Genomic DNA, 115343 nt, shown 5'->3' on the forward strand with positions numbered 1-115343 from the left:
GTGCCATGGTGGAAGTGCCAGCGGCCATTCTGGGATTGCCGATGTTCACGTCCCGCCTCGATTTCATTTCGATCGGTACAAACGACCTGATCCAGTATGCATTGGCAATCGACCGGGTCGATCCCGAGGTCGCCCATCTTTATAATCCATTGCATCCGGCCATTCTGACAATGTTGTCGATGACGATCTGGGCGGCGGACAAGGCAAATATTCCGGTGTCCATTTGCGGCGAAATGGCGGGTGACGCTCATTTGACGCGGCTGTTGCTCGGTATGGGCTTGCGCGAGTTTTCAATGCACCCGGCCCAGCTCCTGAATGTCAAACAGGAAATTCTTTCAAGCAACATGAAATTGCTGAAACCGAAGGTGGACAAGGTATTGTCGCTGGTGGAAGAAGCGGCTATCGAAGAGGCGGTCCAGCAATTACAGCTTGAAAAAACTGCCGATCAAAGTTAAAAAAGGTTTTCATACAGAAAAATAGTATGAGCTTGTTTGTGTGCCGGTTTGACGATATGAAATGACTTCGTTATGCTAGCGATATTGCGCCGATTTGAACGAGACAGCTTGCGGGCGCAAAAGGGGATCCTGAATAAATAAATACGGCTAAAGCGAGCTTGGATGCAAGCCCGATATGCTGACGCTATTGGGCTTCTTTTTTATCAGGAACAGGTTAACGGAATGATCGTTGCAACAAAGCCTGGCGATCATCGATTAAGACAGAATTTTCATGCCATCAGTTGGAATCGTTTCACCACAATCCATGCATTTTGCCGAACCGCTTGTTTTGCAGAGCGGGGCGTCGATTTCGGATTACACACTGGTATATGAGACATATGGTGAACTGAATGCGGATAAAACGAATGCCGTTCTGGTTTGCCATGCCTTGAATGCCTCACATCACGTCGCCGGTTATTATGTCGACAATCCGAAAGACACCGGTTGGTGGGACAATATGGTCGGGCCCGGTAAAGCGGTCGACACAGACCGTTTCTTTGTAATTGGAGTCAACAATCTGGGATCGTGTTTCGGATCGACCGGGCCGATGGATATCAATCCCGAGACCGGTAAGCCGTATGGCGCCAATTTCCCGGTTCTGACTGTCGAAGATTGGGTCGATGCGCAGGCCAGACTGGCGGACGCATTGGGTATAGACTGTTTTGCTGCCGTTATGGGAGGCTCGCTCGGTGGCATGCAGGCACTGGCATGGACCATGCAATATCCCGACCGTGTCCGTCATGCTGTCATCATCGCTTCGACTGCTCGCCTGTCTGCCCAGAATATCGCATTCAATGATGTGGCCCGTCAGGCCATTCTCTCCGATCCGGATTTTCATGGCGGCGATTTTTACGCGCATGGTGTCGTGCCGAAGAACGGCTTGCGTGTCGCCCGCATGGTCGGTCATATCACTTACCTTTCCAACGACGACATGTCGGAAAAGTTCGGTCGTGACCTTCGTTCGGGTGAATACAAGTTCGGTTATGGTGTCGAGTTCGAAATCGAATCCTACCTGCATTATCAGGGTGAGAAGTTCTCGGCCTATTTCGACGCCAATACGTATTTGCTGATTACGCGCGCGCTTGATTATTTCGATCCGGCTGCGCAGTATGGAGGCGACCTCGACAAGGCTTTGGCAGGAACGAAAGCGGATTATCTGCTGGCTTCGTTTACGACAGACTGGCGTTTTTCTCCTGAATGCAGTCGTGCGATTGTCCGTTCACTGGTCAGTAATGGCAGAAAAGTCACATATGCGGAAATCGACGCGCCACACGGGCATGACGCTTTTCTTCTGGAAGACTCGCGTTACCATAAAGTGGTCCGGTCTTATTATGAGCGTATCTGGCAGGAAATTAACGGAGGCATACGGTCATGAATATGCCTAAACTGAAAAATCTGCGGGCAGACCTCGCTTTCATTTCCAGCTGGGTCAAGGACGGTGCTCATGTGCTCGATCTGGGGTGTGACGATGGGGCAATGCTTGAATATCTTCAGAAGACGAAAAACTGTACCGGTTATGGCGTCGAAATCGACGATTTGAAAATTCCCGGATGCGTTCTTCGCGGTATCAGTGTCATTCAGCACAATCTTGAAAAGGGATTGCCCTTTTTCAAGGACGATTCGTTCGATACGGTTTTATGTCTTTCGGCCTTGCAGATGATGCAGCATGTTGAAGGGTTGTTGCGTGAAATGGCCAGGGTTGGCAATGAAGCGATCGTTTCTTTTCCGAATTTCGCCTACTGGCCCCATCGTTTTTCATTGTTGGGTGGCAAAATGCCGGTTTCGCTGGAATTGCCTTATGAATGGTATGACACGCCCAATCTGAGATGCGCAACGCTGAAGGATTTCGAAAATCTGGCCGATCTGGTCGGGTGGAAGGTAGCCGATTGCGTGGCCTTGCATGACGGCAAACCGGTGACTTTCATGCCGAACTGGCGGGGCAGTCTTGCCGTTTTCCGGCTTCAGAAGAAAATTAATTCCAAACGCACATAATGTCCCTCGATAAAAAATGGAAAGCCATACTCGATCCGCGTTTGCTGATCTGTGTGTTCCTTGGCTTTTCATCCGGATTGCCCTTGTTTATCCTGCTGACGCTTTTGCAGGCATGGCTGACGAAATCCGGTCTTTCCATCAAATCGCTTGGGCTCTTTGCCCTTGTCATGTTTCCTTATACATGGAAATTCCTGTGGGCACCTCTGATGGACCGCTATTCCTTTCCATTGCTGGGCCGGCGTCGGGGCTGGATGGCATTGACCCAGATTTTGCTTTTTTTCTGTATCGGTTTTCTGGGGTGGCTCGATCCTGTCACGGAATTGACGATGGTTGCCATCCTGACGACTGTGATCGCATTTCTTTCGTCAAGTCAGGACATCGTCGTGGATGCCTTCCGGCGTGAACTCTTGCCGGATGAGGAACAGGGGCTGGGCAGTGCGATTCACGTGAATGCCTATCGCGTGTCGGGAATGGTTCCCGGCGCATTGTCGCTTATTCTGGCCGATATGATGAGCTGGTCCGGCGTTTTCTGGGTAACGGCTGCCTTCATGCTGCCCGGCCTGATTTGCACGCTCGTCATCAGTGAACCGAAAATTCATGGCGCGCCACCGAAAACCATCCGTGAAGCGGTCGTGCTGCCTTTCACGGAATTCATCGGGCGGGCTGGCTGGAAAAGCGCCTTGTTCATTTTATCGTTCATTTTCCTGTACAAGCTGGGCGACAGTCTGGCGACTGCGCTGGCGACCAAATTCTATCTGGATCTGGGATTTACGATGACCCAGATCGGCGTGATTGCCAAGACAACCGGATTCTGGGCAAGTCTTATCGGCGGCCTTTTGGGCGGCATATGGATAATCGGGCTGGGAATCAACCGGGCCTTGTGGGTCTTCGGCGCCGTTCAGGCGCTGGCTATTCTCGGATTTTCATGGATGTCGCTGGAAGGCCCCAATCCGATGTTGCTTGCCGCCGTGATCGGTTTCGAGGCATTTGGCGTCAGTCTCGGTACAGCCGCGTTTGTGGCTTATATTGCAACGACAACGGATGAACGTTATACGGCGACACAATTTGCGCTGTTCACCAGTCTTGCTGCCGTTCCAAGGACGTTTATCAATGCGTCTGCCGGGTATATCGTGGATCAGACAGGCTGGTTCATGTTTTTCAACCTGTGCTTCATTCTGGCGTTACCGGGCATGATGTTGTTGCCAAAAATTGCGCCCTGGCGACAAAAACGGCATTTGGCACAAGAACAATAAAAAAATTTCCACGATGAGTGTAAAATTTCCGATTTGAAAAATAAATCGCTTGTTGCCTGATTTTTATGGCAATAATCAGGCAACAGACGGATGGCATCCCCCACCGGCAGGGATGAACATTCGAAAATGAATTGAAAATGGGAGAAAGTATGGCGCAGGAATTTTTGGAAATGCCCGACAAGGACGGTTTCTTTGGTGAATTTGGCGGGCAGATGATTCCGCCTGAATTGAAAGCGGTGATGGATGACATCGCCAACGCTTATGAAGAGGTTCGCAACTCCAGGGAATTTCAGGATGAACTGTCCGATCTTTACACCCATTATGTCGGTCGCCCGAGCCCTATATTCTATGCAAAAAGACTGACAGAACGTCAGGGCGGCGCACGTATCTTTTTGAAGCGTGAAGACCTGAACCATACCGGTGCGCACAAGATCAATCACTGTCTGGGACAGGCACTGTTGGCCAAGCATATGGGCAAGACAAAAGTGATCGCCGAAACCGGTGCCGGACAGCATGGTGTGGCCATGGCAACGGCGTGTGCGCTGGTCGGTATCCCATGTGAAATCCATATGGGTGAAATCGATATCGCAAAAGAACACCCCAATGTCACCAAGATGAAAATTCTGGGATGTAATCTCATTGCGGTTACCCGCGGTACCAAAACGCTGAAAGACGCTGTCGACAGTGCCTTTGAGGAATACCTGAAAGATCCGAAAAACTTCCTGTATGCTATCGGTTCCGTTGTGGGGCCTCATCCGTTCCCGAAAATGGTACGGGACTTCCAGAGTATTGTCGGCAAGGAAGCCCGTGAACAGTTTTTGCAGAGGGAAAACAAACTGCCGGATGTCGTGACGGCCTGTGTCGGTGGCGGTTCGAATGCGATCGGTATTTTTACTGAATTCCTGCCGGATGAATCCGTGAAACTGGTCGGTATCGAGCCTGCCGGTAAAGGATTGGATACGCCGGATCATGCTGCTACCTTGAGCCTTGGCACGAAGGGAACGCTCCACGGTTTCAAATGCTATAACCTGCAGGATGAAAAAGGCAATCCATTGCCGGTTTATTCGATTGCGTCCGGACTCGATTATCCGGGTGTCGGCCCTCAGCACTGCTATCTGAAAGATATCGGCCGCGTCCAGTATGAAGCGATTACAGACGAGGAATGTCTGGACGCTTTCCTTGTTTTGTCGCGTATTGAAGGCATTATTCCAGCGCTGGAAAGCTCCCATGCCGTGGCTTATGCGATGAAAGTCGCCAAAGAACTCGGTCCGGACAAAACCATTCTGGTCAATCTGTCCGGAAGAGGCGACAAGGACGCTGACTTTATCGCCAATTATCTGGGCATCAACTGATCAGATTTTTGCGTCGTACCGTATCGTCAGGGGAGCGTGGTCTGAAAACCGCTCTCCCTTGTAGATGTCGGCTGAAACCGCTTTTTTCGCAATACCCGGTGTAGCGATCTGGTAATCGATTCGCCACCCGACGTTTTTTGCGTAAGCCTGACCGCGATTGCTCCACCATGTATAGGCCTCACCGGTCGTATCCGGATGCAGGAGGCGATAAACATCCACCCATCCCAGTTCATCGAATACATCGGTCAGCCACGCCCGTTCTTCGGGCAGAAAACCGGAATTTTTCTGGTTGCTCTTCCAGTTTTTCAGGTCGATTTCCTTGTGGGCTATATTCCAGTCGCCGCAAATGACGAATTCGCGGCCACTGTCTTTCAGTTTTTTCAGGTATGGATAGAATTCATCCATGAAACGGAATTTGGCTTCCTGTCGCTCAGGTGAAGAGGAACCGGAGGGGGCATAGAGCGAGACAAGGCTGAAATCCCTGAAGTCGCACTGGAAATAACGTCCTTCCGCGTCGAATTCCTTGCTGCCGAAACCGTTTTCGATCTTGTCGGGCATTGTTTTCGTGTAGATGCCTGTTCCTGAGTAGCCCTTTTTTTCCGCGCATTCAAAGTAGCCCTGATAACCGTCAGGTGTGGCGACTTCGGGCGTGATATCACAGGACTGGGCCTTGATTTCCTGAAGGCAGACGAAGTCTGAACCGGAGCGGTTCATCCAGTCGAGAAATCCTTTTTTGACGGCGGAACGGATACCGTTGAGATTGACGGAAGTAATGGAGAACATGAGTGTCATGAATATCTGAAAGTACACATGATACTAAAAATAAAACGAACACGTGCGAGCTACCTCTCCGATTGATGACACGTTACAATATCGATGTTCTTTTTGAGAGATTGGGGATTGAAGTGAGTCAGTTAAGAGAAGAGTTTATCCGCTTTGCAGTTGACTGCGGAGTGTTGCGTTTCGGGGAATTTATCACCAAGGCAGGCAGAACGTCTCCGTATTTTTTCAATGCGGGTTTGTTCAATGACGGACAGTCGCTGGGGACACTGGCCGATTATTATGCCGATACCTTGCTGGAATCCGGTGTTTCTTTCGACATGTTGTTCGGCCCTGCCTACAAGGGCATTCCGCTCGTGGCGGCTGTTGCAATATCTCTGGCCAGAAAAGGCCGCAATGTCCCGTTTGCATACAATCGCAAGGAAGCAAAGGATCATGGCGAGGGCGGTGTGATTGTCGGCGCGCCTTTGAAAGGCAAGGTCGTGATCATCGATGACGTGATTTCGGCAGGCACATCTGTCAATGAATCTGTCAATATCATCCGGAATGCAAATGCGACTCCGGGAGTTGTTCTGATTGCACTGGACCGGATGGAACGTTCCGGGAAGGATGACGCCTTGTCTGAACTGTCCGCCGTTCAGGAAGTACAGAAGGCATACGATATGCCAGTCCTTTCCATTGCCAATCTGGATGACCTGCTGGGCTATCTCGCCAAAGCGGGTGCTTCCCCGGAAATGAACCAGTACCAGAAGGCGGTCAAGGCGTATCGCGACAAATACGGTTCAGTAAACTGATGAAAAAAGCCCCTTAAAAGGGGCTTTTCTTTTATGTCAGACAGCTTGTTTGAGCTTGTTCCGGGCGGAACAGACAGGGCAGTCGGGATTGCGGTCGATCCCGATCCTTGTCCATTCCATTGTCAATGCATCGAGCAGAAGCAGGGAACCTGCCAGAGACGTGCCGATACCGGCGGCGAGTTTCAAGGCTTCGGCTGCCTGCATGGTGCCGATAATCCCGACCAGCGGTGCGAAAACGCCAACCTGCGCGGCTTTCAGATCCTCGAAATGCTGGTCTTCCGAAAACAGGCAGGCGTAACAGGGGGAATCATCACGCCGTGGATCGTAAACCGAGATTTGCCCGTCGAACTGGACGACGGCACCGGATACAAGTGGAACGCCAGCGGCCATGCAGGCGCGATTGACAATCAGGCGTGTTTTGAAATTGTCGGTGCAATCAAGAACGACATCCGCAGTCCTGACGAGTTCGGGCAAAGACGTTTCATCCATCCGATCGGTTATGGTAACAATATCGATCGTCGGGTTAATGCCGGTCAGTGTCTGTTTTCCTGATTCAGCCTTGTTTTTGCCGATCCGGTCTGTTGAGTGAAGTATCTGGCGCTGAAGGTTGGTCAATTCCACCTGATCGTTGTCGACCAGTGTCAACTTGCCGAAACCGCCGGAAGCCAGATACATGGAAGCAGGGGAGCCGAGTCCACCTGCCCCGATCACCAGAACATGCGAGTTGGCAATTTTATCCTGACCTTCGTAACCAAGATCTTTCAGCAATATGTGACGCGAGTAGCGTACTTCCTGTTCTTCATTCATCACTTTTGACCTTTGCCGGTTTATTTTTTCCTGGTTTCGTCGTTTTTCTTTTCTTCCGGTTTGACTTTGGAAAGCTGAACCGGTTTCCCTTTCAGGTGGTTCAGTGCCTGCATCAGCTGGAAGTCTTTTTTCGTGCCGTATTCGATCGGCTTGTATTTCTTGGCCGATTCCAGCAGCTTGATTTCTTCGTCCTGATTCAAGCGGTCTTCGTTCTTGACTTCATCCGTGCCATTCGTCAGGTGCTTCGACAAATCGGCTTCACGAAGGCGCAGTCCATTGATTCCATCGCCTTCTGCCGTTTCATCGACCATCAGGTCCGGTACGATACCTTTTGCCTGAATGGAGCGGCCGCTTGGTGTGTAATAACGGGCGGTCGTCAGCTTGACTGCCGTATCTTTCGAAAGGGGGCGAATCGTTTGTACGGACCCTTTGCCGAATGTCTGGGTACCCATAATAGTGGCGCGTTTGTGATCCTGCAGAGCACCGGCAACGATTTCAGAAGCGGAAGCCGAGCCGATATTGACCAGTACGACGACCGGAACGTTCTTGATCTGGGCTGGCAGTTTTGCCAGAGGGTCATTCAGGGTTCTGCCTGCATAATATTCCGGACGGGCGTAAAAGACCGCCTTTGATTCCGGCAATTGGCCGTTGGTCGAAACAACGACCGAATCCTGTGGCAGGAATATGGATGCCACGCCGATCGCTCCCGGCAGGATGCCGCCCGGATCGTTTCTCAGATCGAGAACGACACCTTTGATCTTCGGATTCTTGGCATAGAGCTTGCTAATGTGCGTGACGAGGTCTTCAACAGTCGGTTCCTGGAACATGGAGACCCGCAGCCATGCATATCCGGGTTCGATCATTTTCGATTTCACGCTTTTGACCTGGATTTCTTCACGGACAAGCGTAATAACGATGGGTTTGTTGACGTTTTTACGGGCAATCGTGAGCGTGATTTTCGTATTGGGATCGCCGCGCATTTTCTTGACTGCCGCGTCGAGTGTCATATCCTTGACAGATACGCCATCCAGTTTGGTGATCAGATCGCCCGGCTTGATGCCTGCACGGTAGGCAGGTGTGTCTTCGATAGGTGAGATGACCTTGACGTAACCGTCTTCGGTGCCGACTTCAATGCCCAGACCGCCGAATTTGCCCTGAGTCCCTTCTTTCAATTCCTGGAGGGCTTTCTTGTCGAGATAGGCCGAGTGGGGGTCAAGTGAAGCCACCATGCCTGAAATGGCATCAGTCAGCAGTTTCTTGTCTTCGACCGGTTCGACATAGTCGGATTTGATCAATCCGAATACATCGGCAAGTTGTCTCAATTCATCAAGCGGCAAAGGTGCCGTCTGCTTTTGGGCCATGGCGGAGAATTGTACCGACGCGAAAACGCCGATGATCACTCCGAGAACTACCAGCAGAATGTTACGAAATTTATTACGCATGTATCACCTAGTCGATATCCAGTCCGAAGGGTTTAAAGCATGTCCACTACGTCGCAATTCGAAGTATAACCCGGTTTCCCCGTTTTCACCGCTGTTGCCCGCGGTAGCGACGGTCTCGCCGCTGCCGACAGTATCTCCTACCCGTTTGTTCAGGGTTTGAGCATTTCCGTAAATCGTCATGTAATGATCACCGTGGTCGATAATAATCAATCTGCCGAAACCGCGAAGGGTGTCGGCAAAGATAACCTTGCCGCCTGCAACGGAATGGACGGGGGCACCTGCCGATGTTTTGATAAAGATGCCTTTCCAGCTCGGGCCGTCAGCGCGTTTCATGCCATATCTGGCGGTAATGGTTCCCTGTACAGGCATTCTCAAAGAGCCACGTTTCTTGCCGAATGCGCTTGCAGTATCGGCTTTATAAGGCGTTTCCCTGACGATTTCAGCCTGTGATTCCTGTTTTTGAGGACGGGATTGGGTTTTTCTGGCCTGTTTCGTCTGTCTCGATTGTTTTGCCTGTTTTCTGGCCTGTTGTTCGGCAAGACGTGCTTGTGCCGCCCTTTTTTCAGCCGCTTTTCGTTGCTCTTCAATCTTTCTGGACAAACGGTCGACCAGACCACCCAGACGTTTTTCATCCTGTGCGAGACGTTCGGCTTCTTTTTTCTGGTTGCTTAACTTGTCGGAGAGCTGGGCGACAAGAGCGGCGTGCCGGGCTTTTTCCTTTTCAAGAACCTGTTTTTGTTCGCTTGTCTTGCTGGCGATTTTATCCAGTTCCTGCTTTGTTTCTTTTGTTTCCGACTTTTTGGCATCGACTGCCTTGATATTCTGGCGAAGGGATGCGATCAGTTGCGAGTATGCCGTCGAATAGTAGTTCATGTATTGCATTTCGCGGCTGATCCGGTTCGGGTTGTCACCGGAAAACAGCAGTTTCATCCGGTCTTCACCGCCTGAAACATATTGTTGTTGCATCAGTTTTGCCAGTTGTTTTTGTTGTTTGGCAACGGTTGCCGTCAGCTGTGCCTGTTCGGAAGAAAGCTGGGTCAGTTTGTTTTCAGTTACCGCTTTTTTCTGTCCGAGCTCTGCCAGCGAACGTTCGGTAGTCGATATGGCTTTCTGGGATTGGGTCAACGCTTCGCTGGCCTTGCCTTTTGCGACTTCGGTTTTCCCGATTTCCTTTTTCAGGGTATTCAATCGGGTGTGGACTTTTTTCTGTTCGGTTTCGGCGGCCTGTTTCTGTCTGGCCGTGTCACCTGCTTTTTTTGAGGTCGTTTTTGACTTGCCACGTTTAGATGCGGCTTTTTTATTGACCTGTTTCTGCTGCTTGGTTGAGGTCGCTTTTTGCTTTGCGTGAACAGTCAGCGACGAAGCTGTCGCGTAGACAAGCAGGAAGAGGAAAAAGAGTGCTTTTTTCATGCATTTTGCGAGGCAAAATTGAATCGGATCATTTTGCCTCAAAAAGGTAAGGATCGCAAAATTAACTTGCGCTGCCCTGTGCTTCCACTTCCTGCAAGGCTTCGGCGATTTGTGCCGGATCGCCCAGGAAATAATGACGTATCGGTTTCAAATCGTCATCCAGTTCGTAAACAAGGGGCTGGCCGGTCGGTATGTTCAAAAGGGCGATATCCTTGTCGCTGATGCCATCCAGTTCCTTGATCAGGGCACGCAGGCTGTTGCCGTGGGCAGCAACGAGAATGCGTTTTCCTTTCCGGATTTCAGGTGCGATCGATTCAATCCATAAAGGTTTGACGCGAGCGACTGTGTCTTTCAGACTTTCGGTCAGCGGAATCTGTTCACGTTTCAAGGTTGCATAAGCGGGGTCATTATAGGAAGTTCTCGGATCGCCCGGATGGAGCGCATCGGCGGCTATTTCGTAGCTTCTGCGCAACATATGAACCTTGTGTTCGCCGTATTTTTTGGCGGTTTCGGCCTTGTTCAGGCCCTGAAGCGCACCGTAATGACGTTCATTCAAACGCCAGTCGCATACTACCGGAACCCACATCAAATCCATTTCATCAAGCACGATCCACAGTGTTCTGATGGCTCTTTTCAGTACTGAAGTGTAAGCCAGGTCAAACTCGAAACCTGCTTCCCGCAAGACGCGGCCAGCGGCTCTGGCTTCTTTCTTGCCTCTTTCCGTCAGGTCCACATCGGTCCAGCCGGTAAACCGGTTCTCGAAATTCCAGATGGACTGCCCATGCCGCATGAAAACAATTTTATGCATAATCGAAATGAATATAAGTTATCTCGAATGTCTCGTGTCTTTCTATTTTATAATGTATCAGTTTGATTATCGTTGACTTCTAGCAGGTATATCTCGTGAATTTTATTAAAGACAACATTTTTTGGATTTGTGTAGCCTTGTATTGTATCGGTGCGCTGGTGTGGCCTTATATCCGGAAGGGAGCAAAAATCTCTCACGCCGAAGCCACAAAAATGATCAATAAGGGAAAAACGACTATTATAGATGTCCGTGATGTGAAGCAGTATCAGGCCGGACATATTTTGAATGCGGTTCATGTTCCTTTGACCGGTCTTGAAGAAAGACTTCCAAAACTTGATAAATTCAAGGGCCAGACTATTATTGTCGTCGATGAGGCAGGAAAGGAGGCCGGGAAAGCGGCAGCCATACTGAAAAAAGCTGGCTTCAAGCCGGTCAACAGCCTGTCTGGCGGTATGAATAAATGGGTCAGTGAAGGTTTGCCTGTAACCAAATAAACAGATGAGAAGGGAATACGGATATGACGGCTAATGTCGTGATGTACAGCACAACGGTTTGCCCTTATTGCCGCATGGCGGAACAGTTGCTGAAAAACCGCGGGGTAACGGAGATCAAAAAAATCCTGATCGACAATGATGAAAAACTGCGTGCTGAAATGATGGAAAAAACCAGCCGGCGTACGGTGCCGCAAATTTTTATCGGCGATACGCATGTCGGCGGTTTCGACGATCTTTCAGCATTGGACAAAGCCGGCGAACTGATGCCGCTGCTTGAAAAAGCTTAACCATTTTATAAAACCAATCCGGAGTAAATATGTCTTCCGAGGCTACTCAACCAGTTTTTCATATTCAAAGCGTTTATTTAAAAGACTTGTCTCTTGAACAACCCAATTCCCCGGCCATTTTTCTGGAAAAGCAAATGCCGGAACTGGAAGTGGCGATCAATGTCGGTTTCGAACCACTGGGTGAAACGACTTTCGAATCGACGGTAACGGCAACCGTAACGGCAAAAATCGGTGACAAGACCGCTTATCTGGTTGAAGGTAAACAGGCAGGGATTTTTGAAATACGCGGTATTCCGAAAGAAGCGATGGACCAGATCCTTGCCATTTCATGTCCTTCCATTATTTATCCTTATCTGCGTTCGAATATTGCCGACATGATTTTACGGGCCGGTTTCCCTCCGGTTCATCTTGCAGAAATCAATTTCGAAACCTATTTCCAGGATCGTATGCAGGCTCAGGAGCAGGCACAGGAAACGGCAAACGAAGCAAAACCACACTGATAAAGTTCCTTCAGTTTTAAAACGGGACGACAGAAAATGAACATTACTGTTCTTGGTGCGGGAGCATGGGGAACCGCTATTGCCATTCATCTGGCAAAGCGGCATTCGGTCATGCTCTGGGACCGCAATAAAAAGGTCGTTAGTGAAACAGTCCAGACACGTCAGAATATGACGGGTTTGCCGGGTTTTACCCTGCCTGAATCAATCATACTGACTTCCCGTTTCGAAGATGCCGTCGCTCATGGTTCAGGCTCGGATGCATTGACGATCATTGCCACGTCCGTTTCAGGTTTGCGTTCGGTTTCCGGCAGGCTGAAAGATAGCGGGGTCATCAATCTGATCTGGCTGTGCAAGGGTTTTGAGGAAAATACCGGTCTGTTGCCGAATCAGGTTGTTGCGCAAACGCTCGGCAGTCAGGTCGATATGGGCGTATTGTCGGGTCCGTCATTTGCTCAGGAAGTCGCTGCCGGTTTACCCTGTGCATTGACCGTTGCATCCATGTCGATGTCACTGCGAAAAATCGTGGTGGAAGCAGCCAACGGCGGCAATATGCGCATTTATTCCAGTGATGATGTCACCGGTGTTGAAGTCGGTGGGGCTGTCAAAAATATTCTGGCCATAGCAACGGGTATGTCCGATGGGGTGGGTTTTGGAATGAATGCCCGTGCAGCCCTGATTACGCGTGGTCTGGCCGAGATTACCCGGCTTGGAGTCGCTCTTGGGGGAAGGCCTGAAACCTTTATGGGGCTGACGGGAATGGGGGATCTCATTTTGACCTGTACTGGCGATTTGTCACGCAATCGTCGTGTCGGTCTTGAAATGGCAAAAGGCAAGACGCTTGAAACGGTCATTGCCGAGCTGGGGCACGTTGCCGAAGGCGTCCGTTGTGCCCAGACTGTCCGGATGCTGGCGGCCAAGGCCGGTGTGGAAATGCCGATTACGAATGCGGTTGTAGGTGTTTTGTTCGACAAGGTATCGATCAAAAGTACGGTATCCCAGCTGCTTGCCCGTCATGTTCGCGATGAAGCGGATACTCTTTATCTGAAAGAACCGTAAAACGGCGGTTCTTTCAGTGTCTTTTTATCAGTCCGCTTCATTTGACGGATGCAGAAGAACCAGATTCCACAGTTTTTTGACTTCGTTGACCTGATCGGTGACTTCATCGGGTTCAACCTTGGCCTGATCGGCTCCCTGCATGCGTATTTCGTGTTGCCGCTTTCTGAACTGCCGGTAAATGGCGGATACTTTTTCGCCTGCCTCTTCAGGAATCAGATTGAGTTTTTCACTCATCTTCAATAACGCGATATTGCCGAAATTGTCTGTCAGTTCGGGATATTCGCGTGAATATTCAAGCACGAGGTATTGAACGATGAATTCAATGTCGATCATCCCTCCTGCATCATGTTTCAGATCGAAAAGGGTCGACCGGTTAGGGTGGCTCTCGTGAATTTTTTCACGCATTTTCAAAATTTCCTGCCTGAGCCATTGCCGGTCCCGTGGCTGGCGCAGTATCCGGTCACGCAATGCCTCAAACCGCTTGCCGATATTTTCGTCTCCTGCACAGAATCGGGCACGGGTCAACGCCTGATGTTCCCATGCCCATGCCGATTCTGCCTGATAACGTTCGAAAGAATCGATGGAAGAGACCATCAGGCCGCTGGCACCGTCGGGGCGCAAGGCAATGTCGATATCGAACAGGATGCCTGCCGATGTCGAACTGGTCATCCATGTAATGAAGCGCTGTGCCAGTCGTGCGTATAGCATCGGAGCGTCGGGATGGTCGTCGTCGTACAAAAAGATCAAATCCAGATCGGAAGCATATCCCAGTTCCTTTCCACCCAGCTTGCCGTAAGCGATGACAGCAAAACGGGGGATATCCCTGTGGCGTTTTGGCATCGCAAGCCATACTTCCTTCAAGGCGGTTTCAACGATGATGTCCGCCAGCCTGGACAAATGATCGGCCAGTCTCTCGACTGTCAATCCACCCGCCAGATCCTGTGCCAGAAAACGGAACAGCTGGGCATGATGGGCTTCGCGCAGGGTATCCATCATCAGTTCGGTGTCTCCCCGTTGCAATTCGAGTTGCTGTTCCAGTTCGGCCGTGAAAGAAGGCCAGTCGGGTGGCGCCAGCAGTGTTCTGGCATCAAGCAATTCATCCAGCAGGATCGGATGGCGTGTCAGATAGCGGGCAGCCCATTCGCTGGCATCGAGCATGCGTATCAACCGTTGTGTCGCTGCCGGAAATTCAGTCAGAAGCGATAGATATGCCGTACGGCGGGAAATCGATTCAAGGAAGTCGAGAAGCCGGCCCAGTGTGACGACTGGCGCATGGCTGCTTTTCAGCAGTTCCGGCAGTGTGGTGTTGATAAAGGTAACCAGTCTGGTTCGGGTACTGTCTGAAAGGGATTGAATACGATTGGTTTTCCAGAATGACAAAAGTCGTCTTGCCGCATTGTCGGCTTCAGCGAAACCGAACGATTCCAGTTTTGTCTGGATAGAATGAATCTGTTCATCTTCCGACTGGGAAGAAAGCAGCGGTTGCGGAATAACCGGTTTCGAGTTGTCTTCCTTCGAGGATTTGTCACTGAATATTTCATCGAACTGTGACGATACAAAGCTTCTGTGCTTTTTCAGCTCATCAAGCAGTTCTGAAGTGGTTTCCATTCCCATCGAGTTGGCAATCAGGAGAAGCTCGTTTTCATTGGCAGGCAGGGAATGGGTTTGGGCATCGTCGAGATACTGGATACGGTGTTCCAGATTACGAAGGAAAGTGTATGAATCGAGCAGGGCATTCGCAATGTCGTCATCAAGCTGTCTTTTTTCGACCAGAATATGAAGGATGTTCCGGGTTGATTTGTCTTGCAAGGCAGGTTCTCTTCCACCCCGGATAAGCTGGAACATCTGGGCCAGAAATTCAATTTCCCGTATGCCACCGCGTCCCAGTTTGACGTTGTTGCTGCGTTCGGGGTGAAGCTTTTCCTGCCGGATGACGTCTGCACGAATCTGCTGGTGCAGGTTCCGGATGGCATCGATGACACTGAAATCCAGATACCGGCGATAAATGAATGGATGCACGATTTCCTGCAGCGCCCGGATATCATCCGGATTGCCGGTTATCGGACGTGCCTTGATCCAGGCGTATCTTTCCCATTCTCGTCCCTGAACGATCAGATATTGCTCGACCATATTGGTGCTGGCTACAAGAGGGCCGGACTCTCCGTTGGGTCTCAAGGCCATATCGACGCGGAAAGTGAAGCCGTCTTCGGTAATTTCCGAGAGAGCCTTGATGAACCGTTTGCCCAGCCGGGTAAAAAATTCCTGATTGGAAAGCGGACGTTGTCCCGGTTCAGTCGTTTTTGTTTCCCCGTTTTCGGGATAAACGAAGATGAGGTCGATATCTGACGAAACGTTCAGTTCTCCCCCCCCAAGTTTCCCCATTCCGAGAATAATCATTTCCTGAGGTGTGCCAGAATGGGCTCCGATCGGTGTACCGTGAGCGGCTGTCAATTCTTCGGAAAGTGTTTTCAGATGGGTACGGATGGCGAATTCGGCAAATCGCGTCATCGTTTCGACGACTTCCGATAAATCGGCTTTTCCGGACAGGTCGCGTTCAATGATGGCGCATATCAGTAGGTTTCTCAGGCGCCGCATCGCTCTCGGCAAAGGATAGCCATCGTCCATTTCGCGCTTTAACAGGGCTTCAAGATTCAGCCGGTTCAATGGTTGAGTAATGAGCGACTGGATTTTCGCTGTCCGTTTTTCACGGCTGGCATTCATCCAGTGCATGTAAAAATGGGACGCCTGTTCTGCAGGAATGAGGGATGGCTTCATATTTTGTAACATCGGGTAAATATCGTTTCATGAAGGTATCGCAATCAATATTCTTCATGATTGATTAAATAATCGGTATGCCGTTGTGGTATTTTACGTTTATTAACGCTAATTCTTCTATCTAATGCAGCCTGATCGGCAAGAAAATCAGAATAAACACGAATCCCGGAGCGCATGGTGGTCACGTTCCGCGGATGCTTTTGCCGATTTCGCTTATCGCTACCAGACGATCATCAAGGTGGCGCTGGTCGTATTTTTCATTTTTTATTTTGCTTTCGCAGCGATTTTTCTCGGCCTGCGCTATGTCGTTTTGCCTCATGTCAATGAATATAAGACAGAAATAGAAAAGCTGGCGAGCGAATCGATCGGAAAGAACGTCCGGTTTTCGAAAATCACTGCTTCCTGGTATGGCTTGCAACCGAAAGTCGACCTTGAAAACGTGACGCTTTCAGACGATCGTGGCAAGGAATATGTCAGGCTGAAAAATGTTTCAGCGGTTGTTTCATGGTGGTCTGTGCCACTGATGGATTTGAGACTGGCTTCTCTTGTCGTCGACAAACCGGATATCAATATTTCCAGAGACAGGGACGGCAGGTTTTACGTTGCCGGTATTCTTGTCGATCCGGAAAAGCAAACTGAAAGTGGCGTCGCCGACTGGATTTTAAAGCAGCATGAAATCATTGTCAGGGATGGAGCCATTCACTGGAAAGACGATTTCAGGCATGCCGCCGAATTGAATCTGGACCAGTTCAACTTCGCTATGAAAAACCGTGGCCGAAAGCATCGATTCCGGCTCACTGCCGTTCCGGATGCGCATATTGCCGATTCCATCGATATCCGGGGCAATTTGTCTCACCCCCGGTTTGAAAAGAAAGTATCCGATGTTTCAAAATGGAAAGGCGATCTGTATGTTGCCTTGCCCAACCTCAACGCCGACCAATGGAAAAAATACGTCGATCTTCCGGTCGAACTGGACGGGGGAACGGGTTCCATACAGGTATGGGCCGGTGTAGATAAATCCCGATTGACGGAAATTTCTGCAGAGCTTGATCTGAAAAACCTGAAACTCAGGTTGCGAAAAGATCTTCCTGTACTCGATCTGGCTTTTGCGACAGGCCGGTTCGATATGAAAAGGCTGGTGAATGCCGGGGCAGAGGATGACTTGCAGGCGCATCCGTTCTATTCCTACGGAGTCGACAAATTGTCCCTGAAAACGGTTTTGGGCAAGGTTTTGAATGATGCCAGTTTTACGGCCAGTTATTTGTCTCCCGAGGGAGATAATCAGCTGGCAAAGACAAAGGTCGATGTCAAAAGACTGAATCTGGGCGAGCTGGGAAATTTTCTTCCCTATCTGCCGCTTGATAAAGAATTGAGCCAGCAGATCAGGCGATATGAACTTGGCGGCCAGTTGTCCAATTTCAGTCTGAGCTGGGAAAACGCACAGGATGAATTGAAGGCTTATTCCGTGAATGGAAATTTCAGCCAATTGACCTTGCGTGAAACGGCAGACGGTTATCAATCGAGCAAGCCCGGTCTTTTGCCGTCCAATATCGGATTTCAAAATCTGACCGGTTCCGCTTCCGTGAATGAATACGGCGGTAACCTGGAACTCGATTCACCGAAGTCAACCCTGATTTTACCGGTTTACAGCCGTGCGGTGCCTCAGCAATTCGATGAGCTGAAAATGGATGTGCAATGGCAACGTTCGCTGAAAAATGTCCTGACCGTCAAAATGAAAGATATCGCTTTCAGGCAAGCCGATGTGAAGGTCAAGGTGTCGGGACAATACACGAAAGAACTGGCCAATAAAGAGGATTTATACGGTTCGGTTGATGCGACAGCCAGAATCGAAAATCTGGATATCGACAAGGTAAAGCACTACATTCCCCTACAAACGCCAAAAACCCTTAAAGAATGGTTATCCGGTGGTCTGAAAGGCGGCAAGGTCAGTGAAGGGGTGATTCAGATTAAAGGTAATCTGGCCGATTTTCCTTATTCCGTCGAAAAAAAGAAGAACACTGGCGTTTTCAAGGTCAATGCAAAAATCGTGGACGGTGTGCTGAATTACGCTCCTGACATGGTTAACAGGAATACGCGTAAACCGGCATGGCCCATTATTGAAAAAATACAGGGTGAATTTCGTATGGATGGCAGCCTGCTTTCCATTCATGCCGACAAGGCTTCAACCAATAATGTCGGGTTGAAAGATGTCGATGTGGTCATTCCGAATGTATTGGCCGACAATCCCGTTTTGAATGTCGATGGAAAAGCAAACGGGACACTCCAGAATTTTGTCGGTTTTGTAAATGCGACGCCGGTTATCGACTGGATTGGTCATCTGACCGATGAAACGACTGCAACGGGTAATGCCGATTTGCTGCTTGAAATGCAATTGCCTCTCGAAAAGATGGAAAAGTCCGTCGTCAAGGGCACTCTGAAGTTCGGTGGAAACGATATTGTCCTGTTCAGGGAGCTTCCGACAATTGCCAAAACACAGGGGCAGCTGTATTTTTCGGAAAAGGGATTTGCGCTTGAAAAAATCAGTGCCAATTTCCTGCATGAACCCGCTTCGATAAGCGGTGGAACCCAGCCGAATGGACGTTTCCTCGTCCGTGCGGAGGGAACATTGAGTTCGCGGGGGCTTCAGCAGGTTTATTCCGGGGGTATCATGAAACAGCTTGTCGGCAAACTGTCCGGCAGCACGCCATTTTTGGTCAATATTACCGACAATGAATTGAAAGTCAATTCCAGCCTGAAGGGGCTTAAAATCGATCTGCCTGCCCCATTGGGCAAACAGGCAGCCAGTACGGTTCCCCTGAAGTTCCAGATGGATAACCGGCCTGCGGTCAATGGCATCTCGCGCGATGTCATCGATATTGCCTATGGCGAAAATATCGCTGCCCGATATCTGCGCCAGAAGACAAGACAGGGTAGCTGGCAGGTCGTCGAGGGCGGTCTTGCCATAAACAGGCCGGTACGTACGCGACCCGGCGTGACCCTTGATCTCAGCATGCACAATCTGGATTTCAACGAATGGGCCAATGTACTGAGTTCCCTGTCTTCGGAAGCTGCCAGAGGGAGGGCAAATGATGCGGCTTCTGGCGGAGGCCTGGAACAATATATCGATCCGGATCATTTTTCGATTGTCGCGGATGAATTGATGTCGATGGATACCTGGCTGACGAATGTCAGTCTGAATGGTTCCCGGTCGAAAAACTCGATCGAGGCGTCTATCCGGTCCGATCAGATGAACGGGCAGATCAAGTGGATTGACAGCAATATCCGTCAGGTGGAAGGGAAGCTCATTGCGCGACTTTCGTCCATGAACATTTTGCCTTCCTCGGTCAAGAAAGCCTCCGATATGTCTGGCAGGGAAAATGTCCGTCGTATTCCGGCACTCGATATTATCGCTGACGATCTGGTCCTTTATGGAAAACATCTCGGCAGGACAGAAATCATTGCCAACAATGTCAATTTTCAGGGAGGACGGGAATGGCGGATCAACAAACTGAAAATCACCAATCCCGATGCCATTCTCGATGCATCGGGAAGCTGGATTTCCTCAACAGGCAATAAGCAGCAGACGAAACTGAACTATGTCCTGAATATCAGGGATGCCGGAAAATTGCTGGACCGCTTCGGTTACAAGGGATTGATCCGTCGTGGAAAAGGCGAAATGAAAGGCGAGGTGAGCTGGGATGGCTTGCCGTTCGCGCTGGATATCCCGTCCATGTACGGCAAACTCTCACTCAAGATCGGAGCGGGACAATTCCTGAAAGCGGATGCCGGGGCGGCACGGCTCTTGAGTGTTATCAGTCTGCAATCATTGCCCAGAAGGCTGACCCTTGATTTCAGGGATGTTTTTTCCAAGGGTTTTGCGTTTGACGATATCAGCGCGACTGCACAGATTGCGAAAGGCATCATGAAAACGGACAATATGAAGATGATGGGCCCCAATGCAACTGTGCTGATGGATGGCAGCGTTGACATTGCAAAAGAAACCCAGAACCTGCATGTTGCAGTGATCCCCGATTTCAATGCTGCCGCCGTTTCGCTGGCTTACGGGTTTATCAATCCTGCCATTGGAATTGGCACGTTCCTTGCTCAATTATTCCTGCAAAAGCCTTTGATGAAAGAGCTGACGCATGAATATCAAATTACCGGTTCATGGACGAATCCTGAAATCAGCGAGATAAAACGCTAATCAATCAGGGATTCCTTGTCCGCTTTCGTGAAAACCTGTCGATAGAATAAGGAGTTGAAGATGACTAAAGTAGCCGCCGTTCAAATGGTCTCCACCCCTGTCGTGAGTGAAAATATCGAAACGGCACGGCGGTTGATCGGCGAAGCGGCACAAACCGGTGCACAACTGGTGCTTTTGCCTGAATACTGGCCCAGTATCGGCTTAAACGATGCCGAGCGCATCCATCATGCCGAACCGTTTGGTTCGGGTCCCATTCAGGACTTTATGGCAGAGATGAGCCGGAAATACGGCATATGGCTGATCGGTGGGACCTTGTCCCTTGTTTCACAGCAACCGGGAAAAGTACTGAATAGCTCGCTGGTTTATACCCCCGAAGGTGAAAACATTGCGCGATACGACAAGATTCACCTGTTCGGTTTTGCGACGGAACGCGAGTCGTATGATGAGTCCGCTTCGATTTGCGGTGGGGATGATGTTGTGACGTTCGATGCGCCATTTGGGAAAGTCGGCCTGTCGGTTTGTTACGATTTGCGCTTTCCGGAACTGTACCGCGCTTTCGGGGAGTGTACATTGATTGTCGTGCCGGCAGCGTTTACGTATACAACGGGCAAGGTTCACTGGGAAGTGTTGCTTCGTGCACGGGCCATCGAAAATCAGGCCTACGTTCTGGCGGCAGCCCAGGGAGGGCGTCATGCTACCGGTCGGCGAACATGGGGGCATACCATGCTGATCGATCCGTGGGGTGAGGTCAAGGCTGTCTTGCCAGAAGGCGAAGGTGTCATTGCCGGTGAACTGGACGTCGATCTGCTTGCATCGATTCGCGAGAAATTGCCTGCCCTGAAACATCGCAAACTCTGATATTTATCCCGATTACCTGAATTCGCCCGATTTCAGACATGCCAGCAGAAGTGTTGGCATGACGCAATCTCATGAATGGTTTTATCGCTTATATTGACTTCATTCCACGTCAAATTGGAGCATCGGATGCACCTTTTTGGACAATACACTACAATCAGGGTCTGAACCGATAACGAGGATTTTCTTCATGCCTTCGCAAACGACCGAAAAAGACAGTCTTGATCTGGCCAAATCTATTCTTCTCGAACCATTCGGGCTGGATGAGCCTGCCCTGATCAGGGCAATGGGAACTATTTTCAACCATCAGGTCGATTATGCCGACCTGTACTTCCAGTTTACGAAAAATGAAAGCTGGAGTCTTGAAGAGGGCATTGTCAAAACGGGAAGTTTTTCCATCGATCAGGGTGTCGGCGTTCGGGCTGTCGCAGGGGACAAGACGGCTTTTTCCTATTCTGACGATATATCCGGCAGGGCACTGGAAGACGCTGCCAAGGCGACCCGTACCATCGGGCGTCAGGGAGAAGGGAAGGTCAAACTGGCTTCGGTGATAAAACCGGTCGAAAATCATTCCCTTTACATCCCCAATGATCCGTTGCAAACAATCAGCGCGGCAGAAAAGGTCGCTCTTCTTGAAAAAGTGGAAAAACTTGCCAGAGCCGCCGACCCGCGTATCGTTCAGGTCATGGCTGGTCTGGCCGGTGAATTCGACGTTGTTCTCGTCGCGCGCAGCGATGGTGTTCTGGCTGCCGATGTCAGACCGTTGATCCGCCTGTCGGTAACGGTGATTGCCGAACAGAACGGCCGTCGTGAAATGGGAACCAGTGGCGGCGGTGGCCGTTACGGCTATGCCTATTTTACGGATGAGCTCATCAGCCATTATGTCAACGAAGCGACCCGTTCGGCACTGGTCAATCTGGAAGCGAAACCGGCTCCGGCAGGTCCGATGACGGTTGTGCTCGGTTCCGGATGGCCTGGCGTATTGTTGCATGAAGCGATCGGACATGGTCTGGAAGGCGACTTCAACCGCAAGGGATCGAGCGCTTTTTCCGGACGGCTTGGCGAAAAGGTCGCGGCCGATGGCATTACGGTGGTCGATGACGGTTCCATCCGGAACCGGCGGGGATCGCTGAATATGGACGATGAAGGCAATCCGACACAAAGGACGGTTTTGATTGAAAACGGTATTTTGAAGGGGTATTTGCAGGATACCTTAAATGCCCGTTTGATGAATATGGCCGTGACCGGCAATGCACGTCGTGAGTCGTTTGCCCATCTGCCGATGCCCCGTATGACCAATACCTTCATGCTCGCGGGAGACAGGAATCCCGAAGAGATCATCGCGTCGGTCAAAAATGGTTTGTATGCCGCCAATTTCGGGGGCGGTCAGGTCGATATTACCAACGGCAAGTTCGTTTTTTCGGCCAGTGAAGCGTATGTGATAGAAAATGGCAAACTCGCCTATCCGGTCAAGGGAGCCACTCTGGTCGGCAACGGCCCTGACATTTTGAAACGCGTTACAATGGTCGGTAACGATATGCAACTGGATTCCGGCGTCGGCGTTTGCGGTAAAGAAGGCCAAAGCGTTCCGGTCGGAGTCGGCCAGCCGACACTTCGTATCGAAGATGTCACAGTTGGCGGAACGGTTTGAAGACAAAAAAAAGAAAATTTTGTCAGACTTGAAAACTTGGTATAGAATAAATAAATAGATCAACGAAACTGCTTGCCACATAAAAATGTTTAACTTCGTTTATTTCTGGTTTTTTTACTTTAGCTATTCCAGCCCATTGGCGGAGGAGAAGCGGCAAGCGCTCGTATAAAGAGAACAAACCACATTCTAAAAACCGCCAGGATCTGGCGGTTTTTTTGTTTTATCAAAACTGGAAAGATCATGGACACTACTGACGATTTGAGAATTCTTGCTATGAAAGAACTGACACCACCCGCTCACTTAATCCGTGAATTTCCTTGCGAGGAAAAGGCGGCCGAAACGGTTTCGGGTTGCAGAAAAGCGATTCAGCGCGTTTTGCACAATCAGGACGATCGGCTTGTCGTTATTATCGGACCCTGCTCCATTCACGATCCGAAAGCAGCCATGGAATACGCTCACCGTCTGGCTGAAGAAAAAGAACGTTACGGCGATGAACTGGTTGTCGTCATGCGCGTCTACTTCGAAAAACCGCGTACGACAATCGGATGGAAAGGCTTGATCAACGATCCTTTCATGGATCACAGCTACCGTATCAACGAAGGTCTTCACATTGCCCGGGAGTTGCTCCGTGACGTCAATGAACTGGGTCTTCCTGCCGCAACGGAATACCTCGATATGATCAGCCCGCAATACGTTGCCGACATGATCAGCTGGGGTGCGATCGGCGCCAGAACCACGGAATCGCAGGTTCACCGTGAATTGTCTTCGGGTCTTTCGTGCCCGGTTGGTTTCAAGAACGGAACCGACGGCAATATCAAGATCGCCATCGATGCCATCAAGGCAGCTTCACATCCGCACCATTTCCTTTCCGTCACAAAAGGTGGCCATACCGCCATTTTCGAAACGGAAGGCAATCAGGATTGCCACATCATTTTACGTGGTGGTTACAAGCCGAATTACGATGCGGCCAGTGTGAACGAAGCAGCCAGGGCAGTTGAAGCGGCAGGGCTGGCACCGAAAATCATGATCGACGCTTCTCATGGCAATAGTTCCAAGAAAGCGGAAAATCAGGTGCCGGTTTCTCTGGAAGTCGGTGAAAATATCGCCAAAGGCGATGACCGTATCATCGGCCTGATGATCGAATCGAATCTTGTTGGTGGCCGTCAGGATCATGAAGTCGGCAAGAAACTGGTATACGGCCAATCCGTAACGGATGCCTGTATCGGTTGGGAAGACAGCAGCAAATTGCTGGGTCAACTGGCTGAAACCGTTAAACGTCGCAGGGATGTATTGAAAAAATGAAGAAAATAATCAAAGCCGCCTGAATGCAAAAGGCGGCTTTTTTTAATCGCGGAAATTGTTGAAGTCCAGTGGCAGGTCGGCCACTTCCTTGCGGAGCATGGCCATCGTCGATTGCAGGTCATCCCGTTTGGCTCCGGCAACGCGAACCGCATCGCCCTGAATGCTGGCCTGGACTTTCAGTTTGCTGTCCTTGACCAGTTTGACGATTTTTTTGGCACTGTCACCCTGAATGCCATTTTTGATGGTAACGACCTGTTTGACCTTGTCGCCACTGATTTTTTCGATTTTGCCTTCGTCCATGAAGCGGATATCGACCTTGCGTTTGGTCATTTTATTGTTCAGGACATCCTTGACCTGACCCAGCTGGAATTCGGAATCGGCAAAAACAGTCAACTCATGTTCTTTTTGATCAACACGGGCATCACTGCCCCTGAAATCGAAACGGGTGCCGATTTCCTTGTTGGCCTGATCGACGGCGTTGTGGACTTCAACCATGTTGGCTTCGGAAACTACATCAAAAGATGGCATAGCGATCCTTTCGTTTATTTTCTCGACAGAAGACGTCAATAGTCATTAAGATAGTAAAGTCTATTGTATCGGACAAAATACTGAACGGCTACCTTCTGCGTCCTGACCCCGTTACCCATTTACGAAACTCATGAACTCCATGCCTTCCCTGCAACACGATTTTTCACTTCGTTCCTTCAATACTTTCGGCATCGATGCAAATGCGTCGTCTTATCTGGAGATAACGTCTTCCGATGATCTGTTTCAGGTTTTCAACAATCCGGAACTGATGTCGCAGCCGCGGCTGGTGATCGGTGGGGGCAGCAATCTGCTTTTGACGGACCATTTTTCAGGACTTGTCCTGCGTATGGCAATGAAGGGAATGAACGTCGAGCGGGAAGATGCCGATGCGGTTTATGTCCGCGCGGCAGCCGGTGAAAAATGGCATGATCTCGTGAGCTGGACACTGGAACAGGGATATGGTGGTCTGGAAAATCTTTCATGGATTCCCGGAACGGTCGGGGCGGCGCCTGTACAGAATATCGGTGCCTACGGTTCCGAATTGAAGGATTGTTTCCATTCTCTGAAGGCGTTCGATTTCAGGGGTGGAAAAGTCGTCGAACTCAGCAAGTCCGATTGCCAGTTCGCCTATCGGCACAGTATTTTCAAGACTGATTTCAAGGACCGGTTCATCATTCTCGATGTCTGTTTCGCGTTGCCGAAGGCATGGAAACCCAATGTGGCGTATGCCGAGGTGGATAAAGAACTCGCTGCCCGAAAAATGGCCAATCCCACAGCAGCTGACATCAGCAGAGTGATTATCGATATCCGGCAACGCAAATTGCCCGATCCGGCAGTCACTGGAAACGCAGGCAGTTTCTTCAAAAATCCGACAGTTGAAGCGGAAAAACTGCTGGAACTGAAAAAAGACTATCCTGCCATGCCGTCCTATGAACAGCCTGACGGCACTTACCGGCTGGCGGCTGGCTGGTTGATCGACCAGTGCGGCTGGAAGGGCAAACACTATGGCAATGCAGGGGTTTGCGAAACACAGGCGCTGGTGCTGGTCAATCGGGGGAATGCCTCCGGCAAGGAAATTGCCGAACTCTCCGAGGCGATAAAAAAAGACGTTTTCGACACATTCGGGATCAGGCTGGAACCGGAACCGGTTTTCGTCTGATCATTGATTCTTTTTGACGAAGTCGGCCAGCTCGCCAGCTGTCAGTGTGGTGTTATCGACGATTCCTTTTTCCGTGATCAGCGCGGTAACCAGTTCTGCCGGTGTGACGTCGAATGCGGGATTACGGATCGAAACGCCTTCCGGCGCCCAGTGGCAATCCCTGAAACCTTTTATTTCATCGACAGGACGTTCCTCGATGGGTATTTCTTCGCCTGTCGCCAGAGACAGATCGATAGTGGAAAGCGGACAGGCGACGTAAAAAGGAATATTGTGCCGTTTTGCGAGTACGGCGACCATATAGGTGCCGATTTTATTGGCGACGTCGCCATTGGCAGCCACCCTGTCGGTTCCGACGACGACAGCATCGATTTCGCCCCGGCTCATCAGATGGCCGGACATGTTGTCCGTGATGAGTGTCACCGGTATGTTTTCCTGAACCATTTCCCACGCCGTCAGACGTGCACCTTGCAAAAAAGGCCGTGTTTCATCGGCGAAAACGGAAATGCGCTTGCCCGCTTCGACAGCGGAACGGAAAACGCCGAGAGCGGTGCCATGGCCTGCCGTTGCGAGAGCTCCGGCATTGCAGTGGGTCAGAACACGTGAACCATCCGGCAAGAGAGACGCGCCGTATTCGCCCATTGCCCGGTTGATCCGGATATCTTCTTCAAGAATTTCGTGCGCCGTGCCAAGGAAAATATCGGCCAGTTCCGGCTGGTTTTTAGCCTGATGGGTTTCCCACAGTTTTCTCATCCTGTCCAACGCCCAGAAGAGATTGACGGCAGTCGGTCGACTGGCCGCCAGAGCCTTGAAACCTTCTTCAAGAGAGGTGGAGAAAACGTTTGACGCTTCATTTTTTCGCAGAATCGCTTCAAGCGCGACTCCATAAGCGGCCGCAACACCGATGGCGGGAGCACCTCTGACAACCATGTCACGAATGGCCTTGGCGACACTTTGCGCAGAATCGCACGCGATGTATTCGATGCGATGTGGCAGGATACGCTGATCGATCATTTCGATAGCGCTGCCGTTCCAGCGCAGGGTTTCAACATGATTGCCCATCTGGTTTACTCCCCGTCGAAAGCGCAAAGGGCGAAAGTGGAACAGCCCAGTTTCTCCAGCAGTTTGTCACCTTTCAGTTCGGGCAGATTGACGAGAAAAGCGCATTCCACCACTTCGCCGCCACATTTCCGGATCAGCTTGATGGCCGCCTCCGCCGTTCCGCCTGTTGCAATAAGGTCGTCTACCAGCAGAATCCGGTCGCCCGGCATGATGGCGTCGGTATGGACCTCAATGGTACTCGTTCCATACTCGAGATCATAACTTTCTTCCAGTGTTTCGCAGGGCAGTTTGCCTTTTTTGCGGATGAGAACCAGCCCGGCATCCAGACAGTAGGCAAGAGGTGCCCCCAGAAGAAACCCTCGGGATTCAATCACGGCGATGCGGTCGATTTTCAGGTCTTTATATTGTTCAACGAGTTGATTGACAGCGGCTTTCAACCCTTCCGGATTATGCAACAGTGTTGTGATATCACGGAACTGGACGCCTTTTTTGGGATAGTCGGGAATGGTGCGGATGTAATCGGTCAATGACATTTTTCGGTTCTCTGGCTGGTGGTTTATTTTTTGAAATAATCGCGGAATTTTTCGTGAACGGCACTCATCTGTTTTTCGGACAGAATTTTCAGATGGCCGGTTTGCAGTATGCGCCAGTATTGTTCACATAAGGATTCCACTTCGATGGCGATTGCCATCGCATGTTCGAGGTTATGACCCAGTGCGAGCATGCCGTGATGGGCAAGCAGGCAGGCATACCGGTTTTCAAGGCAATCCAGTGCACTGTCCGAGAGTTCCTGTGAGCCGAACAGGGCATATGGTGCGCAGGGGATCGTGTTGCCGCCGGTTACGGCAATCATGTAATGAAAGGGCGGGACTTCAAGCTGCAAGCACGCCAGTGTAGTCGCGAACGGTGAGTGAGTGTGCATTATGGCATGAATTTCCGGACGAGAATCGTAAATGTCCCGGTGCATCCGCCATTCACTGCTGGGTTTGCCACCTTCGACGGTTTCACCCGACATGTTCATGAGACAGATGGACTCCGGTGTCATTTTTTCGGGATCGATGCCGCTTGGCGTGACCAGAAAACTGTCTGAACCCTTGAACGTCGTTTCGCATCGTGCACTGATGTTGCCGCAGGAACCGCGATTCATGCCAATGGATACGAGGCGTTGACTGGCTTCGACAATTTGCGATGCCTTTTCTTTATCCGTGCCTGAAAGCGAGACAGATCGGGTTGCCATCACGGTTTTCCGTTTTTGAAAACGCGACCGGCCACTGCACTGAGCTTCAAGACGATTTCGGGGTCTCTGGAAGCAGGTGGCGTGATGATGGCATTATCCAGCGCGAAGCGACATGAACAGGCTGGCGCCGATGAATCGGAATGAATACGGGGTATGATGTTCTTCAGAAGGGTTTGTGCATTGGCTGCATTTTCAGACAGGGTTTTGATAATTTGTTGCGTCGTGACATGATCATGTTCGGGATGCCAGCAGTCATAGTCCGTGACCATCGCAATGCTCGTGTAGCACATCTCCGCTTCACGGGCCAGTTTGGCTTCGGGAATATTGGTCATCCCGATAACGTCGCAGTTCAGGCTCCGGTACATTTCCGATTCGGCACAAGTCGAAAACTGGGGGCCTTCCATCGCCAGATACGTTCCGCCCAAGACGGTGTCGATACCGATTTCCTGTGCGGTCTGATGAATGAGATCCGAAAGGCGGGAGCAAGTCGGATGAGCCATCGCCACGTGAGCGACACAACCGCGTCCGAAGAACGACCGTTCACGGGATATCGTCCGGTCGATGTATTGATCGACGATGACGAAGGTGCCGGGTCTGAGGTTTTCTTTCAGTGAACCGACTGCACTGACGGAAATGATGTCGGTCACGCCCACTCTTTTCAAAACGTCGATGTTGGCGCGGTAATTGATGTCGGTGGGGGACAATATGTGACCGCGCCCATGCCGTGGCAGGAAAACCAGTTGCTGTCCGTTGAGCTGTCCGAACAATAATTCGTCGGAAGGAGCACCGAAAGGGGATGCTATTGCTTCCCAGTGTTTGTCCGCAAGCCCTTCAAGCTGGTAGATGCCGCTGCCGCCAATGATGCCGATCATGTGTATTCCTGCTGGTTGTCATTTTCAGACGTCATTATTGAATGACAGAAATGATTATGCAAGCTTTCAGGAATGCATGCCGGGATGGCAAGAGGATAATTTCCCGTAAAAAAAGCGGCTTTAATCCCAGTCAGGATAAAAACCGCTTTTACAGGATGCCGGAACGTTTCTTATTTCTGGCGAGCTTTTGCTGCAATGCGCAGGCGCAGAGCATTCAGTTTGATGAAGCCAGCCGCGTCTTTCTGGTCGTATGCACCGGCATCGTCTTCAAAAGTCGCGATGGTCGAGTCGAACAGGGAATCGGACTTGGAATCACGGCCGACAACGATGACGTTGCCCTTGTACAGTTTCAGGCGGACAGTACCGTTGACGTGTTCCTGTGTATGGTCGATCAGTTTTTGCAGGGCGACACGTTCAGGAGCCCACCAGTAACCGTTATAGATCATCGAGGCGTAACGTGGCATCAGGTCGTCTTTCAGATGGGCGACTTCACGATCCAGCGTCAGGGATTCGATGGCTCTGTGAGCGGTCAGGATGATGGTGCCTCCCGGGGTTTCGTAGCAGCCACGGGACTTCATGCCGACGTAACGGTTTTCGACCAGATCCAGACGGCCGATACCATGTTTTCCGCCAAGGCGGTTCAGTTCGGTCAAAACGCTTGCTGCCGACATGCGTTTGCCGTTGATGGCAACGATATCGCCTTTTTCGAATTCAACGTCAATGTATTCTGGCTGATCCGGTGCTTCTTCAGGGCTGACTGTCCAGCGCCACATGGAGGTTTCCGGTTCGGCGTTGGGATCTTCCAGATGTCTGCCTTCGTAGCTGATGTGCAGCAGGTTGGCATCCATCGAATAAGGTGCGCCGCCCTGTTTGTGTTTCATGTCGATTTCGATCCCGGCGTCTTCTGCGTATTTCAGCAGTTTTTCACGGGACAGAAGATCCCATTCACGCCATGGGGCGATGATCTTGATGTTCGGCATCAGGGCGTATGCGCCCAGTTCGAAACGGACCTGATCGTTACCCTTGCCGGTTGCGCCATGAGCGATCGCGTCTGCACCGGTTTCACGGGCGATTTCGATCAGTCTTTTTGCGATCAGCGGACGGGCGATACTGGTGCCCAGCAGATATTCACCTTCATAAATCGTATTGGCCCTGAACATCGGGAACACGAAGTCGCGAACGAATTCCTCACGCAGGTCGTCAATGAAAATGTTTTCAGGTTTGATACCGAATTTAAGGGCTTTCTGACGGGCCGGGTCGAGTTCTTCGCCCTGTCCGAGATCGGCTGTGAAGGTGACCACTTCACATTGGTATGTGTCTTGCAGCCATTTCAGGATGACCGAGGTATCCAGACCGCCAGAATAGGCCAGGACAACTTTTTTAATGTCGCTCATAGAGTGTCTTTCGATTGTTTCAGTTTGAAAGGAATCCGGAATTTGAATCTGGAATATCGTTCAGATATAGCAAACTCTCATTTTATGCCGTTTCAGGTAAAACGGGAACATGTCAGTGTGGAAAACGCCAGACAAGGAAACACCCTGTCACGCAATGCATGACAGGGAAAGGATTTATTCTTCTACCTTGCCTTTGACGAGATATTCAAGCAGGGCTTTCTGGACGTGCAGCCTGTTTTCCGCTTCGTCCCACACAACGGATTGTGGGCCGTCGATGACTTCGGCAGTGACTTCCTCGCCACGATGGGCAGGCAGGCAGTGCATGAACAGGGCATCCGGTGCGGCGTGACGCATTTTTTCAGCATCGACGTTCCAGTTGGCGAACGCTTTCTTGCGTACTGCGTTTTCTTCCTCGAAGCCCATACTGGTCCATACGTCGGTCGTAACCAGATGGGCGCCTTCGCATGCATCTGCGGGGTTGTCGAACTGGGTAAAGTGGCTGTGATCCGGTGAAACCAGTTTGAAGTCGATGTCGTATCCCCTGGGAGTCGAGACGTTGACGTGGAAGCCGAAAACTTCCGCCGCCTGCAGCCAGGAATACAGCATGTTATTGGCGTCACCGATCCATGTGACGGTTTTGCCTTTGATGGAACCCCGATGTTCGATAAAGGTGAAAACGTCGGCAAGTACCTGGCATGGATGGTGCTCGTTCGTCAAACCGTTGATGACCGGCACGCGTGAATAGGCCGCAAAGCGTTCGATGATTTCATGGCCGAAAGTACGGACCATGATGACGTCGGACATGCGGGACATGACCTGTGCCGCATCTTCAATCGGTTCTCCCCTGCCCAACTGGCTGTCGCGTGTGTTGAGGTAAATGGCTGTACCGCCGAGCTGATGCATACCTGCTTCAAAAGAGAGGCGTGTCCTGGTGGAACTTTTCTCGAAAACCATGACAAGCGTACGGTCGAGAAGAGGGTGGTATGGCTCGTAATTCTTGAACTTGCGCTTGATAACGTGCGCGCGTTTGATCAGGTGTTCGTATTCAGCCAGAGTTAAATCGGAAAATTGAAGATAGTGTTTGATGGTCATATACGACTATGGCAGCTAAAAAGTGTGCTGCGTGAACGTTTTTAATGTTTGATTATAGTTGATTTTTCGAAATTTTAAAAAAAACGGGGTTTTTGCTCATTTTTTCTGGCATTTTCAGTCTGAAAATGCACGGTTTTCAAAAAAGTCCATTCATGGCAAAAGCTTTCAGAACACTTTCTGTTCCGATTCATGCACGAGCTGTTTGTACAGTTCGTGGCGCATAGGTGATATGTCGCCTTTTGCCACAGCTTCAAGAACGGCACATCCCGGCTCGGTCAGATGATGGCAATTGTAGAAACGGCAGTGTCCGAGACAGGGTCTGAACTCCGGAAAAGCCCGCTCGAGCATCCCTTCAGTCAGGTGATACAAGCCGAATTCCTGAAAGCCCGGAGAGTCGATGACGGCGGTATTGTCATCGATCTGGTACATCCGGGTGAACGTAGTGGTATGTTTCCCCGAGTTCAGCACAGTGGAAATTTCACGTGTGGCAATATCGGCACCCGGTACCAGCAGGTTGACGATGGTGGATTTACCCATTCCGGATTGTCCAATCAGAATGGTCGACCGGTTTTCAATAATCGGCAACAAGATCGAAAGCGTTTCTTCCGGATTCGCTGTCGCCGAAACTTCATGGACGGCATAACCGAGTTTTTTATAGAAACCGGCACGCTGGCGGGCTCTCTCAAGCTGATCGGTGATGTCGATTTTGTTCAGGATGAGATGAACCTCGATTCCGGCTGCTTCAGCCGCCACAAGCGCGCGAGATACAAGGTCGTCGGAAAAGCTGGGTTCCGTGGCAATGACGATGAACAGCTGGTCGACATTGGCCGCCAGCAATTTGGATTTATACTGGTCCGAGCGATATAGCAGGGAATGCCGTTCCGAAATGGATTCGATGACGGCCTGCCCTTTGGCTGTCGGCATGATATTGACGCTGTCTCCGACCGCAACGTCGCTTTTCTTTCCGCGAGTGACACAATGAAGCATTTCACTGCCTGTGCTCGCCAGATAATGACGGCCATGTGCGGCAATAATCCGGGCGTGCATCATATTCTTTGTCATGAGTGTCCCAGTAAATGATTGATTCGCTGGCTGGCTGGCGGATGGGAATCGTAAAATGCCGAATGGAGCGGGTCCGGTGTCAAAGTGGAGGCATTGTCCTGATACATTTTGACGAGAGCGTGAACCAGATCGTCTGCCTGTGTGTACTTTGCCGAAAAGGCATCTGCCTCGAATTCATGTTTGCGTGAACTGATTGCCATCAGGGGGGACAAAAAGAAAGTGAAGATAGGCAGAGTCAGGGCGAAAAGAATAAGCGCCACGGCGTCACTACCGCCAGCCGGTATGGAATCGACGCCCAGTCCGGCATAAAACCAGCTCTGGTTTTTGAGGTAACCGAGAATGGCAAGAAAAACAAGAGACAGAATGCTTGTGGCGAGCATGCGTTTCATGACGTGTTTCAGGCGGAAATGGCCCAGCTCATGAGCCAGAACGGCTTCTATTTCTTCCGGTGACAGCTTTTCAATCAGGGTATCGAAAAAAACGACCCGTTTGGCGGCGCCGAAACCGGTAAAGTAGGCGTTTCCATGTGCACTCCGCTTCGAACCGTCCATGACGAAGAGGCCTTTGGACTGGAAACCCACGCGTTTCATGAGGTCCTCGATTTTCAGGCGCAACTGTTCATCCTGCAAGGGAGTGAATTTGTTGAAAAGCGGGGCGATGAACGTTGGATACAGAAACAGCATCAGATACTGGAAAATGGTCCAGAGTATCCATGCATACAGCCACCACCATGTACCGGCCTTTCCCATCACGGTTAGCAAAACCCATATCACCGGCAGCCCAATGATGACGCCCAGTATCGCGCTTTTGACGATGTCGCCGACAAACAGGGGTGGCGTCATTTTGTTGAAACCGAATTTTTCTTCAAGAACGAATTGCTGCCAGTAATCGAATGGAAGATCGATGGCGCCGACGATAATACTAGCCAGAGCGATCAATGCAATCTGGTAAATCATGTCGTTGCCGCTTATGCCAAGAACCCAGTCCGACAGCTTTTCCAGTCCTCCGAAAAGGGTGAAGCCGAGCAGGACGGCCGTCTCGACGATCAGGGAAACAAGGGAAAATCGCGTTTTGGCAACCGTATAGGCAGCCGCCTTCTGGTGCGATGCCAGACTGATGCTGCCGACGAATTGTTCCGGCACTTTTTCCTGATGAGCCCTGATGTGGCGTATTTGTCGTATCGACAGCCAGCAACGGACAACAAAGGTCAGAATCAGAAAAAAAATAAATAATTGCGTAAACGCGGATGCTGACATTATGTCCTTGTGAGAAAATGTTCGATTATGTCATTAAGGAATGAAATTATGTCACAAGCTCAGGAATCGCAACCAGCGTCTGCTCAAAATAAAGGCGGTAAAAAATTGCGCAGTGAAATGAATTTGATTTGGGTTGACCTTGAAATGACAGGCCTCGATCCGGAAACCGACCGGATTATCGAAGTGGCTGTCGTTGTAACGGATGCGAATCTGAATGTGCTTGCCGAAGGACCGGTTTATGCCATCCACCAGTCCGATGCAGTTTTGAACGGCATGGATGCCTGGAACAAGGGAACACATGGACGCTCCGGTCTCATCGACCGTGTCAAGGCGTCCAATATCACGGAAGCGATGGCTGAAGATGCATTGATTGATTTCCTGATCGATTACGTTCCCAGGGGAAAATCGCCCATGTGCGGAAACACGATTTGTCAGGATCGGCGATTCATGGCAAAAACGATGCCGAGACTGGAAGCGTTTTTCCATTATCGCAATCTGGATGTGTCGACCCTGAAGGAACTGGCACGCCGCTGGAAGCCGGAACTGATCGATGGTTTCAAAAAACAGCAGAAACATACGGCTCTGGCGGACATTATGGAATCCATCGATGAGCTGAAATATTACCGGGAACACTTTATCAAGGTTTAATCGTTTCGAATACGGCGCTTTTGATTGTGAGAAGAATATGATTTTACAAAGCACGGTTGTCGATGAAGAAGAGTTGCGTGAACTGATCGATCATCAGGAGAGAATACGGGAAGACGAACGCAAGCGCATTGCACGGGAAATTCATGACGAACTGGGCCAGCGTCTGCTGGCCTTGCGGATTGAGGTGACATTGCTGAAGCAGGAGACGTTTGATTCACGTGAAAAGCGTTCGGAGCGGATCGATGAGGTGCTCGGGCAGCTCGATTCGACAGTCAAAAGTGTCCGTAACCTGATCAATAATCTGCGCCCTGCCGTGTTGGATCTGGGACTGGTTGCATCGCTTGATTGGCAGGCGAAAGATTTCACCCGCAGAAACGGAATCGAGTGTGTTTTTGAAACGCACGATGAAAATCTGGAAGTGGACGACGAACGTGCGACGGTTTTGTTCAGGGTGCTTCAGGAAGCGCTGACGAATATCGTCAAGCATGCCAAAGCTAGCAAGGTCAGCGTCAAGCTGGATGGAAATGACGATACTCTGGTTTTGAAAATTTCCGACAATGGCATCGGCATGCCGAAAGTACGGAACCGGAAAATCAAATCCTACGGTCTGGCAGGTATCCGGGAGCGTATAGGCATGCTGAATGGTGAATTCAGAATTGCAACGGGCGATACCGGGACAACCCTGACGTTCAGGATTCCTCTGAAAACGAAGTAAGCCTGTTTACTTTTCCAGCAATGGTGCGAGAAGAGCCATCGTGCGATCGGTCGCGCCATGCTGGTTTTGTGCGAATGCTTGCGCTTTTATTCCCATTTCGCTACGCGAGGTGTCCTGGCTGAACAGTTTGTCCGCTTCAGTCATCATTTCCGATGCCGTCTGGATACGAATGGCAGCACCTGCACTGATAGCGTCTTTCGTAATAGCTTCGAAATTGAACGTATGAGGGCCAATCAGAACCGGTTTGCCCAAAGCGCTGGCCTCGATCAGGTTCTGGCCTCCCAGTTTCAGCAGGCTTCCTCCGATAAACGCGACATCGCAAGCCGCGTAATACATGAACATTTCACCCATTGAATTGCCCAGCAATATCCGGACATCATCCGGAATAATATCGGATGAGAGGTTCTGGAGTTGTGAACGCTTCATCATGCGAATTTTTCTAGCCTGAATCTGGTCGGCGACTTCAGAAAACCGTTGTGGATGACGTGGAACGAGAAGAAGAAGGGCTCTTTTATCGAGATGATCCAGTGCATCGAGAATCAGGTTTTCTTCGCCGTCACGGGTGCTGGCGCACATCAGAACCGGTCTGTTACCGATGCATTTTTTCAGCAGTTTGCCCTTTTCGACGGCTTCATCCGGTGGGGTGATGTCGAATTTGACGCTGCCTGTTACGGCAATATTGCCTGCTCCGAACTGGGAAAGGCGGTCTGCATCCGTTCTGGTCTGGGCGGCAACGACTGAAAAGCCTTGTGCTGCCTCGTTCATGATCGATTCAAGTTTTTTGCCTTTTTTCAGTGACCGCGCCGACAGGCGTGCGTTGACGAGCGCAAGCGGAACATGGTGTTTGACGCATTGTGAAATCAGGTTGGGCCAGATTTCGGTTTCAAGCAATATGCAAAGCGATGGCTGGAAGTGCCGGATGAAGCGACCCATCATCCAGTTTGTATCGTAGGGAAGATAGGCTTGCATGAGCCTTTTTTCCGTTTCGAAAAGAGAACGTCCCGTGGCGCGACCGGTCGGGGTCATGTGCGTCAGGAGGATATCGCAATCCGGATAACGGGAAAGAAGCGCCCGTACCAGTGGTTCGGCCGCCCGCGTTTCACCGACCGATACGGCGTGTACCCAGATTCTCTGTTTTGGGGAAGCGACTGGCGGAAAAAACCCCAGTCGTTCCGGAATATGCTGGCGATAGCCCGGCTCTTTCCGGCCTCTTATGTAAAGCCGGGCAATCGCCAGAGGCAATATCAGCCACCAGATTAACGAATACAAACGTCGCATGAAATGATCGTCAAGTTTAAACGGGCTCTATTATCCCCGAATCTGCCGGGCAAATGTTTCCCCAATAGCTAAAAATTGCATATTTGCACGCTACACCCGAATGTTTTTTACAAAGTACAATATCACTATTGGAAATAATGATTAATATAGCTTTCATTATTGATTCCGGAAATGGACCGATCGTCAGTCGGAATCGTTCAATTCGGTATGTAAGTTTATTAAGGCTGCCATGGAACTTCGCATTGCGACTTACAATATTCATAAAGGGGCGTCGATCGATCATCGGCCCATCATCCAGGAACTGAAAAGATCTATCCGGTCTTTGGGTGCCGATGTCATTTTTCTTCAGGAAGTACAGGGGCGCCATGATTTGCAGGTAAACCGGCAGGCGCTTTTATGGCAGGAACAGGGGCAACATGCCTATCTTGCCGGCGACTCGCTTTACTGTGCCTACGGCAAGAATTCCGTTTATAACTACGGTCATCATGGTAATGCCCTGTTGAGTACCTATCCTATCGTTTCCCAGTTCAATCAGGATGTTTCCGATCATGCGCTCGAATCGCGCGGGATCTTGCACTGCGTTTTGCAAACGCCGGAAACGAAAGTGTATTGTTACGTCATTCATCTCGGCCTTTTCAACGGCAGCCGTATCCGGCAGACGCGTGCCCTGATCCGTACGGTGCAGGCATCCGCTCCCAAGGATGCGCCTGTGATCATTGCGGGTGATTTCAATGACTGGAACAATAAATTGTCAGGTTTTCTGATGCGGACCTTGCAGGTCAAGGAAGTGTTCGATGAACTGGATATGAAACAAAACGGGAAAAGGAGTTATTTTCCCCGATTGACCGGTCAGGTTCCCAAACCGGTGGCAGCCAGAACCTTTCCTGCGCTGTTTCCTTTCTTCAGACTGGATCGTATCTACGTTCGCGGTTTTGAGGTCGATTCCGCCAGCGTGATGCAGGGTTCTCCCTGGACATCGCTGTCTGACCATGCGCCACTGGTCGCTTCCTTGCGGATCAAGTGAGGATGCGTGTCGTCAATTACACCTACGACAATAACCTGACGCTATTGCAAAATGGCGAGGATTTTTTCCCGGCCTTGCTGGACGCAATCGAAAACGCGCATTCCGAGATTTATCTGGAAACGTATATTTTTTATCCTGATGAAGTCGGGCGCAGGGTGATCGATGCATTGAAAAAGGCCGCTGCAAGAGGCGTTCAGGTGCATGTGATCATTGACTGGCTTGGAACAGGCCGCAAATTGTGCCAGTTGCTGAACCGGGAGTTTCAGGCAGCCGGTATCGAGTGCCATGTATTCAACCGGTGGTTTCGCCGGGGATTTGTGCGTTTGCACCGGAAAATCTGCGTTGTCGACCATCTGATTGCCTTTGTCGGCGGCATCAATATCCTGAACGATTACCGCTATGACTATAACAAGAAATCGCTGTTGACTTATCCCCGGCAGGATTTTGCAGTACGGGTCGAAGGTCCGTTGGCGATGCGGATCTATCAGGAAGCCATTCGTCTCTGGGAACAGACCGGAAAACGGACTTTGTGGGAACGCTTCGACCGGTATCGTGCCATTATTCGAACAAGAGAGCGATTCAGGAGGGCGAAGACGGCGCTTGCCGGTTTTATCGTCCGGGACAATTTCCGGAACCGGCGTACCATCCAGCGCGCTTATTTGCGTGCGATGGGGCAGGCACGAAAACGCATTATTCTGGCGACTCCTTACTTCGCACCGGGGCGGCGCTTTCGCAATGCACTGGCTTCGGCGGCTTCGCGAGGAGTCGAGGTCATCCTCCTGATCGGCAGTGGTGAGTTCTGGGTTCAGGATTCGGTTGCGCAGTCTTTTTATCCAAAATTGCTGAAAAGCGGGATCAAGGTTTTTGAGTACAACAAGACCCAGTTTCACGGGAAGGTTGCCGTTATCGATGATAAATGGGCAACGGTCGGCTCAAGCAATTGCGATGGTTTGTCCCTCTTTTTGAATCATGAAGCCAATGTCGTCGTCAGGGATGTCGATTTTGCCAAAACCTTGAGGAAAGACATCGAAGCCGCCCTGTCGGAAGCCGTCGAGATCTGTCCGGAAAGTTTTGCAAACCGTCCATGGTACAAACGTTTCTGGTATGGCACGGCTTTTCTTATTTATCGTTTCATCATGCGAACGATAACCTGGGGCGACTATACCTGAAAGGCTTTTGGCATTGTCGCCATATTCCCTGTAAAATAGACAATGAAGCAAGCCAGACAGCCGCCGGTTTCCAATGCCTTGCAAAGGAAACGGGAGGAAGGTCCGGACACCACAGGACAGGGTGACGGTTAACGGCCGTCCGCTGAAAACCGAGAGGGATAAGGCGAGGAACAGGGCCACAGAGACGAGCGTATTAAGTTACGGTGAAACGCGGCAACCTCCACCTGGTGCAATTCCAAATAGGCACGCTATGAGGCGGTCCGCGGAGCGTGCGGGTAGGAAGCTCGAGTGCAGGAGTAATCCTGTGCCTAGATGAATGGCTGTCATAGTACCGTTTTCGGTACCGTAACAGAATCCGGCCTATCGGCTTGCTTTATTTTTCTTCTTTCTTTTTTCTCCCCTCTGCCTCCTTTCTCATATACATGTTTTTTAACCTCGCGTTTATTGCTGAGTTGCGTTTGCATAACCAAATGCAAAGTATTTGATTTTGTATAAACCCATGTATTTGCGTGAGAGAGTGCTTTCAATATGCCTTGTAAGTGATTCATTTCTTTGGTTATTTATTTTGCATCATTGAGCCTTGCCATCGTCTAAGTCCTTGACTTCATTAAGAAATTCTCAATTTATTAACAAAAAGCTCTTGACCACATATTAAGCATCTAATAAAGTGGGTAAAAGTGTGAAAAAGTGTGTATTTGTGGGATAAATTTCATGCTCCGGTGCTTCGTTTAAAAGCAAATCAGAAAGGATATTAACCGTGTTTCAGGGTGCTTCGTCGATCAGTCTGGATGCAAAGGGAAGGATGGTCATTCCTGCAAGGCATCGTGACGCTCTGTCACTTCAATGTGACGGACGTGTGACATTGACGCGTCATCCACACGGTTGTCTTTTGTTCTTTCCGCGTCCTGTATGGGAGGCCCATCGGGAAAAGATTGCTGCATGGCCGATGTCTGCCCGTGCCTGGCAACGGATTTTTCTGGGAAGTGCTTCGGATGTGGAAATCGATTCTGCAGGAAGAATTCTGATTTCACCGGAGTTGCGTCAGGCAGTGGGGCTGACAAGAGATGTGATGTTGTTGGGGATGGGCAGTCATTTTGAAATCTGGGATGCATCCAGATTGCAGGAAAACGAATCGGAAGCGATTGCGTCAGGAATGCCGGAAGCTTTGCAGGATTTTTCATTTTAAGTGTCAGGGTGGATAAACGTGCCGGAATTGACTCATGATTCGGTATTGCTGAAAGAAGCAGTAGATGCTCTGGCGATAGAAGGCGATCGTGTTAATGGAATTTTTATTGATGGAACGTTTGGCCGGGGAGGGCACAGCAGATTAATTCTTGAGCGTTTGGGGGGGGAAGGGCGACTTATCGCATTCGACAAGGATCCGGAAGCGGTTTCGGTAGCGGGGAAAATAACTGATCCGCGTTTTGAAATAGTGCATAAAAGTTTCGCGGATCTGGGCGAGGTTCTTGAAGAAAAGGGCATCGAGATGATTGACGGAATTTTACTTGATCTCGGTATTTCATCGCCACAGGTAGAAGACGCTGCCCGCGGCTTTTCTTTTCGCCTGGAAGGACCGCTCGATATGCGCATGGACTCCACCAGAGGATTGTCTGCAGCCGAATGGCTGGCAGTTGAAACGGAAGAAAAAATTGCGGAGGTAATTCATCAATATGGGGAAGAACGGTTTGCTTTTCAGATTGCAAAGGCGATTGTTGCTTGCCGGACCATCAAGCCCATTGATAGTACGAAACAACTTGCCGAAATCGTGGCAGGGGCAGTCAAGACTTTTGAAAAGGGCAAAAATCCGGCCACGCGCACATTTCAAGCTATACGGATTTTCATCAACAGAGAGCTTGAGGAATTGGAAATAGGCCTTCAGGCAGCCTGGCAGCATTTGCGGCTGAACGGGCGGATGTCGGTCATCAGTTTTCATTCTCTCGAAGACCGGATAGTGAAGAAATTTTTGTCAGGCAAGGCAAAGGTGGACATGCCGGATCGTCGTCTCCCGATCAGGGCGATTGACCTGCCGCAGCCTGAAATGAAGTTACTGGGCAAGCAAAAACCCTCGAAAGCCGAAGTGAGCAAGAATGCGCGCTCACGTTCGGCTATTTTGCGTATTGCGACAAGGGTTTCTTATGAAAATGGAGGGCGCAATGAAGATTAGATTGCCCCTCATTCTGGCTGCGCTGCTGGCGGTATCGGCCCTGTTGCTGGTCAATTCCCAGTATCAGGCACGAAAGCTTTTTATGGCACTGGAGTTTGCGCAGTCGCAGACACGCCAGCTGGAAATTGAATGGTCGCAATTGCAGTTGAAACAGTCGCAATTGAGCAAGCATGCACGCATTGAGGAAAAAGCGGTAAACGAACTGAACATGATGCGGGTATCGCCTGCGAATACCCAATTTTTGAAAATGACACCACCATGATACGCAATATTAAATTCATGAAAAATTCGCGCGTTGCTGCGGCAAAGGGGGTGTCTTTCTCTGCAAATCCTGAACTGAAGGTCAGTTTGTCTCCCTGGCGTTCGCGGCTGGTGTTGTTTATGCTGTTTCTGGCATTCGCCGGACTCATCGCCAGAGCCTTGTGGCTTCAGGGGATTTCCACAGATTTTCTCCAGAAACAGGGTGAGTCGCGATATGCAAGAACGCTTGAATTGCCGGCGACCCGTGGCAAGATTCTCGACAGGAACGGTCATGTTCTGGCTTCTTCGGTGCCGGTGAAAGCGATTTGGGCGATTCCCGAAGACGTTCTGACTCAACCGAAGGAAAAGATCAGCAAACTGGCAGCCTTGCTCGGTATGACTGAAAGCAGCCTTTACGCAAAGCTGGATTCCGACAAAAGCTTTGTTTACCTGAAACGGCAGGTCGATAACGACGTGGCTGACGAGATCGTCAAGCTGGGGATTGCCGGTATCCAGACCAGAAAAGAATACAAGCGCTTCTATCCTGAAGGCGAAGTGATGGCTCACGTCGTCGGGTTTACCAACGTCGAGGATATCGGCCAGGAAGGGATTGAGCTGGCATCCCAGAATGTTCTGGCAGGTGAAAAGGGCAGCCGGCGGGTCATCAAGGACCGTCTGGGACATATCGTCGAGGATATGCGTGCCATCAAGGAGCCGCTGGATGGCAAGGATCTGGTTTTATCCATCGACAGCAAGTTGCAGTACATCGCCTACAAGTATTTGAGTGAAGCTGTCGAGAAACACAAGGCCAAGGCGGGAAGTGCCATCGTTCTGGATACGCATACCGGCGAAGTGCTGGCGATGGTGAACCTGCCGAGTTTCAACCCGAATGACAGACGTCACCTGACCGGGGCGCAGTTGCGTAACCGTGCCATGACGGATACGTTCGAACCCGGTTCGATCATGAAACCTTTCTCTGTTGCGCTGGCACTGGAAAAAGGTATCGTCAAACCGACTTCCATGATTGCCACAGGCAACGGCAAATTGACGATCGGCACGGCGACAATCGGCGATACCCATTCGAACGGAACGATTTCAGTCGCTCAGGTTATCGAAAAATCGTCCAATATCGGGACGGCGAAAATCGCCTTGCAGATGCAACCTGTCGAAATGTGGGAAATGTTTACTTCCCTCGGGTTCGGGCAGCAGCCCCGTTTCGGTTTCCCGGGCGCGGTCGCCGGACGTGTGCGGCCTTATAAATCATGGCGACCTATCGAACAGGCCACGATGAGTTACGGACACGGCATTTCTGTTTCCCTGTTCCAGATTGCTCATTCCTACATGATTTTTGCGCGTAACGGCGATACGATCCCGCTTTCTTTCCTGAAAAGAAATGAAATGCCCGCCGGTCAGAGAATCGTTTCCGAAAAAACGGCCACAGACATGCGCCAGATGCTTGAAATGGTGACGAGCGAACATGGAACGGCCCGTCGTGCGCAGGTTTCGGGCTATCGGGTTGCCGGTAAAACCGGGACGGCTTACAAGATCGAAGGCGGCCGTTATGTCCGTAAATATGTCGGTTCCTTCGTTGGGTTTGCGCCCGCTTCCGACCCACGTGTCGTGATTGCAGTCATGATCGATGAACCGACCGCAGGCCATTACGGTGGTACGGTTGCCGGGCCGGTTTTCTCGGCTATTGCTGCGGATACCTTAAGAGCGATGAACGTTGCTCCGGATGCGAAATTTGAAGAAGTTCTGGCTGCAAACAAATTGGCGAAGGGAGGCATGTGATGGATAAAGCTCTTCAATTGATGCCAATCGTTCAGTGGATAAAAGGAATTTGTCCGAATGGACAGCTGTTTTCCGATTCCCGCGAAATAAAATATGAAACCGATGCTGTTTTCTTCGCTTATGAAGGTGACTCGGCAGATGGACGAAATTACATAGCCAGAGCTATCGAAAGCGGCGCCAAAGCGGTTGTATACGAGTCGTCTGATTTCGAATGGAATCCCGACTGGAAAGTGGATCATCTTGGCGTTGTTGGCCTTAAGGCCAATGCAGGTCCGATAGCAGACGCTTTTTATGGATCACCTGCCCGTTCCATGTCGATTATTGCGGTGACCGGAACCAATGGCAAAACGTCCACGACTCAGTGGATTGCGCAAGCCTTGTCCAGACTTGGCAGAAAGACGGCCGTCATCGGCACGCTGGGCGTAAGCATTTTTGAAAACGGCGAGAGCGGGGCCAGCGAAGAAACAGGCTATACCACGCCCGATCAGGTGCAATTGCAGAGGATTCTGGCAGATTTGCATTCACGGGAAGTGAAGTGTGTCGCAATCGAGGCGTCATCCATCGGAATCGATCAGGGCAGATTGAATGGCCTGACGATTGATATCGCCCTGTTTACCAATTTCACGCGTGACCATCTCGATTATCACCATGACATGGCTTCGTACAAGGCAGCCAAACGGCGCCTGTTCGGCTGGAAAGGCCTGAAACACGCTGTCGTCAATCTCGACGATGCGATGGGGATTGAGCTGGCAAGTGAACTGAAGTCGAAAATGGCGCTGACAGGGTATTCGATTAATGGCGCCAGGGCCGACATCCCGGTTTTGAACGCAGTCGATATCCGCAACAGGACCCATGGTGATGAATTCCGGATCGAGTCGCCCTATGGCGACTCCAAAATCAGGACACAACTGATCGGCCGGTTCAATGTCAGTAACGTCCTGGGTGTTCTCGGGGTTTTGCTGGCTAACGGTATCGATTGGGATTCCGCTGTCCAGTCTCTTACTTCTCTGGCTGCTCCTCCGGGACGTATGCAACAGATGGGCGGCAAGGAAGCGCCGCTTGTCGTGATCGATTTTGCCCATACGCCGGATGCGCTGGAAAAAGGCTTGTCCACCTTGCGCCATGTGGCGGACGATCGTAACGGAAAACTCTGGTGCATTTTCGGGTGCGGTGGTGACAGGGATCACGGAAAGCGCCCTGAAATGGGTGAAAAAGCCGAGTCGGCAGACGTCATCATTGTCACGAGCGACAATCCTCGCAGTGAAGATCCGAAAAAGATCATGGAAGAAATCGTTTCCGGTATGACGAAAGATCCGATTCAGGTGGAAGACCGCGCGACGGCTATCCTGACAGCGGTCAAGCAGGCATCGAAAAACGACGTTATTTTCGTTGCCGGAAAAGGGCATGAAGCGTATCAGGAAGTCAAAGGGGTAAAAAGGCCTTTTGCCGACGCGGATCACGTGGCACTCGCTCTTGCATCGCGTCTTACAACTCAAAAGGTGGAGCCATGAAAACGACTCTTGGACAACTCCACCTCTGGATAAACGGCAGCAAAATGACTGCCGACGCATCCTTTGACGGTGTCTCGACGGATACCCGTCTTGTCGGCGCAGGCAATTTGTTTGTGGCACTGAAAGGCGAGAATTTCGATGCGCACGATTTCCTGGCCGAACTGCCGAAAAAAGGCGTTGCGGCTGTGGTGGCAGAACGCATTCCTGAAAATTATCCTCTGCCTGCGCTGATCGTGGCCGATACCCGTCTGGCTCTGGGTGACATGGCCAGAGAATGGCGCAGGAATTTTTCCATCCCGGTCGTCGGCGTAACGGGCAGCAACGGAAAAACGACAGTCAAGGAAATGATTGCCACCATCTTCAAGACCGCTTTCGGGGAAGACGGCCGTTTGGCCACATCTGGCAATTTCAATAACGATATCGGTGTTCCGCTGACCATTTTCCGGATGAATGAAAACCATCGTGCTGCCGTCATCGAACTGGGCATGAATCATGTCGGGGAAATGGCTTATCTGTCGGATATCGCGCAGCCGACGGTGGGGCTCGTCAATAACGCACAGCGCGAACATCAGGAATTCATGCAAACCGTTCTTGCGGTTGCAGAAGAAAACGGAACAGTGATTCGCTCTTTGCCTGAAAACGGGACAGCCGTTTTCCCTGCCGATGAACCGTATTCGGACTTGTGGACACGGTATGCCGGTGCACGCCAGATCAGGACATTCGGACTGGGCAAGGATGCGAAGGTATCCGGGCAGTACAAAAACGAAGATGGCAGCACGTCGGTTTTGATCGAAAGTGAAGGCAAATCGTATTCCGTCAGACTGGCAACAAGTGGAAAACACAATGTCAGAAACGCTCTGGCAGCGGCAGCCTGTGCCCGCTCTGCCGGTATCGACTGGCAAACGATCGTGAAGGGCCTTGAAGCATTTTCTCCCGTTCACGGTCGTCTTGAAAAGAAAAATGCTTTTAATGGTGCACTTCTGATTGACGATACTTATAATGCCAACCCGGATTCGGTCCGGGCCGCTATCGATGTGTTGGCTGAACTCTCCGGTAAAGGGATTTTCGTTCTGGGAGATATGGGCGAAGTCGGCAATGATGGTGAGCGTTTTCATGTCGAAGTCGGTGAATATGCAAAAGAGCGCCAGATCAGCCATTTCTTCACTTTTGGTGAAATGGCCCGATTTGCGTCGAAAGCTTACGGAAACAGCGGGCGACATTTCGACAATATGAACGAAATGAATGCCGTGCTGGAACAATTGCTTGAACCGGACATGACCGTACTGGTGAAAGGCTCGCGTTTCATGAAAATGGAACGGGTCGTCAATCAATTGATGAATAAAAATAATAAGGAAGGTAGTTGATATGCTGCTTTGGCTGGCACAATTTTTTCAACAGGATGTGGGACCGCTCCGGGTTTTCAGTTTTATTTCATTCAGAGCGGTGTTTGCCACATTGACTGCACTGGCTATCGGACTGTTAGCCGGGCCAGCCGTTATCCGTTTGCTGACAAGACTGAAAGTCGGACAGGCTGTCCGTACTGACGGTCCACAGACGCATCTGGTCAAATCGGGCACGCCGACGATGGGCGGCCTTCTGATCCTGATCGCCATTACGGTTTCGACTCTGCTATGGTGTGACTGGTCGAACCGGTTCATCTGGGTTGTCCTGATTGTGACGATCGGGTTCGGCATCGTCGGATGGGTGGATGATTATCGCAAGGTCGTCTACAAGGACCCGAATGGCATGTCGTCAAGGGAAAAATATTTCTGGCAGTCGTTGATTGGTATCGTGGCAGCCATTTATCTGGCGTTTGCGGTATCGGGACAATCCAATGCAGAAGTCTGGACACTGTTTATAGACTGGGTCAGATCCGGTTTCAATATGGACCTGTCGCCGAAGGCCGACTTCATCATTCCTTTTTTCAAAACGATCAGTTATCCGCTGGGTGTGTGGGGCTTTATAGCGTTGACTTATTTCGTCATCGTCGGGACGAGCAATGCCGTCAATCTGACCGATGGCCTCGACGGTCTGACGATTATGCCGACTATCATGGTCGGTACGGCACTGGGTGTTTTCGCGTACCTGACCGGCCACTCGCTTTATTCCAAATATCTTTTCATCCCGTACATCCCGGGTGCAGGTGAGTTGCTGGTTTTCTGTGGCGCGATGGCCGGGGCGGGGCTGGCGTTTTTGTGGTTCAACGCCCATCCGGCGCAAATGTTCATGGGCGACGTCGGTGCACTGGCACTGGGCGGTGCACTGGGAACGATTGCCGTGATCGTCAGGCAGGAAATCGTGCTGTTCATCATGGGCGGCATTTTTGTGGTGGAAACCATTTCGGTCATGTTGCAGGTGACGTACTTCAAGTACACGAAAAAGAAATACGGAACAGGACGCCGGATATTTTTGATGGCGCCCTTGCACCATCATTTCGAACAAAAGGGCTGGAAAGAAACTCAGGTGGTTGTCCGTTTCTGGATCATCACCATGATTCTGGTTTTGATTGGTTTATCGACTTTGAAGATTAGATGATATGAACTGGGCAGGCAAAAAAATTCTCGTGTTGGGACTCGGTGAGTCCGGACTGGCAATGGCGCGCTGGAGCGCGTATTGCAAGGCGAGCGTTTGCGTTGCCGATACGCGGGAAAACCCGGACAGGTTGCCACAGTTGCAAAAACTGATTCCCGAAAGCCGGTTCATGTCGGGGCCGTTTGCGACGGAAGGGCTGGAACAGTTCGATATCATCGCCGTCAGTCCCGGACTGCGCCCGGATGTTGAACTGAAAGAAATACTGCCATTTGCCAAAGAACACGGTATTCCTGTCTGGAGCGAAATCGAAATGTTCGCGCAGGCCTTGAAAGGGCTTGAAGAAGGGACTGCGTACAAACCGGACGTCATTGCCGTTACCGGAACGAATGGCAAGACGACAGTGACAAGCCTGACCGGACATATGTGTGAACGTGCTGGCAAGACGGTCCGGCTGGCGGGCAATATCAGCCCGGCGGCTCTGGACGTTCTGCTGGATGTCATTGAAAAAAAACAGTTGCCTGACGTATGGGTTCTGGAACTGTCCAGCTTCCAGTTGTTTACGACATATACCTTGCAGGCCAATGCGGCAACCGTATTGAACCTGACGCAGGATCATCTGGACTGGCATGGCAGTATGGAAGCGTACGGTGAAGCCAAGGCGAGAATTTTTGGTGAAAAAACAGTCCGGGTATTGAACCGGGAAGATGCTGCTGTGATGAAAATGGCATCGGCTGATGCGCCTGTCGTTACTTTCGGTACGGATGAACCGCTTGAACCGAGTTCTTTCGGCTTGCATCTGGATCGCGATATGGAATGGCTTGCTGTCATGTCGCCGGTTGAAGATGGCATTGTCAGAAGAAACAAAAAGAACGATGCACCGCTTGAATATGCCGTGCAGAACCTGATGCCTGCCGGAGCGCTGAAAATCCGCGGTCGCCACAATGCCAGCAATGCGCTGGCGGCACTGGCCTTGTGCCGTGCGATTCACTTGCCGTTCGCTCCTCTCTTGCAGGCATTAAGCGATTATCGCGGTGAGCCGCATCGCGTCGAACTGATCGCTACCGTCAAAACAGTTTCTTACATCGATGACAGCAAGGGTACCAATGTGGGCGCGACGGTCGCTGCCGTTAACGGTCTGGGTGAAAAAGGACGCAAGAACATCATTCTGATTGCCGGTGGTCTGGGCAAGGATCAGGATTTCTCGCCTTTGTCTGAAGTCGTTGCACAATACGTGAAGGCGGTCATGCTGATCGGCAAGGACGCAAGGCAGATTCATGATGCACTGGCCGAAACGGGCGCGTCGTTTGTATACAGCGACAGTCTTGAACACGCCGTTGGGGAAGCGGCGAAAATGGCTCAGGACAACGATACGGTACTGCTTTCTCCTGCGTGCGCGAGCATGGATATGTTCCGCAACTATGCCCATCGTTCGGAAGTGTTTGTCAATGCGGTCAGGGAAGTCGCTTCAGCTTGCGGGGAGGTAATGCCATGAACCTCAATCTGAATATGAGTACAGTCAAGGAATTTTTCGGCAACATTTTCGGCAGCAGCACCAGCCGTGTGACAGCAGCCAAAAATGCCCGAATGATGAAGATCGATTTTTATCTGATCTGGGCTGTCCTGTCACTGATGATTCTTGGACTCATCATGGTTTACTCCGCTTCCATCGCCTTGCCCGATTCGCCGAAATACGCCAGTTACCGGAATGAGCATTTCTTTATCCGGCAGGCCATTTTCATTGTGATCGGCCTGATTGCCGCCGTGATGGCGTTCAGGGTCAAGATCGACACCTGGCAGAAATACGCTCCTCTTTTGTTCGTCATTACGCTCTTTTTGCTGGTTCTCGTTCTGATTCCGGGAATCGGGAAAGGCGTTAACGGCGCAAGACGCTGGCTGTCGTTCAGGATATTCAATTTGCAGCCTTCTGAATTGATGAAGCTTTTCATCGTCTTGTATGCCGCGGATTATACCGTCAGAAAACAGAATTTCATGCACAAGCTGACCAAGGGATTCCTGCCGATGGCGACCGCCCTTGGCCTGATCGGTCTTTTGCTCTTGCTGGAACCCGATCTGGGTGCTCTGGGCGTCGTGATCTGTATTGCGATGGGCATTCTCTTTCTGGGCGGTTTTAACGGGGTGTGGTTCGGAGGGATCGCGGCGACGCTGGTGGGTATCTTCAGTATGGTTATCGTCATGTCACCCTGGCGGCGCGAGCGTATTTTCGCGTACCTGAATCCGTGGGATGAGGTAAACGCACTGGGTAAAGGCTACCAGCTTTCCCATTCGCTGATCGCGTTCGGCCGGGGCGAAATTTTCGGTGTCGGACTCGGTGGCAGCGTCGAAAAACTGCATTATCTGCCGGAAGCGCACACGGACTTTTTGATGGCGGTTATCGGTGAGGAACTGGGTTTTGTCGGTGTGGCTGTAGTGGTTGCCCTGTTTTACTGGATCGTCAAGCGGGCTTTCGAAATCGGGCGTCAGGCCATTGCGATGGATCGCATTTTTGCAGGATTGCTGGCACAGGGTATCGGTATCTGGATCGGTGTTCAGACGTTCATCAATATGGGTGTGAATCTGGGGCTGTTACCAACGAAAGGCCTGACCTTGCCGCTGATGAGTTATGGAGGATCGGGGATTCTGATCAATTGCGTGGGGCTGGCGATCCTTTTGAGGGTCGATTACGAAAACCGCAAGATCATGCGTGGAGGTGGCCGTGAGCGAACGTAAGAAACTCATGATTATGGCCGCAGGAACGGGAGGACATATTTTCCCGGGGCTGGCTATCGCCGCAACCATGCAGAAAGAAGGCTGGGATGTGACCTGGCTGGGAACGCAGCACGGCATGGAAGGAAAAATCGTCCCTGCTGCGGGAATCGAAATGGAGTCGATCGATTTCGCCGGATTGAGAGGCAAGGGGCTGGCGCATACGATTGGTGGAAGTATCAAGCTGATGACGAGTTTCATGACGTGCAGGGGAATCATGAAACGGCGCAAGCCCGATCTGGTTGTCGGAATGGGTGGATATGTCACCGTTCCGGGTGGCATGGCAGCGAGAATGCTCGGTATTCCTGTCGTGCTGGTCAATGCGGACGCCAAACTGCTGTTGTCGAACAAGGCACTGGCCTCTTCGGCAAAACATGTGTTGTTCGGTTTGCCGGGTGAATATGGGGAAGTCGCTCATAAAGCGGTATTGACCGGCAATCCGATCCGGCAGGAAATCAGGGAATTGCCGCAACCGGAAGAACGTTTTGCCGGACGCGAAGGTGTCCTGAACATTATGGTTGTCGGCGGAAGCCTGGGGGCAAAAGTATTGAATGATTGTTTGCCTGCTGCATTGGCACTCTTGCCATTTGAGACAAGACCGAATGTGACGCATCAGACAGGCAGGCAACATGTGGCCCAAGTCCGGCAGCAATACAGGAAAGCGCAGGTTAATGCGGAGGTTCTCGATTTTATCGACGATATGGCTGTGCGTTATGCAAATGCCGATCTCGTTATCTGCAGGGCCGGAGCAATTACGGTTTCCGAGCTGACAGCGGCGGGGGTTGCCAGCATTCTCGTACCGTTTATTGCATCGAGTACATCGCACCAGCGGGATAACGCGATTTTCATGGACAGGGAAGGGGCGGCCACACATCTGCCGCAAACCAGTCTGACGCCGGAATATCTGGCCGGACTGCTGAAAGAAATGACCCGCGAAAAATGCCTTGTAATGGCGAAGACGGCTTATTCGCTGGGCAAGCGGGATGCTAACGAAAAAATTGCCGAGGTTCTCATTAAAGCGGCAACCAGATAAAAGATTGATTGTATGAAACATAAAGTCAAAAGAATACATTTTGTTGGAATCGGCGGCAGCGGTATGAGCGGCATCGCCGAGGTGCTCGTCAACCTCGGTTATGAAATCACCGGCTCCGATCTGACAAGCAATTCGTCCACCCGACATCTGGCGGCGCTGGGTGCCCGCGTCATGCTGGGGCACGCACCTGAAAATATCGAAAATGCCGATGCCGTCGTCGTTTCAACCGCAATCAGGGACGATAATCCGGAAGTGCTGGCTGCCCGCAAGAAAAATATTCCACTCGTTCCAAGAGCCGTGATGCTGGCAGAGCTGATGAGACTGAAACGCGGTATCGCCATTGCCGGTACACATGGCAAAACGACGACGACCAGTCTCGTTGCCAGCGTACTTGCGGAAGGCGGTTTCGATCCGACCTTCGTTATCGGTGGCCGTTTGAACAGTGCGGGAGCCAATGCCGGTCTGGGTGCCGGTGATTTTATCGTCGCGGAAGCGGATGAATCGGATGCGTCTTTCCTGAATCTGTATCCGGTCATTGAAGTCATTACCAATATCGATGCCGACCATATGGATACGTATGGTCACGATTTTGCACGTCTTAAACAGGCATTCGTCGAATTCACGCAGCGCCTGCCATTCTATGGTCGCGTCATGCTGTGTATCGACGACAAGAACGTTTGCGAAATCAAGCCGTTCATATCCAAACCGGTCACGACTTACGGTTTCCACGAAGATGCGGACGTCAGGGCGATTGACCCGAAAGCGGAAGGTACGATGATGACGTTCACCGCCTTGCAGAAAGACCATCCTCCAATTTCGATTCGCCTGAACCAGCCGGGCATGCATAACGTCCAGAATGCCTGTGCCGTGATTGCCATAGCACGGGAACTGGGTATCGAAGACAGTGCGATTCAACGGGCAATGGAACAGTTCACCGGTGTCAATCGCCGCTTTACAAGACTGGGAACGGTCCGTCTTCCCCAGAAGACAGGCACCTCGATTGCCGAGGTCGAACTGGTGGACGATTACGGGCATCATCCTTCGGAAATGGCGGCAACCATTGCTGCGGCACGTGGCGCTTATCCGGACAGAAGGCTGGTAATCGCTTTCCAGCCACACCGGTACACAAGAACGCGCGATCTGTTTGAAGATTTCGTGAAGGTTCTTTCCGGTGCTGACGTATTGCTTCTGGGTGAGGTCTATCCTGCGGGCGAACAGCCGATTGTCGCAGCTGACGGCAGGACACTGGCAAGAACCATTCGGGTGGCAGGCAAGGTCGATCCGGTTTTTGTCGAAAACATCGCCGAAATGCCGGACGCGATATTGAATGTGATTGAAGACGATGACGTCGTGATTACGATGGGCGCGGGTTCGATCAGCAGTGTTTCAGGAAAACTCCTGGAAAAGGCTTTGGAAAAATAATGGATAAAAAGATGAAATCGGATGCGTTTGGAAAAGTGGGTGTTCTCTACGGCGGCAAGTCCGGAGAGCGCGAGGTCTCGCTTATGTCCGGAAAAGCGGTTCATGAAGCCCTTAAAAGCAAAGGCATTGATGCGCATCTGTTCGATACCGGCACGCATACGGTAGCCGAACTGGAAAAGGAAAAGTTTGACCGGGTATTCATCGCCTTGCACGGTATCTATGGCGAAGACGGTTGCATGCAGGGTTTGCTGGAAGAATTGCAGGTGCCTTATACGGGTTCCGGCGTGATGGCATCGGCCATCGCGATGGACAAGATCATGACCAAGCGCCTGTGGCTGGCTGAAGGACTGCCGACACCGCGTTATACGGAATTGAAAGCGAACACCGATTTTAATGAAGTCGTTGCAAAGCTGGGACTGCCGCTGATCGTCAAGCCTGCCTGTGAAGGGTCGACGCTGGGCTTGACCAGGGTTACGGACGCCAGCCAGATGAAAGAAGCTTACGAGCTGGCGGCGACACACGACCAGTCGGTTCTGGCCGAGGAGTTCATTGAGGGCATGGAGTTGACCTGTGCGGTGCTTGAACGTGATGGCAAGCCGGAGGCTCTGCCGATGATCCGGATTATCGCACCGGGTGCGAATTACGATTATCAAAACAAGTATTTCAGCGATGAAACGAAGTATCTGTGTCCCTGCGGTCTGGACGCAGAGCTTGAAAAGAGCATCCAGCAGTATGTGGTTCAAAGCTACCGGGCATTGGGATGCCGTGGCTGGGGGCGTGTCGATGTGATGTTGCGTTCGACGGACAACAAACCGTTCTTGCTGGAACTGAATTCATCGCCGGGCATGACAGGGCATTCGCTGGTGCCGATGGCGGCAAAACAGGCAGGACTGGATTATGCAGATTTGTGTGTGACGCTCCTTGCGGCAGCGACACTGGATCATATTAAACATAAGGGAAACTGATAAGGCTATGTGGCACAACGTCCGCTTATTGAATGCCATTTCAAATACCTTCTTCGCCATTTTCATTCTGGCAGTGGGAGCGGGCGTTATCGGCTGGCTGATCCAGAAACCGGTGTATGCCTTGCAGACGGTACGTGTCCAGTCTGCAGACGGGAAAGAGCTGAAACATGTGAATGCGCTGACGGTAAGAAATATCGCGTTGCCGAATGTGAAAGGCAATTTCTTTACCGTGGATCTGAATGATGTCAGGGCAGCTTTCGAGACGGTTCCCTGGGTGCGGGAAGCCAGTGTCAGAAGGGAATGGCCTGACAAGCTGATCGTGTCGCTGGAAGAGTATGAGCCTCTGGGTGTCTGGGGAAATGCAGGGCAGCTGATTTCCACCAAAGGCGATCTCTTTACCGTAAACATGGCTGAGGCTGAAGAAGATTACGATTTGTTGAAATTTGGCGGTCCGGAAGGCAGTGAAAAGGAGGTTCTGAACCGTTACAAGGAATTCTGCAAGCAGTTTGCAGGGATTCATCTGGTTCCAAAAGAAGTGATGTTGTCGGACCGGTACGCCTGGTCTGTCAGACTGGATAACGGCATGAAAGTCGAATTCGGTCGCGAAAAGAATCAGGACACGATGAATCGTCTGATGAATAGTTTGCTAAAAGCGTATCCGCAACTGGCGCAAAAGGCGGCTAACGGTATCGAAAGCATCGATATGCGTTATCCGAACGGAGTGGCACTGAAAGTGAAGGGAACGCTTTCTGCTTCAAATATTAAACAGGATAGTGTGGCGCTATGACTAAAGACCTTAAAAATTTGATTGTCGGCCTGGATATCGGGACTTCCAAAGTCGTTGCTGTCGTTGCTGAAGTCCTGCCGGACGGAAGACACGAAGTGATCGGGCTGGGGCAGCATGAATCGAAGGGCCTGAAAAAGGGAGTCGTTGTCAATATCGAGGCAACGGTTGAATCGATACAGGCCGCTCTGGAAGAGGCGGAACTGATGGCCGACTGCAAGATACGGAATGTCTATACTGGTATCGCAGGCAGTCATATTCGCAGTTTCAATTCCCGTGGAATGGTTGCGATCAAGGACAAGGAAGTGACGGCGGCTGACGTCGCAAGGGTCATTGAAACGGCACGTGCCGTCAATATCCCGACGGACCAGCAGTTTTTGCATACGGTATCGCAGGAATTCGTTGTCGACAATCAGGAAGACGTTCGTGAACCGATCGGCATGAGCGGTATCCGGCTTGAAGTCAAGGTTCATATCGTGACCGGTGCGGTTTCCGCTGTCCAGAATATCGTCAAATGCGTTCGCCGATGCGGTCTGGAAGTATCCGATCTGGTTCTCCAGCCACTGGCTTCCGCTGATGCCGTCCTGACGGAAGATGAAAAGGAGTTGGGTGTCGTCCTGATCGATATCGGTGGCGGAACGACCGACATCGCCGTCTTTACGGAAGGCGCCATCCGGCATACGGCTGTCATTCCGATTGCGGGCGACCAGATCACCAATGACATTGCGATGGCCTTGCGTACGCCGACGCTGGAAGCGGAAGAAATCAAGCTGCGTTACGGCATTGCGAAGCAGGTGCTGGTCGATCCTGCCGAAACGATCGAAGTACCGGGTCTCGGCGATCGTGGCCCGCGTACCCTGTCCCGGCAGATGCTGGCGGCAGTAATCGAACCGCGGGTCGAGGAATTATTTGCGCTGGCTTTGCAGGTAGTCAGGGAATCGGATTATGAAGAAGTCCTTTCGTCAGGGATTGTGCTGACGGGTGGTACGGCATTGATGCCGGGTATTGCCGAACTGGCTGAGGATATCTTCCTGAAACCGGTACGGCTGGGCATTCCGCATTACGACGGGCAACTGGCCGATGTCGTCAGAAGCCCGAGATATTCAACGGCACATGGTTTGCTGGGCGAGGCAAAGAAGCAATATTTAAGGGGCAGTGTCGTCACGAAGCAGCAAGGGTCGAGCAAGGCTGTGCTGCAACGGATGAAAGAATGGTTTATGGGGAATTTTTGATTTATCGGGATTGAAGGTTTTATTAAAAGCCGTTTTTAGTTGGAAGTTGTCGCATCGCGCGAGAATTGCCAAATAAAAACAGCATTTCTGACAGGAGTGAAATCATGGAATTTGATATGGTCGACAATGCAACGCTGGGTACCATCATCAAGGTGGTTGGCGTAGGTGGTGCTGGCGGCAATGCTGTCCAGCATATGATCAACAAGGGTGTTTCCGGTGTTGAATTTATTGCGGCCAATACGGATGCGCAGGCTTTGTCGCATTCGGATGCCCACAATATTATCCAGATCGGCGAAACCGGTCTCGGAGCGGGCATGCGTCCTGATGTGGGTCGCCAGCTGGCGGAAGAGTCACGCAGCCGCATCGAGGATGCATTGAGAGGTGCCCATATGGTTTTCATCGCAGCCGGTATGGGCGGTGGAACGGGTACGGGTGCTGCTCCGATCGTGGCTGAAGTCGCCAAGTCGCTGGGCGCACTGACGGTTGCCGTCGTATCCAAACCGTTTTCGTACGAAGGCGACAAGTGCATGGAAATCGCCGAGGAAGGTCTCGAAGCGCTTTCAGCTCATGTCGATTCGCTGATCGTTATCCTGAACGAAAAGCTCGAGGATATTTATGAAGACGACAGCATGATCGAATGGCTGCAACATGCCGACGACGTGCTGAACAACGCCGTTGCCGGCATTGCCGAAATCATTAACGTTCGCGGCCATATCAACGTCGATTTCAACGACGTCAAGACGATTATGGGCGAACAGGGCAAGGCGATGATGGGTACGGCTGTGGCAGCCGGTGTCGATCGCGCCAGAATCGCAGCGGAACAGGCTGTCGCTTCCCCGCTGCTCGATGGCATCGATCTTTCCGGAGCTCGCGGTGTCCTGGTCAATGTCACTGCAAGCCGTGGCCTGAAAGGCAAGGAAATCAAGGAAGTCATGGCAACGGTTCGCGCTTTCGCTTCACCGGACGCAACGATTGCACAGGGTATCGCTTATGACGACACGATGGGCGAAGACATCCGCGTTACCGTTGTGGCAACCGGATTGGGACGCAGCAAAAAACCGATGCGCCTGATCCAGACCCCGCAGCTCAGAACCGGTACCAACAATGACGTCGTCATGCCTGTTACAGAAGATGCGATTGCCACTCAGCAGGAACAGACCACATCTTTTGAAACACTTCAGAAACCGGCTGTCTGGCGTCATGGACGTGAATCGGCAACCGATACCGTTCGCGCACTGGAAAAGAACGGCATGGAAACGTATGACATTCCTGCCTTCCTGCGCAGACAGGCAGACTGATTCAGACAGATCATTTCCAGCCGGGAATCCGGCTGGAAGAACGGGCTATTTTTTAAATTGTTACAAGTGTAAAAAAAGATTGCCCGTTTTTGCCTGAAGAGTATAAGTAGTAAAAGCCGTCATTGTCATGGATTGCTGGTTTTGGCAGGATATTTCATGACAAGGTAAAATAAGCCCTGAGCGGACATTTTGTCCTGTCCGGTGTTTGAATAACGATATAGCGACCCGAATCATGCTGAAGCAACGTACCATACAATATCCAACCCGCACGGTCGGGATCGGATTGCATTCCGGATACAAAGTCGAACTGGTGCTTCGGCCCGCGGCTCCCGATACCGGTATCGTGTTTCATCGTACCGATCTGAAGCCTGAGGTATCGATTGCTGTCGGCGCTGAAGCCATTGGCGAAACGATGCTGGCTTCCACTCTTGTCAGGGATGGTGTTCGCATTTCCACAATCGAGCACCTGATGTCGGCCTGCTCGGGGCTCGGTATCGACAATCTGCATGTCGACGTCAATGCGGAAGAAATTCCGATCATGGACGGTTCCGCTTCTTCTTTTGTTTTTCTCCTGCAGCAGGCAGGCCTGAAAGAGCAGGATGCTCCGAAAAAATATATTCGCGTGAAAAAGCCGGTTGAAATCAGTGAAGGCGAAGGCGCGAACAGGAAATGGGCGCGGCTTGAACCCTACAACGGTTTCAAACTGGACTTCTTTATCGAATTCAATCATCCGGCCATCGATTCGACTCACCAGAGAGCGGTTATCGATCTGGGAAAAGTTTCTTATGTCAGGGACGTTTCCAGAGCACGTACTTTCGGTTTCGTGAAGGACGTGGAAACGTTGCGCGGCATGGGTCTTGCCCGTGGTGGTTCTCTTGAAAACGCCATTGTCATGGACGAGTATCGTATTCTGAACGCTCACGCACTTCGCTATGAAGATGAGTTCGTCCGCCACAAGATACTGGATGCGATTGGTGACTTGTATAACATCGGACATCCGCTTTTGGCGAGCTATACGGCCCACAAGTCTGGTCACGCACTCAATAACCAGCTTATCCGTGCATTGCTTGCACAGCCTGACGCATATGAGATCGTGACGTTCACGACAGAGCAGGAAGCGCCGCATTCACTCTTTGAACAATCCACACTGGAATGGCTTCCGGCCTGAAGAGGCAGGATTTTTTCAGTCTTGTCCGGATTTTTGCTGATGGGTTTTGATCAGTTCGCTTAATGCGGACGTCAGCCTGTCGTTCTGCTTCGTCTTTTCCAGACTGGAATACAAATCGACAAGGGATTCATAAGCCTTTGGAGACAGTGTTTTTTTCGTTATCGGTATTTCCGAAAAACGTTTTTGTGCCAGCTGGACTTTCAGGCGGATCGAATCGACTGGCCAGCCGGCCTTGCCCAGTTCAGCCTGCAGATACGGGATCTGTTGCCGTATGCGTGCAGCGATGGACTGGTTCGGAACTCCGATGATCATTTTGCCGCTTTCCAGTTTGAAAACAGAACAGGCCGAAAAGTGCCGTGGCAGAATCGACTGGCACGCTTTTTGAATTTCGGACAGCCGTTGGGCGACCTGCAGCAGTCCCGACATGTTTTCATGCGAATCGAGATATTCTGTGGCGGTAGAAAAAAGCTTATTGATTTTCATGCTGAAAGCGGCAGCTCGTCAATCGAATGCAAGTTCAAAATAATCACGAGCCAAGTATAACCCATCCATCTTTTGCAAGTGATGGTCGAATTTGCCGTTTTAAAACAACAGCAATGACGAAATTGATGAGTTAATTGCGAATTCTCTTTGTCCTAAAATGTAAAGAGATATTAAAGTTGTTCTATTGCCCGTAATGGGGCGTGATAAAATGTGTTTTTTACCGGGGTTAACGTTGACTTCAGCAGGATTCGTCTTTCTGTAGTCAATGCCACTGTACAATTTCAAGAACGTAACATGTCCATATTGACCAGCCTTTTTGGCAGCCGCAATTCACGGCTGTTGAAGCAGTACGGCAAGACCGTAGCCAAAATCAACTCGCTTGAACCCGCATTGGAAAAATTGTCCGATGCCGAATTGCAGGCGAAAACTCCTGAATTCAAAGAACGGCTTGCAAAAGGTGAATCGCTCGACAGTATTTTGCCGGAAGCGTTTGCCGTTTGTCGCGAAGCCAGCAAGCGCGTTCTCAAAATGCGCCCCTTTGACGTCCAGCTGATCGGTGGCATGGCCCTGCATGCCGGAAAAATTGCCGAAATGGGAACTGGTGAAGGTAAAACGCTTGTCGCGACTTTGCCTGCCTACCTGAACGGTTTGACCGGCAAGGGCGTTCATGTCGTGACCGTCAACGATTATCTGGCCCAGCGGGATGCCGAATGGATGTCCCGCCTGTACGGCTGGCTCGGACTGACAACGGGTATCAACCTGTCCAACAGCGATCACGATGAAAAACAGCTCGCCTACGCAGCCGACATTACTTACGGTACGAATAATGAATTCGGCTTCGATTATCTGCGCGACAACATGGTGTATGACACCGAAGACCGTGTCCAGCGCGGTCTGGTTTACTCCATCGTCGATGAAGTGGACTCGATCCTGATCGATGAAGCCAGAACGCCGCTGATCATTTCCGGACAGTCCGAAAACAATACCGATTTGTACTACAAGCTGAATTCGGTTCCGAAACTGCTGACCCTGCAGATTGGCGAAGAAACGCGAGACGGCAAGGGCAAGATCGAGGTTCCGGGCGATTTCACCAAGGATGAAAAAGCCAATCAGGTTTATCTGACCGATGCCGGCTACGAAAAGGCCGAAAAGATTTTGACGAGTATGGGCTTGCTGGCTGAAGGTGCCTCGCTTTACGACGCCAGCAACATCATTCTGGTTCATCATCTGTACGCCGCTTTGCGTGCGAATACCCTGTTCCATCGCGATCAGCATTATGTCGTTCAGGACGGTCAGGTCATCATCGTCGATGAATTCACCGGTCGTCTGATGGAAGGACGTCGCTGGTCTGATGGCCTGCATCAGGCTGTCGAGGCAAAAGAAGGCGTCAAGATCCAGAACGAAAACCAGACACTGGCTTCGATTACCTTCCAGAATTATTTCCGTATGTACGAAAAACTGTCAGGCATGACGGGTACAGCCGATACGGAAGCCTATGAATTTCAGGAAATTTACGGTCTTGAAACCGTCGTTATTCCCCCCAACAAAAAGAATCAGCGTACAGACAAGCAGGATCAGGTCTACAAGACCGATGAGGAAAAATACGGCGCGATGTTGAAAGACATCAAGGACTGCTATGAACGCGGCCAGCCGGTACTCGTCGGTACGACCTCCATTGAAAATTCCGAGTTGCTCTCAGGTATTCTGAACAAGGCCGGTTTGCCGCATAACGTCCTGAATGCGAAACAGCATGAACGTGAAGCGGAAATCGTTGCACAGGCCGGCCGTCCGAAGATGATCACCATTGCGACCAATATGGCCGGTCGTGGTACGGACATTGTGCTGGGCGGCAATGTCGAGAAACAGATCGAGTTTCTGCTGGCAGACGATTCCATTCCGGAAGACCAGAAAGAAGCGAAAATCAGCCAGTTGCGAAACGAATGGCAATCCCTGCACGATTTTGTTCTGGCACAGGGAGGTTTGCATATTATCGGTACGGAACGGCATGAATCCCGCCGTGTCGACAACCAGTTGAGAGGTCGTGCGGCCCGTCAGGGTGATCCGGGTTCATCCCGTTTTTATCTGTCTCTGGACGATCCTTTGCTGCGTATTTTTGCCGGTGACAAGATGCGTTCGATTATGGAACGCCTGAAGATGCCGGAAGGCGAACCGATCGAATCCGGTATCGTGACACGTTCGATTGAATCGGCGCAGAGGAAAGTCGAAGGCCGCAACTTCGACATGCGCAAGCAATTGCTGGAATATGACGATGTCGCCAATGACCAGCGCAAGGTCATTTACCAGCAGCGTAACGAGTTGCTGGAACTGACCGATACGACGGAGCTGGTGACTTCCCTGCGTCACGGTGTTTTCACGGACATGTTCAGAACCTATGTGCCGGAACAGTCTGTTGAAGAACAGTGGGATATTGAAGGGCTTGAAAAAGAATTCGCCAACCAGTGGAAACTCGATATTCCATTGGCGTCCATGCTGGAAGAATCCAAAACGCTGACAGATGAAGATATGCTCGAGCATATCATCAAGACGGTGGACGAGTTTTATCAGGCCAAGGTCGATCTGGTCGGCAAGGAAGCGTTCGCCGCATACGAACGCAGTGTTATGCTCCAGAGTCTTGACAATTACTGGCGCGAACATCTTGCCGCTCTGGATCATCTGCGTCAGGGTATTCATTTGCGCGGTTATGCCCAGAAGAACCCGAAACAGGAATACAAATTTGAAGCGTTCCAGCTGTTCAGCCAGATGCTCGACATGATCAAGAACGATGTCACGAAAGTGCTCATGTTGGTGAGAATCCAGACACGCGAGGAAGTCGAAATGGCTGCTGCGATGCAGGAAGAGGCGCAGTATTCCGACGTCAGCTACGATCGTCCTGGAATCGAAGACGATTCGGACTCCGGAATTGATGGGGCTGAAACTGAAGAGAAACAGCAACCTGTCGTCAATACGGTTCCGAAAGTCGGCAGAAACGATCCTTGTCCATGCCAGAGTGGCAAGAAGTACAAGCATTGCCACGGTCGTCTGGAATAAGGACAGTCCTGAATTAATGTTGGAGTTTTTGGGTCAATCTGGTTTGTTGGAGTAAATATTATGGCTGTCAATCTTTCCGTTCCCCTCGCTTCGGAACTGAAACCTGTTTCCGGTCTTGAACTCGGCTATGCGAAAGCCAATATCAAAAAGGCCGACAGAAAAGACCTGCTGGTCATGAAACTGGCGCCGGAAGCGACTGTTGCAGGTGTGTTTACCAAAAACCGCTTTTGCGCAGCCCCGGTCCAGATTTGCAAGGCCAATCTGGAGAAAACCGGAAAGGATAACAAGCCAATTCGTGCACTGATGGTCAATACCGGGAACGCCAATGCCGGTACGGGTGAGTCGGGCTATAAAGACGCTGTCGACACCAGTGCCGCACTGGCGAAATTACTGGGGTGTGAGGCTGAACAGGTTTTGCCTTTCTCGACAGGTGTCATTCTGGAACCGTTGCCTGCCGATAAAATCATTGCCGGATTACCGGCTGCTATTGCCGATCTGAAAGAAGATAACTGGCTGAATGCCGCTGAAGCCATCATGACGACGGATACCATTCCGAAAGCAGCTTCACGTGTCATTATCATTGACGGCAAAACCGTCACGATTACCGGCATGTGCAAGGGCTCGGGCATGATCAAGCCGAATATGGCAACGATGCTGGGCTTCATTGCCACTGATGCAGACATCCCTCAGGATGTACTGGAAGTTATGTTGAAATCGGCGGTCAACAAGTCATTCAATTGCATTACTGTCGATGGCGATACATCAACCAACGATTCCCTGATCCTGATGGCGACTGGCAAAGTCGATATCGGTATCACGAGTACGGCATCCGGCAATTATCAGACGATGCTTCATGCCGTGACGGATCTGGCTCAGGAACTGTCCCAGAAAATCATCCGTGACGGTGAGGGCGCATCCAAGTTCATTACCATCACAGTTGAAGAAGGCAAGTCTGAAGACGAATGCCGTCAGATCGCTTATTCCGTCGCACACTCTCCGCTGGTCAAAACGGCGTTTTTCGCTTCCGACCCGAATCTGGGCCGGATTCTTGCCGCTATCGGATATGCCGGTATTGATGACCTGGACGTTGAAAAGCTGAACCTGTATCTGGATGATGTCTGGGTTGCCAAAAATGGCGGCAGAAATCCGGACTATCTGGAAGAAGACGGCCAGCGCGTGATGAAGAAAAATGAGATTCTGGTGCGTATCACACTGGCTCGTGGCAACGCCACTTCGACGGTCTGGACATGCGATCTGTCGCATGACTATGTTTCGATCAATGCCGATTACCGTTCATAATGACGACGCTTGAGCAATTTCTGGCACGCGCGGAAGCGGTTCTCGCCCGCGTTGAAGAACTGTTGCCACCTTCGACGACAGCGGAAAACATTGACTGGAATTCTCCGACATCGGCTTTCCGCTGGAGAAAGAGAAACGGTCGCGGAACGCTTGTGCCAATCGCCCATATTTCGCCGATATCTCTGGTCGATCTGTTTTATGTCGAACGGCAGAAAGCCTTGCTTGAACAGAATACGCGCCAGTTCCTGCAGGGCAAACCGGCCAATAACGTCTTGTTGACCGGTGCACGCGGTACGGGAAAATCCTCACTGGTTCGTGCCTGCCTGAATGAATTTTCCGATCAGGGGCTTCGTCTGATCGAAGTCGACAAGGACGACCTGATCGATCTTGAGGAAATCTCGGTTCTGACGGCAACGCGCCCGGAACGTTTCATCATTTATTGCGACGACTTGTCTTTTGACGAGGGCGATAGCAGTTACAAGGCGCTGAAAGTCGCGCTTGACGGCAGCGTGGCTGCACAGCCTGACAATATCCTGATTTACGCGACATCCAACCGGCGGCATCTTTTGCCGGAGAAAATGTCCGATAACGAAGGATATTCCCACGATGCGAACGGCGACCTGCACCCTAGCGAAACCGTCGAGGAAAAAATATCCTTTTCCGACCGTTTCGGCCTCTGGCTTTCTTTCTATCCGTACAGTCAGGATGAATATCTTTTCATTACCGCTCACTGGTTAAGGTCGCTTGGATGCTCTGAAGACCAGATAGCGCAGTCGCGGGATGAATCCCTGCAATGGGCACTGCATCGTGGTTCCCGTTCCGGCCGTACGGCATGGCAATTCGCGCGCGATTATTCCGGGCGTGTATTGTAAACCACGTCAGGCGATCGACTCTTTTCCTTTTTTACCGGTTTCTGATTCATCAGGCGGTCTTTAATCGCATTTTTGATGAGAATGCGCAATGGCACGGAACCCTGCTTGCGTAAAGTGATTCTGACTGAAAAAGAACACATTTACGTGAGAGGTCGCCATGTTAATGACTGCCCTCGCCAATCGTTATGCACATCAGTTGCTCGATGCACGACAGAAGTCGGAACTCATGCCATCACTGGCTTCACGGTATCCGATAACCGTCGAAGATGCTTATGAAATTGCGGAACGGATTGGCGATATACGAACCGCCGAAGGTGAAACCATAGTCGGACGGAAATTCGATTATCTGAATGGTATTTCCCCGGTAGATCATCGCAAGGCCCAGCTCCCGTTCTGGGGGTGGCTTTACGATTCGTCTGTCCGGTTTATGGAAAACAGCGAAGGCTCTTTCAGCCTGAAAGGAATGCTGCAACCCCGTATCGAGGCAGAAGTCGTTTTCAGGTTGGGAAAAGTACCTCCAGAGAATGCGACTATCCGTGAAATGGCAGATTGTATTGAATGGATGGCTCACGGTATCGAAGTGACGGAATATCCGTTTGTGGATTCGCCCCGGAATCTTGTCGACGCCGTTGCCGGTTTCGGCATGCACGGCGCATTGCTGGTAGGGGAACCCAAAATCGTGTCTGAAGGAAGCCGGAAAAGTCTCGCCGATGTACTGGAATGCGCCAGCATGTCTCTGGCATGCGGGGAAGTCATCCAGACAGCCGGTTTTGGCAGCGATACATTCAGCAATCCTCTGACAGGACTTCTGAAATTGCATCAGATGCTGGGCCTGCAGGCCCGATTCCCTTCCTTGCAGGCAGGCGACATCATTGCCTCGGGGTCCTGGACAAGACCGGTTGACGCCAGACCGGGGAATGTGTGGCTGACTGCAATTTCAGGCTTGCCACTGCCCGGTCTGGTGGTTGAATTCACACAATGATCTTATAAGCGAAACAATCGATCAAAGTGAATCGAGCTTGGACAACTGGTCTTTCAATTTCTCCATCGTGGATGAAAATCCGGCCAGACGTTCACGTTCGGCTGCCACGACTTTTTCCGGTGCCTTGGAAACGAATCCTTCATTGGACAGCCTTCCTGCCAGTTTGCCGATTTCATTGTCCAGCTTGGCAATTTCCTTTGACAGGCGTTCACGTTCAGCTGCTACATCGATTTCCACTTTCAGCATGAGCTTGACATCGCCAACGATGGAAACGGGGGCCGGTGACTGTGGCAACATGTTGACGATATTGACTTCGGAGAGTTTACCCAGAGCTTTCAGATGTGGAATGAAAGATTCCAGACGGGTGTCTTCAGTCTTGTTCGCCGATTCCATGAAGAGTGGAACCCGCAGAGCCGGAGACAATTTCATTTCGCCGCGCAGATTCCGGCATGCATCGACCAGATTTTTGCACTGTGCCATCCATTGGTCGGCCTGTTCGTTCACTTTGCCTGCTTCCGGAACAGGATAGGTCTGCAACATGATCGTATCGCCTTCCCTGACGGTCTTGCCTGCCAGCGGCGCGACTTTTTGCCAGAGTTCTTCCGTAATAAACGGGATGACCGGATGAGCCAGACGGAGCACTTTTTCCAGAATGGTCAACAGCGTGTTCCGGGTTGCCCGCTTCTGCGTGTCATTGCCTTCGGCAATCTGGACTTTCGCCATTTCTACGTACCAGTCGCAATATTCATCCCAGATGAAACGGTAAACGGCTGAAGCGATATTGTCGAAACGGTATTCGGCAAACCCTTTTTCGACTTCGGATGCGGCGCGCTGGAATTCGGATTCAATCCAGCGGTCGGCAAGGGAAAATTCCATTGCATCGTTGCCGGAGAAACCGCAATCCTCGCCTTCTGTATTCATCAGCACGAAACGGGTCGCGTTCCACAGCTTGTTGCAGAAGTTGCGATAACCTTCGCAGCGGTTGAGGTCGAAATTGATGTTCCGGCCAAGGGATGCGTAGCTTGCCATCGTGAAACGCAGGGCGTCGGTACCGAAAGCCGGGATGCCTTTGCCGAATTCCTTGCGGGTCGCCTTTGCGATCGAATCGGCCTGTTTCGGGTTCATCAGTCCGAAAGTCCGTTGCTGGACAAGCGATTCGACGTCGATACCGTCGATCAGGTCGATCGGATTCAGCGTATTGCCTTTGGACTTGGACATTTTCTGGCCGCTGGCATCCCGGACAAGGCCGTGGACGTAAACGGTCTTGAACGGTACCTTGCCGGTGAAGTGCAGGGTCATCATGACCATGCGGGCGACCCAGAAGAAAATGATGTCGAAGCCGGTTACCAGCACCGTAGACGGCAAAAACATGTTGTAGTCTCTGGTTTCTTCAGGCCAGCCCAGTGTCGAGAAGGGGACGAGTGCCGACGAGAACCAGGTATCGAGAACGTCAGGATCGCGATGGATGGCTTTGCCACCGGCTTTTGCCCTGGCTTCTTCTTCGGTTTTGGCAACGTAGATATTGCCTTCATCGTCATACCATGCCGGAATCTGGTGACCCCACCAGAGTTGGCGTGAAATACACCAGTCCTGAATGTTGTTCAGCCACTGGTTATAGGTATTCGTCCAGTTTTCAGGCATGAACCTGACTTCACCGTCACGGACTTTTTCCAGTGCGACCTCTGCCAGTGACTTGCCGGGGAAGAAAGTGCCTTCCGGTGCCGGTTTGCTCATGGCGACGAACCACTGGTCGGTCAGCATCGGTTCGATGACAACGCCGGTTCTGTCTCCGCGGGGAACCATCAGTTTGTGAGGCTGGATCGAATCGAGCAATCCCTGTGCTTCGAGATCGGCGACGATTTTTTTACGGGCGACGAAACGGTCAAGTCCGCGATAGACTTCCGGAGCGTTTTCATTGATCTTTGCGTCAAGCGTGAAAATGCTGATCGGTTCGAAACCGTGACGGGCACCGACGGCGTAATCGTTGAAATCATGCGCAGGAGTGATTTTCACGCAACCGGTTCCGAATTCCTTGTCGACGTACTCGTCGGCGATGATCGGGATTTCACGATCGGTCAAAGGCAATTTGATCGTCTTGCCGACCAGAGCCTTGTAACGTTCGTCTTCCGGATTGACCGCTACGCAAACGTCGCCCAGCATGGTTTCAGGACGGGTGGTCGCAACGGTCATGTAACCCGAACCGTCAGCATAGGGATAACGGATATGCCACATCGACCCGTTTTCTTCTTCCGATACGACTTCCAGATCGGAAACGGCTGTTCCCAAAACCGGGTCCCAGTTGACGAGGCGTTTGCCGCGGTAAATCAGGCCTTCTTCATAAAGGCGGACGAAAACGTCGGCAACGACTTTGGAACGGGTTTCGTCCATCGTGAAATATTCGCGTTCCCAGTCGGGAGAGGTGCCCATATGGCGCATCTGGCCAGTGATGGTCGAACCGGATTTTTCTTTCCATTCCCAGACTTTTTCAAGGAATTTTTCACGGCCGAGGTCGTGGCGGGAAATTTTCTGTGCATCAAGCTGGCGCTCGACGACGATCTGCGTGGCGATGCCTGCATGATCGGTGCCCGGAATCCATGCCGTGTTATAACCGCGCATACGGTGATAACGCACCAGTCCGTCCATAATTGTCTGATTGAAGGCGTGTCCCATATGCAGGGTGCCTGTCACGTTTGGAGGAGGGAGCTGGATGGCAAAAGAAGGTTTGTTTTCGTCCAGAGACGCGCGGAAGTATCCGCTTTGTTCCCAGATTTCTCTCCAGTGTTTTTCAATTTCGGAAGGTTCGAAGGACTTGGCTAATTCCATGATCTGATTATGTTTTGCTAAAATTCGATAAAGCCATTATTATAATGGACGACGACAGGGACGAACTCGAAAGATATCGTTATAATTGTCCAAATGTAGTAAATTTCATCAGAATGCTAGGGGTTCTGGCCGAAAGGCCGGGCGAGATTACACCCTCTGAACCTGATCTGGGTAATGCCAGCGAAGGGAAGCGAAAAATGTGCATGCGGTGATTCCGCCTGCGCCTCATAAGATTCCTGAGCTGGATTAGTGTTAAATGTTTAAGGAATCGATATGAGCGCCAATCCAAAATTCTTGTCCGCTACTGCGAAAGTAGATGAAGCAGCGGTCCAACCATTTCCGAATTCGCGAAAAGTCTACGTGCAGGGTTCGCGTCCCGATATTCGGGTTCCGATGCGGGAAATCACCCTCTCTGACACGCCAGTCATGTTCGGCTCGGAAAAAAATCCTCCAATTTATGTTTACGATACCTCAGGTCCCTACACCGATCCTGAAGCCAAAATCGATATCCGTTCCGGTCTGGAACCGATCCGTTCCAAATGGATCGAGGAAAGAAACGACACGGAAGAACTGGATGGTCCGACTTCCGCCTATGGCCGTGAACGTCTGGCGGACCCGAGTCTGGACGAATTGCGTTTCAACCTGACCCGCAAACCGCGCCGCGCCAAAAAAGGCGCCAGGATCACCCAGATGGATTATGCCAGACGCGGCATCATCACACCTGAAATGGAATACGTCGCCATTCGTGAAAACATGCGCCGTCAGGAATATATGGAAAGCCTGAAAGCATCTGGCCCCACTGGTGAAAAAATGGCTGCTCTCATGATGAGACAACATCCCGGCCAGTCTTTCGGTGCGGCTATTCCTTCCGAAATCACACCTGAATTCGTCCGTGACGAAGTCGCGCGCGGCCGGGCCATCATTCCTGCCAACATCAACCATCCTGAAGTCGAACCGATGATTATCGGCCGCAATTTCCTGGTCAAGATCAATGCCAATATCGGTAATTCGGCTTTGTCTTCCGGCATTTCCGAAGAAGTCGAAAAAATGACCTGGGCGATTCGCTGGGGTGGTGACAACGTTATGGATCTGTCGACCGGCAAACACATTCACGAAACCCGTGAATGGATTGTCCGCAATTCACCGGTACCTATCGGAACCGTTCCGATGTATCAGGCACTGGAAAAAGTCGACGGTATCGCTGAAGATCTGACATGGGAAGTTTATAAGGATACGCTAATCGAACAGGCTGAACAGGGTGTCGATTACTTCACGATTCATGCCGGTCTCCTGTTACGCCACGTTCCGATGACGGCCAACCGCATGACGGGTATCGTTTCCCGTGGCGGTTCTATCATCGCCAAATGGTGTCTGGCTCATCATACCGAAAGCTTCCTGTACACCCATTTCGAGGAAATCTGTGAAATTCTGGCACAGTACGACGTCGCGATTTCCCTCGGCGACGGCTTGCGCCCGGGCTCGATCTATGACGCCAACGATGAAGCCCAGCTGGGTGAACTGAAAGTATTGGGCGAGTTGACCCAGGTTGCATGGAAACACGGTGTTCAGGTCCTGATCGAAGGCCCGGGACACGTTCCGATGCACATGATCAAGGAAAACATGGATATCGAACTGGAACAGTGTCATGAAGCACCGTTCTATACGCTTGGGCCATTGGTTACCGACATCGCTCCGGGTTACGACCACATCACTTCCGCCATGGGCGCGGGCATGATCGGCTGGTTCGGTACTGCGATGCTGTGCTACGTCACGCCGAAGGAACATCTTGGCCTGCCTAACAAGGACGACGTCAAGGAAGGCATCATCGTTTACAAACTGGCTGCGCATGCTGCTGATCTGGCGAAAGGCCATCCGGGAGCCCAGATTCGCGACAATGCCATGTCCAAGGCGCGTTTTGAATTCCGTTGGGAAGACCAGTTCAATATCGGTCTGGACCCGGATCGTGCGCGTCAGTTCCATGACGATACCCTGCCGAAGGATTCTGCCAAGGTTGCCCATTTCTGTTCCATGTGCGGTCCTAAATTCTGCTCAATGAAAATCACGCAGGAAGTTCGCGACTACGCTGCGAAGAAAGGCATTTCCGAAGTGGCTGCATTGAAAGAAGGCATGGAAGAACGTTCCGTCGAGTTCGTCAAGACGGGTTCCGAAATCTATCACAAGCAATAATGTTATGAGTATCGAGATCAAATTGAACGGAGAAACCCGCCAGGTCGATGACGGGTGCACTCTGCAAGACTTGATCAGTTCGCTGCAACTGCCAAACCGTGCTTTGGCAGTTGCGGTCAACCGTAAGGTCATATCGCGCCAGACATGGCAGGAATGCATTTTGCAGCCGGCCGATCAGGTGGAACTGGTGCGTGCGATCGGCGGGGGCTGAACGGGTCTTTAATGAGCTGAGAGCAGCAAAGCTTTTGACGGGCTTTGCCGGATTATTGAAACCGGAAAAAGGAAGAACAATGAACAAGCAGGATCAGGGTCTCTTAATTGCAGGAAAAACGTACAGTTCGCGTCTCCTGGTGGGTAGCGGAAAATACAAGGATCTGGACCAGACTCGCGAAGCGACCGAAGCCAGTGGCGCCAATATCATCACCGTTGCGATCCGCCGGGTAAACATCGGTCAGGACCCGAATGCACCGAGTTTGCTGGATGCCGTACCCCCAAGCAAATACACCATTTTGCCGAATACGGCAGGATGTTATAACGCCGAAGATGCGGTTTATACCCTTCAGCTGGCCCGTGAATTGCTGGATGGTCATAAACTGGTCAAGCTGGAAGTGCTCGGCGATGAAAAAACTCTTTTCCCGAATATGCCGGAAACGCTGAAAGCGGCGGAAATTCTGGTAAAAGACGGTTTCGACGTGATGGTTTACTGCAGTGATGATCCGATTCAGGCAAAAATGCTTGAAGATATCGGCTGCGCCGCCATCATGCCTCTGGCTTCCCTGATCGGTTCCGGCATGGGAATTCTGAATCCCTGGAATCTCTCCCTGATCATTGAACAGACGAAAGTGCCGGTCATCGTCGATGCCGGTGTCGGTACCGCATCGGATGCTGCCATTGCGATGGAATTGGGCTGTGACGGTATCCTGATGAATACGGCGATTGCCGGTGCACAGGACCCGATCCGTATGGCCCGTGCCATGAAACTGGCCGTTGAAGCCGGTCGTGAAGCTTTCCTTGCCGGTCGTATTCCGAGAAAATTTGCCGCTTCGCCGTCTTCCCCGATGGCTGGCCGCATCAATGCCTGATTTTGGTTGGTGATCAAGGCCAGTCTTCTCGCGAGGGCTGGCCCACCTGTTTCACCCATAAAATGCCATAGTTTTTTCCGGTGCACCAAAATGAATGAATCCAGTTCCAGCCAGTCACGTCCTTGTGTGCTTGTTTTTTCCGGGCTCGATCCAAGTGGTGGGGCCGGGATTGGAGCCGATATCGAGGCCATCGGTGCAACAGGTGCACATGCGCTTTCCGTTATTACAGCCCTGACTGTTCAGGATAATGACAAGGTCTATGCCGTCAACTCCGTGGATGCCGATATCATTGCAAGGCAGGCGGACGTTCTGATTCAAAAGATACCGGTCGCGGCCGTCAAGATCGGTATTGTCGGCAATCGGGCCAATGCCGAGACGATTGCCGATGTCATCAGGCGTTTGAGGCAAAAACAGCCGGATTTGCCGCTCGTTCTGGATACTGTTCTGGGAAGTGGTCACGGTTTTGCCTTGTCTGACGGCTTGCCGGAATACGCATTGTCTCCCCTGATCGGTCTGGCGACACTCATTACACCGAATTTGCCGGAAGCCAAACGGCTGTACCCCAGGTCGGATGATATTGAAGAACAGGCAAAATATCTTTTGTCTCTAGGTGCAAGGGATGTGCTGGTCAAGGGTGGCCACGGCAATGATGTAAACTCAGTCGTCAATTGCTGGTTTACCGGTAACAGGTCGAAAGAATGGAAATGGACCCGCATTGGAGGCGAATTTCACGGGACGGGATGTACACTGGCATCGGCGATTGCTGGATATCTCGCTTGCGGCATGTCGATGGAAGTCGCTCTGGAAAAAGGGCAGGAGTTGACGCAGACTGCGCTGGCAAAAGCCTTTTCCGTCGCGGACGGGCAGAAAATTCCGGGACGCCATATTTGCCGGGAGTTTTAGTCCGAAGTTTGTTAAAGTAATGCCTGTTTGTTTGAATGAAGCTTTATTGAAAAAGGATGAGGAATCGATGAAAGGTCTTTATATAGTCACTCCCGACTGGGACGATACCGCCAAGATGGTCGAAGTGACCGAAAAGGCTTTAAAAGGCGGTGCGGAAATCGTGCAATATCGTCACAAGACGGCCGGTCCCCAATTGCGTCTGGAACAGGCGAAAGCGCTTCAGGCTGTCTGCAAAAAATATAACAAGCCATTCATCATCAACGATTACGTCGATCTGTGTCTGGAACTGGATGCAGACGGTATTCACGTCGGTGGCATGGACGCTCCCGTCAAGAAGGTCCGTGCCGCTGTCGGACCGGACAAGATCGTCGGCGCTTCCTGTTATGGTGATTTGAATCTGGCGCGTTCTGCGACTCATGATGGCGCGACCTACGTTGCATTCGGTGGCTTCTATCCGTCACGGGTGAAAAAATATCCGGTGACGACTCCGCTGGATATCGTATCCGAGTGGAAAAAGGAACAGCCGGATATGCCGGTTTGTGTCATCGGCGGGATGGATGTCGAAAAAGGCGCACCTTTGGTGGCAAAAGGGGCTGAAATGGTCGCTGTCGTCAGTGGCGTTTACTTTCAGGACGATCCCGAGGCCGCTGCGCGCGAATTCGTCAAGCTGTTCAAATAAGAATAAAAATGATCAATGATGGAAAAAGGGATGCAACTGCATCCCTTTTTCTTTTGAATTACTGTTGTTAGAGAAGTGGTGAAAAAAGGCGTGCCGTCGCTTCGAACATCTTTCTTGGAAATGAAAGATGGCGTGTCTTGGATACCCGTTCGGAGGAAAGCAGATCGGTTTCGAATTGCGCAGAGAGCATATCTGCCAGTTTAGGACCATAAGCCGCGATGCAAACTTCGAAATTCAGCCTGAAACTGCGGGCATCGAAGTTGGCTGTCCCGATCAGGCTGTAGTGGTGGTCCACGACAAGGGTCTTGGAATGCAGCATGCGATCGTCATATTCCCAGATTTTCACACCGGCACGCATCATTTCGTCGAAATAGGAACGGGCGGCAGCCGTGACCAGATGCGAATCGCTCATTTTCGGAACCAGCAGCCGGACATCGATACCCCGCAACGCGGCAGATGTCAGGGCAAAAAGGGTCGCTTCTGTCGGAACGAAATAAGGCGTTGTCAGCCATATCCGTTTCTTGGCACCGTAAATCATGTTCAGATAAATGCGGTGAATGATTTCCCAGTCGTTGTCCGGTCCTGAAGCGACAATCTGGACGGGATAAGGGCCCGATGCCTGCAAGGGGAAATAAGTCGCTATATCGGGAATGACATTCTGTTTTGCGGCATAAACCCAGTCTTCCATGAAAACCATTTGCAGCCAATGAACAGCATTCCCGGTCATTTCGAGGTGTGTGTCATGATAGGCATTTGTATGGACCCGTTCGTCTTCCTGATCGGTGATGTTAAGTCCTCCCGTAAACCCGACAAGTCCGTCGCATATGACGATCTTGCGGTGTGTTCGCAAATTGACGAGCGGTTTCATCAATTGGGAAATGTGAGGTTTGTGAAAGAAGGCAAATTCCGCGCCGGCTTGTATCAGGGGGTATATGAACGCTTTTTTCAGCCGTGACGAACCGATGCCATCGACAAGGAGGCGAACCTTGACGCCTTCTTCCGCTTTTGCGATCAGCAGATCACGCAGGGTCATGCCGATTTCGTCAGGGTCGTAAATGTAATATTCCAGATGAATGTGATGGGTGGCATTCGCAACCGCTTCCAGAATGGCGGTGAAAGTCTGTTCACCGTCGACGAGCAGGCGGAGTGTCCTGGCTGTCGTCAGCGGAAAGCCTGTCGTGGTTCGGATCATGTTCGACAGTTGCATCAACTCGGTTGAATGGGCACTGGTTGCCAGTATGTGATTGCGAACCTGCAACAGATTGGAATGTTCTCTCAGGGCTGTTTTTGAAAGCAGACGTTTGAACTGCTGGCGTTTTAGTTTTTGCGGTCCGAAAAAATGATAAATGATGAAGCCGCCGTAGGGGATGAAAGCCAGTGCGAAGATCCATGAGAGAGTCGATACAGGTGCCCTTTTCTGGAGAATGATCCAGACGGAAAGGCAAACGATGTAAACGAGCCATGCCAGCCCCACCCATTTCAGGAACGAATGGGCTGTCGAAGAAAAACCGGACAGTTCAATGTAAGGAAACATGGTTCAGATTCAGACAGGACATAAAGGATAATTTTTCAATTCAGCAAGGAAATTTGCGTAAACAGTATCATACCTCCTGAGATCGCAAATCGATAAACAGGTTTCATCATGTCATGAAATTTACGGAGTCATGAACGTGTTTTGCGATGGATTGAACATGAAATCATTAAGCAATCATCGTTCATTTACGGGATAATATCGTTTATGGATACCATTCTCGATAATCTCAATCCCGAGCAGCTCGCTGCCGTTACATTACCCTCCCAATCCGCGCTGATTCTGGCTGGTGCCGGTTCCGGCAAGACGCGAGTTTTGACAACCCGAATAGCATGGCTGTTGAAAACGGGACAGGTGTCGACTTCCGGCATCATGGCTGTGACGTTTACGAACAAGGCGGCAAAGGAAATGTTGTCACGCCTTTCAGTCATGTTTCCGGTCAATGCGCGAGGCATGTGGATCGGGACGTTTCACGGCTTGTGCAACCGTCTTTTGAGAACGCATTATCAGGATGCCGCGTTGCCGCAATCCTTCAATATTCTGGACTCGCAGGACCAGTTATCGACCGTCAAGCGCCTTTTGAAGACGAACAACATCGACGACGACAAATATCCGCCGAGAAATCTCGTTTATTTCATCAATCATGCGAAGGAAAGCGGTTATCGTGCATCCCACGTCGAGCCACAGGATGACTACGAGCGCAAGATGGTTGAGCTGTACAGCCTCTATGAAGACCAGTGCCAGCGGGAAGGTGTCGTCGATTTTGCCGAGCTTCTGCTGAGAAGTTACGAGCTTTTGGAGCGGAACCAGACTTTACGGGAGCATTATCAGGACCGTTTCAGGCATATTCTGGTGGACGAATTTCAGGACACGAATAATTTGCAGTACAAATGGCTGAAGCTTCTGGCGGGGAACGATTCGTCCATTTTTGCCGTGGGTGACGACGACCAGAGCATTTACGCTTTCCGTGGCGCCAATGTCGGCAATATGCTTTCGTTCCAGCAGGACTTTAATGTCCAGAACCTGATCAGGCTGGAACAGAATTACCGTTCACACGGCAATATCCTCGAAGCGGCCAATACCCTGATCGCACACAACCGGAACCGTCTGGGCAAGAACCTGCATACCGATGCCGGTGAAGGGGAACCGATCCGGATTTGTGAAGCGCCGTCCGATTTGAACGAAGTGCAATGGATTCTGGAAGAAGTCAATCACCTGATACGGGAAGGGATGGAGAGAAAACAGATCGCCGTCCTTTATCGTTCCAATGCACAGTCGCGCGTGATCGAGCATGGGCTTTTCAGTGCAGGTATTCCCTATCGGGTTTATGGTGGTCTCCGCTTCTTCGAACGGGCCGAAATCAAGCATGCCATTGCGTACCTTCAATTGATCGACAATCCTGCCAACAATGCGGCTTTCCTTCGGGTCGTCAATTTTCCGGCTCGCGGTATCGGTGCCCGGACGATCGAAAATCTGCAGGAAATGGCACGAATGCATGACATTTCGCTTTTTGAAGCCATTCCCTATGTTTCAGGCAAGGGCGGCACGGCACTGGGATCATTCATACGGCTGATCCAGAGTATCCGCGCCGAGGTGCAGCCGATGAATTTGCCGACACTTATCCAGACTGTGCTGGAAAAAAGCGGCCTGATGATGCATTACCAGACGGAAAAGGAAGGGGCGGACAGGCTCGAAAACCTCGAACAGCTTGTCTCGGCAGCCATGTTGTTTCTGTCTGAAGAAGGCTTCTCGCAGGAAGCGCCGGCACTGATGACCGAAGCGGTCACTCCTGCCGGAGAGAAGTCGATGCTGACCGTCGATGAAGTCATGGATGCGGATGTGCCGCTTTCCATGATCATGTCGCCATTGTCGGCATTTTTGACGCACGCTTCACTGGAAGCGGGAGAAAATCAGGCGCAGGAAGGGCAGGATGCGCTCCAGCTGATGACGGTTCACTCGGCCAAGGGGCTGGAATTCGACGCCGTTTTCATTACCGGTCTGGAAGAAGGGCTTTTCCCGCATGAAAACAGTGCCAGGGAAGACGGTGGTCTCGAGGAAGAGCGTCGATTGATGTATGTCGCCATTACCCGCGCGAGAAAACGGCTCTATCTGAGCTATGCGCAAACGCGGATGTTGCACGGTCATATGCGTTATAACGTCTCGTCACGCTTCGTCGCCGAATTGCCGGACAAGACAATGAAATGGCTGACACCTAAAAAGCAGTCTTCATACCTCAATCCCCGGCATGAACCGACAGCCCGTTTTGACCAGTCATCTGTGCCTCAAATGCAAGCGCCTGCTTCTTTTCATAAAAACAGTGAATGGCGGATCGGTGAAACCGTTATTCACAAGAAATTCGGTGAAGGCGTGATTGTCGGTCTTGAAGGGCAGGGAGCGAATGTCCGGGCGAATATCAATTTCGGGCGGCATGGAATGAAATTGCTTGATCTTTCCATTGCCAAGCTTGAACACGCTTCGTGATCGGTCAGCCGAACAGTTCTTCAGACGTAACGGTGGCGGTCCCGAGTTTTCCGACGACGATGCCTCCGGCACGGTTGGCGATGTCAACCGCTTCGGCGACGGTTTTGCCGTTGCCCAGCATGGTTGCCAGAGTCGCGATAACGGTGTCGCCTGCACCGGATACATCGAAAACCTCACGGGCGACGGTTGGAATATGGATGACTTCGTCCTTGCCGAAGAGAGACATCCCTTCTTCCGAGCGGGTGAGAAGAAGATAATCCAGCTGGAGCGATTCTCTCAGTTTCTGCGCTTTTGCTGTCAACTCTTCCTCGTTGTTCCATCCACCGACAACCTGACGGAGTTCTGATTTATTGGGCGTTAATATGGTCGCGCCGGTATAAATCGTAAAATCCTCTCCCTTCGGATCGACCAGTGTGGTTTTGCCTGCCTGTTTCGCTTCGGCAATCATGGAAGATACATTCGACAGGGCACCCTTGCCGTAGTCGGAAAAGACGATGATATCGTGCGAATCCAGAAGTGTTCGGTATTGAACCTGTTTGTTGGCGAGCGTTTCCTGAGTCGGTTTTTTTTCAAAGTCCAGCCGTAAGAGCTGTTGCTGGCGTCCGACTACCCGCAATTTGACGGTTGTCGATATGTGGGGATCGACATGCAGGAAAGGAGTGATGCCTCCTTCATTCAACATATTCTCGACAGTACGACCGGCTTCATCCCTGCCTACAATGCCTAAAATACTGCACCCTGCTCCGAGTGCCGATACGTTTCTGGCAACGTTGGCTGCACCACCAAGCCGTTCTTCGCTCTTTTCGATCAGAACGACCGGGACAGGCGCTTCCGGCGATATCCGGTTGACCTCACCGAACCAGTAACGGTCAAGCATGATGTCGCCGACAATCAGAATCCGGGGGGTGGCGTTTTGTTTGTTCATGAGAGCTTCGGGCATTCTGTGAAAGGTGATGAAATCAGGCCGATATTTTCAGTTCTTCCGTTCTGCGCGGTGGATAGGTTTCCCATTGGTGGCATCCCGGACATTGCCAGTAGAACTGGCGAGCTTCGAAACCGCAATGGTCGCATTTGTAACGGGAAAGCTTCGATGCGTAACGCTGGACAAGGTTACGGACAAATGAAAGATCCTGCCTGATTTCAGGCGGAACGACCAGTAACTGTGCTTCAAGCAGTTTGTCGAGGCCAAGCAGGGTTGGCGTCCTTCTCAGTTCGTCATGAACCAGCGTATTGGCTGCTTCAATACCGTCTTCTTTCAATACTGCCTGAAAGACGACTTCAAGCAGATCAATGGAAGCGGCTTCAGCCAGATAGGATTTCAGAAGGCTGATGCCTTCCTGTGGGCGTCCGACGGCCTGATAACCATCCATCAGGCGCTGTGCGACCAGAACCGTGTGTGAAATGCTTTGTTTTTCGACTCTGCGCCATGTATTCAGGGCTTCTTCCGTGTTACCCATTGCCAGCTGGGCGTCACCGTATAAAATGGTTGCGCGGGCACTCATCCGGTCTGTTGCCAGTGCAGTTTCGAGCAAGGGAATCGCTTTTTCAGGATGCCTGTTGACCAGTTCGTCTTCAGCCAGTTCACAATAAAACTGCGCAATCTGTTTATTGCGGTTACCAGTACCAGAATTCTGGAGCGCTTCGGCTGCTTCGATAGCCTGTTGCCATTCCTTTTCGCGCTGGAAAATTTCCAGCAGGGCTCGTCGTGCCTGTATGGAATAAGGGGTTTCCGTCAGTTTCTGGAAAACTTCTTCAGCACGATCCAAAAGACCGGCTTTCAAAAAGTCCTGACCCAGTTCGTACTGAGCCTGCATTTGCTGTTCGGCAGGCAAGTCAGGGCGGAGAAGGAGATTCTGGTGCATACGGATGGCGCGTTCCGTTTCGCCGCGGCGGCGGAACAGGTTGCCGAGTGCAAAATGCAGATCGGCTGTCTCAGGATCGAGCCTGACGATTTCGATGAAAGCGTCGATAGCCTTGTCCGGTTGCTCATTCAGCAGAAAATTCAGTCCCTTGAAGTAACCTTTCGGCAGGCTGCGTGATTCGGAGAGTAACTGCTTGATGTCGATACGTGCCGCTATCCAGCCTAAACCGAAAAAGATCGGAATGGAGAGCAGCCACCAGATTTCAAATTCCATACGTTTTCAATATCTATATAAAACTGCTTTACGAAGGTATTCCGTCTCCCGGGGCGGAAGTCGGTTCTTCTTTCTTTTCGACACTTTCCTGCTTGACGGATTCCTGACTGTTTTTTCTGAAACGGGCCAATTCCCTGCGCTGCCTGAATATCATCGGTGTCATCGCCAGGAGTCCAAGTATGCAACCGGCAATGAAAAAGCACAGTACGACCAGTACCAGAGGACCGCGCAGTTCATATCCCCAGAAAAAGTACAGCACCGTTTCCTGCGTGTTTTTCAGGGCCAGGCCGAAAAAGAAAATAAAAAAAACTATCGCTATTATACGAGACAACCACTTCATGATTCAGTCCTTTTCCCGGGTGAATATGAATCGCCGTCTATCACGGCGGCAAGACATGATTGTACGTGAAAAAGGGCATCCGAAGATGCCCTTTTTTGACGCTGTAAACGATTTGATCAAACTGAAAATCAGTTCTGGTTTGCCGCTACATCGACTCGCTGACGCAATTCCTTGCCCGGCTTGAAGTGAGGGACGCGTTTTTCCTCGACCATCACTTTTTCGCCGGAGCGTGGATTGCGGCCGACCCGTGGAGGGCGAACGCTGAGTGCGAAACTGCCGAAACCGCGAATTTCGATGCGCTGTCCATTGGCCAGGGCGTCGGACATGGCATCCAGTATGGTTTTTACTGTCAGTTCAGCGTCTTTCGCAAGCAGTTGTGGATAACTGCCAGCCAAAGAAACGATCAATTCGGATTTGGTCATTTCGCACTCTTGATTAAATGATTACTTGTTGTCGAATTTTGCTTTTAACAAAGCACCAAGGCTGGTCATGCCGGAGGCTGCGCTGGAATCACTCTGGATTTTCTGCATGGCTTCCTGGGTTTCCTGCTGGTCCTTGGCCTTGATCGACAATTGAAGCGTACGTGATTTACGATCGATGTTGATGATCATCACTTCGACCTTGTCGTCGACTTTCAGCTGGGTACCGGCATCTTCCACGCGATCGCGGGAGATTTCGGAAGCGCGCAGATAGCCTTCAACTTCGTCATTCAACTGGATGACAGCGCCTTTCGGTTCCACCGATTTGACGACACCGTTAACGACAGCGCCCTTGTCATTCATGGCGATGTAGTTGTTGAATGGATCGCCTTCGAGCTGTTTGACGCCCAGGGAAACACGTTCACGTTCGACGTCGATAGCCAGAACGACAGCTTCCAGTTCGTCGCCTTTCTTGAAGTTGTGAACAGCGGTTTCGCCAGCTTCGGTCCAGGACAGGTCGGAGAGGTGAACCAGACCGTCGATGTTGCCCGGCAGCCCGATGAATACGCCGAAATCGGTAATGGATTTGATCGCGCCGTTAACCTTGTCGCCTTTTTTGTGGGTTTCTGCAAATTCTTCCCATGGGTTGGCTTTGCATTGTTTCATACCCAGGCTGATACGACGACGTTCTTCGTCGATTTCCAGAACCATGACTTCAACTTCATCACCCAGCTTGACAACCTTGTTAGGTGCGACGTTCTTGTTGGTCCAGTCCATTTCGGAAACGTGTACCAGACCTTCGATACCCTGTTCGACTTCAACGAAAGCACCGTAGTCGGTCAGGTTGGTCACCTTGCCGAACAGGCGGGTGCCCTGTGGATAACGACGGGAAAGACCGGTCCATGGATCGTCGCCCAGCTGTTTGACGCCCAGGGAAACACGATTTTTTTCCTGATCGTATTTCAGGACTTTGGCGGTGATTTCCTGACCGACCGTCAGCATTTCGGACGGATGGCGAACACGGCGCCATGCCAGATCGGTGATGTGCAGGAGACCGTCGATGCCACCCAGATCGATAAATGCACCGTAGTCGGTAATGTTCTTGACGACGCCGTTGACGATAGTACCTTCTTTCAGGGTTTCCATCAGTTTCTGGCGTTCTTCGCCCATGGATGCTTCAACGACAGCACGGCGGGACAACACAACGTTGTTGCGTTTGCGATCCAGCTTGATGACCTTGAATTCCAGGGTTTTGCCTTCATAAGGCGTGGTGTCCTTGACAGGGCGGGTATCGACAAGCGAACCTGGCAGGAAAGCACGGATACCGTTGGTCAGAACGGTCAGGCCGCCCTTGACTTTACCATTGACGGTACCGGTAACGATTTCACCGGATTCCATTGCTTTTTCAAGAGCCAGCCAGGAAGCGAGGCGTTTGGCCTTGTCACGGGACAGGATGGTGTCGCCGTAACCGTTTTCAAGCGATTCAATCGCAACGGAAACGTAATCACCGACGTTGACTTCAAGTTCGCCAACGTCGTTTTTGAATTCTTCGATAGGAATGAAAGATTCGGATTTCAGGCCGGCGTTAACGACGACAAAGTTGTGGTCGATACGGACGACTTCAGCAGAAATGACTTCGCCGGAACGCATGTCGTGACGGGCGAGTGATTCTTCGAATAAAGCCGCAAAACTTTCCATTCCGGAAACAGGGTTAGATGCAACTGTAGGCATATGTTAATTGTGAAAAACCGGTTATCCAAAAAAGAATAAATCCGGGTTAGGTTTAAAAATACCCGTTAGGGCCTTGCACCTTTACGGGGCCAAACAGACCAGATGGTCTCAATTTTTACTTCTTTGTGCGAACCAATCCAGAATACGTTCAACGGTTTCGTCTATGCCCAGATGGGACGTATCGAGCGTCAATGCATCTTTTGCCGGAACAAGTGGAGACTCTTTTCGCTGGGTATCACGCAAGTCCCGTTCAATCAAATCATTTCGCAGACTGTCAATGTTAGCAGGAATTCCTTTTTCCATCAACTGCTTATAGCGTCTTTGCGCCCGAATGTCTGCACTGGCGGTCAAAAACACTTTCAATATGGCGTCCGGAAAGATGACGGTTCCCATATCGCGGCCGTCTCCAACAAGTCCCGGCGCTTTTCTGAAACCGGTTTGCAGACTGACCAGAGCCTTTCTGACTTCCGGTATGGCCGCTACTTTTGACGCCATGATCCCGACTTCTTCTTTTCGTATGGCATCGCTTACGTCTTCATCTGCAAGAAATATCCTGCTGTCGGCAAACCGGCATGGAAGGTGTGAAGCAATAGATGCAATTTGTCCGACATCTTCGATTTTGATGTTTGAACGCAGAACCGACAGCGCGGTCAGACGATACAATGCGCCCGAGTCGAGATAATGAAAATGAAGTTTTTCTGCAACGATCCGGGCAACGGTGCCCTTGCCGGAAGCGGTTGGACCGTCGATCGTGATGACAGGAATGTTTATGGATGAGTTTGACACGTTTGTAATAGTTAGGTGAAATGCCGGACTTCGTCTGTGAGTACCATTAATTCGCAACAAATATGCTGTTCAATTGAAACATATTTCTTCTGAATCTTGACAGGCAGCGTTAGAATCTGGGATAAAAATGGTACACAAGTGATGAACATCGCGCAACCCGTGATTTTTTGACCGGTTTTGCTTCCTTAATTTGACGGCGACATTAAAAAATGATTTCAGAATTCGATATATTGTCGGAAAAAATCAATCAATTGGCGGAGATGGCTCATGTTCTGAGACGCGAAAATGCCGATTTGCGATTGAAAAATGCGGAGCTGAAGCTGGAAAACCAGCAATTGGCCGACCGGATGAGTGGCGCATATGAACGGGTGTCATCCCTGATTCAGTCATTGCCCGGAACTGTAGATGAGGAGGTTGCCGAATGATTCAGCTTGATGTCAGCATCATGGGTCAGGGCTATCGTCTGGCTTGCCGCGAAGGCGAGGAAAAAATGCTTCGTGAAGCAGTCGCCTATCTGGACGAAAAAATGTGTTCCATCCGGGACGGTGGAAAAATCAAGGGCAATGACAGGATTGCCGTCATGGCGTCATTGGCGATCGCTGCCGAATTGCTGGCGACAAAATCGCCGAATGGTCCTTTGTCCGAAATGTCGATGTCCGAAATCAGGCAGAAAATGGAGACGATGAATCGTGTTCTGGATCAAGCGTTGATGCCGCAGGAAGACCTTTTCTGATTCCTTATAAATTACTGACAAATATTTCGGTTTTAAAGGTTGACAGATGTTCTCATTCAGGTAGACTGAATTTACCCTGCGGTGCTCGTGATTTGCCATATATTCTTTGAACCATTTCTGAGCACAGGTTACGGAATTTTGTTGGATGGGCGTGCTCGTCGCTCGTTCGATGAACCCGAAATCCGGCTTACCGTGACCACTTGAACCTATGGTTCAAGATGCCGGCAAAACGACACAGGCGGGGTCTCATTCCAAACGGTTGCAGCGATTTTTCCTGCAACCGTTTTTCATTTGGGAAGAGGCTTTTCAGTAACCGGTATTCCGGTCGACAAGAGAAGTGAGTTTTTCCCCTTTTTCAAAAGCGTGAATGTGTCTGGTGACCTGTTCAACCGTTGCCTGACAGAACGTCAATGCGCCGATATGGGGGGTAATGGTAATGTTTTCCTTTTTCCAGAAAGGATGATTTTCCGGCAGCGGTTCTTCACGCGTGACGTCGAGCGTAGCCGCCCTGATCTGTCCTGTTTCAAGTGCGGTTAACAGGTCTTCCTCGACAAGATGTGCTCCGCGGCCCATATTGATCAGGTATGCCCCTTTCTGAAGCTTTTGGAAGCGATCCATATTCAGGATATCTTTTGTTTCCGGCGTCAGTGGCAAAAGGCAGATCAGAATCCGCAAGTCTTTCAAAAAGGCCTCCAGCTGATTGTCGCCATGAAAATCATCGACGAAACCGATGTTTTTCTTGTGGCGGCTCCAGCCACGGACCGGAAAACCGAACGGCGAAAGCGCTTGTGCTACTGCGGTTCCCATCACACCCATCCCCATGATTCCGATCGTGAAATCCTGTCGTTTGAAGGGATCGAGCATTTCCCATTTTTTTTCGCGGGCAAGTCGTTCATATTCGTCGAAACGACGGTAATAACGCAGCACGGCATGGGTAACGTATTCAGCCATCTGAATCGCCATGCCAGCGTCTTCAAGCCGGAAAATGGGAATGGTGGAAGGAATGACGTGGCTTAACCTGAGCAGGGAATCCACCCCGGCTGCCAGATTGAAAATCGCTTTCAGTCCTTGCCGGTTTTCAAAGAGGGCGGCAGGGGGATGCCAGACCAGTGCATAATCGGCCGGTTCCGTATCGCCTTCCTGCCAGAGCCGGATATCGGCTTCCGGCAATGCGGCTGCCAGTTTCGGCAGCCATTCATTCGGGTCTTCGCCTTCGTTATAGTACAGAATGCGCATGGTCGTGTTCCTCCAGTCCCGGCATTCTTGCCTTGACTTCGGTGGATTCGCGAGTTTTCAGTCCCAGTTTGGCGAGCATGGCACGGTCTTCTTCCGCCTCGGAATTATCCGTTGTCAGCAGTTTTTCGCCGTAGAAAATGGAATTGGCGCCAGCCAGGAAACAGAGAGCCTGTATGGCTTCACCCAGTTCATGGCGTCCCGCCGACATACGGACACGGGCTTGTGGCATGACGATACGGGTAACGGCAATTGTCCTGACGAATTCAAGCGGATCAAGTTGCTCAACGCCGAACAGCGGTGTTCCCGGAATCGGAACCAGATGGTTGATCGGTACGGCTTCGGGATAGGGATTCAGGTTGGCGAGCTGGGCGATCAGTTCGGCACGCTGCTGGCGCGATTCGCCCATGCCGATGATGCCGCCGCAGCAGACTTTGATGCCGGCTTTGCGGACACGTCCCAGTGTGTCGAGACGATCCTGATACGTTCTGGTGGAAATGACGTTGTTGTAATGGCTTGGGGCCGTATCGAGATTATGGTTGTAATAGTCGAGTCCGGCTTCTTTCAGCTGTTCTGCCTGTTCTTCTTTCAGCATCCCCAGCGTCATGCAGGTTTCAAGACCAAGCGATTTGACGGAACGGACGATGTTCAGATATTTCTCGAAGTCGCGGTCGTTAGGGGAACGACCGGATGCGCCCATACAGAAACGGTTCGCGCCGTTTTCCTTCGCTTTTTTCGCAGCAGCCATAACGGTTTCAAGCGACAGCATTTTGCTGGGTTCGACTTCCGTATTGTGATGAATGGATTGGGAACAATAGCCACAATCTTCGGTACAGGCGCCGGTTTTCAGGGAAATGAGCGTTGCCAGTTCGACATCGCCTTCCGGGAAATTGGCACGATGGATTTCCTGTGCGCGAAACAGCAGTTCATTAAAAGGCAGCTCATATAAAGCCAGAATTTCCGCAACCGGCCAGGTTTCAAATGCGGGCACTTCGTTATCGGAGACAGGACGGTAAAAATTAATGGGTTGTGACATGAAATACTCTTTCAAACCTTCAGTTATTTATAAGGACCAATCGGTCAGGCGATGCAAATCAAGGAAGGTATCTGCATCGGCAAAGGATTCGAGATACGGCAGCGTTCCCAGTTTCGGGGCATTCAGTCTCGCTTCCAGTGTATGGATGTTTTCGTCGCAAAAAGGCATCCGCGGATCAATCGTGTTGGCGACCCAGCCAGCCAGTTTAAGGCCTCGCGAGCGGACAGCCTCGGCAGTCAGAAGGGCATGATTGATGCACCCCAGCTTCATACCAACGACCAGTATAACAGGAAGTGCCAATTGTACGGCCAGTTCGGCACTGTCCGTACAATCCGTGAATGGAACACAAAAACCGCCAACGCCTTCGACGATGACGGCATCGGCCTGATCGCGGATTGCACGGTAACACGACACGATGTGATGATTGTCGATCACCACCTGGTCCAGTTCGGCCGAGAGATGGGGGGCGATCGGGGTTTTCAACAGATAGGGCGTTGTCAACGAAAGCGGAAGACTCATGTTGGACGCTTTTGTCAGCGCGTCGACGTCTTCGTTGTGCAAGGCGCCATCGGATTCGAAAGCACCGGCGGCAACCGGTTTCATTGCGGCGACCTGCAGGCCCTTTTTGACTAGTGCGCGGATAATGGCACAGGAAACGGTCGTTTTGCCGATTTCGGTATCGGTGCCGGTAATAAAACAGGACAAGCGGGTCATGACTTCATCATTTCTTCAAATACAGAGATCGTTTTGTGTGCCAGAAGTCCGATTTCTTCTCCATTCAGGATGTAAGGTGGCATCAGGTAAACGGTATTTCCAATCGGTCTCATCAGCAATTCGTGTTGCAAAGCCTTCTCGAAAAAACGTCTCGGGAAAGTAGCCTGCTTTTCCGTTTCCAGGTCGACGTCGAAAGCCCAGATCATACCTTTATTTCGGAAATGTTTGTTCCTGGGATGAATTTCAAGCGGCTTCAGGGCTTCGGACAACTGTCTGGACACGGTCTGGTTGCGAGCAATGACGTTATGGTTTTTGAACAGATCCAGTGTGGCGAGTGCGGCTCTGCAAGCCAGTGGGTTGCCGGTATAGGAATGTGAATGAAGAAAACCCCGCGTGATGTCCATGTCGTAAAAGGCATTGAATACGTCATCTGTCGTCATGACGAGGGATAGCGGGAGAAAACCTCCTGTAATCGCCTTTGAAAGACAGAGCATATCCGGCCAGATACCGGCCTGTTCACAGGCAAAGAAAGTGCCTGTCCGACCGAAGCCGACAGCGATCTCATCGGCGATAAAATGGATCTTGTAACGGTCGCAGAGTTCCCTTACCCGTTTCAGATAGAGCGGGTCGTACATGACGAAACCGGCAGCGCACTGGATGAGCGGCTCGACAATAATGGCTGCAATCTTTGCTGATTTTTCCTGCAACAGCGCTTCCAGTTTGTCTGCCGCTGCATTGGCGACATCGGTAGCCGTTTGCCCGTCTTTCGCGTGTCGGCTGTCCGGTGATTCAACGATATTGGAATTGCGGATCAGCGGGGCATAAGAGTCCCTGAAAAGCGTGACGTCAGTGACGGAAAGCGCGCCGATCGTTTCACCGTGATAGCTGTTTTTCAGACAGATGAATTCCTGTTTTTCCGGGTGGCCGCTGTTTTTCCAGTAGTGAAAGCTCATTTTCAGGGCGATTTCCACAGCGGAAGCCCCATCGGAACCATAGAAACAGTGGCCGAGGGTATTTCCCGTCAGTACCGACAGCCTTTCTGACAGTTCGACAACCGGTTCGTGCGTACAACCGGCCAGCATGGCATGTTCAAGGGTGTCGAGCTGGTCTTTCAGGGCTTTTGAAATAAACGGGTTGGCGTGGCCGAAAATATTTGTCCACCATGAACTGATCGCGTCAAGATAACGGTTTCCATCCTGATCGAAAAGCCATGCGCCTTTGCCGCTTTTCAGGGCGACAAGTGGCAGCGTTTCGTGATGCTGCATCTGCGTGCATGGGTGCCATACGCTTTTCAGGCTGCGATCTATCCAGCCTGCTGAACGGGAAAATGACTTTTTCACGGAATTTGTCTTTTAAAAAATCAGAAGTAAGTACCGTCGAAGTATACCCATTCCGAGCCTTCTTTGACAAAGCGGCTGATTTCATGAAGTTTCTGCATTCGGCCGTTTACCTTGTAACTGGCGATGAATTCTACGGTTGCACGGTCTTCATGTTCCTGATCGCGCAGGATTTTGAGCCCGATCCACTTGGTCGGCTGCTTCTTTTCGATGATCACGCCGGAAGGACGGTTTTCTTCCGCCCATGTCAAACGAAGATATTCCTCGTTTTCAAGAACGTACGCCGTGTATCGGGAACGCATCAGGGAAACTGCATCAGGTGGACGTGCCTTGCCTTCCAGATACGGCTGGCAGCAATCCGCATAGGAAGGATTGCCGCAGGGACATGCTTTCTGTTCGGTTTTCGACATGGGCAAATTACTTCATTCCGAAAAACTCGAAATCGACTTCCGGGAGTCGTCCGGAAACGATATCGGCAATCGAGCGCCCCGAACCGCAGCCCATGGTCCAGCCCAGCGTGCCATGGCCTGTATTCAGGAAAAGATTGCTGATTTGCGATTTTCCGATGTAGGGAATATTCGATGGTGTCATCGGACGCAAGCCTGTCCAGAAATGAGGTGCGGAAAAATCACAGGCCTCCGGAAACAATTCCGAGGTACGTCTGATCAGTGCTTCGCATCGCGCTTCATTCAAAGGGCGTTCGTAACCATTCATTTCCGCCGTTCCGCCAACCCGCAGCCGGTTGCCGAGACGGGAGAATACCAATTTGTGTCCGGCGTCGATCAGGGATACAAGCGGAGCCTTGTCCGGATTGGTGACGGGGAAAGTGGCGGAATATCCCTTGGCAGGGTAAATCATCAGCGAAATGCCGAGCGGCTTTAAAAATGGTGCGGAAAAACTGCCCATGGAAATGACGAAGGCATCGGCTTTCAGAACCTCGAATTCACCGGTTGGCGTAATGGTTTCGACGGCGACGATTCTCGATGCCGCTCCGCTTCCTTCCTTGATCAGGCGTGTTGCCGTTGTATTGAAACGGAACTCGACCCCTTTTTCAATCGCTTTTTCAGAGAGGGCAACCGTGAATTCACGGGAATCACCATGTTCGTCGTCGGGTGTGAAATCGCCGCCGATCAGCTTGTCGTGGACAGGTGAGAGAGCCGGTTCGATCTGTACGACTTCATCGGGGCTAATAGTATTGCGGGGACAACCAAGCGACGTCATCAGCTTTGCGCCAGCCTTGGAGGATTCATAGTCTTCCTTGTCGGTATAAAAGTGCATGATGCCGTGGCTTGAATGGGTATAGTCCAGCTTTGTCTCTTCCCGCAAGGCACGGAGTGTTCTCTTGCTGAAATCCGACATGGCAACGCACTGGCGCGTATTGTGTGCCGTGCGTCTCGGGGAACATTCCAGCAGAAAGCGGGCACCCCATTCCCACTGCAATTGTTCTGCACGAAAACGATAAAGAAGAGGGGCATCTTCCTTGCCCAGCCATTTCAGGATTTTCGACGGGGCAGAAGGGTTTGCCCAGGGCTCCGAATGGGAAACGGAAATCTGGGAGCCGTTTCCGAAAGTGGTTTCCTGCGCAGCGCCCGGACGCCGTTCGATAACGGTCACGTCATGTCCTGCCTGTCGGAGAAACCATGCCGCTGCCGTTCCGGTGATACCCGATCCTAATACAATGACTTTCACAATTTAGCCTCTTTTTTATTGATTCTCTGTCCGGCCGGATGATTCCGGCTCATTTTTTTCCGTTATTTTAAAATGATTGTTTTCGGAAGAGGACTCTTTTTTTCGAAGGCGATGCAATTCGTCCGTAACGGCATGCGTGACGACGACGTCCAGCGTGCTTTGCAAGTCTTTCTGGATTTCGGATACGAGCGTTCCGGTCATTTTCTGGACACTCGCTGCCAGATTCTGCTGAATGATTTCTTCAAGCACGAACTGGATGCGTTCTTCAACGCGTTTCAAGATTCTTTCTGATAGCCGCTGTTCCAGCTCTTCCCAAGCCGTTTCATTCTGCGTGGAATCGACAAGATCGGGCAGTGTCGAGAGTATTTCCGTCAGGACGGGAATACCGTCATCATCCTGTATGGAATGATCTTCAGGAATCGCTTCTTTTTTTTCGGGGGAAATGTAATCATCATTGCTGTTCATTATTTTGCAGTCTCGTGATGAAGGGTGTATCCACGTTCGCGGTAATGAACGTATCGTTGTCGTCCGGCTTCCGTGTCGGCCGGATCGGTCGATACCAGTTCGAGCAAACGTTCGAATTGTGCGTAAAAAGCCGGGATGTCCGGCGACAGGTTGAGCAGAATCTGGCTGTGTGGCAGTTCATCGGTATCGCTGGAGGTCAGGATGACAGGGCAGCGCGCAGCATGTCTGTCGCCTAGGACGGCATGCGGGAGAAAGTCCGAATCGGAAAAAGTCCACAGGGTATCGTCAAGCCTGTTTAACAAATTGCGATCCGTCGCGTAAATGACGACGCGGCAATCGGATGAGTTGGCGAGCGCTTTCCGTACCCATCGACAGGTATAGTGGATTTTGTCTGCAATATGTGTGCGGAATTCAATGTTGGTCATACAGGTTGCCGGATATCGATTAAAAACGTGAATTGACCCGAATGAAAATCGGGTCAATTATGAAACGTTTTCGCTGCATTAGTAAAGGCTTTATGCCGCCAGCCCATTATGCCGGAGCAGGGCGTCAATCGATGGCTGCCTTCCCCTGAAGGCGACGAACGATTCGATGGCGGGCCTCGAGCCTCCCACGGACAGGATTTCTTCAAGCAGTTTTGCACCCATGGCCGGTGAAATCAGATCGTTTCCGTCAGCCAGCGATTCCTCGAATGCGCTATAGACATCGGCGGAGAGCACTTCAGCCCATTTGTAGCTGTAATAACCCGCCGCGTAGCCACCTGCAAAAATATGGGAAAACGATTGCAGGAAACGGTTGAACTCAGGCGGAATGACAACGGCATATTTATGCCGGATAGCATCGAGGACATCCTGCACCGTTTTCCTGCCGTTCGGGTCGTAATCGTAATGCAGATGCATGTCGGCAAGGGAAAATTCGACCTGACGCAGCATCTGGAGTCCGGACTGGTAATTCTTTGCCGCGATCATTTTGTCGAAAAGCGCTTTCGGCAAAGGCTGTTTCGTTTCGATATGGGAACTCATGTTCTGGATGACATCCCATTCCCAGCAGAAATTTTCCATGAATTGCGACGGTAATTCGACCGCATCCCATTCCACACCTGAAATACCCGATACGCCCAGTTCGCCCACTTTCGTCAGGAGATGATGCAGACCATGACCGAATTCATGGAAAAGCGTCATGACTTCATCGTGTGTGAAAAGCGCAGGCTGGAGTTTTCCGTTTTTCTCAATCGGTGAAGAGAAATTGCAGGTCAGATAGGCCACCGGCGTCTGGATGCCATTTTGCGTAATGCGACGGCTGCGGGCATCGTCCATCCATGCCCCTCCGCGTTTTCCGGTACGGGCGTATAAATCCATATAGAACTGGCCAATCAGTTTCCCATCCTTTTCGATACGGAAGAATTTGACATCCTTGTGCCAGACGGGAGCCGTATCCGGAAGGATGGTCACGGAATAAAGTGTCTGGACCAGTTTGAACAGGCCTTCCAGAACGTTCGGTTCAGGGAAATACTGTTTGACTTCCTGTTCGGAGAAAGCATAACGTTTCTGGCGCAGTTTTTCGGAAACGAACGCCATGTCCCAGGCTTTCATCTCGTCGATGCCGAGTTCTGTTTTGGCAAATGCCCTGAGTTCTTCCAGATCTTTTTCAGCGAACGGCCTCGCTTTTTTCGCAAGGTCTTCCAGAAACGAAATCACTTCATCCGGTGTCCTGGCCATTTTCGCGACCAGCGAAACTTCCGCATAATTGGTGTAGCCAAGCAAATCGGCTTCTTCTTTTCTCAAGCGCAGCAGTTCATTGATGTTGCCGGTATTGTCCCATTCCGGGTTGGCACCCAGTTCCGATGCCCGGGTTGCATTGGCACGATACATTTTTTCGCGCAGTTCCCGGTTTTCGGCATATTGCATGACCGGATAGAAAGACGGGAAGTGCAGGGTGAATTTATACCCGCTCTTGTTTTCGTTTTGTGCCATGGCACGCGCGACGTGCAGATTGTCTTCGGGCAAGCCCTTCAGATCGGCTTCGTTTTCAACCAGCAGCTCGAAATGGTTGGTCGCGTCCAGCACGTTTTCGGAAAAACGGGTGGAAAGCGCAGCCATTTTTTCCTGAATGTCGGCAAACTGCTTCTTCTTGTCTTCCGGCAATTCGGCGCCACCGAGACGGAAATCGCGCAGGGAATTGTCGATGACCCGTTTTTGGGCGTCATCAAGGCTGTTGAAAGAAGAGCTGTTGCTGATGGCTTTGTATTTTTCGAACAAGGCCAGATTCTGGGACAGCGCTGTCCAGAATTCGGTTATCTTCGGCAGGTTTTCATTGTATGCCGCGCGCAGTTCAGGTGTATCGACGACAGCGTTCAGATGGCCGACGATGCCCCATGCACGGGAGAGCTGTTCGGTGCAATCGTCCAGAGGAGTGATGAAATTGTCCCAGCTGATTTCCGGCATGGGCGCTTCCAGTCCGGTTACGACTGTCCTGCAGCGTTCCAGCAAGGTATCGATGGCCGGTGAAATGTGTTCAGGCCTGATTTCATCAAAGCGGGGCAGCCCCTCGAAATTCAATAACGGGTTTTTCATCAGATATTCCTTCCGGACAGTTTTGGTCGATTCAAATAAAAAAGGTACGCATTGCGTACCTTTTTTTCCGCTTTTGCGTTTATTTCTTTTTGGCTTCCAGCCGTCTTTCAGCCGCTTCAATCGTGTTCAACAGCAGCATGGTAATGGTCATGGGGCCGACACCGCCCGGTACAGGGGAGATGTAACCAGCCACTTCCTTGGCATTCGGAAAGTCTACATCACTCCAGAGTTTTCCGTTTTCATCGCGCTCAACACCGACGTCGATAACGACAGCACCCGGTTTGACCATATCGGCCGTGATGATGTTCCGCTTGCCCGTTGCGGCGATCAGAACGTCTGCCAGACGGGTGTGGTGACCCAGGTCGCGTGTCTTGGAATTACAGATGGTGACGGTAGCGCCGGCTTGCAAGAGCAGCATGGACATCGGTTTGCCGACGATATTGGAAGCGCCGACGATAACGGCATGGGCGCCACGCAATGGATAATCGATGGATTCCAGCATCTTCATGACACCGTACGGGGTGCATGGCTTGATCCTTGGCTGTCCGGTCATCAGAAGGCCGGTATTGACGACGGTGAAGCAGTCCATATCCTTTTCAGGATCGATTGCTTCGATAACCTTGCGTCCATCGATATGGTCTGGCAGAGGCAACTGGACCAGAATGCCATGAACGGATGGATCTTCGTTCAGGACACGAATGCGTTCGAGCAGCTCGGCTTCGGAGAAATCGGCGTCGTATTTTTCCAGAATGGAACGGATGCCGTTCGCTTTGCAGGCACGTTCCTTGTTCAGTACGTACACCATGGAGGCCGGGCTGTCGCCGACCAGAATAACAGCCAGTCCGGGGAGTTCCCCTGCTGCGGTCAATTTGGCTGCACGTGCAGCGATATCTTCGCGAACTTCCTTGGCCAGTTCATTTCCGTTGATAATTTGGGCAGTCATTTTGCTTGATGAATAAAAACCGTTAAAAAAATAATTATACGATGAACAATTTATCTCTTTTTTGCGTATGTAGAAAACGCATAATGAGTAAAAGCCTTATAAATTACACGAAAAAGGCAATTTATTGAAGAGAATCAGGATTTTTTCATGTTTGCAACAAAACAGAAGCCGTTCTGGCTATCATTTCTGCTATATATCCGGCCATCATTCAAGCATAAGACTGTTTTTTGATTTTCTGTTTTTATGGTTTATGATCAATCCGTAAACGCGTTTTTCTGATTCTCCAGTTGTGCATTTCTTTTGCCGTTTTAAATTGGGAGGTGTTTATGACGAACCCGCAGGACGACATTTCTGTCAATGTTTTTGATCCTGACGAGCAGGAAACGTCGGAATGGCTCGAAGCGCTTCATTCCGTTATCGAAAGCGAGGGGCGAGACCGCGCTCACTATCTGATGGAGCGGCTGGCCGATGTCGCGAGACAGAAAGGCGTCAATCTTCCTTTTTCCAGCAATACCGCCTACATAAACACCATTCCTCCCGATCTTCAGCAGGGTTCGCCGGGGAATATGGATTATGAAGCCCGTCTGAGAGGCTGGATGCGCTGGAATGCGATGGCAATGGTCGTTCGCGCCAACAAGGATGGCGACAATCTGGGCGGTCATATCGCCTCATTCACCTCGCTGGCAACCATGTTCGGCACTGGTTTCCATCATTTCTGGCGTGCGCCGACAGAAACCTTCGACGGCGATCTCGTCTATTTTCAGGGACACTCCTCTCCCGGCATTTATGCACGTGCTTTTCTGGAAGGGCGGTTGTCCGGGGAACAGCTGGAAAATTTCCGGCGTGAAGTTCATGGAAACGGCCTGTCTTCCTATCCGCATCCCAGACTGATGCCGGATTTCTGGCAGTTTCCGACCGTATCGATGGGACTCGGCCCGATCATGGCGATTTATCAGGCACGTTTTTTGAAATACCTTCAGGCACGGGGTATTGCCGATACCGAAGGCCGGAAAGTATGGGTTTTCTGTGGCGACGGCGAAATGGACGAACCGGAAGCCAAGGGCGCGATCAGTCTGGCGTCCCGCGAGACGCTCGACAACCTGATCATGGTTATCAATTGCAATCTGCAACGGCTGGACGGCCCCGTGCGTGGCAATGGCAAGATCATTCAGGAACTGGAAGCGGATTTCAGGGGATCTGGCTGGAATGTCATCAAGGTCATCTGGGGTTCCGACTGGGATGAACTCCTTGCAAGGGACAAGGACAACATCCTGAAAAAAGTCATGATGGAAACCGTTGACGGCGAATACCAGACCTACAAGGCCAAGGATGGCGCCTATGTCCGTGAACATTTCTTCGGGAAAGACCCTCGTCTTCTGAAGATGGTCGAAAACATGTCGGATGATGAAATCTGGCGTCTGTCTCGTGGCGGTCACGATCCACAGAAAGTTTATGCGGCGTTCAAGGTGGCGCAGGAACATACCGGACAGCCGACCGTCATCCTGTGCCAGACCGTCAAGGGGTATGGCATGGGCAAGGCTGGTGAGGCATTGAACATCGCCCATCAGGTCAAGAAACTCGACGACAAGACAATCCGTTCCCTGAGAGACAGGGCAGGCGTACCGATTCCGGACGACAAACTGGATGAAGTGCCTTTTTACATGCCTCCTGAAGATGCACCTGAAATGATTTATCTTCATGAACGGAGAAAATTGCTGGGTGGTTATCTCCCGCATCGCCGCGAGAAGGCAGATGAGCATCTGAGTGTTCCACCCTTGTCGGCTTTTCAGGCCGTGCTGGAGCCGACGCATCCGGGACGCGAAATTTCGACGACACAGGCGTATGTGCGCACACTGGGTATCCTGCTGAGATCGACCGATATCGGCAGACGGATCGTGCCGATTATGGTGGATGAATCGCGTACTTTCGGTATGGAAGGCCTGTTCCGGCAAATCGGTATCTACAACCCGAAAGGCCAGCTTTATGAACCGGTCGATCAGGACGAGGTCATGTATTACCGGGAAGACAAGGCAGGCCAGATTCTGCAGGAAGGCATTACTGAAGCCGGAGGTATCTGTTCATGGATTGCGGCGGCGACGAGTTATTCGACGAGCAACAAGATCATGCTGCCCTTCTATACCTATTATTCGATGTTCGGTTTCCAGCGCACGGGGGATTTGATGTGGGCGGCAGCGGACATGATGGCCCGGGGTTTCCTGATCGGGGGGACTGCCGGACGTACCACATTGAACGGCGAAGGCCTGCAACATGAGGATGGCCATAATCATGTCATGGCGGCGACGATTCCGAACTGTCTTCCATACGATCCGGGTTTTGCCCATGAAGTGGCGGTCATCATACAGGACGGTGCCCGTCGTATGGTCGAGAATCAGGAAAACGTTTTTTATTACGTGTCGGTCATGAATGAATCCTATCCTCAACCGGGAATGAAGCCGGGACAGGAAGAAGGCATTCTGAAGGGCATGTATCTGCTGGCTGAAGGTGAAAAAGACCTGCCACATCGTGTCCAGTTGCTGGGTTCCGGAACGATCACCCACGAAATGCTTTCCGCGGTCGAACTGCTGAAAAATGACTGGAAGGTTGCGGCAGACATCTGGTCGGTGACTTCCTTTACGCTGGTGGCGCGCGAAGGCAACGATATTGAACGCTGGAACATGATGCACCCGGGAGAAGAACCGAAAGTGCCTTATGCGACCCAATGCCTGAAGGATACCAAGGGCCCTGTAATCGCGTCGACGGATTACATTCGCCTGTTTGCCGAACAGATCCGCGCATATATCCCTGAAGGGCGTTCTTACACCGTTTTGGGTACGGACGGTTTCGGCCGTTCGGACACACGTGCCAATTTGCGCAATTTCTTTGAGATCGATCGTTATTATGTGACAGTTGCCGCTCTTGAAGCACTGGCCAGATCAGGCGACATACCGGCTGAAACGGTTTCGAAGGCAATTGAAAAATACGGCATTAACAGGGAAAAACCGAACCCGGTCGACCTGTAACAGCAAGCTGCCTGAAAAGTGAAATATCGTATTTCCTGCATTAAGACATAAAGGGATGCAAGAATGAGAACAGTGGAAATCAAGGTGCCTGACATAGGCGACTTCAAGGATGTGGAAGTCATCGAAGTGATGGTGAAAGAAGGGGACGAGATCGCGAAAGACCAGTCAATCGTGCTGGTGGAGTCGGACAAGGCGAGCATGGAAATCCCTTCGTCGGAATCGGGGAAAGTCAGGGAACTGAAAGTCAAATTGGGAGACAAGGTTTCCGAAGGCTCGGTTTTGCTTGTGCTGGATTCGGAAGAGGCTGAAAAGGCTGATCCTGACGAAAAACCTGCCGAAAGTGTACCTGCCAAAGCGGCTGCGAACGCCATTCCTCCAGCCAGCGTTGTGGTGGTTGAGGAAAAGCCGGCGCAAACATCACCGAAGGTGGAAGTCGCGATCTATGAAGCACAAGACTCCGTTCCCGATCACAAGCTGAATACCGTTGCGGCGCACGCTTCGCCTTCAGTCAGAAAATATGCCCGTGAACTGGGTGTCGATTTGAGACGGGTAAGCGGGTCAGGCCCGAAAAAGCGGGTTTTGAAAGAAGACGTCCAGCTCTATGTGAAAACCATGCTGAACAGGGACGGATCGTCCAACCGGTTCGACAATTTCATGAATCTGCCGCCCTGGCCATCTCTTGATTTTGCCCAGTTCGGCGAAACCGAATTGCAGCCTCTTTCACGGATCAAGAAAATCAGCGGCCCCAACCTGCACCGTAACTGGGTGATGATCCCGCACGTGACCCAGTATGATCAGGCAGATGTGACCGATCTTGAAGTTTTCCGGAAACAGGCCAATGAAAGGCACAAAAACGAAGGCGTGAAACTGACCGTTTTATCCTTCGTCATCAAGGCTTGCGTGGCAGCATTGAAAAAATATCCGCAGTTCAATGCGTCCGTCGATGCAACCGGCGAAAACCTGATTTTAAAGCGTTACTACCATATCGGATTTGCTGCCGACACGGTTCACGGTCTGGTGGTGCCAGTCATCCGAAATGCCGATAAAAAAGGATTGCTGGAAATTTCGCGGGAACTGGCCCAGTTGTCGGCACTCGCCCGTGAAGGAAAACTCAATCCGTCCGATATGCAGGGTGCGAGTTTTACGATAACGTCTTTAGGGGGGATCGGAGGCACGTATTTCACTCCCTTGATCAATGCGCCTGAAGTCGCGATTGTCGGCCTGTCACGCATTTCGACACAACCCGTGTGGGATGGCCTGCAATTCCTGCCACGGCAGATCCTGCCGTTGTCCTTGTCTTACGACCATCGTGTTATCGATGGGGCGGAAGGCACGCGTTTCATCACTTATCTGTCCGAGGTACTGGGCGATATGAAAGAAACGCTTCTTTAAAATGAAAACCGGTTGGACTGCCAGAGAGAACTGACAAGGAAATGCAGACGATGAAAACAGTGGAAATCAGGGTGCCGGACATAGGCGATTCCGAGAATGTGGAAGTCATCGAAGTGATGGTGAAGGAAGGGGACGAGATCGCGAAAGACCAGTCAATCGTGCTGGTGGAATCGGACAAGGCGAGCATGGAAATCCCTTCGCCGGAATCGGGGAAAGTCCGGGAGCTCAAAATCAAGCTGGGGGACAAGGTTTCCGAAGGGACACTATTACTTACACTGGATGTCGAAGATTTACCGGTTTCTTCTGTCGAACAACCGAAGGCTGGCAGTGAACAAAACGACCATCCGGCAAAAGCTGTTTCTCCTGCTCTTGGAAGAAATGGCACAAAAAACATCATTGAATGCGATACGCTGGTTCTCGGAGCCGGTCCGGGAGGCTATACGGCAGCGTTCAGGGCTGCCGATCTGGGCCAGAAAGTCGTCATTGTCGAACGTTATCCCGTTCTGGGCGGTGTTTGCCTGAATGTCGGATGCATTCCCTCAAAGGCACTCCTTCATGCCGCCAAAGTGATCACGGAAGCGGAAGAAATGAATGAGGCCGGAGTCAGTTTTTCCAAACCTGAAATCGATCCGGGGAAACTGAACCAGTGGAAACAGGGTGTGGTGGACAAACTGACTGGCGGACTGGCCGCGCTTGCCAGAGCACGGAAGATACAGATTCTGCAGGGAAAAGGCCAGTTTACCGGCGCGTATGAAATGGAAGTGACAGGCGAGAATGAAAACTGGTCAGTACGATTCAAAAACGCGATCATTGCTGCCGGTTCGTCTGCTGCCAAATTGCCCGGTTTTCCATATGGGCATCCTGCGCTTGTCGATTCGACGGGTGCGCTTGATCTGAAAAAAATCCCTGAAAAAATGCTGGTTATCGGTGGGGGAATCATCGGACTCGAGATGGCCTGTGTATATGATGCACTGGGCGCGAAAGTCACGATTGCCGAGTTTTCGGATGGCCTGATTCCTGCAGCTGACAGGGATGTCGTCCAGCCGCTTCTTGAACGGATCAGAAAACGCTATGAGGCCATTTATACCAATACCAGAGTATCGAGGCTGGAAGAGAACGGCGATCGCCTGACGGCAAGTTTCGAAGGGCAGGGAGCGCCGAAGGAATCCGGGCAATACGATCTTGTACTGGTTGCGGTAGGCCGTCGTCCTAACGGAAAACTGATCGGAGCGGAAAAAGCGGGTGTTCAGGTCGATGAACGCGGTTTCATACCGGTCAACCGACAACAGCAGACGAACGTGCCGCATATTTATGCCATCGGCGATATCTGTGGCGAGCCCATGCTGGCACACAAGGCCAGTTATGAAGGCAAAATAGCGGCTGAAGTGATTGCGGGGCAGAAAGCCGAATACGATGCCATGACGGTACCTTCCGTCGCGTATACCGATCCCGAAATTGCCTGGATGGGCCTGACGGAAGAGGAAGCGGAAAAGAAAGGAATACCTGTCGAAAAATCAGTATTTCCATGGAACGCTTCGGGCCGGAACCTGACGATGGGGCGCAGGGATGGCCTGACCAAGCTGTTGTGGGACAAATCCTCGAAACGCCTGCTGGGCGCCGCGATTGCCGGAACGGGTGCAGGCGAACTCTTGTCCGAAACGACGCTGGCTTTCGAAATGGGTGCCGATCTGGAGGATATTGCCCTGACGATCCATCCCCATCCATCTTTATCGGAAACAGTCATGTTCGCGGCGGAAATCGGGCTGGGGACGATTACAGACCTTTATATACCCCGAAAAAAATAATTAGGGGTATTGTCCTGCACGATGAGCTGCTCAAGGATCAAGCGGCTCATCCAGTTTATTCAAATCGTTAACGTCCAGATATCGCCATTCTCCAGCGGGAAGCGACTCTTCAAGAGCGAATCCGCCAATAGCTGACCGGTGGAGCTTTTCAACCCGATTGCCCGCGGCGGCAACCATGCGTTTGACCTGATGGTATTTCCCTTCGGCAATGACGAGCCTCATCCGGTATTCATCGAAACTTTCGCATGAGAGCGCTTTTGTCATACCGGTTTCATCCTTCAGCTGGACACCGTTTTTCAGTTTTTCGAGCTGGGATTCATCAATCTCTGCATTTGTTGAGATTTCATAAACTTTCGGCACTTTCTTTTTCGGGGACGTGTAGCGATGAATGAAATCGCCGTCATCCGAGAGGAGAAGCAATCCTGTCGTGTCCTGATCCAGCCGTCCGACGCATTGCAGGCCCCGCTGGATGAATTGGGTAGGGAAAAGGGTAAAAACACTGGAGTGATGCTGTGGCTGATGGGAACATTCAAAGCCTGACGGCTTGTTCAGGACGATGTACAGGTGTTCCCTGTAAACCCAGTCTTCACCGTCAACTGAAAAATGGAGTGCATCTGTTTCGAAACGACGGTCAGGATCGGTACAAACGACATCGCCTGCATGAACGCGGCCTTGCCTTACAAGCGTGCGACACAGCTTTCTGCTGCCGAAGCCCTGGCGTTGAAGAATCTTTTCCAATGTCATTTCCATAGTTGGCATTGTAAAAGAATTCCTGCACAAAAACGCGAAAATCGTTTTTATGTCATTATATGTACCGAGGGCAATAAAAAACCCCACTATGAAGCGGGGTTTCTAAGGTCTCATCCAACCGGTAATTATACGGATTGAATGTTGGAAGCCTGTTTGCCTTTTGGGCCCTGAGTGACTTCAAATTGAACCTTTTGTCCTTCTTTCAAGGTTTTGAAGCCATTCATGTTAATTGCGGAGAAGTGTGCGAACAAATCTTCACCACCGTCTTCCGGGGTAATAAAACCGAAACCTTTAGAATCGTTAAACCACTTGACTGTACCAGTTGCCATAAAAGAGGGTCTTTCTATAAAAACGCATTATGCTTGTGAAACCAACGGAAAAAACGAGTTTGATCCGAACCAGTCCTTTTTTATAATGTTGCTGTCGCCAGGCACTGGACCATGCGCCTGTCAACCAGTCCATTGTTGGCGCAAAGATAGTCAAAGTCAAGCGATTTTCCCAAAAAACGGCGGATTTTTGATGTAGGCTAAAAATTTGATGGCAACGCTGCAACCGTCGGGTGGCGACAGGCTGCACGAAGAGTTAAAAACACGTATTATCAAATGTGAACTTTGCGTTCGCGCACAAGCAGAAACTTTTAATTCGGTATAAAGTAAAAGCAATGGTTACACAGCAGGAAAAAGAGGTACTACTGGAAAAAGAGGCAGCCATTTTAAAAGCGCCTCCGATGTATAAGGTAGTTTTGTTAAACGATGATTTCACGCCAATGGAATTCGTGATATCCGTTTTGCAGGAATATTTTTTCAAGGACAGGGAAGCAGCTACCCGGATAATGCTGAAAGTGCATCACGAGGGTAAAGGAATCTGCGGAATTTTCCCGAAGGATATCGCAAACACGAAGGTGGAATTGGTCTTGAAACATGCCCGTGGCGAAGGGCATCCATTGCAATGTACGATGGAGGAAGCATGATTGCGCAAGAATTGGAAGTCAGCTTGCATATGGCCTTTGTAGAGGCGCGTCAGGCACGATATGAATTTATAACTGTTGAGCATTTGCTTTTGGCACTGCTGGACAATCCTTCTGCGTCTGAAGTATTGAAAGCATGCAATGCCGATATTCCCGCGCTGAAAAAAATGCTCAGCGATTTTGTGAGCGATAACACCCCGATCGTCCCGGGTACCGCGGAAGTGGATACCCAGCCGACCCTCGGATTCCAGCGTGTTATCCAGCGGGCGATCATGCATGTCCAGTCCGCATCGAACGGGAAGAAAGAGGTAACCGGCGCAAATGTTCTGGTCGCCATTTTCGGCGAAAAGGATTCGCATGCCGTTTACTACCTGCACCAGCAGGGCGTGACCCGTCTGGATGTGGTCAACTACATTTCCCATGGCGTTCGCAAGAACGTCCAGTCCGAAATGCCGAAACAGGCTGAGGGTGCCGAGGAAATGCAGGGCGAGGCAGGCGTTGCCGGCAAGGATTCACCTCTGGATCTTTATACCCTTAACCTGAACAAACAGGCCGCGTCGGGAAAAATCGATCCGCTGATCGGCCGTGAAGAAGAAATCGACCGTGTCATTCAGGTCCTGTGCCGCAGACGCAAGAACAATCCCCTGCTGGTCGGCGAGGCCGGTGTCGGCAAGACGGCGCTGGCTGAGGGGCTCGCATGGCGTATCACCCAGAATTCCGTGCCGGATGTTTTGCACGATGCCGTCGTTTATGCACTCGATATGGGTGCGCTTCTGGCAGGAACGAAATATCGGGGCGATTTCGAACAGCGTCTGAAAGCCGTGCTGAAACAGTTGAGCGACAATCCAAATTCGATTCTGTTCATCGATGAAATCCATACCATTATCGGAGCCGGTTCGGCTTCGGGTGGTACGCTGGATGCGTCCAACCTGTTGAAACCGGCCCTGTCTGGCGGTCAGCTGAAATGCATCGGCGCAACGACCTTTACCGAATATCGTGGCGTCTTTGAAAAAGACCATGCACTGGCACGCCGTTTCCAGAAAATCGACGTGAACGAACCGACGGTCGAACAGACGGTGCAAATATTGCGTGGCCTGAAATCGCGCTTCGAGGAACACCACAAGGTCAAGTATTCTGTGTCTGCATTGATATCGGCGGCCGAACTGTCTGCCCGTTTCATCAACGACCGGCAGTTGCCGGACAAGGCAATCGACGTGATCGATGAAGCCGGTGCTGCACAGCGCATTTTGCCGAAATCGAAACAGAAGAAAACGATCGGCAAGGCCGAAATCGAGGACATCATCTCGAAGATTGCCCGTATTCCTGCCCAGTCGGTCAATCAGGACGACCGGAGCAAATTGCAGAATCTGGATCGCGATCTGAAAAGCGTGGTTTTCGGTCAGGATGCCGCTATCGACGCACTGTCTGCCAGCATCAAGATGGCACGTGCCGGTCTGGGCAAGACCGACAAACCGATTGGCGCCTTCCTCTTCTCCGGGCCGACCGGGGTGGGCAAGACCGAAGTGGCAAAACAGCTCGCTTTCACATTGGGAATCGATCTGATCCGTTTCGACATGTCTGAATACATGGAACGCCATGCCGTCAGCCGCATGATCGGCGCGCCTCCGGGATATGTCGGTTTCGATCAGGGAGGTTTGCTGACGGAAGCCATTACGAAAAAACCGCATGCGGTTCTGTTGCTCGATGAAATTGAAAAAGCCCACCCGGACATTTTCAGTATCCTCTTGCAGGTCATGGATCACGGTACTCTGACGGACAATAATGGCCGCAAGGCTGATTTCCGTAACGTCATCATCATCATGACGACCAACGCGGGGGCGGAAAGTCTGCAGAAATCGTCCATCGGTTTCACCAACCAGAAGGAAAAAGGTGACGAAATGGTCGACATCAAGCGAATGTTTACGCCTGAGTTCCGGAATCGTCTCGACGGCATCATCAGCTTCTCCGCCCTGAATGAGGACATCATTCTGCGGGTCGTCGACAAATTCCTGATGCAGCTTGAAGAACAGTTGCACGAGAAGAAAGTCGAAGCCATCTTTACCGAAGCCTTGCGCAAGTTCCTGGCGAAAAAAGGTTTCGATCCATTGATGGGCGCCCGTCCGATGTTGCGCCTGATTCAGGATCTGATCCGCAAGGCACTGGCAGACGAACTGCTGTTCGGCAAACTGGTGGCCGGTGGTTCCGTTATCGTCGATCTGGACGACAAGGAAGAGATCAAACTGGAATTTCCGGAAAATGCCGGTGTATCGGACAAGTTCCAGCTGCCGGAAAGCAACGCGCTGGAACTGGATTGATTCTCAATCCGTTTAAAAAGCCTGCTTTCCGGAGCAGGCTTTTTTTATGTCAGGAAACAATTCGTCCAGACGGCGAAAAGCAAGGCCACTGACAAGCAGTAAATAAAAAACGCGATCATGTTGGCAAGATGAATGCGGCCAAAAATTATCCTGATGCCCAGCCAGACCGAAAACAGGGACGCAGCGGTCAGGACCATGAATTGAAATACCGGTTTCCACCCTGAATGAAATCCATAAGCTTCCCAAAGTGAAAAACCGATCTGGCTGATACCCAGAAAAATACCGAAACCAGTGACAGGAATCAGGCAAAGCGCCAATTGTTTCCACAGGATGCCATTGCCTGAGACAAGAGCAGCCAGACGAAGCAGGACGACTATCATCAGTGCCAGTGCCGAGCCGCTGATGATGATGAAAATCAGGAGAAACGGACTCGATGGACTGGCAGACAGCCACCAGGGCAAATCGCTGGCTGCCAAAACGTCCAGCTGTGCAAGTCGAAGAATGAACTGGCTATAAAGAACGTTTCCACGCCACGCCAGTGCCGCTGTACAGATCCCGGTCACACCCCATAGAAGCAAAAACAATTCGGAACCTGATATTCTGTTTTCGGGAGTCGTCACTATTTCAGAGGAAGGCGATCTGAATCCAAGTTCAACGGCATTTCTGTGACCGAGACAGCGGCCACAGGCATGGCAGCCGGACATGCCCTGCATTTGGCGGACATTGATCAGCGTGGGGCAATCTAGGCGTTCCTGCTGTCCGGAATATTGTTCCCATTTTTCCCTGTCGACTTTGTAATAAATGGGCGACAGTCTGGCCAGCAAGCCGAAAATTCCATTGCCGGGGCAAAGGTACATGCACCAGATACGTTTTCCGTTGCCATATAAAAAACCGGTAAGCAGTGCCAGACACGTGGGGATTCCAAGCAGAACCAGAGTGGCCGGGAAATTGTCGTATACAGCAATCAGCTGTCCATATAAAACCGTACCGGTCAGAACAGTACATGGCCAGCCTTTCCAGCGAATCCATCGGGGAATAGAGCGTTTTTGCCCGTGACGGCTGATGAATTCAGTCAGTGTCCCATCGGGACAAAAAAGGCCGCACCAGATTCGTCCGCAGACCATCATGCTCAAAACGATCAGGGGCCATCCTGTCCCCCAGAATATCAGTCGCGAAAAATCGGAAATGCTGTCATAAACGCGTTCATCGATAAAATTGCCCGACAAGGCCGGCAATAACAAAAGGGAAAAATAAAGAAGGACGACCAGCCACTGAATCAGGGATACAGCTTTCCTGTGATGTCTCAAAACCTTTTCAATGCGAGAAAGGCTGTCGGCAGAATGGGGAAAAGTTTCATCAGCACGAATGGACTTGTCTTCAGATAACACGGAATATTCGGCAGGTTTTAAACTTGTCGTCTTGATGACTACCGTTTTTCGGAAAAGGTCTTTTTCAATGTCGTTCATCGCCACGGTATTTTAAAGCTTCTTGTCCACGGCTTGTATCCAGTGCAATAATGCATGGCATATCGCCAAACGGTTTGGCATTGAATATGAATGACATTGCCGGAACCGGATTCTTAATCATTTTTTGGGAAATCAATTATGCCTGAACATGTAGTCAGATTGCCGAATGGTATCACGATGCCGACATTGGGCCAGGGAACCTGGTTTATGGGAGAGTCGTCTTCCGCCAAAAAAGAAGAGATAGCCGCCCTGCAACATGGGATCGATCTGGGCATGACGCTGATCGATACTGCGGAAATGTACGCTTCAGGTGGAGCTGAAAAGGTAACCGGTGAAGCGATTGCCGGAAGACGGGACAAAATTTTTCTGGTCAGCAAAGTGCTTCCGGGCAATGCCAGCCGGAAAGGAACCGTTGCTGCGCTCGAACGCAGTCTCCAGAGACTGAAAACGGATTACCTTGATCTGTACCTGCTTCACTGGAGAGGCAGTTATCCCTTGTCCGAAACGTTCGAGGCCATGGAACAACTGGTCGATGCCGGTAAAATCCGTGCGTATGGTGTGTCCAATTTCGATCTGGACGACATGGAAGAGGCGGCGCAATATGACAACGGCAATATCTGCGTCAATCAGGTTTTGTACAACCTCGCTTCCCGTGGCATCGAATGGGATTTATTGCCATGGCAGAAAAAACGGAATATTCCGGTCATGGCCTATTCGCCGCTTTATCAGACCCGCTTGCTGAAGAGCTCAGGCCTGAAACGGGTTGCCGAAAAACTGTCCATTACGCCAGCCCAGCTTGCGCTGGCCTGGTTGCTGCATCAGGGAACGGTGCCTATTCCCAAATCGTCAAGCCTCAGGCGCGTTGAGGAAAACCGCAAGGCATGGGATATCACACTGGACCAGAGCGTTCTTGACGAACTGGACGCCATTTTCCCGCCGCCGGATCACAAGATGCCGCTGGACGTTTTGTAAATACTTACGATAAAAGCGTTTTTTCGTTTGTCTCAGGGCCGTCAAGACGACCCTGAGACGCAAACTGGCGAATGAGTCGCATCGAATCGACATCCATTTCCTTGTAGGCGGAACGGCGGAAATCGTTATACATCGCTTCAGGCCCTTCTTCCGCGGCAGAGTCTTCATAAATGAAACGCAAAAAGAAACGGTCAGGAAAGGGTTCCTCGATCGCGATTTCAAGCCTCGACTCCATGATTTCACCCTGTGCAGGGATGTGAAAATGAAGTTTTTCCATCGGTACGAAATCAACCCGGTCATTGACCTTGAATTTTCCAAAATCCAGCGTGCGCGTCAGGGCATTGTCGGATTCTTCGACAATGGCAAAACCATCCATATGGGGAATGAACAGGCTTGGGGCTTTTGCCCTCAACAGCAGACCATTCCATAATTGTTCGCGGCTTAACACATCCGCACGCGGGTCTTCCAGATTATTGACTTCGATCAGGTGTTCAAATCTCATGAGCTTGGTGTCGATTAATGAATGTTCGGGTGTAGGGATTATGGTGCATAAAACGAAGCTTTCGCTCAATTTTATTTGAAGTCACCATTATCAAATGAAAAGCCTTTGATGAATTCCGAAACGGGCAAACGTTTGGCTCCGGGTTTCTGTAATTCCAGAATGTTCAGGGTACCATTGCCGCAAGCCACAACAATACCGTTTTCATCAGCCGATACTATTTTACCGGCAGGTGCACCGGAATTGGCATTCGCTGTTTCAGCTTTCCATATCTTGACCGGTACGTCGTTATAGTGGGCAACACATCCGGGGAAAGGGTTGAATGCCCGGATTTTGTCAGCGATTGCCGTTGCGTCCAGCGTGAAATCCAGAGTGGCTTCTTCTTTCAGAATCTTGGCAGCGTAATTGGCCTCGGTTTCGTTTTGAGGCACGGGTACAAGCGTATCGAGCCGTTCGAGTGCCGATGCGATCATTTTACCGCCCAGCACAGCCAGCTGGTCGTGCAGTTGCGAGGCATTGACGTTTTTGTCGATGGCAATTTTTTCCTGCAAAAGGACAGGACCGGTATCAAGGCCTTCTTCCATTTGCATGATCGATATACCCGTTTCCTTGTCCCCGGCTTCGATGGCACGCTGGATCGGAGCAGCACCTCGCCATCTCGGCAACAGCGACGCGTGAATGTTCAGGCAGCCATATTTCGGAATGTCGAGAAATTCCTTCGGCAGGATCAGGCCGTAAGCGACGACGACCATGACGTCAGGAGCGATTTGCCGGATTTTGTCATAAACCCGTTGCGCTTCTTCGCCGTATTTGCCGTTGATTTTAAGCGAAACCGGTTGTTCGACAGGAATGCCGTATTCCATAGCGGTTTTTTTGACGGCTGAGGGCTGCATTTTCATGCCACGGCCTGCGGGCCGGTCGGGCTGCGTCAATACCAGTTCAATATCGTGGCCGTTTCTTTTGACGGCTTCCAGTGCCATGCTGGCAAATTCAGGCGTGCCTGCAAAAACGATTTTCATTTTTTGCGTCCCGTTGAGCCGGAGTTGCTTTTTTTCATTTCCCGCTCTTCCTTGAGCAGTTTTTTCTTGATGCGGTTACGCTTCATCGGGGAAAGATAATCGACGAAAATGCTGCCTTTCAGATGGTCGATTTCATGCTGGACGCAAACGGCCAGCAAGCCTTCCGCTTCCAATTCAAATTCCTTGCCATTGGCATCCAGTGCCCGGACAGTCACTTTGGCAGGGCGTTCGATTTCATCGTAGATGCCGGGAAGCGAGAGGCAACCTTCCTCGAATATGGCTTTTTCCTCGCTGGCTTTGACGATCTGGGGGTTGATGAAAACTCTCAGTTCGTTTTTCTGTTCTGAAACGTCGATGACGATTAACTGTTTGTGGACATTGATCTGGGGGGCGGCAAGGCCGACTCCGGGAGCTTCGTACATCGTTTGCGCCATATCGGCGATCAGCGATTTCAGGGAATCGCCGAAATCAGTAACCGGTCTGGAAGGTTTCAGCAAACGCGGGTCGGGGTAACGAAGAATAGGTAAACGTGCCATTTGTATCAGTTCAGGAACAACAGTCGAAGGCGATATCTTGCATACAGCAACATTACTGTGCAGAATCGATAGTGAAAACAGATGCATTCATCCGGTTTTCAGCAATTTCCCGGCGCAAATCCTGCGTCCGGACAAGTTGGAAGTTTAACATAGCGCCCCGGTTTATGCTTTACGGTACATGTCCCCGATCGTTTTGAAAAACAGGTGTTTTTTTCAACCGCAGAAGATTGAAAGTCAACAGTGAAAATATCGGAAAAGTATGATGAGGAAGAGCTGGCAGCCTGGATCCGGCTTCAGATGACCCCCGGTGTCGGTATCCAGACGGCTCATAAAATGTTGTCGGCATACGGATTGCCGCAGAATATATTTATGACTCCGTACGAGGAAATTGCCCGTATCGTCTCGCCAAAGATGGCAGATGTGCTATATGCGCCGGTCGATCCAGCTATTACGGAACAGATCGACAGGACAAAAGAGTGGCTTGACGATTCGTCAAATATGGTTCTTACCCTGTCGGATAACCGGTATCCAAGACAATTGCTTGAAATCGCCGATCCGCCGTTGATACTTTACGTCAAGGGAAGGGTTGAATTGCTGACCTCTCCGTCCATAGCGATAGTCGGAAGCAGAAATGCCACGACTCAGGGGCGTCTCGATGCAGAAGAATTCGCCCATTCCTTAAGTGATACCGGTTTGACGATTGTATCCGGTCTGGCGCTGGGAATCGATACGGCTGCTCATGAAGGTGGCCTGAAAGGACGCGGGTCCACAGTCGCAGTCATCGGTACCGGAGCCGACATAGTCTATCCGGCGAGAAACCGTGAACTGGCTCACCGGATTGCGAATGAAGGATGCATCATCAGCGAGTTCCCTCTTGGAAGCGGCCCTGTTGCTTCCAATTTTCCAAGACGCAACCGGGTGATAAGCGGTTTGTCCGGCGGCATTCTGGTCGTTGAAGCCGCTGCCCGTTCCGGTTCACTGATCACGGCCAAGGCAGCTATCGATCAGGGGCGCGACGTTTTCGCCATTCCCGGTTCCATTCATTCTCCTCTGTCAAGAGGATGTCACGAACTGATTAGGCAAGGTGCAAAACTCGTTGAGTCATCTCAAGACATTCTCGAGGAATTGAAACATTTCCAGGATATCGTCGTCAATCAATCGTCCGGAGAAAGGGCGGAAGACGAATTTTCTGACGAACAAAAGCTCATTCTTGCCCAAATGGGGTATGATCCGGTCGATGCCGATATATTAAGCGAGCGATGTGATATGGACGCCGCCAGCTTGAGTGTCGAATTGCTTAATCTGGAATTGTCCGGAAATGTGGAAAGTCTGCCCGGCGGTTTTTATCGCCGTCTGGCGGTTTCCTGAACGAGACGAAAATCTGTTTTTGCAGGAATGTGTAAATAAAATCGGGAAAATTGTTGGGAAAAAAGGAAAATAAGGTTTTTCTTTTTCGACATTGAATCGTTTGCTTGCAGTTTGTATCGTTCTCCCTTTATCATTTCCCGCTTCATACCACGTTGCTTTGCCGCGTGAGCAGATTACTGTCGCTGAATCAGTCAGAGTTATTTATATCGTTTTATATGACCAAAACACTCATCATCGCCGAAAAACCTTCTGTTGCAAATGATATTGCAAAGAGTCTTGGCGGGTTTACCAAACAGGGTGATTACTTCGAGTCTGATCAATATGTCTTGACCTCCGCTGTGGGGCACTTGCTGGAGATCCGGGCGCCTGAAGAATATGAGGTCAAACGCGGCAAGTGGAGTTTTGCGAATTTACCGGTTATCCCCCCCGATTTTGCGCTGGAACCGATTGCAAAAACGGAATCCAGACTGAAAATGCTGAACAAGCTGATCAAGCGAAAAGATATTTCCGAAATCATCAATGCCTGTGATGCGGGAAGGGAAGGTGAGCTGATTTTCAGGCTGATCGCGCAATATACGAAGGCGAAACAACCCGTTAAACGGCTCTGGCTCCAGTCGATGACGCCGAACGCTATTCGGGAAGGCTTCAAGCATTTGCGTGGCGATGAGGAAATGCAGCCGCTTGCGAAAGCAGCGCGCAGCCGTTCCGAAGCGGACTGGCTGATCGGTATCAACGGCACTCGCGCCATGACAGCCTTCAACTCGAAAGAAGGCGGCTTCTTCCTGACGACGGTTGGCCGGGTTCAGACCCCGACATTGTCGATCGTCGTCCAGCGTGAAGAAAAAATCAAGAATTTCGTTTCCCGCGATTATTGGGAAGTCCATGCTGAATTCGTTTGCGCACAGGGCGTTTACGAAGGACGCTGGCTGGATGCCGCGTTCAAAAAAGACGAAGCCGATCCGGAAAAACGCGCAGAGCGTCTCTGGAGCCGAGCTGCTGCAGATTCGATCGTTACCGCGTGCCTTGGCAAACAGGGAACGGTTACGGAAGAATCGAAACCGACAACGTCCATTTCACCAGCCCTGTTCGATTTGACCAGCCTTCAGCGTGAGGCCAATGCCCGTTTCGGTTTCTCGGCGAAAAACACACTGGCACTGGCTCAGGCATTGTATGAAAAACACAAGGTACTGACTTACCCGAGAACGGATTCACGCCATTTGCCGGAAGACTATCTGCAAACGAGCATGCAGACGCTCGAATGCCTGTCGGAAAATGCCAATTACCAGACATTTGCGTTACAGATTCTGAAAAACCGGTGGGTTCATCCGAACAAACGCATATTCGACAACAAGAAAATATCCGATCACTTTGCGATCATCCCGACGACCCAGTCGCCGAAAAACCTGTCCGAACCGGAACAGAAACTGTACGATCTGGTCGCAAAACGGTTTATGGCCGTATTTTTCCCGGCCGCTGAATTTCTGGTCACAACCCGTTTTACGGAAGTGGCAGGCCATCGCTTCAAGAGCGAGGGCCGTATCATGACCAAGCCCGGCTGGCTGGCGATTTACGGAAGGGAAATGCCTGCTTCCGGCAAGGAAAGCGAGAACGACCGTATTCTGGTACCGGTTTCTCAGGGTGAAAAAGTCCTGGCCGACAAGGTGCTTGTCGAGGAACTGGCTACAAAGCCGCCTGCACGATATTCTGAAGCAACCCTGCTCTCGGCTATGGAGGGAGCAGGCAAGTTTGTGGAAGACGAGCTTAGGGAAGCCATGCAGGGAAAAGGCCTGGGCACACCTGCTACACGTGCCGCGATTATCGAAGGGCTTCTTACCGAGAAATACCTTTTGCGTGAAGGTCGCGAACTGATTCCGACGCCAAAAGCATTCCAGCTGATGACTTTGTTAAAGGGACTTGGTGTCAAGGAATTGACTTTGCCCGAGCTGACCGGTGAATGGGAATTCAAATTGTCCCAGATGGAAAAAGGGCAGATCAGCCGCGAAGAATTCATGCAACAAATCGCCCAGATGACACAGGTGATCGTCAAACGTGCCAAGGAATACGATGAAGATACCATTCCGGGCGATTATGCGACATTGCAGACCCGCTGTCCTAAATGTGGTGGTGAAATCAAGGAAAACTATCGTCGTTTCGCCTGTACGAAATGCGAATTTTCCATGACGAAAACACCGGGCGGACGTCAGTTCTCCATTGCCGAAGTCGAGGAATTGCTTCAAAAGGGAGAAATCGGGCCGTTGCAGGGATTCCGTTCGAAAATGGGCAGACCTTTTGCTGCTATTCTGAAAATTGTTCCTGATACTGAAAAAGACAATTTCAAACTGGAATTCGATTTCGGTCAGCCGAAGGAAGAGGACACCGAAGCACCGGACTTTACCGGTAAAACACCTGTCGGAAAGTGCCCGAAATGTCAGGGAAGTGTTTACGATTCAGGCTTGTCCTATGTTTGTGAACATACTGTCGCCAGACCGAAGAGCTGCGACTTCCGAAGCGGACGGATTATTCTCCAGCAGGAAATCCTGCCGGAACAAATGACAAAACTGCTCTCGGAAGGCCAGACGGATCTTTTGACCGGTTTTGTGTCGCAGCGCACACACCGGCCTTTCAAGGCTTACCTTGCCTTGGGCAAGGAGGGGAAAATAGGCTTCAAGTTCGAGGAAGCGACTGGAAAGGCAGCTGGCGCAAGAAGAAAAACGACGACGACAGCGAAGGCAAAAACCGCGACAAGCAAAACGGCAGGCAGAGCGACGAAGACAGCTTCCAAAACGACCGCGAAAAAAGCGACAGTGAAAAAAACGACGACGAAAAAAACGGCTCCAAAGAAAAAAGAGGAATGATTTTGTCACCGTCGGCAGGACAATAAAAAAGGAGGCATGGCCTCCTTTTTTTACATTTTGAGGGAATTAACGATGTCCCAGTACCGGATGAGGCTGGTATGGTTTTTCAAGTTCCCGGATTTCTTCTGCGGACAGTTTGACCGTTGTTGCCGAGATAGCTTCATCCAGCTGGTGCAGTTTGGAGGCGCCGACAATCGGCGCTGTCACTCCCTTGTGAAGCAGCCACGCATAAGCGACCTGGGCATTTGACAATCCCCGTTCATTGGCTATTTTCGTCAGGGTATTCACGACGTCAAAATCAGCGCCGGAATAAAAAACCCGCAGTGCCATTTCATCGGTTTTGGCTCTTGAGGTCGCGGAATTGTTTTTGGATGCGTCTTTATCGTCCGGTTTTCTGTTTCCGGCCAGAAATCCCCGTGCCAGAGGGCTCCAGGGGATCAGACCGACTCCCTGATCCTTGCAAAGCGGGATCATTTCCCGTTCTTCTTCCCGGTAAGCGAGATTGTAATGATTTTGCATCGAGATGAAACGCGACCAGTTACGTTCCTTCGCGATTTGCTGTGCCTTGGCAAATTGCCATGCCCACATGCTGGAAGCGCCGATATAACGAACCTTGCCGGATCGAACCAGATCGTTTAACGCTTCCATCGTTTCTTCAATCGGTGTGGCATTGTCCCAGCGATGGATCTGGTACAGGTCGATGTAATCCGTATTCAGGCGCTTCAATGAAGCGTCAACCGCGTCGAAAATATGTTTTCTGGACAGACCGCTGGTGTTCGGCGGAATGTTTTTTGAACTGGCGGAAGCCGCGTCGGCCCCGATTTCATCAGAAACATGAAAATACACCTTGGTGGCGATGATGATTTCTTCACGTTTGGCGTATTCCTTGAGAAGTTTACCGGTAAGCGTTTCGGAAAGACCGTTGGAATAGAGATTGGCAGTGTCAAAAAAATTGATTCCGGCTTCGACTGCACGGCGAATGAAAGGACGGGATGCCGCCTTGTCAAGAACCCACGGGCGCCATTTTGGCGAACCGTAAGTCATCATTCCCAGACAGATGCGTGAAACTTTAAGACCGCTTGAACCAAGATTGACGTATTCCATCGGTGATCCTTTCAGCTAGCTGTTCTTTTTGGATGCCTTGACAGGTTCCACTCCCAATTGTTTTAACTTGCGATAGAGATGGGTTCTTTCCAGCCCCGTTTTTTCCGCAACACGAGTCATACTGCCACCTTCCTGTGCCAGATGATGTTCGAAATAAATCCGTTCGAACATATCGCGCGCTTCACGCAAAGGCAGATCGAAAGACAAAAGCGATGTGTTGATGAGGGAGGTATTTCCGGTGGTCGAGGCAGGTGCCTGCATCTGCACGTTATTGATGACGGTACTGGTTGTCCGGACTTCGGTGACGGAAACGGATGGCATAATCGGAGTGGCAACCATGCGACTCTTTTCCTGATTTCTTGCCAGCCCCTGCTGAACCGCCTGCAGCAGTTTTTGCAGCGCAATCGGTTTTTCGAGGAAGTTCATAGCACCGATACGGGTCGCTTCGACTGCCGTATCGATCGTGGCGTGTCCCGACATCATAATGACCGGCATCGTCAGGTTGCCGTCCCGCTGCCATTCTTTCAGAAGGGTAACGCCATCGGTATCCGGCATCCAGATATCCAGCAAAACGAGATCCGGCGTTTCAGCCGCGCGGGCTTCACGCGCTTGCTGTGCGTTTTCAGCGGTTTGTACGACATGACCTTCATCGGAAAGGATTTCCGAAAGAAGTTCACGTATTCCCATTTCATCATCTACAACCAGGATATTTGCCATATTTTTAGATCTTGAATATTTGTTATCCCTTTTCAACCTGTCCTGCTACCTGACTGTCCGTCGAAGCGAGCTGGAGAAGCAGAATTGAAACTTTTGCGCCATTTGAGTCTTTTCGATTGTGCACGTCGATACGGCCACCGTGTTCATCGACAATTTTTTTGACCATTGCCATACCGAGGCCTGTGCCGCGTTCCTTGGTCGTGATATAGGGCTCGAAAATACGACTCAATATTTTTTCTGCAAACCCAGGACCATTATCCATGACAGATAGTCGAACTGCAATGCAGATTTGATTGGAAGCGTCCTGATAGTGGACTTTTTCGGTCATTAATTCAATACTGGGTACGTATTCACCGGTATTTTCGACTTCACTGACTGCATCCTGCGCGTTTTGCAGCAGATTGTGTATAACCTGTCTCAACTGTGTTTCATCGCCCATTATTTCCGGCAAATCCTGTTCAAGACGGGTATGAATGATGTCGTGTGAATCGTTTCCGGAATATAAATGAACGATATCTTCCACCAGCGCATTGAGGTTGAGCGGTTTCAAAAGGGCTGGCGGCGTTTTTGCAAAATTCCTGAAATCATCCACCATTTGCTTCATGGCGGTGACCTGATTGACGATCGTGTCCGTACTTTTCTGCAGGATGGCCGAGTCGGCTTGATCGAGTTTGTCATGCAGCTTCATTTGCAGGCGTTCGGCTGATAGCTGGATAGGCGTCAATGGATTTTTGATTTCATGGGCCAGCCTGCGGGCGACTTCACCCCATGCAATGGAACGCTGCCCGGAAATCACATCGGTGATATCGTCGAAAACGACGATGTAGCGATTTTCATTATTGACGGAATGATACGATCCGCGTGCCAGAAGGGTAATGACGTTTTCATTTTTGGACGAACCGGTGTCATGCCCGGAGTCCTCTGTCGTGTCACGTGGAATTTCTATCTGCTTTTGCCAGTGAAGATTCTGTGGGTTGGCGCTTCCGGCTGTTTGCGCGGCAAACTCGGAAAACGCTTTCGTTAACGCCGTCGAAAAAGTTTCAAGTCCTTCAACGTCGGACAATTCCTTGCCGACATATGGCGTCAGGTCGTGACGAAGAACCCTGGATACAACGTCATTGCAGCCTATCAGCCTGAAATTGTGATCTAAAACGATCACTCCGGCAGACATATTGGCAAGGACTGACTCGAGATAGGCCTTGGCTGCTTCCAGATCGGCACGGTTTTGTTCGGCAAGCGCACGTGCCTCGGCAAGCTGGCGCGTCATGGCGTTGAAGGACTGGGTCAATGAGCCCAGTTCATCCGAGCCTGAAACAATCGGGCGCGGGGACAGATTGCCTTCCGCTACAGCCTTTGTACCTTGCGCCAGAAGCAACAGGGGCTTTGCCAGATTGGAGGCAATCTGGAACGCGCTGGCGATTGCACCGAAAATGGCAAGCAACAAGGTCAGCGACAAGGTCACGATATAAATCTTGCGCAGGCCCGAGCGTGAAAGGGAACGCACCTGATATTCACTATAGGCGACCCGAAGCGCCTCGGCGTTATTTGCCACGTTATCGGGCATTTTTTGCGTCAATTGAAGGAAGTACGGATCGTTTTTGAGCGAAATGGCAATGTGTTTGTCGGGAATCAGCGTGATGACCCGGATAAGAAGATGGGTATCTTCGGTATTTTCATTATTTTCTCCGGATGGGTCGTCGACTTCGCCTTCGATTGCCGAATAATGGGATGTCATGCGCACTTGCCGCAACATGGCGTCCGTCGGCATGTCCGGCATCAGGCTGGTCCGGTTCGATCCGGATGTCGCGATAAGCTGCCCCTTGCTGTTGAAAATGCTGGCTTCGATTCCTTCCTTGTCGTTCCTGAATCTGGACAGGAGAAGGGTTTGGTCCGTCGCAGACAATCCACCCAGTTCGACGGCCAGATTGGAAGCTTGCAAGTTCAGATCTTCCCGTGACGATTCCAGAATGGCCTGTCCGAGTTTGACGCCCGAGTCCAGTGCCGATTCAACGCGGACATCGAACCAGGATTCGATCGATCGTGAAACGAACTGAACCGAAACGACGTAGATGACTGCACCGGGTAATATCCCCATCAGGGCGAAGAGCACAACCAGCTTGGTCATCAGTTTTGAACCGAATTTTCCCCGTTTGTAACGTTTGTACAAGCGGATCAGCATCCAGACGACCAGAATCAGGAGTGCAGCAGCCACAAGAATATTCATGCCGACGAGCCATGAGTAATTCTTGTCGAAAAAGTCGGTGTTTTCAGAAGCGGAAGCCAGAAGAAAGAGCAAAATGCTCATCATGGCACCACCGACGATCCAGAGATAACGTAATGCGCGAGTCACTTTTAAAGTCTTTTAGGGCCTGTATGAAAACCACTTCCAGTCGGAAGACAGT

General features: G+C 51.0%; 100 protein-coding genes, 2 other RNA genes and 1 riboswitch (2 of these 103 only partly in view). Of the genes, 57 read left to right on the forward strand and 45 right to left on the reverse strand.

All coding sequences use genetic code 11. From position 1 onward, the window contains the following. The 5 genes from ptsP to trpB form a co-directional block, all read left to right on the forward strand. Window positions 1–455 carry the 3' portion of a phosphoenolpyruvate--protein phosphotransferase gene (gene ptsP, locus BRW83_RS02020; RefSeq protein ID WP_005882016.1) on the forward strand. It extends 1318 nt beyond the left edge of the window, so the window shows 455 of its 1773 coding nt (coding positions 1319–1773); the start codon falls outside the window, past its left edge; its stop codon occupies window positions 453–455. 271 nt (window positions 456–726) lie between these two features. After that, the gene (metX, locus tag BRW83_RS02025) at window positions 727–1869 is read left to right on the forward strand and encodes a homoserine O-succinyltransferase MetX (RefSeq protein WP_005882014.1); all 1143 of its coding nucleotides are present in this window, start codon (window positions 727–729) and stop codon (window positions 1867–1869) included. After that, window positions 1866–2486 carry a methionine biosynthesis protein MetW gene (metW, locus tag BRW83_RS02030; protein WP_005882013.1) on the forward strand — a complete coding sequence of 207 codons (621 nt, stop codon included), beginning with the start codon at window positions 1866–1868 and terminating at the stop codon, window positions 2484–2486. The genes metX and metW overlap by 4 nt, the downstream gene beginning before the upstream one ends. After that, the gene (locus tag BRW83_RS02035; protein WP_005882012.1) at window positions 2486–3739 is read left to right on the forward strand and encodes an AmpG family muropeptide MFS transporter; all 1254 of its coding nucleotides are present in this window, start codon (window positions 2486–2488) and stop codon (window positions 3737–3739) included. The genes metW and BRW83_RS02035 overlap by 1 nt, the downstream gene beginning before the upstream one ends. 149 nt (window positions 3740–3888) lie before the next feature. Further along, window positions 3889–5091, forward strand: coding sequence for a tryptophan synthase subunit beta (gene trpB / locus BRW83_RS02040; protein ID WP_005882011.1), 1203 nt, complete (start codon window positions 3889–3891; stop codon window positions 5089–5091). On the opposite strand, the gene BRW83_RS02045 is transcribed toward trpB, so the two are convergent. Then, on the reverse strand, window positions 5092–5874 hold the full coding sequence (locus tag BRW83_RS02045) for an exodeoxyribonuclease III (protein ID WP_005882010.1): 783 nt from the start codon (window positions 5872–5874) through the stop codon (window positions 5092–5094). A 122-nt stretch (window positions 5875–5996) separates the two neighbouring features. Between BRW83_RS02045 and pyrE the strand changes: the two genes are divergently transcribed. Beyond that, a complete protein-coding gene (gene pyrE / locus BRW83_RS02050) occupies window positions 5997–6665 on the forward strand; it encodes an orotate phosphoribosyltransferase (protein WP_036604034.1) in 669 nt (222 codons plus the stop codon). A gap of 36 nt (window positions 6666–6701) precedes the next feature. Here the strand turns inward: pyrE and BRW83_RS02055 are convergent, their stop codons facing one another. The 4 genes from BRW83_RS02055 to gpmA form a co-directional block, all read right to left on the reverse strand. Next, on the reverse strand, window positions 6702–7472 hold the full coding sequence (locus BRW83_RS02055; RefSeq protein ID WP_005882008.1) for a HesA/MoeB/ThiF family protein: 771 nt from the start codon (window positions 7470–7472) through the stop codon (window positions 6702–6704). Window positions 7473–7492: 20 nt separating this feature from the next. Beyond that, window positions 7493–8914 carry a S41 family peptidase gene (locus BRW83_RS02060; RefSeq protein ID WP_005882007.1) on the reverse strand — a complete coding sequence of 474 codons (1422 nt, stop codon included), beginning with the start codon at window positions 8912–8914 and terminating at the stop codon, window positions 7493–7495. Between the two features lie 3 nt (window positions 8915–8917). Continuing rightward, window positions 8918–10324 (reverse strand): murein hydrolase activator EnvC family protein, encoded by a 1407-nt coding sequence (locus BRW83_RS02065; protein WP_005882006.1) that lies wholly within the window; start codon window positions 10322–10324, stop codon window positions 8918–8920. Between the two features lie 61 nt (window positions 10325–10385). Beyond that, window positions 10386–11132, reverse strand: coding sequence for a 2,3-diphosphoglycerate-dependent phosphoglycerate mutase (gene gpmA, locus BRW83_RS02070; protein WP_005882005.1), 747 nt, complete (start codon window positions 11130–11132; stop codon window positions 10386–10388). 158 nt (window positions 11133–11290) lie between these two features. Between gpmA and BRW83_RS02075 the strand changes: the two genes are divergently transcribed. From BRW83_RS02075 to BRW83_RS02090, 4 genes are read left to right on the forward strand one after another with little or no spacing between them, the layout of a single operon-like run. Then, window positions 11291–11626, forward strand: coding sequence for a rhodanese-like domain-containing protein (locus BRW83_RS02075; protein WP_257789318.1), 336 nt, complete (start codon window positions 11291–11293; stop codon window positions 11624–11626). Between the two features lie 23 nt (window positions 11627–11649). Further along, the gene (gene grxC, locus BRW83_RS02080; RefSeq protein ID WP_005882002.1) at window positions 11650–11913 is read left to right on the forward strand and encodes a glutaredoxin 3; all 264 of its coding nucleotides are present in this window, start codon (window positions 11650–11652) and stop codon (window positions 11911–11913) included. Window positions 11914–11942: 29 nt separating this feature from the next. Further along, a complete protein-coding gene (secB, locus tag BRW83_RS02085; RefSeq protein WP_005882000.1) occupies window positions 11943–12413 on the forward strand; it encodes a protein-export chaperone SecB in 471 nt (156 codons plus the stop codon). 36 nt (window positions 12414–12449) lie between these two features. Next, the gene (locus BRW83_RS02090) at window positions 12450–13469 is read left to right on the forward strand and encodes an NAD(P)H-dependent glycerol-3-phosphate dehydrogenase (RefSeq protein ID WP_005881998.1); all 1020 of its coding nucleotides are present in this window, start codon (window positions 12450–12452) and stop codon (window positions 13467–13469) included. Between the two features lie 27 nt (window positions 13470–13496). On the opposite strand, the gene glnE is transcribed toward BRW83_RS02090, so the two are convergent. Further along, window positions 13497–16244, reverse strand: a complete 2748-nt coding sequence (gene glnE, locus BRW83_RS02095) for a bifunctional [glutamate--ammonia ligase]-adenylyl-L-tyrosine phosphorylase/[glutamate--ammonia-ligase] adenylyltransferase (RefSeq protein WP_050757747.1) — start codon at window positions 16242–16244, stop codon at window positions 13497–13499. 124 nt (window positions 16245–16368) lie between these two features. Here glnE and BRW83_RS02100 point away from each other — a divergent pair, with 124 nt between their 5' ends. From BRW83_RS02100 to aroG, 4 genes are all read left to right on the forward strand, one after another. Next, entirely contained in the window at window positions 16369–20448 is a 4080-nt protein-coding gene (locus BRW83_RS02100; RefSeq protein WP_005881993.1) for a YhdP family protein, read from the forward strand. Between the two features lie 60 nt (window positions 20449–20508). Further along, window positions 20509–21306 carry a carbon-nitrogen hydrolase family protein gene (locus tag BRW83_RS02105; RefSeq protein ID WP_005881991.1) on the forward strand — a complete coding sequence of 266 codons (798 nt, stop codon included), beginning with the start codon at window positions 20509–20511 and terminating at the stop codon, window positions 21304–21306. Between the two features lie 187 nt (window positions 21307–21493). Continuing rightward, complete coding sequence (tldD, locus tag BRW83_RS02110) at window positions 21494–22954, forward strand: metalloprotease TldD (RefSeq protein ID WP_005881990.1); 1461 nt, start codon at window positions 21494–21496, stop codon at window positions 22952–22954. 240 nt (window positions 22955–23194) lie between these two features. Beyond that, entirely contained in the window at window positions 23195–24256 is a 1062-nt protein-coding gene (aroG, locus tag BRW83_RS02115) for a 3-deoxy-7-phosphoheptulonate synthase AroG (RefSeq protein WP_005881989.1), read from the forward strand. Between the two features lie 42 nt (window positions 24257–24298). On the opposite strand, the gene BRW83_RS02120 is transcribed toward aroG, so the two are convergent. Continuing rightward, window positions 24299–24784 (reverse strand): YajQ family cyclic di-GMP-binding protein, encoded by a 486-nt coding sequence (locus BRW83_RS02120; RefSeq protein ID WP_005881988.1) that lies wholly within the window; start codon window positions 24782–24784, stop codon window positions 24299–24301. A 139-nt stretch (window positions 24785–24923) separates the two neighbouring features. Here BRW83_RS02120 and murB point away from each other — a divergent pair, with 139 nt between their 5' ends. Continuing rightward, window positions 24924–25943, forward strand: a complete 1020-nt coding sequence (gene murB / locus BRW83_RS02125) for a UDP-N-acetylmuramate dehydrogenase (RefSeq protein ID WP_005881987.1) — start codon at window positions 24924–24926, stop codon at window positions 25941–25943. On the opposite strand, the gene mtnA is transcribed toward murB, so the two are convergent. From mtnA to BRW83_RS02165, 8 genes are all read right to left on the reverse strand, one after another. Beyond that, on the reverse strand, window positions 25944–27002 hold the full coding sequence (mtnA, locus tag BRW83_RS02130; protein WP_005881985.1) for an S-methyl-5-thioribose-1-phosphate isomerase: 1059 nt from the start codon (window positions 27000–27002) through the stop codon (window positions 25944–25946). Between the two features lie 5 nt (window positions 27003–27007). Continuing rightward, window positions 27008–27535, reverse strand: coding sequence for an adenine phosphoribosyltransferase (locus BRW83_RS02135; protein ID WP_005881983.1), 528 nt, complete (start codon window positions 27533–27535; stop codon window positions 27008–27010). A gap of 23 nt (window positions 27536–27558) precedes the next feature. Further along, window positions 27559–28239 carry a class II aldolase/adducin family protein gene (locus tag BRW83_RS02140; RefSeq protein ID WP_005881982.1) on the reverse strand — a complete coding sequence of 227 codons (681 nt, stop codon included), beginning with the start codon at window positions 28237–28239 and terminating at the stop codon, window positions 27559–27561. Beyond that, window positions 28239–29111, reverse strand: a complete 873-nt coding sequence (locus tag BRW83_RS02145; protein ID WP_005881981.1) for an S-methyl-5'-thioadenosine phosphorylase — start codon at window positions 29109–29111, stop codon at window positions 28239–28241. Before BRW83_RS02145 ends, BRW83_RS02140 begins: the two co-directional genes overlap by 1 nt. Before the next feature lie 170 nt (window positions 29112–29281). Further along, window positions 29282–30505 carry an argininosuccinate synthase gene (locus tag BRW83_RS02150; RefSeq protein ID WP_005881980.1) on the reverse strand — a complete coding sequence of 408 codons (1224 nt, stop codon included), beginning with the start codon at window positions 30503–30505 and terminating at the stop codon, window positions 29282–29284. Between the two features lie 174 nt (window positions 30506–30679). Then, entirely contained in the window at window positions 30680–31597 is a 918-nt protein-coding gene (gene argF, locus BRW83_RS02155) for an ornithine carbamoyltransferase (RefSeq protein ID WP_005881979.1), read from the reverse strand. Between the two features lie 165 nt (window positions 31598–31762). Next, the gene (gene rsgA / locus BRW83_RS02160) at window positions 31763–32659 is read right to left on the reverse strand and encodes a ribosome small subunit-dependent GTPase A (protein WP_005881978.1); all 897 of its coding nucleotides are present in this window, start codon (window positions 32657–32659) and stop codon (window positions 31763–31765) included. Beyond that, the gene (locus tag BRW83_RS02165) at window positions 32656–33915 is read right to left on the reverse strand and encodes a M48 family metallopeptidase (protein WP_005881976.1); all 1260 of its coding nucleotides are present in this window, start codon (window positions 33913–33915) and stop codon (window positions 32656–32658) included. The genes rsgA and BRW83_RS02165 overlap by 4 nt, the downstream gene beginning before the upstream one ends. A gap of 117 nt (window positions 33916–34032) precedes the next feature. Between BRW83_RS02165 and orn the strand changes: the two genes are divergently transcribed. Continuing rightward, window positions 34033–34563: an oligoribonuclease gene (gene orn / locus BRW83_RS02170; RefSeq protein ID WP_231284516.1), complete on the forward strand. Its 531-nt coding sequence runs from the start codon at window positions 34033–34035 to the stop codon at window positions 34561–34563. 37 nt (window positions 34564–34600) lie between these two features. After that, window positions 34601–35278 carry a sensor histidine kinase gene (locus BRW83_RS02175; protein ID WP_005881972.1) on the forward strand — a complete coding sequence of 226 codons (678 nt, stop codon included), beginning with the start codon at window positions 34601–34603 and terminating at the stop codon, window positions 35276–35278. 6 nt (window positions 35279–35284) lie between these two features. Here BRW83_RS02175 and waaA read toward each other — a convergent pair whose 3' ends face one another. Next, the gene (gene waaA, locus BRW83_RS02180; RefSeq protein WP_005881970.1) at window positions 35285–36556 is read right to left on the reverse strand and encodes a lipid IV(A) 3-deoxy-D-manno-octulosonic acid transferase; all 1272 of its coding nucleotides are present in this window, start codon (window positions 36554–36556) and stop codon (window positions 35285–35287) included. Between the two features lie 229 nt (window positions 36557–36785). On the opposite strand from waaA, the gene BRW83_RS02185 reads away from it, so the two are divergent. The 19 genes from BRW83_RS02185 to lpxC all read left to right on the forward strand — a co-directional run bounded on the left by BRW83_RS02185 (window position 36786) and on the right by lpxC (window position 57652). Then, window positions 36786–37580: an endonuclease/exonuclease/phosphatase family protein gene (locus tag BRW83_RS02185; protein ID WP_005881968.1), complete on the forward strand. Its 795-nt coding sequence runs from the start codon at window positions 36786–36788 to the stop codon at window positions 37578–37580. 2 nt (window positions 37581–37582) lie between these two features. Further along, entirely contained in the window at window positions 37583–38749 is a 1167-nt protein-coding gene (gene clsB, locus BRW83_RS02190) for a cardiolipin synthase ClsB (RefSeq protein WP_005881966.1), read from the forward strand. Between the two features lie 44 nt (window positions 38750–38793). After that, an RNA gene (rnpB, locus tag BRW83_RS02195) (RNase P RNA component class A) lies at window positions 38794–39128 on the forward strand. Between the two features lie 378 nt (window positions 39129–39506). Further along, window positions 39507–39935, forward strand: coding sequence for a division/cell wall cluster transcriptional repressor MraZ (gene mraZ / locus BRW83_RS02200; RefSeq protein WP_036603219.1), 429 nt, complete (start codon window positions 39507–39509; stop codon window positions 39933–39935). 18 nt (window positions 39936–39953) lie between these two features. Continuing rightward, the gene (rsmH, locus tag BRW83_RS02205; protein WP_005881961.1) at window positions 39954–40913 is read left to right on the forward strand and encodes a 16S rRNA (cytosine(1402)-N(4))-methyltransferase RsmH; all 960 of its coding nucleotides are present in this window, start codon (window positions 39954–39956) and stop codon (window positions 40911–40913) included. Next, a complete protein-coding gene (gene ftsL / locus BRW83_RS02210) occupies window positions 40903–41175 on the forward strand; it encodes a cell division protein FtsL (protein ID WP_005881959.1) in 273 nt (90 codons plus the stop codon). The genes rsmH and ftsL overlap by 11 nt, the downstream gene beginning before the upstream one ends. Continuing rightward, window positions 41172–42944: a peptidoglycan D,D-transpeptidase FtsI family protein gene (locus BRW83_RS02215; RefSeq protein ID WP_005881957.1), complete on the forward strand. Its 1773-nt coding sequence runs from the start codon at window positions 41172–41174 to the stop codon at window positions 42942–42944. Before ftsL ends, BRW83_RS02215 begins: the two co-directional genes overlap by 4 nt. Further along, complete coding sequence (locus tag BRW83_RS02220) at window positions 42944–44455, forward strand: UDP-N-acetylmuramoyl-L-alanyl-D-glutamate--2,6-diaminopimelate ligase (RefSeq protein ID WP_005881955.1); 1512 nt, start codon at window positions 42944–42946, stop codon at window positions 44453–44455. The genes BRW83_RS02215 and BRW83_RS02220 overlap by 1 nt, the downstream gene beginning before the upstream one ends. Then, window positions 44452–45819, forward strand: coding sequence for a UDP-N-acetylmuramoyl-tripeptide--D-alanyl-D-alanine ligase (locus BRW83_RS02225; RefSeq protein ID WP_005881952.1), 1368 nt, complete (start codon window positions 44452–44454; stop codon window positions 45817–45819). The genes BRW83_RS02220 and BRW83_RS02225 overlap by 4 nt, the downstream gene beginning before the upstream one ends. A 1-nt stretch (window position 45820) precedes the next feature. Beyond that, window positions 45821–46990, forward strand: coding sequence for a phospho-N-acetylmuramoyl-pentapeptide-transferase (mraY, locus tag BRW83_RS02230; RefSeq protein WP_005881950.1), 1170 nt, complete (start codon window positions 45821–45823; stop codon window positions 46988–46990). Between the two features lies 1 nt (window position 46991). Continuing rightward, window positions 46992–48479, forward strand: a complete 1488-nt coding sequence (gene murD / locus BRW83_RS02235; protein ID WP_005881948.1) for a UDP-N-acetylmuramoyl-L-alanine--D-glutamate ligase — start codon at window positions 46992–46994, stop codon at window positions 48477–48479. Beyond that, complete coding sequence (gene ftsW, locus BRW83_RS02240; RefSeq protein ID WP_005881947.1) at window positions 48476–49714, forward strand: putative lipid II flippase FtsW; 1239 nt, start codon at window positions 48476–48478, stop codon at window positions 49712–49714. Before murD ends, ftsW begins: the two co-directional genes overlap by 4 nt. A 7-nt stretch (window positions 49715–49721) precedes the next feature. Next, a complete protein-coding gene (murG, locus tag BRW83_RS02245; RefSeq protein ID WP_186447522.1) occupies window positions 49722–50783 on the forward strand; it encodes an undecaprenyldiphospho-muramoylpentapeptide beta-N-acetylglucosaminyltransferase in 1062 nt (353 codons plus the stop codon). Window positions 50784–50795: 12 nt separating this feature from the next. Beyond that, window positions 50796–52205: a UDP-N-acetylmuramate--L-alanine ligase gene (murC, locus tag BRW83_RS02250; RefSeq protein WP_005881942.1), complete on the forward strand. Its 1410-nt coding sequence runs from the start codon at window positions 50796–50798 to the stop codon at window positions 52203–52205. Then, complete coding sequence (locus BRW83_RS02255; protein ID WP_005881940.1) at window positions 52205–53170, forward strand: D-alanine--D-alanine ligase; 966 nt, start codon at window positions 52205–52207, stop codon at window positions 53168–53170. Before murC ends, BRW83_RS02255 begins: the two co-directional genes overlap by 1 nt. Before the next feature lie 7 nt (window positions 53171–53177). Continuing rightward, on the forward strand, window positions 53178–53957 hold the full coding sequence (locus BRW83_RS02260) for a cell division protein FtsQ/DivIB (RefSeq protein WP_005881938.1): 780 nt from the start codon (window positions 53178–53180) through the stop codon (window positions 53955–53957). Further along, window positions 53954–55186 carry a cell division protein FtsA gene (ftsA, locus tag BRW83_RS02265; RefSeq protein WP_005881936.1) on the forward strand — a complete coding sequence of 411 codons (1233 nt, stop codon included), beginning with the start codon at window positions 53954–53956 and terminating at the stop codon, window positions 55184–55186. The genes BRW83_RS02260 and ftsA overlap by 4 nt, the downstream gene beginning before the upstream one ends. A gap of 104 nt (window positions 55187–55290) precedes the next feature. Continuing rightward, window positions 55291–56484, forward strand: a complete 1194-nt coding sequence (gene ftsZ, locus BRW83_RS02270) for a cell division protein FtsZ (RefSeq protein WP_005881935.1) — start codon at window positions 55291–55293, stop codon at window positions 56482–56484. 232 nt (window positions 56485–56716) lie between these two features. Further along, entirely contained in the window at window positions 56717–57652 is a 936-nt protein-coding gene (lpxC, locus tag BRW83_RS02275) for a UDP-3-O-acyl-N-acetylglucosamine deacetylase (protein WP_005881933.1), read from the forward strand. A 15-nt stretch (window positions 57653–57667) separates the two neighbouring features. On the opposite strand, the gene BRW83_RS02280 is transcribed toward lpxC, so the two are convergent. Then, window positions 57668–58135, reverse strand: coding sequence for a hypothetical protein (locus BRW83_RS02280; protein WP_005881931.1), 468 nt, complete (start codon window positions 58133–58135; stop codon window positions 57668–57670). Between the two features lie 294 nt (window positions 58136–58429). Here BRW83_RS02280 and secA point away from each other — a divergent pair, with 294 nt between their 5' ends. From secA to BRW83_RS02300, 4 genes are all read left to right on the forward strand, one after another. Next, complete coding sequence (gene secA / locus BRW83_RS02285) at window positions 58430–61183, forward strand: preprotein translocase subunit SecA (RefSeq protein ID WP_005881929.1); 2754 nt, start codon at window positions 58430–58432, stop codon at window positions 61181–61183. 60 nt (window positions 61184–61243) lie between these two features. After that, complete coding sequence (argJ, locus tag BRW83_RS02290; RefSeq protein ID WP_005881927.1) at window positions 61244–62482, forward strand: bifunctional glutamate N-acetyltransferase/amino-acid acetyltransferase ArgJ; 1239 nt, start codon at window positions 61244–61246, stop codon at window positions 62480–62482. Beyond that, complete coding sequence (locus BRW83_RS02295; protein ID WP_005881926.1) at window positions 62482–63354, forward strand: ATP-binding protein; 873 nt, start codon at window positions 62482–62484, stop codon at window positions 63352–63354. The genes argJ and BRW83_RS02295 overlap by 1 nt, the downstream gene beginning before the upstream one ends. A 157-nt stretch (window positions 63355–63511) precedes the next feature. Further along, complete coding sequence (locus BRW83_RS02300) at window positions 63512–64336, forward strand: 2-keto-4-pentenoate hydratase (RefSeq protein WP_005881925.1); 825 nt, start codon at window positions 63512–63514, stop codon at window positions 64334–64336. A gap of 21 nt (window positions 64337–64357) precedes the next feature. Here the strand turns inward: BRW83_RS02300 and BRW83_RS02305 are convergent, their stop codons facing one another. Next, window positions 64358–67159: a valine--tRNA ligase gene (locus tag BRW83_RS02305; RefSeq protein WP_005881924.1), complete on the reverse strand. Its 2802-nt coding sequence runs from the start codon at window positions 67157–67159 to the stop codon at window positions 64358–64360. Between the two features lie 108 nt (window positions 67160–67267). Then, a riboswitch (TPP riboswitch) is annotated at window positions 67268–67365 on the forward strand. 67 nt (window positions 67366–67432) lie between these two features. Between BRW83_RS02305 and thiC the strand changes: the two genes are divergently transcribed. From thiC to thiE, 5 genes are all read left to right on the forward strand, one after another. Continuing rightward, complete coding sequence (gene thiC, locus BRW83_RS02310; protein ID WP_005881923.1) at window positions 67433–69346, forward strand: phosphomethylpyrimidine synthase ThiC; 1914 nt, start codon at window positions 67433–67435, stop codon at window positions 69344–69346. Between the two features lie 4 nt (window positions 69347–69350). Further along, window positions 69351–69557: a sulfur carrier protein ThiS gene (gene thiS, locus BRW83_RS02315; RefSeq protein WP_005881922.1), complete on the forward strand. Its 207-nt coding sequence runs from the start codon at window positions 69351–69353 to the stop codon at window positions 69555–69557. A gap of 79 nt (window positions 69558–69636) precedes the next feature. Further along, on the forward strand, window positions 69637–70428 hold the full coding sequence (locus tag BRW83_RS02320) for a thiazole synthase (RefSeq protein WP_005881921.1): 792 nt from the start codon (window positions 69637–69639) through the stop codon (window positions 70426–70428). Between the two features lie 90 nt (window positions 70429–70518). Beyond that, the gene (gene thiD / locus BRW83_RS02325) at window positions 70519–71331 is read left to right on the forward strand and encodes a bifunctional hydroxymethylpyrimidine kinase/phosphomethylpyrimidine kinase (protein WP_005881920.1); all 813 of its coding nucleotides are present in this window, start codon (window positions 70519–70521) and stop codon (window positions 71329–71331) included. 67 nt (window positions 71332–71398) lie between these two features. Next, window positions 71399–72010, forward strand: a complete 612-nt coding sequence (gene thiE / locus BRW83_RS02330) for a thiamine phosphate synthase (RefSeq protein ID WP_036604023.1) — start codon at window positions 71399–71401, stop codon at window positions 72008–72010. Between the two features lie 67 nt (window positions 72011–72077). On the opposite strand, the gene cls is transcribed toward thiE, so the two are convergent. Then, window positions 72078–73544: a cardiolipin synthase gene (cls, locus tag BRW83_RS02335; RefSeq protein WP_050757746.1), complete on the reverse strand. Its 1467-nt coding sequence runs from the start codon at window positions 73542–73544 to the stop codon at window positions 72078–72080. A 204-nt stretch (window positions 73545–73748) separates the two neighbouring features. Between cls and BRW83_RS02340 the strand changes: the two genes are divergently transcribed. Beyond that, complete coding sequence (locus BRW83_RS02340; protein ID WP_005881917.1) at window positions 73749–76022, forward strand: UvrD-helicase domain-containing protein; 2274 nt, start codon at window positions 73749–73751, stop codon at window positions 76020–76022. Window positions 76023–76026: 4 nt separating this feature from the next. Here the strand turns inward: BRW83_RS02340 and rfaE1 are convergent, their stop codons facing one another. From rfaE1 to cmk, 6 genes are all read right to left on the reverse strand, one after another. Continuing rightward, entirely contained in the window at window positions 76027–76947 is a 921-nt protein-coding gene (gene rfaE1, locus BRW83_RS02345; protein ID WP_145815008.1) for a D-glycero-beta-D-manno-heptose-7-phosphate kinase, read from the reverse strand. A 34-nt stretch (window positions 76948–76981) separates the two neighbouring features. Beyond that, on the reverse strand, window positions 76982–78157 hold the full coding sequence (gene lapB / locus BRW83_RS02350) for a lipopolysaccharide assembly protein LapB (RefSeq protein WP_005881915.1): 1176 nt from the start codon (window positions 78155–78157) through the stop codon (window positions 76982–76984). Window positions 78158–78185: 28 nt separating this feature from the next. Beyond that, on the reverse strand, window positions 78186–78497 hold the full coding sequence (locus tag BRW83_RS02355; RefSeq protein WP_005881913.1) for a LapA family protein: 312 nt from the start codon (window positions 78495–78497) through the stop codon (window positions 78186–78188). Window positions 78498–78625: 128 nt separating this feature from the next. Then, window positions 78626–78919 (reverse strand): integration host factor subunit beta, encoded by a 294-nt coding sequence (locus BRW83_RS02360; RefSeq protein WP_005881910.1) that lies wholly within the window; start codon window positions 78917–78919, stop codon window positions 78626–78628. 21 nt (window positions 78920–78940) lie between these two features. After that, a complete protein-coding gene (gene rpsA / locus BRW83_RS02365; protein ID WP_036604018.1) occupies window positions 78941–80614 on the reverse strand; it encodes a 30S ribosomal protein S1 in 1674 nt (557 codons plus the stop codon). A 141-nt stretch (window positions 80615–80755) separates the two neighbouring features. Further along, on the reverse strand, window positions 80756–81433 hold the full coding sequence (cmk, locus tag BRW83_RS02370; protein ID WP_005881906.1) for a (d)CMP kinase: 678 nt from the start codon (window positions 81431–81433) through the stop codon (window positions 80756–80758). A 209-nt stretch (window positions 81434–81642) separates the two neighbouring features. Between cmk and BRW83_RS02375 the strand changes: the two genes are divergently transcribed. The 3 genes from BRW83_RS02375 (at window position 81643) to ssrS (ending at window position 82415) form a co-directional block, all read left to right on the forward strand. Then, on the forward strand, window positions 81643–81858 hold the full coding sequence (locus BRW83_RS02375) for a hypothetical protein (RefSeq protein WP_005881903.1): 216 nt from the start codon (window positions 81643–81645) through the stop codon (window positions 81856–81858). After that, window positions 81855–82166: a cell division protein ZapA gene (locus tag BRW83_RS02380; protein WP_005881901.1), complete on the forward strand. Its 312-nt coding sequence runs from the start codon at window positions 81855–81857 to the stop codon at window positions 82164–82166. The genes BRW83_RS02375 and BRW83_RS02380 overlap by 4 nt, the downstream gene beginning before the upstream one ends. A 70-nt stretch (window positions 82167–82236) precedes the next feature. Next, window positions 82237–82415, forward strand: a non-coding RNA gene (gene ssrS / locus BRW83_RS02385) — 6S RNA. Between the two features lie 57 nt (window positions 82416–82472). On the opposite strand, the gene BRW83_RS02390 is transcribed toward ssrS, so the two are convergent. The 10 genes from BRW83_RS02390 to folD all read right to left on the reverse strand — a co-directional run bounded on the left by BRW83_RS02390 (window position 82473) and on the right by folD (window position 92156). After that, the gene (locus BRW83_RS02390) at window positions 82473–83402 is read right to left on the reverse strand and encodes a 2-hydroxyacid dehydrogenase (protein ID WP_005881899.1); all 930 of its coding nucleotides are present in this window, start codon (window positions 83400–83402) and stop codon (window positions 82473–82475) included. Then, window positions 83383–84435: a biotin synthase BioB gene (bioB, locus tag BRW83_RS02395; RefSeq protein ID WP_005881897.1), complete on the reverse strand. Its 1053-nt coding sequence runs from the start codon at window positions 84433–84435 to the stop codon at window positions 83383–83385. Before bioB ends, BRW83_RS02390 begins: the two co-directional genes overlap by 20 nt. 27 nt (window positions 84436–84462) lie before the next feature. Further along, window positions 84463–85149, reverse strand: a complete 687-nt coding sequence (gene bioD / locus BRW83_RS02400; RefSeq protein ID WP_005881895.1) for a dethiobiotin synthase — start codon at window positions 85147–85149, stop codon at window positions 84463–84465. Then, the gene (gene bioA, locus BRW83_RS02405) at window positions 85146–86489 is read right to left on the reverse strand and encodes an adenosylmethionine--8-amino-7-oxononanoate transaminase (protein ID WP_005881892.1); all 1344 of its coding nucleotides are present in this window, start codon (window positions 86487–86489) and stop codon (window positions 85146–85148) included. Before bioA ends, bioD begins: the two co-directional genes overlap by 4 nt. Window positions 86490–86509: 20 nt before the next feature. Then, window positions 86510–86896: a YchJ family protein gene (locus BRW83_RS02410; protein WP_005881890.1), complete on the reverse strand. Its 387-nt coding sequence runs from the start codon at window positions 86894–86896 to the stop codon at window positions 86510–86512. 7 nt (window positions 86897–86903) lie between these two features. After that, a complete protein-coding gene (locus tag BRW83_RS02415; protein ID WP_005881887.1) occupies window positions 86904–88175 on the reverse strand; it encodes a D-amino acid dehydrogenase in 1272 nt (423 codons plus the stop codon). Window positions 88176–88190: 15 nt separating this feature from the next. Further along, window positions 88191–88640 carry a hypothetical protein gene (locus BRW83_RS02420; RefSeq protein WP_005881885.1) on the reverse strand — a complete coding sequence of 150 codons (450 nt, stop codon included), beginning with the start codon at window positions 88638–88640 and terminating at the stop codon, window positions 88191–88193. Next, window positions 88640–89065: a DNA polymerase III subunit chi gene (locus BRW83_RS02425; RefSeq protein ID WP_005881883.1), complete on the reverse strand. Its 426-nt coding sequence runs from the start codon at window positions 89063–89065 to the stop codon at window positions 88640–88642. The genes BRW83_RS02420 and BRW83_RS02425 overlap by 1 nt, the downstream gene beginning before the upstream one ends. Window positions 89066–89155: 90 nt before the next feature. Continuing rightward, complete coding sequence (locus tag BRW83_RS02430) at window positions 89156–91213, reverse strand: M3 family metallopeptidase (protein WP_005881881.1); 2058 nt, start codon at window positions 91211–91213, stop codon at window positions 89156–89158. 79 nt (window positions 91214–91292) lie between these two features. Beyond that, a complete protein-coding gene (gene folD, locus BRW83_RS02435) occupies window positions 91293–92156 on the reverse strand; it encodes a bifunctional methylenetetrahydrofolate dehydrogenase/methenyltetrahydrofolate cyclohydrolase FolD (protein WP_005881879.1) in 864 nt (287 codons plus the stop codon). Between the two features lie 326 nt (window positions 92157–92482). Between folD and aceE the strand changes: the two genes are divergently transcribed. The 3 genes from aceE to lpdA all read left to right on the forward strand — a co-directional run bounded on the left by aceE (window position 92483) and on the right by lpdA (window position 98373). After that, window positions 92483–95176 carry a pyruvate dehydrogenase (acetyl-transferring), homodimeric type gene (aceE, locus tag BRW83_RS02440; RefSeq protein WP_005881876.1) on the forward strand — a complete coding sequence of 898 codons (2694 nt, stop codon included), beginning with the start codon at window positions 92483–92485 and terminating at the stop codon, window positions 95174–95176. Between the two features lie 63 nt (window positions 95177–95239). After that, window positions 95240–96568 (forward strand): dihydrolipoyllysine-residue acetyltransferase, encoded by a 1329-nt coding sequence (gene aceF / locus BRW83_RS02445; RefSeq protein WP_005881874.1) that lies wholly within the window; start codon window positions 95240–95242, stop codon window positions 96566–96568. A gap of 50 nt (window positions 96569–96618) precedes the next feature. Continuing rightward, window positions 96619–98373 (forward strand): dihydrolipoyl dehydrogenase, encoded by a 1755-nt coding sequence (lpdA, locus tag BRW83_RS02450; RefSeq protein ID WP_036604013.1) that lies wholly within the window; start codon window positions 96619–96621, stop codon window positions 98371–98373. Between the two features lie 30 nt (window positions 98374–98403). Here lpdA and BRW83_RS02455 read toward each other — a convergent pair whose 3' ends face one another. After that, the gene (locus BRW83_RS02455) at window positions 98404–99117 is read right to left on the reverse strand and encodes a pseudouridine synthase (RefSeq protein WP_036604012.1); all 714 of its coding nucleotides are present in this window, start codon (window positions 99115–99117) and stop codon (window positions 98404–98406) included. 131 nt (window positions 99118–99248) lie between these two features. Continuing rightward, window positions 99249–99452 (reverse strand): transcription antiterminator/RNA stability regulator CspE, encoded by a 204-nt coding sequence (gene cspE, locus BRW83_RS02460; RefSeq protein ID WP_005881867.1) that lies wholly within the window; start codon window positions 99450–99452, stop codon window positions 99249–99251. Window positions 99453–99784: 332 nt separating this feature from the next. Here cspE and clpS point away from each other — a divergent pair, with 332 nt between their 5' ends. Beyond that, complete coding sequence (gene clpS, locus BRW83_RS02465; protein WP_005881865.1) at window positions 99785–100093, forward strand: ATP-dependent Clp protease adapter ClpS; 309 nt, start codon at window positions 99785–99787, stop codon at window positions 100091–100093. Beyond that, window positions 100090–102405 carry an ATP-dependent Clp protease ATP-binding subunit ClpA gene (clpA, locus tag BRW83_RS02470; RefSeq protein ID WP_005881863.1) on the forward strand — a complete coding sequence of 772 codons (2316 nt, stop codon included), beginning with the start codon at window positions 100090–100092 and terminating at the stop codon, window positions 102403–102405. Before clpS ends, clpA begins: the two co-directional genes overlap by 4 nt. Before the next feature lie 44 nt (window positions 102406–102449). On the opposite strand, the gene BRW83_RS02475 is transcribed toward clpA, so the two are convergent. Continuing rightward, window positions 102450–103871, reverse strand: coding sequence for a 4Fe-4S binding protein (locus BRW83_RS02475; protein ID WP_005881861.1), 1422 nt, complete (start codon window positions 103869–103871; stop codon window positions 102450–102452). A gap of 138 nt (window positions 103872–104009) precedes the next feature. Here BRW83_RS02475 and BRW83_RS02480 point away from each other — a divergent pair, with 138 nt between their 5' ends. After that, window positions 104010–104843 carry an aldo/keto reductase gene (locus BRW83_RS02480; RefSeq protein WP_005881859.1) on the forward strand — a complete coding sequence of 278 codons (834 nt, stop codon included), beginning with the start codon at window positions 104010–104012 and terminating at the stop codon, window positions 104841–104843. Window positions 104844–104847: 4 nt separating this feature from the next. Here the strand turns inward: BRW83_RS02480 and BRW83_RS02485 are convergent, their stop codons facing one another. The 3 genes from BRW83_RS02485 to def form a co-directional block, all read right to left on the reverse strand. Beyond that, window positions 104848–105345: an SRPBCC family protein gene (locus BRW83_RS02485; protein WP_005881856.1), complete on the reverse strand. Its 498-nt coding sequence runs from the start codon at window positions 105343–105345 to the stop codon at window positions 104848–104850. Window positions 105346–105416: 71 nt separating this feature from the next. Further along, window positions 105417–106361: a methionyl-tRNA formyltransferase gene (gene fmt / locus BRW83_RS02490; protein WP_005881854.1), complete on the reverse strand. Its 945-nt coding sequence runs from the start codon at window positions 106359–106361 to the stop codon at window positions 105417–105419. After that, window positions 106358–106897 carry a peptide deformylase gene (gene def / locus BRW83_RS02495; RefSeq protein ID WP_036604010.1) on the reverse strand — a complete coding sequence of 180 codons (540 nt, stop codon included), beginning with the start codon at window positions 106895–106897 and terminating at the stop codon, window positions 106358–106360. The genes fmt and def overlap by 4 nt, the downstream gene beginning before the upstream one ends. Window positions 106898–107137: 240 nt before the next feature. Here def and dprA point away from each other — a divergent pair, with 240 nt between their 5' ends. Continuing rightward, the gene (gene dprA / locus BRW83_RS02500; protein ID WP_005881850.1) at window positions 107138–108265 is read left to right on the forward strand and encodes a DNA-processing protein DprA; all 1128 of its coding nucleotides are present in this window, start codon (window positions 107138–107140) and stop codon (window positions 108263–108265) included. 215 nt (window positions 108266–108480) lie between these two features. Continuing rightward, the gene (locus BRW83_RS02505) at window positions 108481–111120 is read left to right on the forward strand and encodes a DNA topoisomerase III (RefSeq protein ID WP_005881848.1); all 2640 of its coding nucleotides are present in this window, start codon (window positions 108481–108483) and stop codon (window positions 111118–111120) included. Between the two features lie 66 nt (window positions 111121–111186). On the opposite strand, the gene BRW83_RS02510 is transcribed toward BRW83_RS02505, so the two are convergent. The 4 genes in view from BRW83_RS02510 to BRW83_RS02525 are tightly spaced (at most 22 nt apart) and all read right to left on the reverse strand, a layout consistent with a single transcriptional unit that may run on beyond the window. Then, a complete protein-coding gene (locus tag BRW83_RS02510) occupies window positions 111187–112224 on the reverse strand; it encodes an aldo/keto reductase (protein ID WP_005881846.1) in 1038 nt (345 codons plus the stop codon). A gap of 15 nt (window positions 112225–112239) precedes the next feature. After that, complete coding sequence (locus tag BRW83_RS02515) at window positions 112240–112941, reverse strand: response regulator (RefSeq protein WP_005881844.1); 702 nt, start codon at window positions 112939–112941, stop codon at window positions 112240–112242. Between the two features lie 22 nt (window positions 112942–112963). Beyond that, complete coding sequence (locus tag BRW83_RS02520) at window positions 112964–115291, reverse strand: sensor histidine kinase (RefSeq protein WP_005881842.1); 2328 nt, start codon at window positions 115289–115291, stop codon at window positions 112964–112966. A gap of 12 nt (window positions 115292–115303) precedes the next feature. Beyond that, window positions 115304–115343, reverse strand: partial view of a DUF4390 domain-containing protein gene (locus BRW83_RS02525; RefSeq protein WP_005881840.1) — the final stretch only. It continues 524 nt past the right edge of the window; 40 of the gene's 564 nt are visible here — the last part of the coding sequence; its start codon lies off the right edge, out of view — the gene reads right to left on this strand; its stop codon occupies window positions 115304–115306.

Origin of the sequence: Oxalobacter formigenes, from assembly GCF_002127965.1 — a bacterium.
GTDB classification, from domain to species: Bacteria; Pseudomonadota; Gammaproteobacteria; order Burkholderiales; family Burkholderiaceae_D; genus Oxalobacter; species Oxalobacter formigenes.

Excerpts from the sequence above, each read along its gene's own strand:
- ftsA (WP_005881936.1), top strand. The coding sequence starts at position 53,954 with ATGACTAAAGACCTTAAAAATTTGATTGTCGGCCTGGATATCGGGACT.
- rpsA (WP_036604018.1), bottom strand. The coding sequence starts at position 80,614 with ATGGAAAGTTTTGCGGCTTTATTCGAAGAATCACTCGCCCGTCACGAC.
- BRW83_RS02255 (WP_005881940.1), top strand. The coding sequence starts at position 52,205 with ATGGATAAAAAGATGAAATCGGATGCGTTTGGAAAAGTGGGTGTTCTC.
- BRW83_RS02480 (WP_005881859.1), top strand. The coding sequence starts at position 104,010 with ATGCCTGAACATGTAGTCAGATTGCCGAATGGTATCACGATGCCGACA.
- argF (WP_005881979.1), bottom strand. The coding sequence starts at position 31,597 with ATGACCATCAAACACTATCTTCAATTTTCCGATTTAACTCTGGCTGAA.
- glnE (WP_050757747.1), bottom strand. The coding sequence starts at position 16,244 with ATGAAGCCATCCCTCATTCCTGCAGAACAGGCGTCCCATTTTTACATG.
- gpmA (WP_005882005.1), bottom strand. The coding sequence starts at position 11,132 with ATGCATAAAATTGTTTTCATGCGGCATGGGCAGTCCATCTGGAATTTC.
- BRW83_RS02135 (WP_005881983.1), bottom strand. The coding sequence starts at position 27,535 with ATGTCATTGACCGATTACATCCGCACCATTCCCGACTATCCCAAAAAA.
- murD (WP_005881948.1), top strand. The coding sequence starts at position 46,992 with ATGAACTGGGCAGGCAAAAAAATTCTCGTGTTGGGACTCGGTGAGTCC.
- BRW83_RS02515 (WP_005881844.1), bottom strand. The coding sequence starts at position 112,941 with ATGGCAAATATCCTGGTTGTAGATGATGAAATGGGAATACGTGAACTT.
- bioD (WP_005881895.1), bottom strand. The coding sequence starts at position 85,149 with ATGACCCGCTTGTCCTGTTTTATTACCGGCACCGATACCGAAATCGGC.
- murG (WP_186447522.1), top strand. The coding sequence starts at position 49,722 with ATGATTATGGCCGCAGGAACGGGAGGACATATTTTCCCGGGGCTGGCT.
- BRW83_RS02425 (WP_005881883.1), bottom strand. The coding sequence starts at position 89,065 with ATGACCAACATTGAATTCCGCACACATATTGCAGACAAAATCCACTAT.
- BRW83_RS02150 (WP_005881980.1), bottom strand. The coding sequence starts at position 30,505 with ATGAGCGACATTAAAAAAGTTGTCCTGGCCTATTCTGGCGGTCTGGAT.
- BRW83_RS02090 (WP_005881998.1), top strand. The coding sequence starts at position 12,450 with ATGAACATTACTGTTCTTGGTGCGGGAGCATGGGGAACCGCTATTGCC.
- ftsW (WP_005881947.1), top strand. The coding sequence starts at position 48,476 with ATGAACCTCAATCTGAATATGAGTACAGTCAAGGAATTTTTCGGCAAC.
- rsgA (WP_005881978.1), bottom strand. The coding sequence starts at position 32,659 with ATGACAAAGAATATGATGCACGCCCGGATTATTGCCGCACATGGCCGT.
- BRW83_RS02340 (WP_005881917.1), top strand. The coding sequence starts at position 73,749 with ATGGATACCATTCTCGATAATCTCAATCCCGAGCAGCTCGCTGCCGTT.
- thiE (WP_036604023.1), top strand. The coding sequence starts at position 71,399 with ATGAAAGGTCTTTATATAGTCACTCCCGACTGGGACGATACCGCCAAG.
- fmt (WP_005881854.1), bottom strand. The coding sequence starts at position 106,361 with ATGAAAATCGTTTTTGCAGGCACGCCTGAATTTGCCAGCATGGCACTG.
- BRW83_RS02055 (WP_005882008.1), bottom strand. The coding sequence starts at position 7,472 with ATGAATGAAGAACAGGAAGTACGCTACTCGCGTCACATATTGCTGAAA.
- BRW83_RS02105 (WP_005881991.1), top strand. The coding sequence starts at position 20,509 with ATGACTAAAGTAGCCGCCGTTCAAATGGTCTCCACCCCTGTCGTGAGT.
- def (WP_036604010.1), bottom strand. The coding sequence starts at position 106,897 with ATGGCACGTTTACCTATTCTTCGTTACCCCGACCCGCGTTTGCTGAAA.
- BRW83_RS02215 (WP_005881957.1), top strand. The coding sequence starts at position 41,172 with ATGATACGCAATATTAAATTCATGAAAAATTCGCGCGTTGCTGCGGCA.
- BRW83_RS02120 (WP_005881988.1), bottom strand. The coding sequence starts at position 24,784 with ATGCCATCTTTTGATGTAGTTTCCGAAGCCAACATGGTTGAAGTCCAC.
- BRW83_RS02375 (WP_005881903.1), top strand. The coding sequence starts at position 81,643 with ATGATTTCAGAATTCGATATATTGTCGGAAAAAATCAATCAATTGGCG.
- BRW83_RS02510 (WP_005881846.1), bottom strand. The coding sequence starts at position 112,224 with ATGGAATACGTCAATCTTGGTTCAAGCGGTCTTAAAGTTTCACGCATC.
- lpxC (WP_005881933.1), top strand. The coding sequence starts at position 56,717 with ATGCTGAAGCAACGTACCATACAATATCCAACCCGCACGGTCGGGATC.
- metW (WP_005882013.1), top strand. The coding sequence starts at position 1,866 with ATGAATATGCCTAAACTGAAAAATCTGCGGGCAGACCTCGCTTTCATT.
- BRW83_RS02505 (WP_005881848.1), top strand. The coding sequence starts at position 108,481 with ATGACCAAAACACTCATCATCGCCGAAAAACCTTCTGTTGCAAATGAT.
- BRW83_RS02300 (WP_005881925.1), top strand. The coding sequence starts at position 63,512 with ATGTTAATGACTGCCCTCGCCAATCGTTATGCACATCAGTTGCTCGAT.
- BRW83_RS02430 (WP_005881881.1), bottom strand. The coding sequence starts at position 91,213 with ATGAAAAACCCGTTATTGAATTTCGAGGGGCTGCCCCGCTTTGATGAA.
- aceF (WP_005881874.1), top strand. The coding sequence starts at position 95,240 with ATGAGAACAGTGGAAATCAAGGTGCCTGACATAGGCGACTTCAAGGAT.
- secB (WP_005882000.1), top strand. The coding sequence starts at position 11,943 with ATGTCTTCCGAGGCTACTCAACCAGTTTTTCATATTCAAAGCGTTTAT.
- BRW83_RS02220 (WP_005881955.1), top strand. The coding sequence starts at position 42,944 with ATGGATAAAGCTCTTCAATTGATGCCAATCGTTCAGTGGATAAAAGGA.
- BRW83_RS02140 (WP_005881982.1), bottom strand. The coding sequence starts at position 28,239 with ATGGCAACCCGATCTGTCTCGCTTTCAGGCACGGATAAAGAAAAGGCA.
- BRW83_RS02060 (WP_005882007.1), bottom strand. The coding sequence starts at position 8,914 with ATGCGTAATAAATTTCGTAACATTCTGCTGGTAGTTCTCGGAGTGATC.
- grxC (WP_005882002.1), top strand. The coding sequence starts at position 11,650 with ATGACGGCTAATGTCGTGATGTACAGCACAACGGTTTGCCCTTATTGC.
- cls (WP_050757746.1), bottom strand. The coding sequence starts at position 73,544 with ATGTTTCCTTACATTGAACTGTCCGGTTTTTCTTCGACAGCCCATTCG.
- thiC (WP_005881923.1), top strand. The coding sequence starts at position 67,433 with ATGAGCGCCAATCCAAAATTCTTGTCCGCTACTGCGAAAGTAGATGAA.
- BRW83_RS02045 (WP_005882010.1), bottom strand. The coding sequence starts at position 5,874 with ATGTTCTCCATTACTTCCGTCAATCTCAACGGTATCCGTTCCGCCGTC.
- metX (WP_005882014.1), top strand. The coding sequence starts at position 727 with ATGCCATCAGTTGGAATCGTTTCACCACAATCCATGCATTTTGCCGAA.
- BRW83_RS02175 (WP_005881972.1), top strand. The coding sequence starts at position 34,601 with ATGATTTTACAAAGCACGGTTGTCGATGAAGAAGAGTTGCGTGAACTG.
- lpdA (WP_036604013.1), top strand. The coding sequence starts at position 96,619 with ATGAAAACAGTGGAAATCAGGGTGCCGGACATAGGCGATTCCGAGAAT.
- cspE (WP_005881867.1), bottom strand. The coding sequence starts at position 99,452 with ATGGCAACTGGTACAGTCAAGTGGTTTAACGATTCTAAAGGTTTCGGT.
- aroG (WP_005881989.1), top strand. The coding sequence starts at position 23,195 with ATGGACACTACTGACGATTTGAGAATTCTTGCTATGAAAGAACTGACA.
- waaA (WP_005881970.1), bottom strand. The coding sequence starts at position 36,556 with ATGCGACGTTTGTATTCGTTAATCTGGTGGCTGATATTGCCTCTGGCG.
- BRW83_RS02410 (WP_005881890.1), bottom strand. The coding sequence starts at position 86,896 with ATGTCGAAAACCGAACAGAAAGCATGTCCCTGCGGCAATCCTTCCTAT.
- murB (WP_005881987.1), top strand. The coding sequence starts at position 24,924 with ATGCCTTCCCTGCAACACGATTTTTCACTTCGTTCCTTCAATACTTTC.
- ftsZ (WP_005881935.1), top strand. The coding sequence starts at position 55,291 with ATGGAATTTGATATGGTCGACAATGCAACGCTGGGTACCATCATCAAG.
- mraY (WP_005881950.1), top strand. The coding sequence starts at position 45,821 with ATGCTGCTTTGGCTGGCACAATTTTTTCAACAGGATGTGGGACCGCTC.
- trpB (WP_005882011.1), top strand. The coding sequence starts at position 3,889 with ATGGCGCAGGAATTTTTGGAAATGCCCGACAAGGACGGTTTCTTTGGT.
- thiD (WP_005881920.1), top strand. The coding sequence starts at position 70,519 with ATGAATGAATCCAGTTCCAGCCAGTCACGTCCTTGTGTGCTTGTTTTT.
- BRW83_RS02305 (WP_005881924.1), bottom strand. The coding sequence starts at position 67,159 with ATGGAATTAGCCAAGTCCTTCGAACCTTCCGAAATTGAAAAACACTGG.
- lapB (WP_005881915.1), bottom strand. The coding sequence starts at position 78,157 with ATGGAATTTGAAATCTGGTGGCTGCTCTCCATTCCGATCTTTTTCGGT.
- orn (WP_231284516.1), top strand. The coding sequence starts at position 34,033 with ATGAATTTGATTTGGGTTGACCTTGAAATGACAGGCCTCGATCCGGAA.
- BRW83_RS02100 (WP_005881993.1), top strand. The coding sequence starts at position 16,369 with ATGCAGCCTGATCGGCAAGAAAATCAGAATAAACACGAATCCCGGAGC.
- aceE (WP_005881876.1), top strand. The coding sequence starts at position 92,483 with ATGACGAACCCGCAGGACGACATTTCTGTCAATGTTTTTGATCCTGAC.
- secA (WP_005881929.1), top strand. The coding sequence starts at position 58,430 with ATGTCCATATTGACCAGCCTTTTTGGCAGCCGCAATTCACGGCTGTTG.
- mtnA (WP_005881985.1), bottom strand. The coding sequence starts at position 27,002 with ATGGGCAATCATGTTGAAACCCTGCGCTGGAACGGCAGCGCTATCGAA.
- BRW83_RS02390 (WP_005881899.1), bottom strand. The coding sequence starts at position 83,402 with ATGCGCATTCTGTACTATAACGAAGGCGAAGACCCGAATGAATGGCTG.
- ftsL (WP_005881959.1), top strand. The coding sequence starts at position 40,903 with ATGAAGATTAGATTGCCCCTCATTCTGGCTGCGCTGCTGGCGGTATCG.
- BRW83_RS02355 (WP_005881913.1), bottom strand. The coding sequence starts at position 78,497 with ATGAAGTGGTTGTCTCGTATAATAGCGATAGTTTTTTTTATTTTCTTT.
- BRW83_RS02295 (WP_005881926.1), top strand. The coding sequence starts at position 62,482 with ATGACGACGCTTGAGCAATTTCTGGCACGCGCGGAAGCGGTTCTCGCC.
- BRW83_RS02280 (WP_005881931.1), bottom strand. The coding sequence starts at position 58,135 with ATGAAAATCAATAAGCTTTTTTCTACCGCCACAGAATATCTCGATTCG.
- BRW83_RS02380 (WP_005881901.1), top strand. The coding sequence starts at position 81,855 with ATGATTCAGCTTGATGTCAGCATCATGGGTCAGGGCTATCGTCTGGCT.
- bioB (WP_005881897.1), bottom strand. The coding sequence starts at position 84,435 with ATGTCACAACCCATTAATTTTTACCGTCCTGTCTCCGATAACGAAGTG.
- BRW83_RS02455 (WP_036604012.1), bottom strand. The coding sequence starts at position 99,117 with ATGACATTGGAAAAGATTCTTCAACGCCAGGGCTTCGGCAGCAGAAAG.
- BRW83_RS02035 (WP_005882012.1), top strand. The coding sequence starts at position 2,486 with ATGTCCCTCGATAAAAAATGGAAAGCCATACTCGATCCGCGTTTGCTG.
- BRW83_RS02225 (WP_005881952.1), top strand. The coding sequence starts at position 44,452 with ATGAAAACGACTCTTGGACAACTCCACCTCTGGATAAACGGCAGCAAA.
- BRW83_RS02485 (WP_005881856.1), bottom strand. The coding sequence starts at position 105,345 with ATGAGATTTGAACACCTGATCGAAGTCAATAATCTGGAAGACCCGCGT.
- folD (WP_005881879.1), bottom strand. The coding sequence starts at position 92,156 with ATGACTGCCCAAATTATCAACGGAAATGAACTGGCCAAGGAAGTTCGC.
- tldD (WP_005881990.1), top strand. The coding sequence starts at position 21,494 with ATGCCTTCGCAAACGACCGAAAAAGACAGTCTTGATCTGGCCAAATCT.
- BRW83_RS02320 (WP_005881921.1), top strand. The coding sequence starts at position 69,637 with ATGAACAAGCAGGATCAGGGTCTCTTAATTGCAGGAAAAACGTACAGT.
- BRW83_RS02475 (WP_005881861.1), bottom strand. The coding sequence starts at position 103,871 with ATGAACGACATTGAAAAAGACCTTTTCCGAAAAACGGTAGTCATCAAG.
- thiS (WP_005881922.1), top strand. The coding sequence starts at position 69,351 with ATGAGTATCGAGATCAAATTGAACGGAGAAACCCGCCAGGTCGATGAC.
- BRW83_RS02185 (WP_005881968.1), top strand. The coding sequence starts at position 36,786 with ATGGAACTTCGCATTGCGACTTACAATATTCATAAAGGGGCGTCGATC.
- murC (WP_005881942.1), top strand. The coding sequence starts at position 50,796 with ATGAAACATAAAGTCAAAAGAATACATTTTGTTGGAATCGGCGGCAGC.
- clpA (WP_005881863.1), top strand. The coding sequence starts at position 100,090 with ATGATTGCGCAAGAATTGGAAGTCAGCTTGCATATGGCCTTTGTAGAG.
- BRW83_RS02420 (WP_005881885.1), bottom strand. The coding sequence starts at position 88,640 with ATGAACAGCAATGATGATTACATTTCCCCCGAAAAAAAAGAAGCGATT.
- argJ (WP_005881927.1), top strand. The coding sequence starts at position 61,244 with ATGGCTGTCAATCTTTCCGTTCCCCTCGCTTCGGAACTGAAACCTGTT.
- rfaE1 (WP_145815008.1), bottom strand. The coding sequence starts at position 76,947 with ATGAACAAACAAAACGCCACCCCCCGGATTCTGATTGTCGGCGACATC.
- clsB (WP_005881966.1), top strand. The coding sequence starts at position 37,583 with ATGCGTGTCGTCAATTACACCTACGACAATAACCTGACGCTATTGCAA.
- BRW83_RS02360 (WP_005881910.1), bottom strand. The coding sequence starts at position 78,919 with ATGACCAAATCCGAATTGATCGTTTCTTTGGCTGGCAGTTATCCACAA.
- BRW83_RS02260 (WP_005881938.1), top strand. The coding sequence starts at position 53,178 with ATGTGGCACAACGTCCGCTTATTGAATGCCATTTCAAATACCTTCTTC.
- BRW83_RS02165 (WP_005881976.1), bottom strand. The coding sequence starts at position 33,915 with ATGTCAGCATCCGCGTTTACGCAATTATTTATTTTTTTTCTGATTCTG.
- BRW83_RS02145 (WP_005881981.1), bottom strand. The coding sequence starts at position 29,111 with ATGATCGGCATCATTGGCGGCAGCGGCATCTACCAGCTTGAAGGGCTT.
- BRW83_RS02065 (WP_005882006.1), bottom strand. The coding sequence starts at position 10,324 with ATGAAAAAAGCACTCTTTTTCCTCTTCCTGCTTGTCTACGCGACAGCT.
- clpS (WP_005881865.1), top strand. The coding sequence starts at position 99,785 with ATGGTTACACAGCAGGAAAAAGAGGTACTACTGGAAAAAGAGGCAGCC.